94 protein-coding genes and 1 pseudogene (2 of these 95 cut by a window edge) are annotated in these 115,343 nt (G+C 69.7%); 53 read left to right on the forward strand and 42 right to left on the reverse strand.

The window, feature by feature from the left end; genetic code table 11:
* The 7 genes from AOJ26_RS06110 to AOJ26_RS06140 form a co-directional block, all read left to right on the forward strand.
* Positions 1-1,243, forward strand: partial view of an RICIN domain-containing protein gene (locus AOJ26_RS06110; protein WP_053847136.1) — the 3' end only. It extends 1,394 nt beyond the left edge of the window; only the last 1,243 of its 2,637 coding nucleotides appear in the window; its start codon lies off the left edge, out of view; the stop codon is at positions 1,241-1,243.
* 518 nt (positions 1,244-1,761) lie between these two features.
* Positions 1,762-2,040, forward strand: coding sequence for a hypothetical protein (locus AOJ26_RS06115; RefSeq protein ID WP_053847137.1), 279 nt, complete (start codon positions 1,762-1,764; stop codon positions 2,038-2,040).
* Positions 2,033-3,085 (forward strand): polyprenyl synthetase family protein, encoded by a 1,053-nt coding sequence (locus AOJ26_RS06120; protein WP_053847138.1) that lies wholly within the window; start codon positions 2,033-2,035, stop codon positions 3,083-3,085. Before AOJ26_RS06115 ends, AOJ26_RS06120 begins: the two co-directional genes overlap by 8 nt.
* An 85-nt stretch (positions 3,086-3,170) precedes the next feature.
* Entirely contained in the window at positions 3,171-4,328 is a 1,158-nt protein-coding gene (locus tag AOJ26_RS06125) for an oxygenase MpaB family protein (protein ID WP_053847139.1), read from the forward strand.
* Positions 4,329-4,777: 449 nt separating this feature from the next.
* Positions 4,778-5,305 carry a hypothetical protein gene (locus tag AOJ26_RS06130; RefSeq protein WP_234358465.1) on the forward strand — a complete coding sequence of 176 codons (528 nt, stop codon included), beginning with the start codon at positions 4,778-4,780 and terminating at the stop codon, positions 5,303-5,305.
* 83 nt (positions 5,306-5,388) lie between these two features.
* On the forward strand, positions 5,389-6,936 hold the full coding sequence (locus AOJ26_RS06135; RefSeq protein WP_078959766.1) for an FG-GAP-like repeat-containing protein: 1,548 nt from the start codon (positions 5,389-5,391) through the stop codon (positions 6,934-6,936).
* Between the two features lie 207 nt (positions 6,937-7,143).
* The gene (locus tag AOJ26_RS06140; protein WP_086724140.1) at positions 7,144-9,012 is read left to right on the forward strand and encodes a trypsin-like serine protease; all 1,869 of its coding nucleotides are present in this window, start codon (positions 7,144-7,146) and stop codon (positions 9,010-9,012) included.
* A gap of 235 nt (positions 9,013-9,247) precedes the next feature.
* Here the strand turns inward: AOJ26_RS06140 and AOJ26_RS06145 are convergent, their stop codons facing one another.
* Entirely contained in the window at positions 9,248-10,843 is a 1,596-nt protein-coding gene (locus tag AOJ26_RS06145) for a trypsin-like serine protease (protein WP_218780928.1), read from the reverse strand.
* 506 nt (positions 10,844-11,349) lie between these two features.
* On the opposite strand from AOJ26_RS06145, the gene AOJ26_RS06150 reads away from it, so the two are divergent.
* The 7 genes from AOJ26_RS06150 to AOJ26_RS06175 all read left to right on the forward strand — a co-directional run bounded on the left by AOJ26_RS06150 (position 11,350) and on the right by AOJ26_RS06175 (position 20,498).
* The gene (locus AOJ26_RS06150) at positions 11,350-11,817 is read left to right on the forward strand and encodes a hypothetical protein (RefSeq protein ID WP_053847141.1); all 468 of its coding nucleotides are present in this window, start codon (positions 11,350-11,352) and stop codon (positions 11,815-11,817) included.
* Positions 11,818-12,571: 754 nt separating this feature from the next.
* Positions 12,572-12,661 carry a K(+)-transporting ATPase subunit F gene (gene kdpF / locus AOJ26_RS41265; protein WP_018566520.1) on the forward strand — a complete coding sequence of 30 codons (90 nt, stop codon included), beginning with the start codon at positions 12,572-12,574 and terminating at the stop codon, positions 12,659-12,661.
* A gap of 8 nt (positions 12,662-12,669) precedes the next feature.
* A complete protein-coding gene (gene kdpA / locus AOJ26_RS06155; RefSeq protein ID WP_053847142.1) occupies positions 12,670-14,334 on the forward strand; it encodes a potassium-transporting ATPase subunit KdpA in 1,665 nt (554 codons plus the stop codon).
* Positions 14,331-16,457 carry a potassium-transporting ATPase subunit KdpB gene (gene kdpB, locus AOJ26_RS06160; RefSeq protein WP_179200279.1) on the forward strand — a complete coding sequence of 709 codons (2,127 nt, stop codon included), beginning with the start codon at positions 14,331-14,333 and terminating at the stop codon, positions 16,455-16,457. The genes kdpA and kdpB overlap by 4 nt, the downstream gene beginning before the upstream one ends.
* Positions 16,458-16,462: 5 nt before the next feature.
* Positions 16,463-17,131: a potassium-transporting ATPase subunit C gene (locus AOJ26_RS06165; RefSeq protein WP_053847143.1), complete on the forward strand. Its 669-nt coding sequence runs from the start codon at positions 16,463-16,465 to the stop codon at positions 17,129-17,131.
* 134 nt (positions 17,132-17,265) lie between these two features.
* Positions 17,266-17,949 carry a response regulator gene (locus AOJ26_RS06170; protein ID WP_053847144.1) on the forward strand — a complete coding sequence of 228 codons (684 nt, stop codon included), beginning with the start codon at positions 17,266-17,268 and terminating at the stop codon, positions 17,947-17,949.
* Positions 17,950-17,951: 2 nt separating this feature from the next.
* Entirely contained in the window at positions 17,952-20,498 is a 2,547-nt protein-coding gene (locus tag AOJ26_RS06175) for a sensor histidine kinase (RefSeq protein ID WP_053847145.1), read from the forward strand.
* A gap of 306 nt (positions 20,499-20,804) precedes the next feature.
* Here the strand turns inward: AOJ26_RS06175 and AOJ26_RS06180 are convergent, their stop codons facing one another.
* Genes AOJ26_RS06180 through AOJ26_RS06195 form a run of 4 tightly spaced genes read right to left on the reverse strand, consistent with a single transcriptional unit; the run spans position 20,805 to position 25,582 of the window.
* Positions 20,805-21,929, reverse strand: a complete 1,125-nt coding sequence (locus AOJ26_RS06180) for an XdhC family protein (protein ID WP_053847146.1) — start codon at positions 21,927-21,929, stop codon at positions 20,805-20,807.
* Positions 21,922-24,054, reverse strand: a complete 2,133-nt coding sequence (locus AOJ26_RS06185; RefSeq protein ID WP_053847147.1) for a xanthine dehydrogenase family protein molybdopterin-binding subunit — start codon at positions 24,052-24,054, stop codon at positions 21,922-21,924. Before AOJ26_RS06185 ends, AOJ26_RS06180 begins: the two co-directional genes overlap by 8 nt.
* On the reverse strand, positions 24,051-25,043 hold the full coding sequence (locus AOJ26_RS06190) for an FAD binding domain-containing protein (RefSeq protein ID WP_053847148.1): 993 nt from the start codon (positions 25,041-25,043) through the stop codon (positions 24,051-24,053). The genes AOJ26_RS06185 and AOJ26_RS06190 overlap by 4 nt, the downstream gene beginning before the upstream one ends.
* A complete protein-coding gene (locus tag AOJ26_RS06195; RefSeq protein ID WP_053847149.1) occupies positions 25,040-25,582 on the reverse strand; it encodes a 2Fe-2S iron-sulfur cluster-binding protein in 543 nt (180 codons plus the stop codon). The genes AOJ26_RS06190 and AOJ26_RS06195 overlap by 4 nt, the downstream gene beginning before the upstream one ends.
* A 247-nt stretch (positions 25,583-25,829) precedes the next feature.
* Between AOJ26_RS06195 and AOJ26_RS06200 the strand changes: the two genes are divergently transcribed.
* Positions 25,830-26,420: a TetR/AcrR family transcriptional regulator gene (locus tag AOJ26_RS06200; protein WP_053847150.1), complete on the forward strand. Its 591-nt coding sequence runs from the start codon at positions 25,830-25,832 to the stop codon at positions 26,418-26,420.
* A gap of 133 nt (positions 26,421-26,553) precedes the next feature.
* Here AOJ26_RS06200 and AOJ26_RS06205 read toward each other — a convergent pair whose 3' ends face one another.
* The 3 genes from AOJ26_RS06205 to AOJ26_RS06215 all read right to left on the reverse strand — a co-directional run bounded on the left by AOJ26_RS06205 (position 26,554) and on the right by AOJ26_RS06215 (position 30,453).
* A complete protein-coding gene (locus AOJ26_RS06205) occupies positions 26,554-27,966 on the reverse strand; it encodes a non-reducing end alpha-L-arabinofuranosidase family hydrolase (RefSeq protein ID WP_053847151.1) in 1,413 nt (470 codons plus the stop codon).
* Between the two features lie 723 nt (positions 27,967-28,689).
* Positions 28,690-29,613, reverse strand: a complete 924-nt coding sequence (locus tag AOJ26_RS06210) for a helix-turn-helix transcriptional regulator (RefSeq protein WP_179200278.1) — start codon at positions 29,611-29,613, stop codon at positions 28,690-28,692.
* A gap of 291 nt (positions 29,614-29,904) precedes the next feature.
* Positions 29,905-30,453 carry a hypothetical protein gene (locus tag AOJ26_RS06215; RefSeq protein ID WP_053847152.1) on the reverse strand — a complete coding sequence of 183 codons (549 nt, stop codon included), beginning with the start codon at positions 30,451-30,453 and terminating at the stop codon, positions 29,905-29,907.
* A 362-nt stretch (positions 30,454-30,815) separates the two neighbouring features.
* Here AOJ26_RS06215 and AOJ26_RS06220 point away from each other — a divergent pair, with 362 nt between their 5' ends.
* From AOJ26_RS06220 to AOJ26_RS06255, 8 genes are all read left to right on the forward strand, one after another.
* Positions 30,816-30,995, forward strand: a complete 180-nt coding sequence (locus tag AOJ26_RS06220) for a hypothetical protein (protein ID WP_053847153.1) — start codon at positions 30,816-30,818, stop codon at positions 30,993-30,995.
* A gap of 163 nt (positions 30,996-31,158) precedes the next feature.
* Positions 31,159-31,866, forward strand: coding sequence for an LmbU family transcriptional regulator (locus tag AOJ26_RS06225; protein WP_078959768.1), 708 nt, complete (start codon positions 31,159-31,161; stop codon positions 31,864-31,866).
* A gap of 394 nt (positions 31,867-32,260) precedes the next feature.
* Positions 32,261-33,181 (forward strand): JmjC domain-containing protein, encoded by a 921-nt coding sequence (locus tag AOJ26_RS06230; protein WP_053847154.1) that lies wholly within the window; start codon positions 32,261-32,263, stop codon positions 33,179-33,181.
* Between the two features lie 630 nt (positions 33,182-33,811).
* Positions 33,812-36,100 (forward strand): peptidase domain-containing ABC transporter, encoded by a 2,289-nt coding sequence (locus AOJ26_RS06235; protein ID WP_053847155.1) that lies wholly within the window; start codon positions 33,812-33,814, stop codon positions 36,098-36,100.
* The gene (locus AOJ26_RS06240) at positions 36,088-37,443 is read left to right on the forward strand and encodes a condensation domain-containing protein (RefSeq protein ID WP_053847156.1); all 1,356 of its coding nucleotides are present in this window, start codon (positions 36,088-36,090) and stop codon (positions 37,441-37,443) included. Before AOJ26_RS06235 ends, AOJ26_RS06240 begins: the two co-directional genes overlap by 13 nt.
* On the forward strand, positions 37,440-37,745 hold the full coding sequence (locus AOJ26_RS06245; protein WP_053847157.1) for an acyl carrier protein: 306 nt from the start codon (positions 37,440-37,442) through the stop codon (positions 37,743-37,745). Before AOJ26_RS06240 ends, AOJ26_RS06245 begins: the two co-directional genes overlap by 4 nt.
* The gene (locus tag AOJ26_RS06250) at positions 37,742-39,157 is read left to right on the forward strand and encodes a class I adenylate-forming enzyme family protein (protein ID WP_053847158.1); all 1,416 of its coding nucleotides are present in this window, start codon (positions 37,742-37,744) and stop codon (positions 39,155-39,157) included. Before AOJ26_RS06245 ends, AOJ26_RS06250 begins: the two co-directional genes overlap by 4 nt.
* Positions 39,154-40,938, forward strand: a complete 1,785-nt coding sequence (locus AOJ26_RS06255) for an AMP-binding protein (protein ID WP_143663551.1) — start codon at positions 39,154-39,156, stop codon at positions 40,936-40,938. Before AOJ26_RS06250 ends, AOJ26_RS06255 begins: the two co-directional genes overlap by 4 nt.
* A gap of 173 nt (positions 40,939-41,111) precedes the next feature.
* Here the strand turns inward: AOJ26_RS06255 and AOJ26_RS06260 are convergent, their stop codons facing one another.
* Both AOJ26_RS06260 and AOJ26_RS06265 read right to left on the reverse strand, forming a co-directional pair.
* The gene (locus AOJ26_RS06260) at positions 41,112-42,410 is read right to left on the reverse strand and encodes a cytochrome P450 (RefSeq protein ID WP_053847160.1); all 1,299 of its coding nucleotides are present in this window, start codon (positions 42,408-42,410) and stop codon (positions 41,112-41,114) included.
* Positions 42,407-43,384: a radical SAM protein gene (locus AOJ26_RS06265; RefSeq protein ID WP_159044219.1), complete on the reverse strand. Its 978-nt coding sequence runs from the start codon at positions 43,382-43,384 to the stop codon at positions 42,407-42,409. Before AOJ26_RS06265 ends, AOJ26_RS06260 begins: the two co-directional genes overlap by 4 nt.
* A 234-nt stretch (positions 43,385-43,618) precedes the next feature.
* On the opposite strand from AOJ26_RS06265, the gene AOJ26_RS06270 reads away from it, so the two are divergent.
* Genes AOJ26_RS06270 through AOJ26_RS06305 form a run of 8 tightly spaced genes read left to right on the forward strand, consistent with a single transcriptional unit; the run spans position 43,619 to position 53,103 of the window.
* Positions 43,619-44,830 carry a methionine adenosyltransferase gene (locus AOJ26_RS06270; RefSeq protein ID WP_053847162.1) on the forward strand — a complete coding sequence of 404 codons (1,212 nt, stop codon included), beginning with the start codon at positions 43,619-43,621 and terminating at the stop codon, positions 44,828-44,830.
* A 32-nt stretch (positions 44,831-44,862) separates the two neighbouring features.
* On the forward strand, positions 44,863-45,999 hold the full coding sequence (locus AOJ26_RS06275; RefSeq protein ID WP_053847163.1) for a hypothetical protein: 1,137 nt from the start codon (positions 44,863-44,865) through the stop codon (positions 45,997-45,999).
* Positions 46,000-46,054: 55 nt separating this feature from the next.
* Positions 46,055-47,233 (forward strand): non-hydrolyzing UDP-N-acetylglucosamine 2-epimerase, encoded by a 1,179-nt coding sequence (gene wecB, locus AOJ26_RS06280; protein ID WP_053847164.1) that lies wholly within the window; start codon positions 46,055-46,057, stop codon positions 47,231-47,233.
* Positions 47,230-47,859: a histidine phosphatase family protein gene (locus AOJ26_RS06285; RefSeq protein ID WP_053847165.1), complete on the forward strand. Its 630-nt coding sequence runs from the start codon at positions 47,230-47,232 to the stop codon at positions 47,857-47,859. The genes wecB and AOJ26_RS06285 overlap by 4 nt, the downstream gene beginning before the upstream one ends.
* A complete protein-coding gene (locus AOJ26_RS06290) occupies positions 47,856-49,409 on the forward strand; it encodes a GMC oxidoreductase (protein WP_053847166.1) in 1,554 nt (517 codons plus the stop codon). The genes AOJ26_RS06285 and AOJ26_RS06290 overlap by 4 nt, the downstream gene beginning before the upstream one ends.
* On the forward strand, positions 49,406-50,650 hold the full coding sequence (locus AOJ26_RS06295; protein WP_086724138.1) for a glycosyltransferase family 4 protein: 1,245 nt from the start codon (positions 49,406-49,408) through the stop codon (positions 50,648-50,650). The genes AOJ26_RS06290 and AOJ26_RS06295 overlap by 4 nt, the downstream gene beginning before the upstream one ends.
* Positions 50,643-51,911 carry a serine--tRNA ligase gene (serS, locus tag AOJ26_RS06300; protein ID WP_053847168.1) on the forward strand — a complete coding sequence of 423 codons (1,269 nt, stop codon included), beginning with the start codon at positions 50,643-50,645 and terminating at the stop codon, positions 51,909-51,911. The genes AOJ26_RS06295 and serS overlap by 8 nt, the downstream gene beginning before the upstream one ends.
* Before the next feature lies 1 nt (position 51,912).
* Positions 51,913-53,103 carry a hypothetical protein gene (locus tag AOJ26_RS06305; protein WP_053847169.1) on the forward strand — a complete coding sequence of 397 codons (1,191 nt, stop codon included), beginning with the start codon at positions 51,913-51,915 and terminating at the stop codon, positions 53,101-53,103.
* A 72-nt stretch (positions 53,104-53,175) separates the two neighbouring features.
* On the opposite strand, the gene AOJ26_RS06310 is transcribed toward AOJ26_RS06305, so the two are convergent.
* Entirely contained in the window at positions 53,176-53,406 is a 231-nt protein-coding gene (locus tag AOJ26_RS06310; RefSeq protein ID WP_234358466.1) for a response regulator transcription factor, read from the reverse strand.
* A 396-nt stretch (positions 53,407-53,802) separates the two neighbouring features.
* Between AOJ26_RS06310 and AOJ26_RS06315 the strand changes: the two genes are divergently transcribed.
* The 6 genes from AOJ26_RS06315 (at position 53,803) to AOJ26_RS06340 (ending at position 60,908) form a co-directional block, all read left to right on the forward strand.
* Entirely contained in the window at positions 53,803-54,693 is an 891-nt protein-coding gene (locus AOJ26_RS06315) for an AfsR/SARP family transcriptional regulator (protein WP_267889443.1), read from the forward strand.
* Positions 54,694-54,763: 70 nt separating this feature from the next.
* Positions 54,764-55,570: a sulfotransferase family protein gene (locus tag AOJ26_RS06320; protein WP_053847171.1), complete on the forward strand. Its 807-nt coding sequence runs from the start codon at positions 54,764-54,766 to the stop codon at positions 55,568-55,570.
* A 210-nt stretch (positions 55,571-55,780) separates the two neighbouring features.
* Entirely contained in the window at positions 55,781-56,596 is an 816-nt protein-coding gene (locus tag AOJ26_RS06325; protein WP_053847172.1) for a hypothetical protein, read from the forward strand.
* Between the two features lie 80 nt (positions 56,597-56,676).
* Complete coding sequence (locus AOJ26_RS06330; protein ID WP_053847173.1) at positions 56,677-57,804, forward strand: ArsR/SmtB family transcription factor; 1,128 nt, start codon at positions 56,677-56,679, stop codon at positions 57,802-57,804.
* A 56-nt stretch (positions 57,805-57,860) separates the two neighbouring features.
* Positions 57,861-59,129 (forward strand): MFS transporter, encoded by a 1,269-nt coding sequence (locus AOJ26_RS06335; protein ID WP_053847174.1) that lies wholly within the window; start codon positions 57,861-57,863, stop codon positions 59,127-59,129.
* Between the two features lie 504 nt (positions 59,130-59,633).
* Positions 59,634-60,908: a prolyl oligopeptidase family serine peptidase gene (locus AOJ26_RS06340; RefSeq protein WP_053847175.1), complete on the forward strand. Its 1,275-nt coding sequence runs from the start codon at positions 59,634-59,636 to the stop codon at positions 60,906-60,908.
* 126 nt (positions 60,909-61,034) lie between these two features.
* On the opposite strand, the gene AOJ26_RS06345 is transcribed toward AOJ26_RS06340, so the two are convergent.
* Positions 61,035-62,000 (reverse strand): NAD(P)-dependent alcohol dehydrogenase, encoded by a 966-nt coding sequence (locus AOJ26_RS06345; RefSeq protein WP_053847176.1) that lies wholly within the window; start codon positions 61,998-62,000, stop codon positions 61,035-61,037.
* Between the two features lie 109 nt (positions 62,001-62,109).
* Between AOJ26_RS06345 and AOJ26_RS06350 the strand changes: the two genes are divergently transcribed.
* On the forward strand, positions 62,110-62,790 hold the full coding sequence (locus AOJ26_RS06350) for a TetR/AcrR family transcriptional regulator (RefSeq protein ID WP_053847177.1): 681 nt from the start codon (positions 62,110-62,112) through the stop codon (positions 62,788-62,790).
* A 63-nt stretch (positions 62,791-62,853) separates the two neighbouring features.
* Here AOJ26_RS06350 and AOJ26_RS06355 read toward each other — a convergent pair whose 3' ends face one another.
* Both AOJ26_RS06355 and AOJ26_RS06360 read right to left on the reverse strand, forming a co-directional pair.
* The gene (locus AOJ26_RS06355) at positions 62,854-63,813 is read right to left on the reverse strand and encodes an alpha/beta hydrolase (protein ID WP_053847178.1); all 960 of its coding nucleotides are present in this window, start codon (positions 63,811-63,813) and stop codon (positions 62,854-62,856) included.
* A 58-nt stretch (positions 63,814-63,871) separates the two neighbouring features.
* The gene (locus tag AOJ26_RS06360) at positions 63,872-64,198 is read right to left on the reverse strand and encodes a putative quinol monooxygenase (protein WP_053847179.1); all 327 of its coding nucleotides are present in this window, start codon (positions 64,196-64,198) and stop codon (positions 63,872-63,874) included.
* 145 nt (positions 64,199-64,343) lie between these two features.
* On the opposite strand from AOJ26_RS06360, the gene AOJ26_RS06365 reads away from it, so the two are divergent.
* Both AOJ26_RS06365 and AOJ26_RS06370 read left to right on the forward strand, forming a co-directional pair.
* The gene (locus AOJ26_RS06365) at positions 64,344-65,249 is read left to right on the forward strand and encodes an AraC family transcriptional regulator (protein WP_053847180.1); all 906 of its coding nucleotides are present in this window, start codon (positions 64,344-64,346) and stop codon (positions 65,247-65,249) included.
* Positions 65,250-65,366: 117 nt separating this feature from the next.
* Positions 65,367-66,116 carry an SDR family oxidoreductase gene (locus AOJ26_RS06370; protein ID WP_053847181.1) on the forward strand — a complete coding sequence of 250 codons (750 nt, stop codon included), beginning with the start codon at positions 65,367-65,369 and terminating at the stop codon, positions 66,114-66,116.
* A gap of 65 nt (positions 66,117-66,181) precedes the next feature.
* On the opposite strand, the gene AOJ26_RS06375 is transcribed toward AOJ26_RS06370, so the two are convergent.
* The 10 genes from AOJ26_RS06375 to AOJ26_RS06420 form a co-directional block, all read right to left on the reverse strand.
* Positions 66,182-66,832, reverse strand: coding sequence for a CoA transferase subunit B (locus AOJ26_RS06375; protein ID WP_053847182.1), 651 nt, complete (start codon positions 66,830-66,832; stop codon positions 66,182-66,184).
* Positions 66,832-67,587, reverse strand: a complete 756-nt coding sequence (locus AOJ26_RS06380; protein WP_053847183.1) for a CoA transferase subunit A — start codon at positions 67,585-67,587, stop codon at positions 66,832-66,834. The genes AOJ26_RS06375 and AOJ26_RS06380 overlap by 1 nt, the downstream gene beginning before the upstream one ends.
* 15 nt (positions 67,588-67,602) lie before the next feature.
* Positions 67,603-68,433 (reverse strand): SDR family NAD(P)-dependent oxidoreductase, encoded by an 831-nt coding sequence (locus tag AOJ26_RS06385; protein ID WP_053847184.1) that lies wholly within the window; start codon positions 68,431-68,433, stop codon positions 67,603-67,605.
* Positions 68,430-69,182 carry an SDR family NAD(P)-dependent oxidoreductase gene (locus AOJ26_RS06390; RefSeq protein ID WP_053847185.1) on the reverse strand — a complete coding sequence of 251 codons (753 nt, stop codon included), beginning with the start codon at positions 69,180-69,182 and terminating at the stop codon, positions 68,430-68,432. The genes AOJ26_RS06385 and AOJ26_RS06390 overlap by 4 nt, the downstream gene beginning before the upstream one ends.
* The gene (locus AOJ26_RS06395; protein WP_053847186.1) at positions 69,179-70,150 is read right to left on the reverse strand and encodes a fumarylacetoacetate hydrolase family protein; all 972 of its coding nucleotides are present in this window, start codon (positions 70,148-70,150) and stop codon (positions 69,179-69,181) included. The genes AOJ26_RS06390 and AOJ26_RS06395 overlap by 4 nt, the downstream gene beginning before the upstream one ends.
* 75 nt (positions 70,151-70,225) lie before the next feature.
* Entirely contained in the window at positions 70,226-71,158 is a 933-nt protein-coding gene (locus AOJ26_RS06400) for a VOC family protein (protein WP_053847187.1), read from the reverse strand.
* Positions 71,159-71,162: 4 nt separating this feature from the next.
* Positions 71,163-72,158 (reverse strand): amidohydrolase family protein, encoded by a 996-nt coding sequence (locus AOJ26_RS06405; protein WP_086724137.1) that lies wholly within the window; start codon positions 72,156-72,158, stop codon positions 71,163-71,165.
* Positions 72,159-72,160: 2 nt separating this feature from the next.
* Positions 72,161-73,291 carry an FAD-dependent oxidoreductase gene (locus AOJ26_RS06410; RefSeq protein WP_053847189.1) on the reverse strand — a complete coding sequence of 377 codons (1,131 nt, stop codon included), beginning with the start codon at positions 73,289-73,291 and terminating at the stop codon, positions 72,161-72,163.
* 24 nt (positions 73,292-73,315) lie between these two features.
* Positions 73,316-74,272: a cyclase family protein gene (locus AOJ26_RS06415; RefSeq protein WP_053847190.1), complete on the reverse strand. Its 957-nt coding sequence runs from the start codon at positions 74,270-74,272 to the stop codon at positions 73,316-73,318.
* Positions 74,269-75,270 carry a fumarylacetoacetate hydrolase family protein gene (locus AOJ26_RS06420; RefSeq protein ID WP_053847191.1) on the reverse strand — a complete coding sequence of 334 codons (1,002 nt, stop codon included), beginning with the start codon at positions 75,268-75,270 and terminating at the stop codon, positions 74,269-74,271. Before AOJ26_RS06420 ends, AOJ26_RS06415 begins: the two co-directional genes overlap by 4 nt.
* A gap of 127 nt (positions 75,271-75,397) precedes the next feature.
* On the opposite strand from AOJ26_RS06420, the gene AOJ26_RS06425 reads away from it, so the two are divergent.
* Entirely contained in the window at positions 75,398-76,315 is a 918-nt protein-coding gene (locus tag AOJ26_RS06425) for a LysR family transcriptional regulator (protein WP_053847192.1), read from the forward strand.
* Between the two features lie 119 nt (positions 76,316-76,434).
* Here AOJ26_RS06425 and AOJ26_RS06430 read toward each other — a convergent pair whose 3' ends face one another.
* Both AOJ26_RS06430 and AOJ26_RS06435 read right to left on the reverse strand, forming a co-directional pair.
* On the reverse strand, positions 76,435-78,438 hold the full coding sequence (locus tag AOJ26_RS06430; protein ID WP_053847193.1) for an alpha/beta hydrolase family protein: 2,004 nt from the start codon (positions 78,436-78,438) through the stop codon (positions 76,435-76,437).
* A 156-nt stretch (positions 78,439-78,594) separates the two neighbouring features.
* Positions 78,595-78,867: a hypothetical protein gene (locus AOJ26_RS06435; RefSeq protein ID WP_053847194.1), complete on the reverse strand. Its 273-nt coding sequence runs from the start codon at positions 78,865-78,867 to the stop codon at positions 78,595-78,597.
* A 215-nt stretch (positions 78,868-79,082) separates the two neighbouring features.
* On the opposite strand from AOJ26_RS06435, the gene AOJ26_RS06440 reads away from it, so the two are divergent.
* Complete coding sequence (locus tag AOJ26_RS06440; RefSeq protein ID WP_053847195.1) at positions 79,083-80,255, forward strand: glycoside hydrolase family 64 protein; 1,173 nt, start codon at positions 79,083-79,085, stop codon at positions 80,253-80,255.
* Between the two features lie 696 nt (positions 80,256-80,951).
* Here the strand turns inward: AOJ26_RS06440 and AOJ26_RS06445 are convergent.
* A complete protein-coding gene (locus AOJ26_RS06445) occupies positions 80,952-81,983 on the reverse strand; it encodes a zinc-binding alcohol dehydrogenase family protein (protein WP_053847196.1) in 1,032 nt (343 codons plus the stop codon).
* A 184-nt stretch (positions 81,984-82,167) separates the two neighbouring features.
* Between AOJ26_RS06445 and AOJ26_RS06450 the strand changes: the two genes are divergently transcribed.
* Entirely contained in the window at positions 82,168-82,482 is a 315-nt protein-coding gene (locus tag AOJ26_RS06450) for a winged helix-turn-helix transcriptional regulator (RefSeq protein WP_234358469.1), read from the forward strand.
* Between the two features lie 379 nt (positions 82,483-82,861).
* On the opposite strand, the gene AOJ26_RS06455 is transcribed toward AOJ26_RS06450, so the two are convergent.
* Positions 82,862-83,743 carry an SDR family oxidoreductase gene (locus tag AOJ26_RS06455; RefSeq protein ID WP_053847197.1) on the reverse strand — a complete coding sequence of 294 codons (882 nt, stop codon included), beginning with the start codon at positions 83,741-83,743 and terminating at the stop codon, positions 82,862-82,864.
* 88 nt (positions 83,744-83,831) lie between these two features.
* On the opposite strand from AOJ26_RS06455, the gene AOJ26_RS06460 reads away from it, so the two are divergent.
* Entirely contained in the window at positions 83,832-84,410 is a 579-nt protein-coding gene (locus AOJ26_RS06460) for a TetR/AcrR family transcriptional regulator (protein ID WP_053847237.1), read from the forward strand.
* Positions 84,411-84,595: 185 nt separating this feature from the next.
* Here the strand turns inward: AOJ26_RS06460 and AOJ26_RS06465 are convergent, their stop codons facing one another.
* From AOJ26_RS06465 to AOJ26_RS06480, 4 genes are all read right to left on the reverse strand, one after another.
* Positions 84,596-85,558: an expansin EXLX1 family cellulose-binding protein gene (locus AOJ26_RS06465; protein WP_053847198.1), complete on the reverse strand. Its 963-nt coding sequence runs from the start codon at positions 85,556-85,558 to the stop codon at positions 84,596-84,598.
* A gap of 415 nt (positions 85,559-85,973) precedes the next feature.
* Positions 85,974-86,996, reverse strand: coding sequence for a LacI family DNA-binding transcriptional regulator (locus AOJ26_RS06470; protein ID WP_053847199.1), 1,023 nt, complete (start codon positions 86,994-86,996; stop codon positions 85,974-85,976).
* A 378-nt stretch (positions 86,997-87,374) separates the two neighbouring features.
* The gene (locus AOJ26_RS06475; RefSeq protein WP_053847200.1) at positions 87,375-88,511 is read right to left on the reverse strand and encodes a GH12 family glycosyl hydrolase domain-containing protein; all 1,137 of its coding nucleotides are present in this window, start codon (positions 88,509-88,511) and stop codon (positions 87,375-87,377) included.
* 235 nt (positions 88,512-88,746) lie between these two features.
* Entirely contained in the window at positions 88,747-91,662 is a 2,916-nt protein-coding gene (locus tag AOJ26_RS06480; protein ID WP_053847201.1) for a glycoside hydrolase family 48 protein, read from the reverse strand.
* An 820-nt stretch (positions 91,663-92,482) separates the two neighbouring features.
* Here AOJ26_RS06480 and AOJ26_RS06485 point away from each other — a divergent pair.
* The 3 genes and pseudogenes from AOJ26_RS06485 to AOJ26_RS45040 form a co-directional block, all read left to right on the forward strand.
* Complete coding sequence (locus AOJ26_RS06485; protein ID WP_053847202.1) at positions 92,483-94,231, forward strand: glycoside hydrolase family 6 protein; 1,749 nt, start codon at positions 92,483-92,485, stop codon at positions 94,229-94,231.
* A gap of 196 nt (positions 94,232-94,427) precedes the next feature.
* Positions 94,428-97,733, forward strand: a complete 3,306-nt coding sequence (locus AOJ26_RS06490) for an alpha-L-rhamnosidase (protein ID WP_053847203.1) — start codon at positions 94,428-94,430, stop codon at positions 97,731-97,733.
* A 64-nt stretch (positions 97,734-97,797) separates the two neighbouring features.
* Positions 97,798-98,252 (forward strand): annotated as a pseudogene (locus tag AOJ26_RS45040) (transposase); the annotation flags it as partial.
* Between the two features lie 109 nt (positions 98,253-98,361).
* On the opposite strand, the gene AOJ26_RS06495 reads toward AOJ26_RS45040, so the two are convergent.
* From AOJ26_RS06495 to AOJ26_RS06535, 9 genes are all read right to left on the reverse strand, one after another.
* Positions 98,362-98,889 (reverse strand): ATP-binding protein, encoded by a 528-nt coding sequence (locus AOJ26_RS06495; RefSeq protein WP_063790239.1) that lies wholly within the window; start codon positions 98,887-98,889, stop codon positions 98,362-98,364.
* Positions 98,890-98,976: 87 nt separating this feature from the next.
* Positions 98,977-100,155: a thiolase family protein gene (locus AOJ26_RS06500; RefSeq protein ID WP_053847204.1), complete on the reverse strand. Its 1,179-nt coding sequence runs from the start codon at positions 100,153-100,155 to the stop codon at positions 98,977-98,979.
* Between the two features lie 28 nt (positions 100,156-100,183).
* Positions 100,184-101,836 (reverse strand): long-chain fatty acid--CoA ligase, encoded by a 1,653-nt coding sequence (locus AOJ26_RS06505; RefSeq protein ID WP_234358470.1) that lies wholly within the window; start codon positions 101,834-101,836, stop codon positions 100,184-100,186.
* Positions 101,830-102,588 carry a 3-oxoacyl-ACP reductase FabG gene (fabG, locus tag AOJ26_RS06510; RefSeq protein ID WP_053847205.1) on the reverse strand — a complete coding sequence of 253 codons (759 nt, stop codon included), beginning with the start codon at positions 102,586-102,588 and terminating at the stop codon, positions 101,830-101,832. The genes AOJ26_RS06505 and fabG overlap by 7 nt, the downstream gene beginning before the upstream one ends.
* 81 nt (positions 102,589-102,669) lie before the next feature.
* On the reverse strand, positions 102,670-103,518 hold the full coding sequence (locus tag AOJ26_RS06515; protein WP_053847206.1) for an SMP-30/gluconolactonase/LRE family protein: 849 nt from the start codon (positions 103,516-103,518) through the stop codon (positions 102,670-102,672).
* Positions 103,515-104,558, reverse strand: coding sequence for an ABC transporter permease (locus tag AOJ26_RS06520; protein ID WP_078959775.1), 1,044 nt, complete (start codon positions 104,556-104,558; stop codon positions 103,515-103,517). Before AOJ26_RS06520 ends, AOJ26_RS06515 begins: the two co-directional genes overlap by 4 nt.
* The gene (locus AOJ26_RS06525) at positions 104,555-105,535 is read right to left on the reverse strand and encodes an ABC transporter permease (RefSeq protein WP_053847208.1); all 981 of its coding nucleotides are present in this window, start codon (positions 105,533-105,535) and stop codon (positions 104,555-104,557) included. Before AOJ26_RS06525 ends, AOJ26_RS06520 begins: the two co-directional genes overlap by 4 nt.
* Positions 105,532-107,064: a sugar ABC transporter ATP-binding protein gene (locus AOJ26_RS06530; RefSeq protein ID WP_063790240.1), complete on the reverse strand. Its 1,533-nt coding sequence runs from the start codon at positions 107,062-107,064 to the stop codon at positions 105,532-105,534. Before AOJ26_RS06530 ends, AOJ26_RS06525 begins: the two co-directional genes overlap by 4 nt.
* On the reverse strand, positions 107,061-108,137 hold the full coding sequence (locus AOJ26_RS06535) for a sugar ABC transporter substrate-binding protein (RefSeq protein WP_053847210.1): 1,077 nt from the start codon (positions 108,135-108,137) through the stop codon (positions 107,061-107,063). The genes AOJ26_RS06530 and AOJ26_RS06535 overlap by 4 nt, the downstream gene beginning before the upstream one ends.
* Before the next feature lie 159 nt (positions 108,138-108,296).
* Here AOJ26_RS06535 and AOJ26_RS06540 point away from each other — a divergent pair, with 159 nt between their 5' ends.
* From AOJ26_RS06540 to AOJ26_RS06560, 5 genes are all read left to right on the forward strand, one after another.
* On the forward strand, positions 108,297-110,087 hold the full coding sequence (locus tag AOJ26_RS06540) for a helix-turn-helix domain-containing protein (RefSeq protein WP_053847211.1): 1,791 nt from the start codon (positions 108,297-108,299) through the stop codon (positions 110,085-110,087).
* Between the two features lie 355 nt (positions 110,088-110,442).
* Complete coding sequence (locus AOJ26_RS06545) at positions 110,443-110,976, forward strand: 2,4'-dihydroxyacetophenone dioxygenase family protein (protein ID WP_053847212.1); 534 nt, start codon at positions 110,443-110,445, stop codon at positions 110,974-110,976.
* A 31-nt stretch (positions 110,977-111,007) separates the two neighbouring features.
* The gene (locus tag AOJ26_RS06550) at positions 111,008-112,351 is read left to right on the forward strand and encodes an MFS transporter (RefSeq protein ID WP_053847213.1); all 1,344 of its coding nucleotides are present in this window, start codon (positions 111,008-111,010) and stop codon (positions 112,349-112,351) included.
* A 65-nt stretch (positions 112,352-112,416) separates the two neighbouring features.
* A complete protein-coding gene (locus tag AOJ26_RS06555; protein WP_234358471.1) occupies positions 112,417-113,511 on the forward strand; it encodes a 2,3-butanediol dehydrogenase in 1,095 nt (364 codons plus the stop codon).
* A 363-nt stretch (positions 113,512-113,874) separates the two neighbouring features.
* Positions 113,875-114,837: a helix-turn-helix domain-containing protein gene (locus AOJ26_RS06560; RefSeq protein WP_234358472.1), complete on the forward strand. Its 963-nt coding sequence runs from the start codon at positions 113,875-113,877 to the stop codon at positions 114,835-114,837.
* Positions 114,838-114,847: 10 nt separating this feature from the next.
* On the opposite strand, the gene AOJ26_RS43355 is transcribed toward AOJ26_RS06560, so the two are convergent.
* A complete protein-coding gene (locus AOJ26_RS43355) occupies positions 114,848-115,243 on the reverse strand; it encodes a hypothetical protein (protein WP_143663513.1) in 396 nt (131 codons plus the stop codon).
* 79 nt (positions 115,244-115,322) lie between these two features.
* Between AOJ26_RS43355 and AOJ26_RS06565 the strand changes: the two genes are divergently transcribed.
* A protein-coding gene (locus AOJ26_RS06565; protein ID WP_053847215.1) for a hypothetical protein crosses the window boundary here: on the forward strand, positions 115,323-115,343 show its 5' portion. 195 nt of this gene lie beyond the right edge of the window; 21 of the gene's 216 nt are visible here — the first part of the coding sequence; the start codon lies at positions 115,323-115,325; its stop codon lies beyond the right edge, outside the window.

Here is a 115,343-nt window from a genome sequence, read left to right on the forward strand (position 1 = left end):
CCAGGGCAGTTACGGGTTCTCCGGTCTGACCGTCGACCCGCGCAAGCCGTCCACGGTGATGGTCACCACCCTCGGCCGCTGGTGGCCGCAGGACGAGATCTACCGGACCACCGACGGCGGTGCGACCTGGAAGGCACTGGCCGACAAGTCATTGCGGAACGCCTCCGCCGCCCCCTACGTCGGCACCCACACGGGGCACTGGATGACCGCCTTGGCCATCGATCCCTTCGACTCCGGGCATGTGCTGTACGGCACCGGCAACGGCATCCTGCGCAGCAAGGACGCGAACGCCTCCGACAGCGGAGGCACCAGCCACTGGAGCATGGGCGCCCGGGGTCTGGAGGAGACCGCGCTGATGGACGCGATCGCCCCGCCTGGCGGCGCCACCGTCATCACCGCCATGGGCGACCAGGGCGGCTTCCGTCACGACGACCTGACCAAGGTGCCCGCCGGGCGGCTGAAGAACCCGCTGATGACCAACAGCACCGACATCGACTTCGCCCAGTCCAAGCCGTCGATGATGGTCCGCGTCGGCAAGGGCGGTGCACAGGACGGTGCCTACTCCTCCGACGGCGGGCTCACCTGGCACGGTTTCAGGGCGGAGCCGGTGGCCGGCGCTGACAGCGGCCGCATAGCGCTCGCCGCGGACGGCTCCGTCATGGTGTGGACCGAGGCCGGCCAGGCCCCTTATCGCTCGACCGACAAGGGGGCGAGCTGGTCGCGGGTCGCTGGTCTGGGAACCGAAGCCGTGGTGGTCGCCGACCGTTCTGCGGCGAAGACCTTCTACTCGCTGTCCGGTGGAACGCTCTACGGCAGCACCGACGGCGGCGCGACCTTCACCGCCCGCGCCACGGGCCTGCCCAACGGCCGACTCACGGCCGTCCCCGGTGTCGCCGGGGACCTGTGGATCTCCGGCGGCGACACGGGCCTGCTGCACTCCACCGACGGCGGCCGCACCTTCACCACCCTGAGGTCGGTGACATCCGCCTCCGCCCTCGGCTTCGGCAAGGCCAGGCCAGGCACCAACTACCAGGCCCTGTACATGATCGGCACGGTCAGGAACGTCACCGGAGTCTTCCGCTCCACCGACAAGGGCGCGACCTGGATCCGCGTCAACGACAAGGCCCACCAGTGGGGGGCCATCGGCGGGGTCGGTGTCATCACCGGTGACCCCGACACCTTCGGCCGGGTGTATGTCGGCACCAACGGCCGCGGCCTCCAGTACGGCACCCCGTCGTCCTGACCCGCTGACCGTCCCACGGGCGGTTGACGGTTGACGCCGACGGCCCTGCCCCGGCCGCACGACCTCTCACAGGCGTCGCGGTCGGGGCCGAAGGGCGTGATCGCACCACGTCGGGCGAACACGGAACGGCCTCGTGAGCCGGCGACCGCACTCCATGCCGCTGGCTGTCGCGGCAGGGCACCTCCACACGCGAAAGACCCGCGTCACGGGGGCGCTGGACTCTCGCGCCGACGGCTGCCCCTGTTCGCTGTACGCCGAGGGATTTCGGGCGGCGGGATCAACCCAGGAATCGGGCCCCGGCTCTCGTACGCGCGACAGCTCGAGCCGGGGCGACCTCCCACACGGCGGCCCGCGCGCCGGTTTCTGCCTCCCCCGCGGCTCACCAGCAGATTTCGTGCGGGCGTGCGATGTGATCACTCGATCGTGAGTTCTTCCCTGCGTGCCGTGGGTGCGGCGCGATTCTGGGCCGGACGGCGTGTGACCGACGCCGCTCGGACGTTGACGGGAGAACGACGGGCATGACGCAGGGAGCGGGCGGCCGTGAGGGCCTGGACGAGCAGGTGCTGCTGCTGGTGGCCGGAGTGGCCGATCTGGCGGTGAGCACGCTGGGGTCGGCTCTGGGGACGATGCAGGGACTGCTGCGCCGCTCCGACGTCGCGGATCTTGCCGCGGAGGCCGAGCAGGACCTGAGGGCGCGCGGCCGCATCGCGCTGGATCGGTGCGCCACCGTTCCTCCGGCTCACTTGGAGATCCTCGCCCGGCATGCCCTGTCCCGGCGGGTCTCCGGCGATGTCTGAGCAGTGGGAGTCGGCCGCGTTCAAGAGGCGCGTGGACGAGATACTGCGGGATTTCGTCGCGCGGGAAGCCGACCAGCTGACGGGGATCGACCCTGCTCTGGCGCCGGTGGCCGGACAACTGGAGGCGGCGGTCGCCGAGGGCAAGCGCCTGCGGGCGGCGTTCTGCTACTGGGGCTGGCGGGCGGCAGGGCAACCGGACAGTGACGCGCTGCTGCGGGCGGCAACCTCCATGGAGCTGGTGCACGCCGCTGCGATGGTGCACGACGATCTCATCGACGACAGTCCGTTGCGGCACGGCCGGCCCACGGCGCATGTCGCGCTGCGCGGGGCGGTTCGTCGTCGCCCGCGTGCCGTCTCGGCTGCGAGGTCACTGGCGATGCTGGTCGGGGACCTGTTGATGTCTCTGGCAGGGCAGTTGTTCGCCACCAGCGGTCTGCCCGCCGCGTACCTGGCCCGGGCTCGGCCCTTGTGGTCGGCGCTGGCCCGCGAACTGGTCGCGGGCGAGTGCCTGGAGATCCTGCACACCGGAGCCGATCCGGACACCGCGAGATCGCTGAAGGTGATCCGCTACAAGACCGCCAAGTACACGGTCGAACAGCCTCTGTTGATCGGCGGCTTGCTGGGCGGGGCCGGTGAGCGGCTGCGCGAGGGCTACTCCGCCTACGGGCTGCCACTGGGCGAGGCCTTCCAACTGCGGGACGACCTGCTCGGCCTGTTCGGCGATCCGGGACAGACCGGCAAGGCCAACGCCGACGACGTGTGCGCCCATCGACCCACAGCCCTGCTGTCGGAGACCTGGCGTATCGCCGACAAGGACGAGCGGGAGCAGATGCGGGCCCTGTTCGGCCGACGTGACCTGGACAGCGCCGGCTTGGACACGGTCCGGGATCTGATGCGCCGACTGAAGGCACCCGACCGCGTCGAGGACATGATCACCGCGCGGGTCGAGACAGCCCTGGACGCTCTGCACGAGCTCGACGTCCCCGCGCACGCTGCCGCCGCCCTGTCCGCACTGGCGCACACTGCGACGGTCCGCTGGTCCTGAGCTCCCGCACTGCGGCCGGCTGTGCGTGCTCCGTGGTGGCCACCGCCCCGCCTCGCAACACCTCACCTATACAAGGAGTTCCGCCATGAGCTGCACCGAGGCCTCGATGGACGCCCTGCGGCAGGTGGGTGACGACCTCGCCGATGCCGTCGTCGCCGAGCTGTTCGAGCGCGGGGAAGTGGGCAAGTTCAACACCCTGATGCGCTACGTCTCCACCGCCGGAGCCCCCCTGCCTGACGGCCTGCCCGACGTCGCACGCGAGTACCTCCAGGTCACCAGCGTGCCACCGGCCTGGGTGGACTGGAACGAGATGGAGAAGGCCCGGCTGTTCTTCATCGACAACAACGTGCACATCTCCACCGCGCTGTCCTTCGCCTCCATGCCCGCCTGCTACGTCGTCCCACACGTCGCGAAACTGCTGTCAGCCACCCACGGGCTGAGCTACCCGTCCAAGCGCATGGCGGAGACCGGCCAGTTCACCGTGTACCTCATGCAGCCCGACGCCTTCGAGGCAGGCAGCCGGTTCATCCCCGCTGCACAGAAGGTGCGTCTGCTGCACGCCTCCATCCGCCACCACCTGAAGCGGGAGAACCGCTGGGACACCGCGGCGATGGGGACGCCGATCTGTCAGGAGGACATGATCGGCGGGCAGATGTTCTTCTCGCTCCTGGTCCTGGACGGCTTGCACCGACTCGGCATCCACATGAGCGTCGAGGGAGCCGAAGCGTACTTCTACGCCTGGCGTGTGGTCGGCGCGATCCTGGGGATCGACCAGGACGCCGTCCCCAAGACCCTGGAAGAGGCCCGGCAGTTCCTCGATCTGTACATGGTCCGGCACATGGGGCCCTCCGACGAAGGCGCCCGCCTGACCCGGCAACTCATCGACCTCTACGAGGAGGTCGTGCCCGGCACCCTTTTCGACCCCCTCGTCTCCGCCCTGATCCGCTACCTGATCGGCGACACCTGCGCCGACTGGCTTCAGGTCCCCCGCACCTCATGGGACACCGTCGTCAAGACGGTGCCCCACCTGCTCGGCGTGCTGGAGACCATCGAGGACCGCTCTCCCCTCGGGGCCTGGGCGCTGGACCGCCTCGGCCACCTCACCAGCATCTTCGAGTTGTCCTCTCTCACCCGGGGACGCGTCATGCACTACGCCATCCCCGAACAGCTGAAGCAAGACTTCGGTGTCAGCACCACGCTGGGACGCACGCACCGGTGGACACCACCCGTTGGCCTGAAGTGACGTGTTCTTGCGAGCACTTGTGCCCCGGACCACGGCAACCGTCGGAGTGAGGCCAGCCAATTAACTATTCGCGTCTTTCAATCGGTGTTTAAAGCAAGCGCCCTGATGGATCGTCATAAGGTTCTTTACAGGAGCTTCACAAATCCTGATGCAACCTTGACGAAGTGTGATGGAGGTCATGAGTGGGGTGTGCGAATTGCCACGCTATGCGTGGCTTTCCGTGCTCGACCTAGGGCTGGCTTCGTGTTTGCATGATGAAGAGGATGGTGATCGCCGGGGTGAGGGCTTCTCGCTCTGGGCGTAAGTAAGCCACTTCACGGGGGAGTTGGAACGCGCGCGTCAGAGCGATGCCGATAAGGCGTTCCTGTGCCCCCGAAAAGGCGAGACCGGTGACGACCGTCCGGTCTTCAATGACGAATTGGGGGATTGCAGTGAAGAAATACGGCAGAATGCCCGCGCGGTCGCAGCGCGGGAGGATTGTGCTGCGCGCACTGGGTGCGGCCGCGGTCGGCGCCCTGGCATGGATCACGGCGACCACGGGCATTCCCGGCGGGTCCTCGCAGGAGGCGGGCCCCGCCGCACTGGTCGCGGGGGAGACCCCCGGTTACGCGGTGGAGGACTTCAACTACCCGCTGGCGGACAAGATCCTGGCCGAGAAGAAGATCCTCCTCAAGCGCGGGGACGGGCACATCACCCTGGCTGACTGTGCGAGCGGGACCGGTCTGCTGGAGATCATGGCCCGTGACAAAGCGGACAAGATCTGCTTCAAGGTGGTGGGCAGCTCCGGCTGGCTGACCCTGGAGATCCCCGCGGTCTACGCGATCAAGGGCAACGACTACACGACGGCGGTCGACATGACCGTGGGCACCGAGGAGAAGTCGTTCGACGTCCTCAAGAACTCCTGGACGCCGGTGGGCGAGGCCGCGGACCCGGAGGGCCGAGATCACATGCTCGTCGAGATCAGGTCCTCCAAGTAAACGCAGCCAACATTGTCATGCTCACCGCAGCGCAGCCCGATGCCCACGGGCCGCGTGGCCCTCGTGTCTAGGAATCAACACTCATGCACCTCTTCAGACGTCACCGTCTCTCCACGTTCGCCGCTGCCCTTCTCGCAGCCCCCCTCGTGCTGGGTGCCGTACCGGTCGCTACCGGCTCGGCTTCGGCGTTGGGTGGGGTCGATGCTCCGGCGGAGCTGACCTTTGTTGCGAAGGTCAATGTGGGTGAGCAGTCTGCCTGTACGGGCACTCTCGTCGACCCGCAGTGGGTTCTGACGGCGGCCAGTTGCTTTGCCGCGGATGGCAAGCTTTCCGCGGGTAAGCCCGCTGTCGCTACCACGGTCACGGTCGGCCGCACCGACCTGGCGCAGACCGGTGGGAGTGTTCAGCAGGCTCTTTGGCTTGTTCCGCACGCCGACCGTGACCTGGTCCTGGTCAGGCTGGCCGCCCGGGTCACCGATCCCGCCGTCAAGCCCGTGCGGCTGGCGACGACGCCGACTGTCGCGGGGGAGGAGTTGGTGCAGGCCGGGTTCGGGCGTACGAAGACCGAGTGGGTGCCCGACAAGCTGCACACCGGCACCTTCACCGTCGCCGCCACCACGAGCACGACGGTGGACCTCAACGGCTCCGACACCGCGACCGTCTGCAAGGGCGACGCCGGCGGCCCGGCCCTGCGCACGGTCAACGGCATTACGGAGCTCGTCGCCGTCAACTCCCGCTCCTCGCAGGGCGGATGTCTCGGCATCGACCCCGCCGAGACCCGTACCGGCGCCGTAGACACCCGCGTCGACGACCTGGGCACCTGGGTCAAGGAAGTCTTCAGCCGAGAGAAGATCACACCGGCGGACATCGACGGTGACGCCAAGGACGACCTGGTCCTGCAGCGCATCGACGGTTCCGTCGTCGTCCACCGCAACCTCGGCAGCAGCTTCGGTGCCGGCACCGTCATGTCCGCCGGATGGAGCCGTTTCCTCACCGGTACGGACATGGGTCGTCTGTACTTCGCTGACATCACGGGCGATGGCAAGGCTGACCTCATCGTTCATGGCACTGATGGCAATATCGCCGTTCGTAAGAACATGGGCACGTATTTTGATGGTGGCACGCACTGGAGCGCAGGTTGGGGTCGTTTCGTCACCGGTACGGACATGGGTCGTCTGTACTTCGCTGACATCACGGGCGATGGCAAGGCTGACCTCATCGTTCATGGCACTGATGGCAATATCGCCGTTCGTAAGAACATGGGCACGTATTTTGATGGTGGCACGCACTGGAGCGCAGGTTGGGGTCGTTTCGTCACCGGTACGGACATGGGGCGTCTGTACTTCGCTGACATCACGGGCGATGGCAAGGCCGATCTCATCGTTCATGGCACTGATGGCAATGTCTCGGTCCGTAAGAACATGGGCACGTATTTTGATGGCGGCACGCACTGGAGCGCAGGTTGGGGCCGATTCGTCACCGGTACCGACATGGGCCGCCTCCGCTTCGGCGATGCCACCGGTGACGGCAAGGCCGACCTGTTCGTCCACACGATCGGGGACGGCAAAGTCGCCGTCCGCAAGAACATGGGCACCTACTTCGACGGCGGAACCGTGATGATCACCCTCTGACAAGAGCGATTCCTCTGGCGCCACGCCGGAGAAACCGGCCACGGCCGCAGCTGACCCTGCTCCGCCCCACCGCCTCACCGCCCTCTGCACCGGAACCGACGCTCGACGCCGGTTCGCCCCACATCGGCGTTCCGGTTCGGAGGGCGGTCGCGCTCATCGCAGTCACAACCAGCCGACGTCACACGACACTTCACCCCAGGGACCCCCATGACCGTAAAACGTTCCCGATTGATGTGGGCGACCAGTACCGCGGTCGTCCTCGCCACCTTGGCGACCACCACCACGGCCTCGGCGTTGGGTGGGGTCGATGCTCCGGCGGAGCTGACCTTTGTTGCGAAGGTCAATGTGGGTGAGCAGTCTGCTTGTACTGGCACTCTCGTCGACCCGCAGTGGGTTCTGACGGCGGCCAGTTGCTTTGCCGCGGACGGCAAGCTTTCCGCGGGTAGGCCCGCTGTCGCCACCACGGTCACGGTCGGTCGCACCGACCTGGCGCAGACCGGTGGGAGTGTTCAGCAGGCTCTTTGGCTTGTTCCGCACGCCGACCGTGACCTGGTCCTGGTCAGGCTGGCCGCCCGGGTCACCGATCCCGCGGTCAAGCCCGTGCGGCTGGCGACGACGCCGGCTGTCGCGGGGGAGGAGTTGGTGCAGGCCGGGTTCGGGCGTACGAAGACCGAGTGGGTGCCGGACAAGCTGCACACCGGCACGTTCACCGTCGCCGCGACCGCGGCCACGACGGTGGACCTCAACGGCTCTGACACCGCGACCGTCTGCAAGGGCGACGCCGGCGGCCCCGCCCTGCGCACCGTCAACGGCACCACCGAGCTCGTCGCCGTCAACTCCCGCTCCTGGCAGGGCGGATGCCTCGGCATCGACCCAGCCGAGACCCGTACCGGTGCCGTCGACACCCGCGTCGACGACCTGAGCAACTGGGTGGCCTCCACCGTCGCCGTCCCCCACGTCACTGACCACACCGGCGACGGCAAGTCCGACGTCGCGTACCTGTACAACTCCGGGGCCAACGCCGACGGCACCAACCACACGGCCTTGTGGTTGCAGACCTCCACCGGCAGCGGCTTCAACGCGCCGGCGAAGTCATGGGATTCCGGCACTGGTTCCTGGGACTGGAACCGCAGCAAGACGGTGTCCGGCGATTTCAACGGAGACGGTCTCGCCGACGTCGGCGTGCTCTACAAGTACGCCAACACCTCCGACGGGCGCGGACACACCGCGCTCTGGACCTTCACTTCCACCAGCAGCGGATTCAAAGCACCGGTCAAGGTGTGGGATTCCGGTGACGGTTCGTGGACTTGGGACAGTTCCGCTCCGGTGGCGGGTGACTTCAACGGTGATGGTCTCGGCGATGTTGGTGTGCTCTATAAGTACGCGAGCACTTCTGACGGGCGGGGGCACACTGCGTTGTGGACGTTCACCTCGACCGGTTCTGGCATGAGTGCGCCGGTGAGGAAGTGGGATTCTGGTGACGGTTCGTGGACTTGGGACAGTTCCGCTCCGGTGGCGGGTGACTTCAACGGTGACGGTCTCGGTGACGTTGGTGTGCTCTATAAGTACGCGAGCACTTCTGACGGGCGCGGTCACACCGCGCTGTGGACCTTCACTTCCACTGGTTCTGGCATGAGTGCACCGGTGAGGAAGTGGGATTCCGGTGATGGTTCGTGGACTTGGGACAGTTCCGCTCCGGTGGCGGGTGACTTCAACGGTGACGGTCTCGGCGATGTTGGTGTCCTCTACAAGTACGCCAACACCTCCGACGGACGTGGTCACACCGCGCTGTGGACGTTCACCTCGACCGGTTCTGGCGTGAGTGCGCCGGTGAGGAAGTGGGACTCTGGCGACGGTTCGTGGACCTGGGACAATTCCGCCTTGATCGCGGGTGACTTCAATGGTGACGGCAAGTCCGACGTCGGCGCCTTCTACAAGTACGCCAACACCTCCGACGGACGCGGTCACTCGGCCTTGTGGACCTTCACCTCCACCGGCACCGGCATCAACGCACCCGTCAAGGTCTGGGACTCCGGCACCGGATCCTGGACCTGGGACCGGACCAAGGTCGCCTGACCACGCGTCAGATCGCACCGGCATCGTGAAGACGTGGTCCCGCGCGGCCGGCGAGGCCTCAAGGGACGCCATACCGTGTGCCAGGGACCACGCCTCCACTGAACTCATCAACCACTGACGGCACTGGAAGCCTGGAAGTCCGCGTCGCGGGGTGTGCGGCCGCCTCTCACGGCCGCACACCGCACACCAGGCTGCCAGGTCCGGCGGCACGACACCGAACCGCGCGCACGAGCACTCAACGCTCGCGACCACCAAAGGTGCTGCCGTGGTGAGCAGGGCGGGAGGGCGCGCCGGTGAGGGTGCAACCCGGCCGGGACAGGTCCAGTTGTGACCCCGCCGTAAGGCAGTCGCCGAGCATATGAACCTGCTGGCCGTAACTACGGCCCTGCACGGATGTTACGGCTCCACCCTGATCCACCTCACAGGGGTTGTTGTCGGTGCACTGCTCACCGGACTCGTTATGGGTGTTGTGGATGCCCACGACCGTGCTGCCATCAGGGGCGAGCAGCGCCGAACCTGAGGTGCCGTGCCAGGGGGCGCAGCCCTCGCCGGTGGCATAACGGATCGAGTGTTCCTGCTGGTAGCCGCCCTCGCGCAGGTGCGCCACCACGGCTTCGGCGGTGCAGTCGAGCCGACCGCCGCTGTAGGCCAAGGTCAGCGGATCACCTGCGCGTACGGCGGTTGAGGTGAGCCGGAAGACCTTCGCACGCTCGGCCTTCAGCTGTGCGTAGGTCTTGTCCAGGCGGTAGAGGGCGATGTCGGTTCCGGTCATCGTCGCGTACACCAACCGATCGGCACGGGCGATGGTCCGGGGATAACCCTGAGGATCGGCGATCGGCACCTCACGGTCGGCGGGCTGGTCCACCAACGCGCCACCAGGTGCGGGCAGTTGTCCCTGCACGCAGTGACCGTTGGTCAGCAGCAACGCCCGGTCCTGCGGCCGGGACACCGCCGTAGTGATCACTGAACCCACGCAGTTGCCCAGATCCGTGGCACCTTCCACGTTCGGGATCTGGTCGTCAGGGGGCACGTCGGTGCCGCTGATGATGCCGTTGATCCAGTCGGTGTGCCGGGTGACATCGGTGTAGAGCGTCTTGCCGCTCTCGTCGGGACCGCTGACCACGCCGGCCACCGCCCACCGGCCCCCTTGGCGGACCAGCGCCGGTCCTCCGGAGTCCATGTTCGACGCGGCGACACGGCCGTCGGCGCTGCCGACGCACAACTCTCCGACGGACGCGGCTGACGGACACGCCGAGATCGGCTGCACCACGGTGTCAGCCTCTCGCAACCGGGTGGGGAAACACGCCACGTTGCCGCTGTCCTCGCAGGTCATACCCCACCCCATGATGCGTACGGGTGTGCCGGCCGGCGGTGTGGCCGACGCGATCGGCACCGGCTTGGCCCGAACCGGACTCCGTAGGTGCATCAACGCCGCGTCCCTGCCCCAGAAGCCTCCTTCATCGCGGCTGGTCGCGAGCCGGTAGTAATGATCGACCGCGGCGACCTCACCTCCGGACGCGGTGTCCAGGGACCCGACCCGAACCTTCCAGCCGCGTGGAACGCCCACCTTCGCGTTGGTCGGGTTCTTACCGGCACAGTGGCTGGCGGTCAGTACCCATTGCGGTGCGAGGACCATCACTCCGCACCCGTGCCCGTCCGGACGCGGCGGCGCCGGGTAGGCAGGCTGGAACGAGCCCATGAACGAGTACGCCCGGGTTGACTCGGTGCCACCCACGATGGCCTGCGCCGACGGGGCAGCCATCAGGGCCGCGGTCAGCGCGACCCCCGTCGCCAGGGCGGCAGCCGCCCTCACACCGATGCACTTGAGCACGCGTGCAACTCCCTTCATTTGCCGCCGGTTACCGCGCCGACGGGCCTGCACGGAGTGGCAGCACCGGGCCGCCCCCGTCCGGCCTCGATCTTCGGCCGAGCACTCTTCCGGTCGGCGTCATCCGCGTACCAGGCACACCTCGACAAGGGCTCGGTCGTGTATCAGCGGAACCTCACTCCAGAAATCGAGACTCGGAGCGGTGGTCAAGTCGGTCACTGAGGGTGCTCAGGGCCCACACCGAGACGCTGCGGGAACAGGTGAACCACCCAAGTTGGCTCGCGCCATGCGGACCAACGGGCTCGTCGTCCTGCACCTGCGCAGCAGAGGCATCGAACCTCGAACGGCGCCGTCATGAAGGCCACCGACCCCTGGCGGTGGTCGAGCGAACCCGCGGCCGTCTCGACGCAGCCATGGCGCACACCAAACACAGTTCGCGCTCCAATAGGCATCACGTGATCACCGGCTCGCTGTGGAGAACGACGCAGTCCTGAGGCTGACTTGAGCGGGTGAATCAGCTCTGGGCGTCGTTGATCGGTGTCGTACTCGGCGGGAGCATGTCCTACCTGGCCCAGTTCACCACCGCACGCCAGGCTGCCCGCACCGAGGACAAGCGCCAGGCCACGCAACTGGCCGAGGCCCGTCGTGCCGAACGACTCGATGTCATAAGGGAATTCATCCGGCTCACTCAGCAAGGCATACGTCTCGCCGAGGACCGTTACGAGGCATCGGGCTGGTCCTCCGGCGGCACACCGGAGTGGCTCACTGCCGCGCGGGCCCTCATCGAACGCCTCTGGATCTGCGAGCGGATGATCCTGGTCCTCACCGGCCCGGAGCTCCACCAGCTCGCCTGGAACTACGCGAGCGCGGTGAACCACGTCTTGTGGGAGGACCTCGGCGGACCCGACGCAGCGTGGGACCACCTGCGCGGTCCCATGAACGTCTTCCTCAACGCCGCTCACGGGAAGCTGGGCTGACCCGGCCCCGAAGCCGTGCCGGCCTCCGCCTCATCCCACATACTCAACCGTCGGCAGCTCGAGCTGCCCGAGCCCTCACCAAACCCGGGCACACTCCAAGAACGACGGAGCCTTGGGGGCAACGTCGTACATGCGGGTCCAGTCACAGGAAGGCCTCGGGGGATCAGCCAAGACGCCCTCGGGACGGGTCAACCGGCCCTCCGGGACTATCGCTCGCAGCACGGCATTGGCGGTGTGTGCGGAGGGGGGAGAGACGCGAAAGCGGGTCGTCGTCGCGCCGACCGGCCGACCGGAGGGCGACACGCTGGTCCGGCGGGGCTCCCGGATCGCCGCCCGGTCGGCTGGCGGCGATCTGCTGGTCCGGCTGACCTGCGAGAGCCACAGCCTGGGCCGTCCCGTCGCCGCGTACGTGCGCGAGGTCGCCACACCGGAACACGGCCACCCAGGTCGCCGTCCTGTGGCGCAGTCGTCGCCCACGCGGTGCGCAGAGAGATGGACACCGTGATCTGCGGCTGCGTTTCCGGCTGCTGTGACCCGCGCCTCCTACGGCGTCAGGGTCCCGTCAAAGGTGCGGGGGCCGCCGTAAGAGAGGCGTCAACGCCTGCGGAATCCGGCCAGAAGGGCGGTTTCCTCTAATCGTCCGTTCCACCCGAACCTCACTACAGGAGTTCGCGATGGCCGATCTGGCCTTCGTCGTCACCACAGTCGCGGTGTTCGCGCTGGTGGCCCTCGTCGCCAAGGGGGTGACGAAGCTGTGACCGCCGAAAACGTCGTCGGCCTGATCGTGGCTGTCGCCCTGCTGGGCTATCTCGTCCTCGCCCTGATCTTCCCGGAGAGGTTCTGAGACACAGCATGGGTCCCGTACTCGCCGGCGTGCTCCAGCTGCTCGCGCTCATAGCGGCGCTGGCTCTCGCCTACGTCCCCCTCGGCAACTACATGGCCAGGGTCTACTCCTCCGACAAGCACTGGCGCGTCGAGAAGTGGATCTACAAGGGCATCGGTGCTGATCCGAACACCGAGATGCGCTGGCCTGCCTACCTGCGCGGCGTCCTCGCCTTCTCGGCCGTGAGCGTCGTCTTCCTCTACCTGCTCCAGCGGCTCCAGGGCCATCTGCCCGGCTCGCTCGGCTTCAAGGCGATCGACCCGGACCAGGCGTTCAACACCGCTGCGTCCTTCGTCACCAACACCAACTGGCAGTCGTACTACGGTGAGCAGGCCATGGGCCACGTCGTGCAGACCGCCGGGCTCGCGGTGCAGAACTTCGTATCGGCCGCAGTCGGTATCACCGTGGCCGTAGCGTTGGTGCGCGGATTCGCCCGCTCCCGCACCGGGGAACTGGGCAACTTCTGGTCGGACCTGGTGCGCGGTGTGACCCGCATCCTGCTGCCGCTCTCCGTCGTCGCCGCGATCGTCCTGGTCGCCTGCGGCGCCATCCAGAACTTCTCCGGCATCCACGAGGTCGGCCAGTTCATGGGCGGCCACCAGCAGTGGAACGGCGGCGCGGTCGCCTCCCAGGAGGCCATCAAGGAGCTGGGCACGAACGGCGGCGGCTACTTCAACGCCAACTCCGCTCACCCCTTCGAGAACCCGACCCCGTTCACGAACCTCTTCGAGATCTTCCTGCTGCTGGTCATCCCGGTCGCGCTGACCCGCACCTTCGGCATCATGGTCGGCTCCCTCAAACAGGGCTACGCGATCCTGGCCACCATGGCCACCATCTGGGTCGGCTTCATCGCGCTCATGATGTGGACCGAGTTCGCCCACCACGGTCCGGCGCTCCAGATCGCGGGCGGGGCAATGGAAGGCAAGGAGCAGCGCATCGGAGTCGGCGCCTCGTCGATCTTCGCCGTGTCGACCACGCTCACCTCGACCGGAGCGGTGGACTCCTTCCACTCCTCGTTCACCGGCCTGGGCGGCGGGATCACCATGCTGGGCATGCAGTTGGGCGAGATCGCGCCCGGCGGCACCGGTTCCGGTCTCTACGGCATGCTGGTCATGGCGATCATCGCGGTGTTCATCGCCGGGCTGATGGTGGGCCGCACCCCCGAGTACCTGGGAAAGAAGATCGGCACCCGCGAGATCAAGTTCGCGGCCTGCTACATCCTCATCACCCCGGCGCTGGTGCTCATCTTCACCGCCGCCGCGATGGCCCTGCCCACCCCGGGCCACTCGATGACCAACAGCGGCGCGCACGGATTCTCCGAGATCCTGTACGCCTACAGCTCGGCCGCGAACAACAACGGCTCCGCCTTCGCCGGTCTGAACGCCGACACCCAGTGGTTCAACAGCACGCTGGGGCTGGCCATGGTGCTGGGCCGTTTCCTGCCGATGGTGTTCGTACTGGCGCTGGCCGGTTCGCTCGCCGAGCAGAAGCCGGTGCCGGCCACCGCGGGCACCCTGCGCACCGAGAAGCCGCTGTTCACCGGCCTGCTGGTGGGCGCGATCCTGATCATCACCGGTCTGACCTACTTCCCGGCCCTCGCGCTGGGCCCGCTCGCCGAGGGGCTGGCGTCATGACGACCGACACGCACACGCAAGAGGACTCGATGTCCACAGCCACCCCGACCCGGGCACCCCACCAGGACGTCCCCACCGGTCACAAGGAGAGCCGTGTCGGCGCGGGCCTCTTCGACCCCAAGCAGCTGCTGAAGTCGCTGCCGGACTCCTGCCGCAAGCTCGACCCGCGGGTGATGGTCAAGTCGCCCGTGATGTTCGTGGTGTGGATCGGCTCGGTGCTGACCACCGTCTTCTCCTTCAAGGACCCGGGCGACTGGTTCGGCTGGACCATCAGTGCCTGGCTGTGGCTGACCGTCGTCTTCGCCAACCTGGCGGAGGCGGTCGCCGAGGGCCGCGGCAAGGCCCAGGCCGACACCCTGCGCAAGGCCAAGACCGACACGGTCGCCCGGCGCCTCGTGGGGGAGTCCGAGGAGCAGGTGCCCGGCACCGAGCTGAAGATCGGTGACCTGGTCGTCTGCGAGGCCGGCGACATCATCCCCGGCGACGGGGACGTCGTTGAGGGCGTGGCATCCGTGGACGAGTCGGCGATCACCGGGGAGTCGGCGCCGGTCATCCGGGAGTCCGGCGGTGACCGGTCCGCGGTGACCGGTGGCACGAAGGTCCTCTCCGACCGCATCGTCGTCAAGATCACGACGAAGCCCGGTGAGACCTTCATCGACCGGATGATCAACCTGGTCGAGGGCGCGGCCCGGCAGAAGACGCCGAACGAGATCGCCCTGAACATCCTGCTCGCCTCGCTGACGATCGTGTTCCTGCTGGCAGTGGCGACCCTGCCGCCGTTCGCGGACTACGCGGGCACCCATCTGACGATGGTCGTGCTGGTCGCCCTGCTGGTCTGCCTCATCCCGACGACGATCGGGGCGCTGCTGTCCGCGATCGGCATCGCGGGCATGGACCGGCTGGTGCAGCGCAACGTGCTGGCCATGTCCGGCCGTGCGGTCGAGGCCGCCGGTGACGTCTCCACCCTGCTGCTCGACAAGACCGGCACCATCACGCTCGGCAACCGTCAGGCGTCCGAGTTCGTTCCGGTGAGCGGGACCACGGAGGCCGAACTGGCCGACGCCGCCCAGCTGTCCTCGCTGGCCGACGAGACGCCCGAGGGCCGCTCCATCGTCGTCCTGGCGAAGGAGGCGTACGGCCTGCGCGAGCGCCACCAGGGCGAGGTGACCGGCGCGGAGTGGATCGCGTTCACCGCACAGACCCGGATGTCCGGCGTGGACGTCGACGGTCGGAAGATCCGCAAGGGTGCGGCCGGCTCGGTTGTCGCCTGGGTCCGGGAGCAGGGCGGTGCGGTGTCCGAGGACGCTGCCGCGCTCACCGACCGGATCTCCGAGGCGGGCGGCACTCCCCTGCTGGTCGCGGTCGAGGACACCGAGGGTGCCCGCGTCCTGGGCGTCATCCACCTCAAGGACGTCGTCAAGGAGGGCATGCGGGAGCGGTTCGACGAGCTGCGCCGCATGGGCATCAAGACCGTCATGATCACCGGTGACAATCCGCTGACGGCGAAGGCGATCGCCGAGGAGGCCGGTGTCGACGACTTCCTCGCGGAGGCCACCCCCGAGGACAAGATGGCCCTGATCAAGCGGGAGCAGGCGGGCGGCAAGCTCGTCGCGATGACCGGGGACGGCACCAACGACGCCCCGGCCCTTGCGCAGGCGGACGTGGGCGTGGCGATGAACACGGGCACGTCGGCCGCGAAGGAGGCCGGCAACATGGTCGACCTCGACTCGAATCCGACCAAGCTCATCGAGATCGTCGAGATCGGCAAGCAGCTCCTCATCACCCGGGGCGCGTTGACGACGTTCTCCATAGCCAACGACGTGGCGAAGTACTTCGCGATCATCCCGGCGCTGTTCGCGGCGGTCTACCCGGGCCTGGACAGGCTCAACATCATGGGCCTGTCCTCGCCGGACTCCGCGATCCTGTCCGCCGTCATCTTCAATGCTTTGATCATCATCGCGCTGGTCCCGCTGTCCCTGCGGGGTGTGCAGTACCGGCCGGTCAGCGCTGACAAGATGCTCCGCCGCAACCTCACGATCTACGGCATCGGCGGCCTGATCGCCCCCTTCATCGGCATCAAGCTCATCGACCTGCTCATCTCCCTCATCCCCGGAATCGGCTGATCCTCATGAACAACTCGGTTATGAACACCGCCCGGTTGCTCTGGGCCGGCCTGCGCGCCCTGCTCGTGCTGACCCTGGTGACCGGTGTCATCTACCCGCTGGTGGTGACCGGTATCGCCCAGGGGCTGTTCCGCGACCAGGCCAACGGCTCCGAGATCACATCGGACGGCGAGGTCGTCGGCTCGTCCCTGATCGGGCAGTCGTACAGCCTGCCGCAGAAGACAGGCCAGGAGACCCCGGAACCCGATCTGAAGTGGTTCCAGGGGCGCCCGCAGAACGGCCTCGGCAGCAACAGCGTCAACACCCAGTACAAGCTGATCCTCTCCGGCGCGACCAACCGGTCCGCCGACAACAAGGACCTGATCGACTGGGTGAGCGCCGCCAAGAAGGCCGTCATCGAGGACAACTCCGTGAACGGCTACACGGTCAAGCCGTCCGAGGTGCCCGCCGACGCGGTGACCTCCTCCGGTTCCGGCCTGGATCCGGACATCTCCCCGCAGTACGCGGACATCCAGGTCCACCGGATCGCCGAGAAGAACGGCCTGTCCGTGGCCCAGGTCCAGAAGCTGGTCGACGACCACACCGAGAGCCGCACCCTCGGCTTCATCGGCGAGCCGCGGGTGAACGTCCTCGAACTCAACATCGCGCTCAAGGAACTCGCGGCGAAGAGCTGAGGGCGTTACGCGACCCCACAGGGGAGTTGGCGGATCCAGGGAGAACCGGGTTCCGCCAACTCCCGCACTCACAAGGTCGCCCGCAATATCTCCGGCACTTACAGCCCGACGTATGACAGGAAAGGCGCACGCCCATGACACGGGTGCTTGTGGTGGAGGACGACCCGCAGCTCGTACGGGCCCTCATCATCAATCTCCAGGCACGCCAGTACGGGGTCGACGCGGCACCCGACGGCACCACCGCGCTCCGGCTCGCGACCGCCCGTCAGCCCGACGTGGTCCTCCTCGACCTCGGGCTGCCCGACATGGACGGCGTCGACGTCATCAAGGGGCTGCGGGCCTGGACCAGGGTGCCGATCCTCGTCCTGTCCGCGCGGCAGGCGTCCGACGAGAAGGTCGCCGCGCTGGACGCCGGCGCCGACGACTACGTCACCAAGCCGTTCAGCATGAACGAACTCCTCGCCCGGCTGCGGGCCGCCGTCCGCCGCACCGAGGAAGTACCGCTCGCACCGGGGGCGACCCTGGTCGAGACGGCTGACTTCACCATCGACCTGCTCGCCAAGAAGGCCATACGGGGCGATCACGACGTACGGCTCACACCTACCGAGTGGCACCTGCTGGAGATCCTGGTCACCAGCCCGGGGCGGCTGATCACGCAGAAGCACCTGCTCCAGGAGGTCTGGGGCGTCTCCCAGACCAACAAGACCAACTACCTGCGCGTCTACATGGCCCAGCTGCGGCGCAAACTGGAAACAGACCCCGCTCACCCCCGCTATCTCATCACCGAGCCCGGCATGGGCTACCGCTTCGAAGGATGAACATGGCACGCGGCAAGCTCCGGATCTACCTCGGCGCGGCCCCCGGCGTCGGCAAGACCTACGCCATGCTGTCCGAGGCGCACCGCCGTGTGGAGCGGGGCACCGACTGCGTGGTCGCCTTCGTCGAGCACCACCACCGGCCGCGCACCGAGGTGATGCTGCACGGCCTGGAGCAGATTTCGCGCAGGGAACTGGCCTACCGGGACAGCATCTTCACGGAGATGGACGTGGACGCGGTCCTCGCGCGCCGCCCCGACGTGGCGCTGGTGGACGAACTCGCCCACACCAACATCCCCGGCTCACGCAACGAGAAACGCTGGCAGGACGTGGAGGAACTGCTGGCCGCGGGGATCGACGTCGTCTCCACGGTGAACATCCAGCACCTGGAGTCGCTGGGTGACGTCGTGGAGTCGATCACGGGCGTACGGCAGCGGGAGACCGTGCCGGACGAGGTCGTGCGCCGGGCCGACCAGATCGAGCTGGTCGACATGTCCCCGCAGGCGCTGCGCCGCCGTATGGCGCACGGCAACATCTACAAGCCGGACAAAGTCGACGCGGCCCTGTCCAACTACTTCAGGCCCGGCAACCTCACCGCGCTGCGGGAGCTGGCGCTGCTGTGGGTGGCCGACCGGGTCGACGCCTACCTGACCGAGTACCGCAGCGAACACCGCGTCTCCACGATCTGGGGCTCGCGCGAGCGGATCGTGGTCGGGCTCACCGGCGGCCCCGAGGGCCGGACCCTCATCCGCCGTGCGGCCCGGCTGGCAGAGAAGGGCGCCGGCGGCGAGGTCCTCGCCGTCTACATATCCCGCAGCGACGGCCTGACCGCCGCGTCCCCAAAGGAACTGGCCGTCCAACGCACCCTCGTCGAGGACCTCGGCGGCACCTTCCACCACGTCGTCGGCGACGACATACCGGTCGCGCTGCTCGACTTCTCGCGCGGGGTCAACGCCACCCAGATCGTGCTGGGTGTCTCCCGCCGCAAGGGCTGGCAGTACGTCTTCGGCCCCGGCGTCGGCGCCACGGTCGCCCGCGGCTCCGGGCCCGACCTCGACGTCCACCTCATCACCCACGACGAGGCCGGCAAGGGGCGGGGACTCCCGGTCGCCCGGAGCGCCCGCCTGGGCCGGTCCCGCCTGATCTGGGGCTGGCTCGCCGGCCTGGGCGGACCCGTCCTGCTGACCTGGCTGCTGAGCAGCGTGTTCCCGGAGGTCGGGCTCGCCAACGACATGCTGCTGTTTTTGGCCATGACGGTGGCGGCGGCCCTGCTGGGCGGCCTCTTCCCCGCCCTGGCCTCGGCGGCGGCCGGTTCCCTCCTGCTGAACTGGTACTTCACCCCACCCGTCCACACCCTGACCATCGCCGACCCGAAGAACATCGTCGCCATCGCCATCTTCGTCCGAGTCGCGGTGTCCGTCGCCTCGGTCGTGGACCTGGCCGCCCGCCGCACCCACCAGGCGGCGCGTCTGCGCGCCGAGTCGGAGATCCTCTCCTTCCTCGCCGGCAACGTCCTGCGCGGCGAGACCACCCTGGAGGCGCTCCTCGAACGCGTCCGCGAGACCTTCGCCATGGAGTCGGTGGCGCTGCTGGAGCGCGAGAGCGACGTCGCGCCGTGGACCTGCGCCGGGAGCGTGGGCCCGCGGCCCTGTGCCGTCCCCGACGACGCGGACGTCGACGTACCGGTCGGCGACCACATGGCGCTGGCCCTGACGGGACGGGTGCTGCCGGCCGAGGACCGGCGCGTCCTCGCGGCCTTCGCCGCCCAGGCCGTCGTCGTCCTGGACCGCCGAAGGTTGCAGGAGGAGGCGGACCAGGCGCGGGCGCTGGCCGAGGGCAACCGCATCCGCACCGCGCTGCTGGCCGCCGTCAGCCATGACCTGCGTACCCCGCTCGCCGGGATCAAGGCTGCGGTGACGTCCCTGCGCTCGGACGACGTCGAGTGGTCGGAGCAGGACCAGGCGGACCTGCTGGAGGCCATCGAGGAGGGCGCCGACCGCCTCGACCACCTCGTCGGCAACCTCCTCGACATGTCCCGCCTCCAGACCGGCACCGTCACCCCTCTCATCCGCGAGACGGACCTCGACGAAGTGATCCCGATGGCGCTCGGCGGCGTCCCCGAGGACAGTGTCGACATGGACGTGCCGGAGACCCTGCCGATGGTCGACGTCGACCGGGGCCTCCTGGAGCGGGCCGTGGCCAACGTGGTCGAGAACGCCGTCAAGTACAGCCCTGCGGACACCCGGGTGCTGGTGAAGGCGAGCGCCATCGCCGACCGGGTCGAGGTTCGGGTTGTGGACCGCGGCCCGGGCGTCCCGGACGAGGCCAAGGACCGCATCTTCGAACCCTTCCAGCGCTACGGCGACTCCCCGCGCGGCAACGGCGTCGGCCTCGGACTCGCCGTCGCCCGCGGCTTCACGGAGGCCATCGGCGGCACCCTGCACGCCGAGGACACACCGGGCGGCGGCCTCACCCTGGTGCTGACCCTGTCCACGGCAAGGAGCCACCCGCCACCGCCGGAACCGGAGCTGTCTACTGCTGCGATCGCGTAGGACTGTCGGACGGAAACGCTGACGGAGAACGCCGCCGGGTGGCGTATGGAACCAGCCCGGCATAGCGTCTACCGAACCGCCGATGACTTGCGCCGAAGGCGCGGCCCGGCCCCGCCCCGCCGCCGGGATGGAAGCCGCAGGGCCGGCACGGCACAGGCACCGATGACCCGCCTGCCGGCGACCCTGCCATTACCCGGAGGTTCGCCTGACCCCGTCCCCACCCAGCACCTCGGAGGGGCCGCCGAAGCCGACGACGGCCAGGCCCCTCCGCGTGTCCGCGGACGTGCTGCGGCTCCCAATTACCGCTCAAGCCATCTGCGGTTGTCCGTGACGTCGGTGGATCGGGGCGGCCGTGCCCGTGAGCGGGGAGCCCGTGCCGCCGTGCCGCTGCGCGATGATCTCCGCCGCGATGGACACGGCGGTCTCCTCGGGCGTACGGGCGCCCAGGTCCAGCCCGATCGGTGACCTCAGCCGGGCCAGCTCGCGCTCGCCGACGCCCGCCTCCCGCAACCGCCGCTCGCGGTCCTCGTGGGTGCGGCGCGAACCCATCGCCCCGATGTACGCGGCGGGCCGGCGCAGCGCCTCCCGCAGCAGGGGCACGTCGAACTTCGCGTCGTGGGTCAGGACGCACAGCACGGTCCGGTCGTCGGTGACCGTGCGCCGGAGATACCGGTCGGGCCAGTCGACGACGATCTCGTCGGCGTCCGGGAACCGGGCACGGGTGGCGAAGACCGGCCGGGCGTCGCACACCGTGACGTGGTACCCGAGGAACCGTCCCGTCCGCACGAGCGCCGCCGCGAAGTCGATCGCACCGAAGACGACCATGCGGGGCGGCGGCACGGCCGACTCCACGAGCAGGGTGACGCCGCCGGGGCAGTGGGTGCCGTCCTCGGAGAGTTCCACCGTGCCGGTCCGGCCCGCCTCCAGCAGGGCGAGGGCCTCGGGGCGCGCGGTGCGGTCCAGCTCCGCGCCGCCGCCGAGGTGTCCCTCGTACGAGCCGTCGGGGCGGACCAGCAGGGACCGGCCGAGCAGCCCGTCGGGGCCTCGCGCGACCCTGGCCAGGGCCACCGGCTCACCGCGTGCCGCCGCGGAGAGCGCCGCGTCGTGCACCGACCGCCCGGCGGAGTACGGAACGACCAGCACGTCGATCGTGCCGCCGCAGGTCAGTCCCACCGCGAAGGCGTCCTCGTCGCTGTAGCCGAATCGCTCGGTCAGCGCCTCGCCGTCCCGCAGGGCCTGCTGGCACAGGTCGTACACGGCACCCTCGACGCAGCCGCCGGAGACCGAGCCGATCACCGTGCCGTCGGCGTCGACGGCCAGCGCCGCTCCGGGCGGGCGCGGGGCGCTGCCGCCGACGCCGACGACCGTGGCGACGGCGAAGTCCCGGCCCTCCTCGGCCCACCCGTGCAGGGCCGCCGCGAGATCAAGCATCGCCGGCCGCCGACAGGACGCGGTCCGGGCGGATCGGCAGGTCGCGGTGGCGTACGCCGGTGGCGTGCCAGACGGCGTTCGCGATCGCGGCGGCCGCGCCCACGATGCCGACCTCGCCGATGCCCTTGATGCCGACCGGGTCGTCGGGGTCGGGGTCGTCCACCCAGACGGCCTCGACGTGCGGGACGTCGGCGTGCGCGGCGACGTGGTAGCCGGACAGGTCGGCGCCGTGGACACCGCCGCTCGCCGGGTCCCGGACGGCTTCCTCGTGCAGGGCCATGGACAGGCCCCAGATCATGCCGCCGACGAGCTGGTTGCGGGCGGTGAGCGGATTGACGATCCGGCCGGCGGCGAAGACGCCCAGCATGCGGCGCACCCTGATCTCACCGGTGGCCGGGTCGACGGCGACCTCGGCGAACTGGGCCCCGAAGGAGTGCCGTTCCTTCTGTGCGAGCGCGCCGACGGCCTCGGTGGTGTCCGACCGTGCGGTGATGCCCTGCGGCGGGATGTCCGCGCCGGGGGCGAGGCCGCGGCGCAGTTCCTCCGCGGCGGCCGTGACGGCCCAGGCCCAGGAGCGGGTGCCCGCGGAGCCGCCGGCGATCATCGCGGGACCGAGGTCGCTGTCACCGATCCGCACACGGACGCGGTCGGTGGACACCTCCAGGGCGTCGGCGGCCACCATCGTGAGTGCGGTGCGGGCTCCGGTGCCGATGTCGGCGGCGTTGACACGGACCGTGAAGGTGCCGTCCGCCTGAGCCGTCACGGAGGCCGTGGAGGGCATGGCCATCGCCGGGAAGGACGCGGCCGCGGTGCCCGTGCCCAGCAGCCAGCGCCCTTCGCGGCGCACGCCCGGGCGCGGGTCCCGCCGGGCCCAGCCGAACCTGCGGGCGCCTTCCCGGAAGCAGGCGATGAGGCTCCGCCCGGCGAACGGCAGCCCGGAGACCGGGCCCACCGCGGGTTCGTTGCGCAGACGCAGGTCGATCGGGTCGATCCCGCACTTCTCGGCGAGTTCGTCGAGCGCGGACTCCAGCGCGAACGAGCCCGGCGCCTCGCCCGGGGCGCGCATCCACGTCGGGGTGGGCACGTCGAGCCGTACCAGCCGGCTGACCGTGTGGTGGGCGTCGGCGGCGTACATGGACCGCCCGGCCGCGGCGCTCGCCTCGACGAACTCGTGCACGGTCGAGGTCTGGTTCAGGGAGCGGTGCTCCAGGACGCGCAGCCGCCCGTCCGGATCGGCGCCGAGACGGACCCGCTGCGCGGTGGGACTGCGGTAGCCGGCGAGCGAGAACATCTGCCGGCGGGTCATGACGACCCGCACGGGCCGGTGCAGCACGGTCGCCGCCATCACGGCGGCCACCTGGTGGGCCCGTACGCCCTTGCTGCCGAAGCCGCCGCCGACGTGCTCGGAGCGCACGCGCACGGAGCCCGGGTCCAGGGAGAACAGGTTCGCCAGCTCTGCCGCGACCCAGCCGGTGCCCTGGTTGGAGTCGACGACCTCCAGCCGGCCGCCCTCCCACCGGGCGGTCGCCGCGTGCGGCTCCATCGGGTTGTGGTGCTCCTCCGGGGTGGTGTACCGCGCGTCCACCACCACGGCTGACGCCGCGAGTTGCCGGTCCAGGTCACCCTTCTCCACCGCGGCCGGCAGGTGTCCGTCGACCGGGTACGCCTCGGCTTCGCGCCCGGCCGAGAACGCCACGTCGTGCGGCTCCTCCTCGTAGTGCACGACGAGCGTCTCGGCGGCCTCGCGGGCCTGTTCGGACGTCTCGGCGACGACCAGGGCCACCGGCCAGCCCAGGTGGGGCACCCGGTCGTGCTGGAAGAGGGCGGTGCTCGGGTCCGGCGGGACGCCCATCATGCCGACGAAGTCGGTGTCGACGCGCGGGGCGTTGTGGTGCGTGAGCACGGTGAGCACGCCGGGCATCGCGAGGACGGCCTCGGTGTCCAGGGCGCGGATACGGCCGCGGGCGACGGTGGACAGCACCAGCCAGCCGTGGGCGAGTTCGGCGAAAGGTATCTCGCCCGCGTACCGGGCGGCGCCGGTGACCTTGTCGTATCCCTCCACCCGGGTGTGGGCGGTGCCGGTCGCGCGTCCGGTGGCGGACCGGCCGGTGGTGGCGGTGGTCATCGGGTGGCCTCCTCGGCGAGTTCGCTGAGCACGGCCACGACGAGGTTGCGCATCAAGGTCACCTTGTATCCGTTGCGGGGCAGGGGCCGGGCGGCCGCCAGTTCGGCGTCCGCGGCGGCCGCGAAGGTCTCGGCGCCGGCCGGGGCGCCCATCAGCACACGTTCGGCCGCCCGGGCCCGCCAGGGCCGGGAGGCGACGGCACCGAAGGCCAGCCGCGCGTCGTGCACGACACCGTCCCTGAGGTCGAGGGCGGCGGCGACCGAGCCGATGGCGAAGGCGTACGAGGCCCGCTCGCGCACCTTGCGGTAGCGGGAGTTGACCGCCGTGGCACTGGGCGGCAGGGTGACGGCCGTGATGAGGGCGCCGTGCGGCAGGGCGGTCTCCCGGTGCGGTGTCTCCCCTACGGGCAGGTAGAGGTCGGTGAGCGGCAGTTCACCGGGGCCGTCGGCCGTTTCGTAGGACACGCGGGTGTCGAACGCGGTGAGGGCCACGCCCATGTCGGAGGGGTGGGTGGCGACGCAGTGACCGGAGGCGCCGAGGATGGCGTGATTGTGGTGCTCGCCGGTGAGGGCGGGGCAGCCGCTGCCCGGATCGCGCTTGTTGCAGGGCGAGTTGACGTCGGTGAAGTAGCCGCAGCGGGTGCGCTGGAGCAGGTTGCCGCCGACGGTGGCCATGTTGCGCAGCTGCCCGGAGGCGCCGGCCAGTACCGCCTGGGCCAGGGCCGGGTAGCGCCGCCGGACCTCGGGGTGGGCGGCCAGGTCGCTGTTGGTGACGGTCGCACCGATGCGCAGTCCGCCGTCGGGCGTCGACTCGATCCCGTCCAGGGGCAGTTCGCGTACGTCGACGAGGCGGCCCGGCCGTTCGACACCGGTCTTCATCAGGTCGACCAGGTTGGTGCCGCCGCCCAGGAAGCGGGCGTCCGGGTCACCGTCGAGCAGTGCGACGGCGCCGGGGACGTCGTAGGCGCGGCTGTAGCCGAACTCCCTCATGCCGCAGCTCCGTTCGCCTCGGCGGCGCGGGCCATGGCCTGGACGATGGACACGTACGCGCCGCAGCGGCACAGGTTTCCGCTCATCCGCTCGCGGATCTCCTCGGGGGTCAGGGGCGGTGGTCCCGCCTCGGGCCGCAGGTCGGCGGTGGCCGCGCTCGGCCAGCCCGCGGCGTGCTCCTCGATGACGGCGATGGCCGAACAGATCTGTCCGGGCGTGCAGTAGCCGCACTGGAAGCCGTCGAGTTCGAGGAACGCCTGCTGCACCGGGTGCAACCGGTCGCCGTCGGCCACGCCCTCGACGGTGGTGATCTCGCGTCCTTCTGCCGCTACCGCCAGTTGCAGGCAGGCCAGTCCGCGGCGGCCGTCGATCAGAACGGTGCAGGCGCCGCACTGCCCCTGGTCGCAGCCCTTCTTGGTGCCGGTCAGGTCGAGCCGTTCCCGCAGGGCGTCGAGCAGGGTGGTGCGGTGGTCGACGGTCAGCGTGTACTTCTCGCCGTTGACGGACAGGGTGAGGTCGCTGGACGTCGATGAGGCCATGGAAGCCTTCTCTCTCACGTGGTGAGGCGGTCGGTGTCGGGCAAGCGGCGCAGCGTCTGGCGCCGCCGGTGCGCGACCGTGCAGGATGCGGGGCAGGCGGGCAGCTTCTGGCCGCCCCGGGCTGTCCCGCACGGACGGCACGCCGATACGATGGGACAAGCGGACAGTTGTCCGTTACCCGGAAACGTAACGGACAACTGTCCGCTCAACAAGGACCGGGTTTCGGCCATCACCGCGAGGAGGGCCCATGGGCCAGAACAGGGACGTGCCCCTGCGCTCGGACGCGCAGCGCAACCGCGCGCGCATCCTGGAGGTGGCACTGGCCGAACTGACCCGCTCGGCCGACACCCCGCTGAGCACCATCGCCAAGAAGGCCGGGGTCGGGCAGGGCACGTTCTACCGCCACTTCCCCACCCGTGAGGCCCTGGTCCTGGAGATCTACCGCCACGAGATGCAGCAGGTCGCCGACACCGCGGCGCGACTGCTGTGCAGCCGGGAACCCGACGTGGCGCTGCGCGAGTGGATGGACGGGCTCGCCCGGTTCGCCATGACCAAGGCGGGGCTGGCCGACGCGATCCGGCAGGCGACCGGCGCGCCAGGCGTACAGAAGCCGGGCCACGCCCCGGTGACCGAGGCGGCCGAGTGCCTGCTCCGCGCCGCTGAGCAGGCCGGCGTCATCCGCCCCGGGATCACGGTCGACGACCTGTTTCTCGCCATCGGAGGCCTGTGGACGCTCGACCCGCACGGCGACTGGCAGTCCCGGGCGACCCGCCTCCTGGACCTCGTCATGGACGCGCTCCGCGCCGGAGCGCCCGGTCGGCCGGAAGAAGGGCCCTGACGGCGGACACGGTCCGGCCGACCGGGATTTGCCCACCCCACCGGACGGCCCGCGCACCCTGCCGCCGGAACACCCTGGAGCCCAGCCGGCGTGCGGCTGGGCTGCGGGGGGCCGTGGGTGTCGGCCGGGTGTGTCAGCGCTGCAGGGTGAGCAGGCCGGGGCGGTACGGCAGTTGGATGTAGGGCGTGCCCGACGGCGTGTTGGGGGCGAGGCCCTGGTAGAGCAGTTGCAGGTTGCAGGGGTCTATGGTCATGGTCTGGTCGGGGTTGTTGCGGACCAGGTCACCGTGGCTGATGTCGTTGGTCCATGTGGCACCGCTGTTGGCCTTGCCGGCGAAGGGGTTGCTCTCGGTGGCGGCCTGCGGGGTCCACGGGCCGTTCAGGCTGGAGGCGGTGAACGAACGGAAGAAGCGCTGCTCCGTCGCACCCCGGGCCTCGACGATCATGAGGTACTGGTTCTGGCCCTGGACCTTGTACACCTGAGGTGCCTCGAACAGGTTCTTCACCGTGTCGCTCATGATCGTCGTGTACGAGGAGCCGAAGCTGGCCGGGAAGTTCCCGAGCGGCATGGTCGACTTGTAGATCTTGCCGTTGTCACCGGCGAAGAACAGGTACATGTTCTGGCTGTCGGCGATGACGGTCGGGTCGATCGCGCTGCCGTCGGGGACGCTGCCGGTGAACAGCGGTTGCGCCGCGGACCAGCCGTTGGGGTTGGTGGGGTCGCTGGACGTGCGGTAGACGAAGGGCCATTGGGTCCCCCACCCGTTCGAGGTCAGCACCCAGATGTTCTTGGGCGCGAAGTAGAGCAGCGTGGGAGCCACCGCGCCCTGGCTCATCCCGGTCTGGCCCGCCGAGGCCATGTCCGACCAGTTCGAGAAGGGACTGAACGCCATCGACTTCCACGACGACCCGTCAGAGGCGGTCGCGTAGACGAGGTGCTTGCCGTTGTACGTCACGGTGGTGAAGTCCTTCAGCGAGGCCCACCCGTTCGCCGGCTGAGCCAGCGCACCGGTCGAGCTCCATCGGTACGTCGACGGAAGAGCGCACGAGTTGGACGTGCCGGACGGGCCCGTCCACTTCTGGTTGTTGCTGCCGACACAGTTCCAGAGCTGTACCGCCGTGCCGTTGGCCGTGGCTCCGCCGCTGACGTCCAGGCACAGCCCGGACTCCACGGCGACGATCGTCCCGTCGGAGTTCACTCGCCACTGCTGGTTGGTGCCGCCGTTGCATGACCAGATCACCGGCCGGGTGCCGGCGGTGGTGGCGTGGCCCGGAACGTCGAGGCACTTGTTGCCGTACACGGTCAGCTGGTTGTTGTCCGTGAGCGTCCACTGCTGGTTGGCCCCGCTCGTGCAGTCCCAGATCTGCACGTTCGTGCCGTCGGTCTGGCCGGCCCCCGAGACATCGAGGCACCGACCGGAACCGACGCCGCGTACGGCACCGGTGGAGGCCGCCTGCGCGGGGTCCGCGACGAGCAGTGCGGCCAGCGCGACGAGTACCGCGAGCACCGCCGAGAGGTGTGGGCGGCCGAATGTGCGTCTGAGCATGGAGTCCTCTTTCCTGAGTGCGCTTGTTCGTGATATCGGACAATGGTCGAAGTTTCGCGCAGACGAAAGGGCGGAACGCTGGAAGACCTACCGTGCGACAGGAGTGGTGGAGTGCTTCAACCGACGCTGACGGTCCCGTGGTTGACGAACGATCGCAGACGGACGCGATACCAGTACTGCGGCTGGTTCCGACTCCATTGATCCACTCCACCGATACATGGGATGGATTAGTGGGTACCGGTGTGGCCGGTGTCTACCCCCGCGACAAGAATTCCCGCTCCCTGCCCATGAACACCGAATCCAACCCTCCAACAACCGTGTCAAACATGGGGTGTCCGAAAAGGAGTGTGGGTTAGGTGCGTGCGCAGGGGCAGCGCTGCGGCTAATCCTCGTCGTCCGGGGCGCAGCACGGCCGGTGCCCAGGTAGAGCGTGCTGTGGCTGGACGGGCCACCACCAGCTTCCGGGCCGACGAACTGGGGCAGGACGGCGGTCCTGGTGACCGCCCGGTCCCTCCAAACCGACTCAGCGCCCGCACGCCGAGAGCACGAGGTGGGCGGCTCCGGCCGGCTTGATCACGTCGAGAGCAAGACCGAACGTTCCACCACGCTCCCGACGCAACTCGGGCCGGCGGGCGCAGGGCTCGACATCGAACGGGACATCCCCCGCAGGGCGGCCCGAGGCCCTCTCCGACTTCACTCCGGCTGCCCGGGTGTGCTGGCGCGTCAGGGGACGTCGGGGTTGAGGAGGCCTTGCTGGGTGAGGAGGACTCCGAGTTGGAACCGGCTCTCCGCTCCGGTGGACTCCATCATGTCGGCGATGTGGCGGCGGACGCTGCGCAGGGACATGCCGAGGCGGCGGGCGATGGTCTCGTCCTTGAGGCCGGCGCCCATGAGTTTGACGATGGTGCGGTCTATGTCCTTGGAGACCGCTTCGAGTCCGTCGATCGCGGCCTCGGAGAAGGGCTGCGCCAGGCTCCAGGTCTGCTCGAAGATGTCGCACAGGTACCGGACGATCGAGGGTTCCCTGATCAGCACGGCTCCCCAGGCGTGGGAGGCGTCGGGGATGAAGGCGACCTCGCGGTCGTAGACGATCAGTCGTCCGAAGAGTTCGTGCGCGGTGCGGTACTGCGCGCCCAGCGCCGACACGGCGGCGACGTAGGACTGGCTCGGTCCGTTGAACCGTGCGGTGTGGTGGTAGAGCGTGCGCATCTGCACGCCCCGGCGCAGCAGTGCCGTGTCGCGGGCCAGCGCGTCGGCCAGCGCTTCCGGGTCGCGGCTGCCGCCCGGCTGGCTGGTCAGCAGCTCCCGCCGGCACTGCGCGGAGGCGCGGTTGAGCGCAACCCGCACCTCGTCGACCCGCGGGATCAGCTCGAGGAGCGCGTTCCGTCGGCTCAGACCATTGACGTAGTGCTCGCGCAGACCGGCGAAGCGCTCGCGCACTTCTTCCAGCAGCCTCTTCTGGTTCCTGATCTTCTCTTCGATCGAGCTGGTCGCCACCGCGGCCAGCAGATCAGGATCCACCGCTCGCAACAGGACGGGATCCTCGCCCGACCGGTGCACCAACCGCCGCTCCAGCAGCGCCTCCAGCGCCTCCTTGACCTCCTGAGGCGTTAAGTCCAGTTCGGCGGAGGCGGCGTCGACATCCATTCGCTCATGCACCGCGACCCAGCCGTACACACTCGCCTCGGCTTTCGACGGGCGAGTGATCCCCGTCACGCCCAGGGCTCCGCCACCCGAAGAGATCTGCACCACCAAGGCCTTTCTCACAGCGCCGACCAACTCGTCGGGGCACACACGGCAACGCCACCCAGCTTCCCCCACCTGTCCACAGAAGATCGACAAGTGGTTGCGCCTTTAACAAACTTTGGCGGAGGCGTGTCGTACATCAACCCTTCGAGTCTCGCCCTCGGGCGTCATCCACGGACGAGGGACGACCGGTCACAGAGTCGTCCGCGGAGCGGCGGGGACCAGGCCCAGTTGCAGCACCGTCGAGGGCGATCGCCCGCCGGTGAGGGAGAACGGGTAACTGCGAGGCACGTACAGGACCTCACCCACGCGCATGCGCAGCGTCAACGGCAGATGGCGCCTCGGCGGGGCCGCCGAGGCGGACCGCACCGAGCACTCCAGCCCGCCCCGGATCGTGATCAGCAGGGTGTCGGCGTCCGCCAGCAGGCCCTCCCGGGTCTCCCCGGCGGCCAGGTCCTGGAAGGCGACTCGCACGGCCGAGGCTCCGACCAGTGTCCGTAGCCGTTCGGCCACCAGGCGCACCAAGGGCCGGGTGTCTTCGTTCGTGTGCCGGTCGGCGGGCCGGTCCGGTGCGGTGCCGGCCGCGAGGGCGCGCTCATGCTCCGTCCTCAGCCGCCTGAGCACTCCGTCGGCGTTGCGCGGCCAGACCAGGGCCGGACCCACCTCTTGATGGGTGGCCACACACTCGGCCATGTCGCGGAAGAACATGTCCTCGTCTTCGTTCTCGCCGGGAGCGGGCATCGTCGCAGCAATCCTTGGCCGTCGAGGTGGGTATGTGACGGAAGCACCGATCGTCGCTCGGGGCTCGAAGTACGCAGCCGCGTCCGGCAGATGGGAGCCGCCCCATGGTCGTCGAGAGGCCGGGCACACACGAGTCACGTGTTCCCGGTACCGGACACGTGTCCTGCCGGGCGATGTCCCCGCGGTCCCAGGATTCGAGCTCTATGTCCCTTTCCTGGGCCGTAGCCGGATTTTTCTCCGCGACGCCTTGTTGCGTGGCAACTTGGTGACAGCTCTGGTCGTTGGAGCGGCCGCTGTCGGCACGGCAATCTGGTGGCACGACAACGGTCGCCTCTCGGCACGAACAAGTACAGGAGTCAGTAATGCGTCACGCGCTCGCCACCGTGATGATGGTCGCCGCAGCCCTCGGGTTGCTCGGTCAAGTGACGGGTGCCACCCCGTTCGGCGAGGCAGGTCCACAGGACGCGCAGCACGTGGCCACGCTGGCGGGCGGCGGCAACGGCGGCGCCGGCGGCAACGACGACTCGGGCTGGGGCGGCTGATCCAGGGACCTGCCTCTGGTCTCCGGCCGGGTGATCAACTGCGGGGCTTCGTCCCGCACACCACGGGCCCACGGCGTACGGCCGGGGCCCGTGTCCCCCACCGGACCGGCCAGGCGGGTGGCCTCTACACCGGCACGTACCCGTGAAGCGAAGGACACGCCCCATGCCCCATGGTTCCGGCGCAGGCCCGCTCCAACCGCAGACGGCTGCACCGCCGACGGCTCGCCGACGCGCCCGTCCGGAGGCGCCGGCCCACGCAGGACACCACCGCGAACCCCGGCAACCCGGCACCAGGCCCGTCGGGGCATCGGCTGCCGGCGCGGGGCTCGGCATCGGCCAGACACGGCGCACCGCGCTGCTTCTGCCCGACGGCCTGTCCTTCTCGGCGTGGTCGCAGCTCGGCCACCGGCTGCACCGCCTCGCGGACTCCGCCGCCTGGTGGGCGGGGGACTGGCTGGTGTACGGCAGCACGGCGTTCCCCGACCGCTACCGGCAGGCGGCCGAGGCGACAGCACTCGACTACCAGACGCTGCGCAACTACGCCTGGGTGGCACGCAAGGTCGAAGTCGGCCGCCGCCGGGCCGAACTGAGCTTCCAGCACCATCAGGAAGTGGCCGCCCTGGCACCCGACGACCAGGACCACTGGCTGGGCCAGGCCGCCGAGCACGGCTGGTCGAAGGCCGAACTCCGGCACCGTCTGCGTGCGGTGAACGGAAGCACCTCTTCCCGCCCCAGACCCTCCACGCGCCTGCTGCTGGACGTGGACGGCGAGCGCTGGGGCAGGTGGCAGCGTGCGGCCGCCGCGGAGGACGGTGACGTCGCGGCATGGCTGCGCCGGTTGGCGGACCGGGCGGCGGACGCGAGCCGCTGAAGCGTTCCACCGCCGGCGTTCCGTCACCGTCGCCAGAACGCCGCCGTCCCACCGGTCCGGAGAGTCGTCCGACGCGCACGCGCACGCGGGGCGGCGGGCCGACCGCGTCGGGGGTCACGCCTGTGGCGCCGCGCCCCGGCCGGTGGCACTGTCCCGGCGGACCGCGTCGGCGGTCACGCCTGTGGCGCCGTGCCCCGGCCGGTGGCACTGTCCCGGCCGACCGCGTCGGCGGTCACGCCTGTGACGCCACGCCCCGGCCGACACCACCGGCCTGCCTGCGCACCGCGGTCAGGTGCGAAGGCGAGGTGCCGGTCCCGAGAACCTGTGACTGTTCGCCCGGTGATGACCGGGAGAGCCTTGAGGGGACAAGCCTGTCCCGGCCAGGAGGATGCATGTGAACCGTCCGACTCTCGCTCGGTGGGTCGGTGACACCGACCGCTTCATGACGTCGTACTGGCGCAGGAAGCCGGCTGTCTTCCGGCCACCGGGAGGCGCACCCAGCCCGTTCGGGCTGGCCGACGCCGACGGCGCGCTCGCCAGTGGGTTCCTGCGCACGCCCTACGTCGAGATGGCGCGCGCGGAGGATCCCCTGGGCAGTGAGGCCTATACGACGGCACGCACCGTCCACTTCTCCTCCCACGAGGGATTCGCCGACGAGGCGAAGATCGGCAAGGCGCTGGCGGACGGTGCCACCCTGCTCCTGCGATGCATCGACCAGTGGCACGCGCCCACCGGTGAGACGGTCGCCGCGCTGTCGGGTGAACTGGGTCTGGCCGTCGAGGCCTTCTGCTTCGTCACTCCGGCCGGACGGCAGGGCCTGCCCCTTCACCGCGACGATGCCGACGTACTCGTCGTACAGATCGAGGGAAGCAAGCAGTGGTCCGTCCACGAAGGCCCGGCCGACGGGGACTGGAAACCGGGCCCCTGCACGGGGGCCGAGCCCGCCGAGGTGTTGCGCGCGACGGTGCGGGCCGGTGAAGTCCTGTACATACCGCGGGGGTTCGCCCACCAGGCGGTGGGAGACGGCGGTCTGTCGGCGCACCTGTCCCTGACGATCCGGGAGGTGGGCGTGGTCGAGCTGTTCCGTACGCTCCAGCGCACGGCCTTCGAGGGACTGAAGATGGCCCCCCGTCCCTTGGACGACCGGTCGATCACCGACGCTGCGGCCGAACTGATCGAGCGAGCCCGCGGCAGGCTTGCCGAGCTGACCCCTGAGCAGCTGGTGGACCTCGCACGGGCCTCCCAGCGGGCCAGAATGCCCGCACCGCGACATGTGATCTCCCTGTCCGACATGGCTGCCGCTAACAAGAGCTGACCCGAGCCGACCCGATCAGATGCGGGACGTGTCAGCGTAGACGTTCTCCAGCGCGGAATCTCTTTTCAGGCGCCGAAATGCGCGCGAAAACCAACTGTGGTTTTCGCGCGCATTTCGGCGCCTTTTTGTCTCGCCGGCGAGACGGAAAAGAGGGGGAGGGGAGGCCTATATGTCTGGATTGCTATGAATTTTTGCCCGGTATGTCAGCAGTTATTCTCGCTGATTTGCAAGATGGATAAGTGAGCTGTTGATCAGGGCGGGAAAGGCGGGCTAGCGTTCTTCTCAACGGCACGCCGCGGAATGCGGATGCCGAATCGGACCCGTTCGGCAGCCGGTCTCCGCCCTGGTTTCCGGTGCGTTCGGGAAGACAAGAAGGGAAATGACATGGAGAACAACCAGGTCGACATCACCGCCCTGACCGACGAGGAGCTCGACGACATCGTCGGCGGTGCGCTCGCGGTTCCGGCCAACTGCATCTGACGGCCGCCGCTCCGGGCGGTCCCGTCGGCCGGTTCGCCGGCCAAGGGACCGCCCGGGCATGGAAGCGCCACGTTTCCCCCGCAGTACCGAGAGTGGGCCGGGGACCGTTCCCCGGCCCACCGCCGCGGCTCCCAAGGACAGAGCTGAACGATGAGTGAACAACGCTTCCGCACCCAGGCTCTCGAGCACCACCACGGACGGGACGGTCTCGGCCCCGTGTTCGGTCACGAACCGCAGACGTGGCAGCCCGACCGGAGCCCCGCCGCACGCGTCCGGGCCCTGGGCGCGGCCCTGCGAGACCTGCGCCGCAGGCGGAACGTCCCGGTCTGCTTCCAGACCCAGGTCAGCGACTGCGGGCCGGCCTGTCTGGTCATGACGCTCCGCCACCACGGGATCGACGTGCATCTGGACGAGGTCCGTGACCAGGTGAACTCCGGACGCAACGGCGCCTCCGCCCGCACGCTGCTCGACCTGGCCCGCAGCCACGGTCTCGACGGGCGGGGAGTGCGCACCGATGTCGAGGGGCTGCGGAAGCTGCCGCCGGGGAGCATCCTGTTCTGGAACTTCAACCACTTCGTCGTGCTCGAACGGGCCACCGAGGCGTTCACGGACATCGTCGATCCCGCGTTCGGCCGGCGTCGGCTCAGCCATGACGCGGTCTCCACCGCGTTCACCGGCGTGGCGCTGGAGTTCACGGCCCCCCTTGGCGAGACAAGGCGCCCGCTGTCCGGCGGGTTCGGCTCGGCCGGTCCCTGGCACCGGATGCGGCATTTCCTGCCCAGCGCCAGGGAGTTCGGTCGCATCGGAGCGCTGTCCGTCGTTCTCATGGGCCTGGAAGCCGCCCTGCCGGCAGCGCTCAGCTTCCTCGTCGGGCACGTCATGACCGGCGGACGGCAGCACATGCTGTCGCTCACCGCCCTGGTGCTGGCCCTGGTGACCATGGTGTTCCTGACGGCACAGCTGACCCGTGCCTTCGTCCTGACCCGACGGCAGTCGCTGGTCGAGAAACGTATGACATGGGGTGTCGTAGCCCATCTGACGTCCCTGCCCTACGACTTCTTCACCCTGCACAACTCCGGTGACCTGGCGATGCGGGCACGCACCAGCAGCACCCTCACCCAGGTGCTGAGCCTGTCCGCGCTGTCGGCCGTCTTCGACAGCCTCCTCATCGCGGGTTACCTGGTGGCGGTCCTGATCGTCGACCCGGTCCTCGCCTCGGTCGTCGTGGCTCTGATCACCGTCCAGATCGGTGTCATGGTGACGGCCTGGCGACGGCAGGTCCGGCTGAGCCACGAAGTACTGGAACGCCAGACCCGTACCCAGAACGAACTGGTGCAGCTGCTGGAGAGCATGACCTCCCTCAAGGCGGCCGGAGCGGAGGGCGCGGCCGCGGAACGCTGGTCACACGCCCTGATCCACGAGATCAACAAGCGGCAGGACGCCCGCCGTTCGCTGTCCGTGTCCACCGCCCTCAGCCGCACCCTGCAGTTCGCCGCGCCGCTCGCCGTGGTGGTGATCGGCATCTGGCGCGTGCTGTCGGAACACGGATCGCTCGGCGGAACCCTGGCCTTCATGGCGCTGACCACCGCGCTGTTCGCCCCGCTGGAGAGCGTCTTCGACACGGCCGCCCAGCTCGCCGCCGTCCGCCCCGCACTGGCCCGCCTCGACGACGTCCTGCGGGCCGAGCCCGAACCCCGGGGCACACTCGGCGCCCCGTCGACGCCCGGACAGCCGGCCGCCGTCTCCGTCGAGAACGTGTCCTTCACCTACCGGGGCGCCTCCCGGCCGGCCCTGTCCGACGCCCGACTCCAGGTACAGCCCGGGCAGTTCGTCGCCGTGCTGGGCCGGTCCGGCTCGGGCAAGTCCACGCTCGGCATGCTGCTGGCCGGGCTGTACGAGCCAGGCTCCGGCACGATCCGCGTCGACGGACGCGACCTCGCCGCAGTGGACCGTTCCGCCTACCGGCGCCAGATCGGCTACGTCAACCAGAACGCCCACCTCTTCGGCGCCTCCATCCGCGACAACATCGCCTTCGGCGCCGACGACCTCGACCACGACGACCTGGTGGAGGCGGTCCGGCTCGCCCGGATCCACGAGGAGATCACCGCGCTCCCCATGGGCTACGAAACCCTGGTGAACCCGGGCGGGCACGGACTGTCGGGCGGCCAGCGCCAACGGATCGTCCTGGCACGGGCGCTGGCCCGCAAACCCAACCTGCTCATCCTCGACGAGGCCACCAGCGCCCTCGACCCCGCCCTGGAGGAAGAGATCTTCGACGGACTGCTGCGGGCGGGCATCACGGTGATCGCCATCGCGCACCGGCTCACCGTGCTGGACCGGGCCGACCAGGTGTTCGTGGTCCGTGACGGCAGGATCGTGGAGTCGGGCTCCCCGGCTTCGCTCAGGGCGGCGGGAGGCGAGTTCCTGTGCCTGGCCTGAACTCCGCGACGCCCGGCCCGCAGACGGCGGAGGCCGTGCCGTTCACCTACGAACAGGAGTGGTACGACGCCAACGTCCGGCAGACCTATGTCCACAGGAACGTACGCCTGTCGTACGAGATCCTCGGTCGGCTGGACCGGAACCTGTTCGAGCAGGCCGTGCACCGTTTCGTCGCTCGCCACGACGCCGTGCGCATGGAGGTCCTGCCGCTGAACGAGCGCACCCCGATGGCTGCGCAGCGGGTCCGCCCCCTGGGGCCGGACGAGCGCGTCGTGCACCACCAGGAGGTCAAGGCGGCCTCCGCCGAGCAGTTCGGCGTCTACGCCGCGGCCGTGCTGACACGCGACTTCCTGCAACCGTGGACCACGGGCCACCGCCCGTACGCCCTGCGCCTGTTGAGGTATTCGAGCGAACACCACGCCTTCCTGGCGACCTTCCAGAACCTCGTCTTCGACGGCCGTGCCCACCACCTGTTCGCGCAGGAGATCTGGCGCGACTACGAAGCGCTGCGCCGGCGCCAGGAGATCCCCGGCACGGCCCCCTCCTTCGCCGCGGCGGCCCTGCGCCAGCGCACCGCCTTCGGACCGAGACACCTGCGACGGGCGCGGGACAGCTGGTACGACCGGGCCGGCTTCGCCGGACTCAACCCCTGGCACCGCCCCGACCACGCGGCGGCCAGTGAGGACGGCGCCGTCCCCGCCGAACTGGGTGCCGCCCAGGTGGCCGCGTTGCGGCAGGCCTGCGAGCGTGAGCACTGCACCCTGTTGCAGTGGGTCGTGGCGGCCTTCGCCCGCGCCATCGCCCAGTGCACCGGCCGCAGGCGGCTGAGCCTGTGGACGTCCATGGACTCCCGGCGCGCCGCCGAGCGGGACGTCGTCGGGATGTTCGCCGGTGTCGCCCCGCTCAAGGTGGAGCACGCCTCGGCCCCGCTCCCCGACGTCAGGGCCGAGGTGAGCGGACAGATCCTCGAGGCGCTGCGCTACCAGCAGCTCAGCGGGCGGCAGTTGCGCACGATGCTGCGCGAGCTGGCTCCCGACGAGGGGTGGCTGGGGCGGGACATCCACATCAACCTGCGCCGGTTCGAAGGGGACCACCAGCAGACCCGGCACGACGGCGACCTGCGGGTGACGGCCGACGCCTATCCGCTGCGGCGCGTCACCTTCGCCAACGCGTCCGCGCTGCAACTGCGATGCGACGAATACCGCGACCGCCTGTTCATCAACCTGCTGTTCGACGGACACCGTGTGGGCCGGCAACTGGCCCAGGCCATCCTGGGATGCCTCACGGCCGACCTCACCGTCGACTGCGGCACGGACGTCCGCACACCGAGGAAGTCATCATGAGCGAACCCACGCCCCCGAGCGCACCGGACGCCGACGCACTGCTCGCCCTGGTCCTGGCCACCGCCGGGGAGGTGTTCGGGCACCAGGTCGTCGCCACGGACGACTTCTTCGCCCTGGGCGGCGACTCCGTGGCGGCCGTGGAACTGGCCACCAGCCTCGAAGAACGGCTCGACCTCGACGTCGACTCCCGGCTGATCTTCAGCACCGACAGCATCGGCGACCTCGCGCACCACCTCTTGCGGGCGGCCGGGGAGACGGCTACGACCGCGGACCGGGGCCCGGCCGTGGGGGAGGACCGGTGAAGCCCTACCTGTGGGACCCCTGGCAGACCGCCGCCGAACTGCCCAGCCGCACGGCGGTCGTGGCCGACGGGGAGCACTGCACGTTCGCCGAGCTGACCGCCCGCGCCGACGCGCTCGGCCGTGGGCTGCGCTCGGCCGGAGTCCAGGACGGCGCGGTCCTCACCACGGACCTGCCCACCGGCCCCCGCTTCTTCGCCCTCGCCCTCGCCGCCCTGCGGTACGGCTACGGCCTGCTGCCCGTCGCCCCCTCCCTGTTCGCCTCCTCAACGGCTGCCCGGCTGATGACCGACGCCCGAGCCGTCCTGCACGTCGGCGGCACGGACCTGGGCCCGGCTGCCGCCACCGCAGCACTGCCCGTCCCCTCCCTGACCGACGAGGCACTGGCGTCCACCGCCAACCTCGGCCCGCTGCCGTTGGCTGCCCGCGCCGGCCACCTGGCCTACGCCACCTCCGGCACCACCGGCGAACCGCAGGCCGTGCCGCGCGCCCGCCCACCGCGTCCCTACCGCGGTGTCGCCGTCGACCACCGGTACGCGGCGGGCCTCGTCTTCGGAGCGCACGTGATGGGCAACCCCGCCTACCACCTCGGCACCCTCGGCCCCGCCCTGTACGCCCTCCAGGCCGGCAGCACGGTCGTCGTGCAACGCACCTGGTCCGCCGACGGATTCGCTGAGCTCGTGGACCGGCACGGCGCCGACAGCGCGTTCCTCGGCATCGACCAGCTCGTCGACGCCGTGGTGGCGGACCGGTCCCCGGCCCGGCGGCTGCGCGTCCTCTTCCACGGCGGTTCCGCCTGCCCACCCGCCGTGAAACGATCCGCGATCGACCTGTTCGGCCCGGTCCTGCACGAGTACTACGGCACTTCCAAGAGCACCCTCACCCAGATCACCACCCCCGAATGGCTGCGGCACCCGGGCTCCGTCGGCCGGCCGCTGCCCGGCATCCGCATCGAGATCGCCGAGGACGGCCGCCCCCTGCCACCCGGCGAGCCCGGTGAGATCTGCGTGAGGCTGCGGACGGCCGACCGCGACAGCGCCGACCCGGAGTTGCTGCACACCGGGGACCTGGGCTTCCTCGACGACGACGGCTACCTGTTCGTCGTCGGACGCAAGACGGGCTTGCAGCAGGACAGCCTGGACACCGCACACCTCGAGTACCAGATCCGCATGCTGCCGGGTGTCGCCGACGTCGCGGTCACCGGCGACCCCGTTCCGGTGTGCTACGTGGAGACCCTGCCGGGCCAACAGGAGCGCACCGCACGGAAGGTCGTGAGGGCGGCGGAACTGCTGGGCTTCCCCCGGCCCACGACCAGGATCGTCACCCAGGGCACCCTGCCCAGGACCCCCAGCGGGAAGATACGGCGGGCCGGACTTGACACCTGGTGGGCGGCCACGGGGGAAGCGACGGCGTGAGCGGCGCGATCCGCAGACCGCAGGCGACGGCGTACGACTGGCTGCGACAGCACGCACACGCCCGCCCGCAGGCCGCGGCCGTCACCGAATGGCGGGAGGGCGCCGTCGTCCGCACGGTCACGTTCGCCGAACTCCTGACGCTCGCCGATCGAACAGCCGCGGCCCTGACCGAACGGGGCGCACGGCACGGTGACCGGGTCGTCCTCCTGCTGCCCAACGCCTTGTCCTTCCCCGCGACCCTGCTCGCCGCGTTCGCCGCCGGGCTGATCGCCGTGCCGGCCCCGCCGCTCGCCGGGTCCGGCACGGCCGCGGTGCACCGGCTGCGGGGTATCGCCGCCGACTGCGAGGCCCGCTGGGTCGTCACCACGCAGCCGTGGGCGCAGCAGACGGAGGGCGTGCTCCGCGAGACAGGGCCGTCGTTCGGGGCCGGACAGGTCCCGCCGGCGACGGTGCACACCTGGGAGGACCTGTCCGCTCCGGCGCCGCCCGGTGGCCCGCCCCTCCGGCGCCCACCCGGGCCGACGGCGGACACGGTGGCCTTCCTCCAGTACACGTCGGGCTCGACCGGGCGGCCCAAAGGCGCCGTGATCACCCATCGGGCGGTCGCCGCGCAGTGCGCGCAGGCAGCCCGCGCCTACCGGGAGAGGAGCGAGGACACAGCCGTCACCTGGGTGCCGCTCTCCCACGACATGGGCCTGGTCACCGGCGTGCTGCGGCCCCTGCACAGCGGATACGCCTCGGTGCTGCTGGCTTCGCGCGAGTTCGCCCGCTCACCGCTGTCCTGGCTGACCGCGCTGTCCGAGCTGCGCGGAACGCTCTCCAGCGCACCCGACTTCGCCTACGGCCACTGCGTCCGCAAGATTCCCGCCGCCGCGGCGGCCTCGCTCGACCTGAGCCACTGGCGCGTCGCGCGCGACGCCGGAGAGGTCGTCCGGGCGGACACACTCGACCGGTTCACCGCGCACTTCGCTCCCGCCGGCTTCCGCGCACACTGCCTGTGCCCTTCCTACGGCATGGCGGAGGCGACACTCACGGTCACCACGGCCACTCCACGACGTCCGGCCCGGCGCCTGGCGGTGCGCAGGGGCGCTCTGCAGGCCGGGAACATCCGGCCGGTCACCGGTCCGCACGACGCCGAGGGCGGGAAGGTCACCACGCTGCTGTCCTCCGGAACGCCGCTGGACGACACCGAGGTGGTGGTGCGGGACCGCGACGGGCGGCGCTTGCCGGACGGACACATCGGCGATGTGTGGATCGCCGGACCCCAGCTCTTCGAAGGCTACTGGGGGAGGAGAGCGCACCCCCGCGACATCCGGCGGCTGCATCAGACCGGGGACCGCGGCTTCCTCCACGAAGGGCACCTGTTCGTCCTCGGACGCGTGGACGACACGGTCGTACACCAGGGGCGCAACTACTACGCGGCGGACATCGCGGACGCCCTCGCCGATCTGCCCGGGCTGCGCCCCGGACGCACCGCGGTCTTCCAGACGGCCGGACCTCCGCGGTCCGAGCCCTGCGGTCGGTCGAGCGCCACCTACGGGCCGCAAGCCGTGCCGGCCGCGCACATGTGTCTGGTGGCCGAGCGCGACCACGCCGCCCCCACTGAGGAGCGCAGCACCGAGACCGCCCGCGCCGCGCGGCAGCGCCTGGCCGGAGTGCTCGGCCTGTTCGTCAAGGAGGTCGTCCTGGTCCCGCCGGGGACGCTCCCGGTGACGACCAGCGGCAAGGTCCGCGTCAACGAGACCCGACGCCGCTATGAGGCGGGTCTGCTGGGGCGTTGACCTTGCCGTCGCCCCGACGTGACCTGCCGACCGCGCAGGGACCACCAGGCGATGAACCCCGGAGGACCACGTCACGCAGGGGGTCGCATACGCGCTCGGGGTGCCGGCGCAGTCGTACGCCGACACCCCGAGCACCAGGAGCGCCGTCCACAGGCCGACCGGAGAGGCAGCTCCTAGACCGGTCGCAGAGGGCAGGTGCGGAACGACGTCATGCCGAAGTCGGGGATGCGCTCCACGGCTGCGGCGTCGACGCGCTCCAGCACCCGCGCCTCCGCCAGGGCCGACCACGCCATGCGCAGATGGAGCCGGGCCAGCGACGCGCCAAGGCAGTAATGGCGGCCACGTCCGAAGGCCAGGTGCCCCGCCGCTTGCTCGCCCGTCGCCACCGGCGGCCGGCCCGCGCTGTCTGACACCGCCGTCGCTCCCGCCGCGCCTGTCACCGGGCAGCGGGACATCGCCTCGCCGCCTGCCGTGTCATGCCCGGCGGAGGCCAGGATCAGCACCACCCGCTGCCCGGTGACGAAGGGGTGCCCGCGGTAGTCGAAGTCCGCCTTCACCTCCCGGGGCGCGAAGTGGAACGGAGGATCGAAACGCAACGCCTCCTCCACCTGGGCGTCCGCCCACACCTCCGGGTCCGCAAACGCGGCGCCGGCGCTGTGGTCCGTACCGGGCGCGGGCATCTCCCGGGACTGCGCATGCCGCAGGGCCATGACGCAGGTGGCGGTCGCGGTGGGCTCGACACCGCCGGTGACCAACTGCGCCACCATCGCCACCACGTCGTCCAGTTCGACCGTCTGCTCCTCAACGAGGGCCCGCGCCAGAGCCTGGGCGACCGGGGTGACGGGATCGTCCAGCATGCGCGAGACGACGTAGCCGGTCAGTTCCTCCACCGCGACGCGCGCGGCCCCGGCCAGCCGTACGTCGACCCCGGTGCTGCCCAGATAGCGCACCAGAGCGTCCGACCACCGCACGAGCCGGGGGCCGTCCTCGTCGGGGGAGGTACCGAGCAGACGGCTCAGTGTCCAGGTCGCCGCGGGCCGGGCGAAGCCGGTCAGCAGATCGGCGGGCCCCGCGCCGAGCCCGCGGGCCAGCGAGCGGGTGACCTCCCTGATGGCGTCACCCATCGGGGCGACGGCCGTGCGGGACAAGGCGGGTTGCAGCCGTCGGCGCAGCAGCTGCTGCGCCGGCCGGTCGGAGAAGACCGGCCACCGGGCGAGGTGGTCCTCCACCGGTACGACGTCGCGACGCTCGGGCAGCGGAAGGCTGTGCACCCAGTCCGGGTAGGTGTGCGCCCCGAGTCGTGGATCGCGCAGCAGCTCGACCGTGTCGTCGCGGCGGCTGACGTACCAGGATCGGGTCTCCTCGTCCCAGTGCACCGGGCTGCGCTCCCGGAGCAGGCGGTACAGCGGGTACGGGTCGAGCCGGCTGGCGGGGGTGACGACGGGCGGCAGGGCCTGGTCGCGGACGGTCATCGCGCACCGGCGCTCTCGTACTCGATGCTCTCCATGGCCTGGCAGTCCGTCCAGCAGATCGCGCAGTCGTTGCGCCTGATCCGGTCCCTGGCCTGCTGGGCGAGGCTGCCCGTCCACAGGGGCAGGATGTCGTAGCCGGTGTCCCGCACGTTGCCGATGACGTCCTCGGTCATGGTGACGCAGGGGGCGATGCCGCCGTAGGGGTCGATCCACAGCGACGCGAACATGGCGTAGCACGGAACGATCATCTCGTTCGGTGAGTTGACGCTCTGCGGGATGCGCTCGACGAAGGGCAGCGTCCGCTCGAAACGGTACTCCCGGTTCAGCTGCTCCACCGTGCGGATCAGCTTCTGCCTGCCCTCCAGGGTGTTGTTCTTCGCGTAGTAGTGACCGGAGGCGACGGGCCGGAAGGCGAAGTCGTCCGGTTCCCTGACAAGGCCGGTGCGCAGTGCGTCGGCCATGAGGGCCGGCAGCTCGTCGACGTTGTCGTCCATGATGGTGAAGCTGATCTGCTGGCTCAACTGCGGGTAGGACTGCCGCAGTTCAGCGAGGTCCCGCAGCAGGGCGCGGGCGCGGTCGTAACCGTTCCTGACCCCGCGGATCCGGCCGTAGGTGTCGGAGAAGCCGTCCAGGGAGACGCTCACCACGAACAGCGAGTCCTCCGGGGCCTCGGTGAGGATCTTCCGCACCATGCCCAGAATCCGTTTCGGCTGGAGCCCGTTGGTGGTGACCGCGACGAAACCGGTCCTTCGGAGAACCATGCTCAGAAGTTCCACCACGCCTTCCTTGAGGAAGGGTTCGCCGCCGGTCACGTCAATGGACGTGACGCCCTGGCTGAGGGCGGATTCGGTGACCCGCAGCCATTCCTCGCCGGTCAGTTCGGTGCTGTAGAGCCCCTTTTCCTTCCGGTATATCTCCCAGATCGAGCACATGGTGCACCGGGAGTTGCACAGATTCGTGATCTGCATGCTCATGCGTCGCGGAACGGGACGCGGAAGCCCGGACTGGCGAAGTCGTCGCACGTCAGCGGCCATTGGATCCATCATGGTCAACACGCTAGGCGGCGCCGGTATATTCGCGGAATACAAAGAATCCGCCCCTCGCTCTCGTGCTTGACACCCTCCTCGGGCCGCTGCCAACAATTGGCCTGTGTTCGGGGCCACTTGGCCCGGACGCCCTCCCATTCGCCTTGCCATAGGAGAGCAGTCATGCGGTTCAACCTCATCGAGGCCGGCCCCGTCGCCGATATCGAGGTCGTCGAGCGGAAAGGGACGGGCCACCCGGACTCGCTTTCCGACGGACTGGCGGAAGCACTCTCTGTCGCGTATTCCCGTTACACGCGGGAACGCTTCGGTGCGGTCCTGCACCACAACTTCGACAAGGTGGGTCTCCTCGGCGGCCGCAGCGAGGTGGACTTCGGCCGCGGCCGCATGACCTCGCCCATCCGCGTCCTGGTCAACGGCCGGACGAGCAACCGTTTCGGTGACGAGGACATCCCCGTCGAGGACATCATCGTCAGCGCCACCCGGGAGTTCCTCGGAGCAAGGCTGCCGAAGATCGACCCGGAGCAGGACCTGACCTTCCTGTGGAACCTCAGCAGCGGCAGCAGCCCGGGCCAGGTCGACGCCTCCTCCGACAAGGAGTCCTACCGCCGGCACTGGTTCGCGCCGCGCGACCTGTCCGACCTGCGCGAACTGACGCACCTGGTCTGCAACGACACGTCGATCGGCACCGCCTACGCACCGCTGAGCCCGCTGGAGACCTTCGTGCTCCAGGTCGAGAAGGAACTCCACGAGGAACACGAACTGCCGTGGCTCGGCACCGACATCAAGGTGCTCGCCGTACGCAGGGGCACGAGTCTCGACCTGACGATGTGCCTGCCCCAGATCGCCGACGAGGTCCCGGACCTCGAGGCGTACGCGGCGAACATCGAGACCGCCCGCGGCATCGTCTCGGACCTCGCCGCGCGGATGCTGCCCGGACACACCGTCGAGCTGTTCACCAACACCCGCGACAAGTACGACATCCCGGAGCTGTACCTCACCGCCACCGGCTCCTCCATCGAGAGCGGCGACGAGGGGCTGGTCGGCCGCGGCAACCGCGCCAACGGACTGATCGCCACCGCCCGTCCGTACACCATGGAAGGCGTCTGCGGGAAGAACCCGGTCTACCACACCGGCAAGATCTACACCGTGGCCGCGCAGCGCATCGCGGACGAACTCGCCGCGGCCTTCGACACCGGATTCCGCGTCTGGGTCATCGGGCAGGCCGGGCGTGCTCTCGACGACCCCTGGGAGGTCGTGGTCGCCCACGAGGGTCCCGTCGACGCCAACCTGGTGGAGGTCACCGTCAAGTCGGTCCTGTCCAACATCACCAGCATCACCGACGACCTCCTCTCCGCCTCGATCCGGCTCTACTGACGATGCGCACCGATACGGCATCCGCAAGGGCCGTGACGCCTCCCGCCACGGCAACGGCCCTGGCGGACTGGCTCCTTGACCGCCCCCGCGTCACCACCGGCCCGCACGCCGGCGGGGTACGGGGGAGCGTCCGCGGCCCGGACCACGACTACGTCTATCCGGAGATCGCCGGGTACTACCTGACCTGGCTGTCCTTCCTCGAAGCCACCGGCGCGCCGCAGGCCGCGCAGGCCGACGCCGTCCGGGCCGGGGTGATCGGCTGGCTGGCACGGGAACTGGCCGCGGAGCACGGCCCGCGCACGCGCCGCTACCTCCGCCCCGCGGCCGAACCGGCCGACGAGTGGCGCAACCACGCCCTGTTCGCCTTCGACCTGGGCATGGTGCACCGGGGACTCGCGGCCGCGCTTCCGGCGGGCGCCGGGGCCGAGCAGTCGGACGCCCGGGCGCCGTTGGCCAGGACCGCCGCGTTGCTGGACCGGCTGCGGGACCGCGACGGCAGCTGGCTGGCGTGCCTGCCCCACCCCGGGGCCCCGGCACCGCCACCGCGCTGGTCGACCACCGCGGGCCCGCATCTGCTCAAGGTCGCCGGGGGAGTGCTGGCGCTGGCGCACGGGACCGGGACGCCGTCCCTCACCGCGGCGGCGACGGCCACCCTGCACCGCCACGCGCCCGGCCTCGTGGCGGGACTGCCCGCGATGAGCCACCCGGCGCTGTACGCACTGGAAGGACTCCTCCAGGCGGAGCTGGCCGGACACCACGCCTACCGGGGGCAGTTGGAGGAGTCCTACGCCCTGCTGCTGGCACAGGTCACCGACGGCGTCCTGCCCGAGTACGCCCGGCAGCCGGACAGCCGGGTACGCAGCGACGTCATCGCCCAGATGCTGCGCGTCGGATCCGTACTCGCCGCGCAGGACCGGCTGGACACCGCGGGCAGGCACACGCTCCCCCTGCTCGCCCGGCGGCTGACGGCGATGGTCTCGCCCCTGGGTGCACTGCCGTTCGAGGACGGCGGCACCGGTCCCGCCGAGCCCGCCGTGTCCCGTGCGTCCGCGGTGGCCGGCCACGGCAACACCTGGTGCGCGATGTTCGCCCATCAGGCCCTGACCTTCCACGACCGGGTGGCCCGCGGGCAGCCCCTGCCCCGGGAGTGGATCCGGCTGCTGGTGTGAAGCCGGCGGAGCAAGACGCCCGGGCGCACGGCCCCATCGCGAAGGAGTGACCCACATGCAGCGGCGGACCGTCGCGCTCGTCTTCGGCACCCGGCCGGAGGCCATCAAGATGGCTCCCCTGATCAAGGGATTCGCCGCACGCGAGGAGTTCCGCGCGCTGGTGGTGACCACAGGACAGCACACCGACATGGTCGAACAGGCGCTGGCGGAGTTCGGTGTCGAAGCCGACATCACCCTCGGCGTGCGACGCGAGCGGCACACCCTCGCCGAGCTCACGGGCGCCGTCCTCGCCGGCGTCGACGAGGTGCTGTCCCGGTACCGCCCGCAGGCACTGCTCACCCACGGGGACACCACCACCACCCTGGGCGCCAGCCTGGCGGCGTTCTACCGGATGGTGCCCCTGGTCCACGTCGAGGCCGGCCTGCGCTCGGGCAACCGCTGGGCCCCCTACCCGGAGGAGATCAACCGCCGGGTCACCTCCCTGGTGACCAACCTCCACCTCGCTCCGACCCCCCAGGCCCGCGACAACCTCCTCGGCGAGGGCGTGGACCCGTCCACCGTGGTGGTCACCGGCAACACCGTGCTGGACGCCATGCACCTCCAGCTCGGCTCGGCCGACGCCTGGGCCGATCCCGCGCTGGACGTCCTCGACCGCGATCCCCGCCGCATGGTGCTCCTGACCGTCCACCGCCGTGAGTCGTGGGGCACCGCGATGAGCAGGATCGCCCGCACCTTCGCCGAACTCGCCGACCGGCATCCCGACATGCTGATCGTCGCCTGCGTACACCCCAACCCGCGGGTCCGCGACGCGCTGCTGCCCGCACTGCGCGGGCGGCCCAACATCGTGACCGTGGGGCCCCAGCCGTACTCCACCTTCCTGCGCCTGATCCGCAGGGCGCACATCGTGGTGACGGACTCCGGGGGAGTGCAGGAGGAGTGCACCGGCCTGCACACGCCGGCGCTGGTGCTGCGGGAGGTGACGGAGCGGCAGGAAGCCACCGCCACGGGCGGGGTGGCGCTGGTGGGCACGGAACCGCACCAGGTGCGCGCCGCCGTGGAAGCCCTGTGGGACGACCCCCACCGGCACGCACGGATGGCGGCCGCGGTCAGCCCGTTCGGTGACGGGCGCGCCACCGACCGCTGCGTCGCCGCGGTCGCCGGACTGCTGGGGCTCGGCGACGGGCCACTGAGCGAGTACGAACCCCTGCTGACGAACGAAGGAACACCGCGATGACCTCCGCCAGGCACACCACCTACCTCGTCCGGCACGCGCGGACGGCGTACAGCGCCCGTCACGTCGTCAACGGTTCCCTGAAGGTGGACGTGCCCCTCGACGCGGCGGGCACGGCCTCCTGCCACGCCCTGTCCGCCCCGTGGCTGGACACCGTCGCCACCTGCGTCACCAGCGGCTTCACCCGCACCCGGCAGACGGCGCACGCACTCCTCGGCGACCGGCACGTCGTCCTGCACAGCGACCACCGGCTCGACGAGATCGACTACGGCGTCTTCGAAGGGGGCCCGTGGACCCGGTACGGGGACTGGCTCGCCGAAGCGGGCCGGGACGCCACCCCGCCGGGCGCCGGCGAGTCCTGGAGCGGGGCGGTCGCGCGGATGCTGAGCGGCCTGTCCGCCTGTCTCGAGGTGCCCGGTCCCCGTCTGGTGGTGGGCCACGGCCTGCTGGGTTCGGTGGTGCGCTGGCTGATGACGGCGCCTCCCGGGGAGCGTCTGTCCCGGCCCTTCCTGCCGGAAGCCCCCTGTCTGGAGCCGGTCGTCCTGGACGACGACGAGCTGACGCGCCTCCTGAGCGACGCCGGTGAGCGCCTCGGTCTCGCGGCGGTGTCCGAGGCGGCCGGGCGATGAGCGACACGGACGACTACGACGCGATCGTCGTCGGTTCGGGGGCCGCGGGCGGTTGGGCCGCCCGCACGCTCGCCGAACGGGGCGCGCGCGTGCTGGTCCTGGAGGCCGGCCCGCTGCTGCCCGGCGACCACCGGGTGGACCGGGCCGTGCACAGCGCGCGCCGTCAGTCGGTGCAGTCACTGTGCTCGGCCTACGAGCCCATGACGGCCCACCTCTTCGTCGACGACGCCGACCACCCGTACCAGACGGACGAGGACGCGCCCTTCCACTGGTTCAGGGGCCGGCAGCTCGGCGGCCGGCTTCACCTGTGGGCCGGCGTGAGCCTGCGCATGTCGGACCGTGAGTTCACCGCCCGTCCCGCGCCCGGGGACACGCCACGGGCCTGGCCTCTCGGACACCGGGACCTGGCCCCCTTCTACGAACGGGTCGAGTCCTTCATGCGGGTCACGGGCGGGGCTGAGCACTCCCCGGCCGCGCCGGCTCCCCGGAGCGTCGACGACCGGCGGCCCTCGCACGCGGAGCGGCTGCTCGCCGACACGCTCGCCGCCCGGTGGCCGCAACGACAGGTCCTGGCCGGGCGCGTGGCCCGCGCGGACGCCGACGCGGTGCTGACGGCCGCCCTGGACACCGGACGGACCGCGCTGCGCACCAACGCCGTCGTCTCCCACCTGGAACTCGACCCGGCCGGGGGACGCGCGCGGGGGGTCGTCTTCGCCGACCGGCTCACCGGCCGCTGGCACCGGCGGCGGGCCCGGGCGATCCTCCTGTGCGCCTCCGCGGTGGAGTCCGTGCGCATCCTGCTGAACACCCGCACCCCACAGCACCCCGACGGCCTGGGCAATCGGCACGACCTGCTGGGACGCTACTTCTGCGACCACCTCAGCGGCCCGTCCGTCAGCGGCACGCTGCCGGGGGCCGGCACCGCGCCGCAGCCGTCGGCCGCCCCCGGGTTCGTGCCGGTGAGTCACGTGCCCCACTTCGGTGACGAGCGGGAACGGCCCGGCTACGGCATCACCCTCCTGGCCCCCGAAGTCCTGCCCCTGAGCGCCCGCAGCGCCGACTGGGCGGCGTCCGCGGCGGCCGGCACCACACCGTTTCGCCTGTGGTCCTGCGGGGAGATCCCCGCCCGCCGGGACAACCGCGTCCAGCTCGCCGACGCCCCCGACGCCTGGGGCATCCCCCAGGCCCACATCCGCCTGCGCCACGGCGCCGAGGAACGTGAACTGGCCGCCGAACAGGCCGCCACGATGGCCGAGATGGCCGCGGCGGCGGGCTGGGACGTCACCGACGTCACGGACACGCCCGCCGTGCCCGGCACGTCCGTCCACGAACTGGGCGGCGCGGCCATGGGCACCACCCCCGACCGTTCCGTGACCGATGCCGCCAACCGGCTGTGGGAAGCCCCGAACGTGCTCGTCGCGGACGGGGCCGCCTTCACCACCCCCGGCTGGCAGAACCCGACCCTGACGATCATGGCCCTGGCCACCCGCGCCGCCCACTTGCTGGCCGACGCCGCCCGCGCCGGCCGACTGGAGCACCCCATCCCATGAGAATCATGCTGATCAGCGACGTGGACGTGGAGAGCGGCCGTGGACCCGTGACCCGCCTGGCCCACGTACTGCCCCATCTCGCGCGGCGGGCCGAGGTCTCGCTCATCGCGCTGGGCCCGGCCGACGCCGTCTGCGGCCGCGCCCTGGCGGACAGTGAGGTGTCCACCCGCGTGGTGCCGTTCGCCCTCGACGGCTGGCGGGTCAGGGACCTGCCCGCGCTGGTGGACCGGATCCGTGAAGCGGTTGCGCAGGACCGGCCCGACCTGGTGGTCCTCTACCGCGAGATCTGGGACCTGATGCACGCGCTGCCACCGGTCCTGGCCCGACTCGGCGTGCCCTTCGCGGTCATGCCGCACTCGGTCCCGTTCCTGGACGCGGTGTCCCGGCCCACCCGGTCGTTCACCTGGGACCTGGTGCGCCGCCTGCCCGGTGAGCGCCGCGGCCACGCCTGGCGGTACCTGCTCACCCACGTCCACCAGGTCGGCCTGATGCGCACCCTGCCCCGGGTCGTCATCAACGAGACCGTCGACCACTACCTGGAGGGCTACTTCCCCGGAGCCCCGACCGCACGGGCCATCCCGGGCTACGCGGTGGACCTGTCCGCGATCACCGCCGCACAACCCGCCGAAACCCGCTACGACGTCGCCTTCATGGCCAAACTCACCAAGGGCAAAGGGCTTTTCGACACCCTCCGGGTGATGCGGCACCTGCGCAGGGTCCGCCCCGGAGCGCGCATGGTGGTGATCGGCTCCTTCGAGAGCCGCCGCGTCGAGCGCGCCTACCTCGCCGCCCGTGACCGGCTCGGCCTGCGCGACGCGATCCACCTGGCCGGCTGGCTCACCGGTGACGAGAAGTACCGGCTCCTGGGCTCGGCCCGGACCTTCTGCTACCCCTCGCGATCGGCCGACACCTTCTCGCTGTGCCTGCTGGAAGCTCTCGGCTGCGGCCTTCCGGCGGTCTGCTACGACGTTCCCTTCGCCCGACTGGTGTACGGGGACACACTCGCGGTGAGTACGGTGCGCTACGGATCGGCCCGGGCCATGGCCCGACGACTTGACCAACTCCTTACCGACGAGGCGCAGTTGAGAGGGTCGGAAGAAGCCCTCCGTTTCGCCAGCCGTTACTGTTCTTGGAGCACCGTGGCTGATGCGGAGTACGCCGCCTACCAGGCCTTGCTGGCTCCGAGGCATGGTGCCTCAGCCCACGGCCAGAGAAACAATGTGAGGAATTCCCGTGCTTGACCTGAACTACGTGCTCCAGCACCAGGACGAGGTCGTCCGAAACTGCGCCGACCGGGGCTACGACATCGACATCGAGCGCATCGTCCGCCTCGACCGCGAGCGCCGCGCCGCCATCGGACGGCTCGACGAGACACGGCACGAGATCACCGTGCTCGGCCAGCAGTGGAAGAACGCCACCGACAAGGACGAACACCGCCGTCGTGCCGTCGCCCTGAAGGAAGAACGGTCCCGACGCGAGGCCGAGGCGGAGAAGGCCGAAGCCGAACTGCGCGAAGTCCTCTCCTGGCTGCCGAACATGCTCGACGAGCGGGTCCCCGTCGGAGGGGAGGAGGACAACCAGATCGTCCGCAAGGTCGGCGAGCCGCCCGCCCTGGGCTTCGAGCCGCGCCCCCACGAGGAGATCGGCCGGCTCACCGCCACGATCGACATCCCGCACGGGGTCAACGTCGCCGGCTCCCGCTTCTACCTGCTCATGAACGAGGCCGTGCAGATGCGCTACGCGCTCACCGACCTCTTCGTCAAGCGGGCCCGCCAACAGGGGTTCGAGCTGGTCTCCCCGCCCTACCTGGCCCGCCGGGAGACCCTCTTCGCCTCCGGCTACCTGCCCTTCCAGAGCAAGGACAACTTCGCCGTCGACGACGACCTGACGCTGATCGGCACGAGCGAGCAGGCGCTGCTGGGCATGCACGTCGGCGAGACCCTCGACCGGCTTCCGCTGCTCTACCTGGGCGACTCCATGTGCTTCCGCACCGAGGCCGGCTCCTACGGCCGCGACACCGCCGGCATCCTGCGCGTCCACCAGTTCTACAAGCTCGAACAGTTCATCTACTGCCGCCCGGAGGACAGCGAGCACTACCACCAGCTGTGCCTCGAGAACGAGGAATGGCTGATGACGGAGCTCGGCATCCCCTACCAGGTCGTGCTCACCGGCTCCAAGGACCTCGGCGCGCCCGGCCGGATCAAGTACGACACCGAGGCGTGGCTGCCGTCCCAGGGCCGGTACCGCGAGATGACGTCCAACACCAACATGGGTGACTACCAGGCCCGTCGAGGACGCATCCGCTTCAAGATCGGCGGGGAGAAGGGCTTCCCCCACACCATCTCCGCCACCGGGTTCTGCGACCGTCTCATCCTGGCCATCCTGGAGAACTGCCAGCAGGAGGACGGCTCCGTCCGCGTCCCCGAACTCCTGGTGCCCTACCTCGGCACCGAGGTGATCACCGTCCGTCCCGTGCAGGAACAGCGCCCGAAGGTCCACTGACATGACACGTCCGCCCGCAGCCGCCTTCGCCCGCGCCCTCGCGGAATACCTGGGCCCACGCAACTGGCGGCAGAGCCGGTGTACGCACTGCGGACGCCGGTACTTCGCCAAGAAGGCGGCGGCGTGCGGCAGCCCGTGGTGTCCGGGCACGGCGTCCGTCCCCGGGGCGGACGCCGCCCGCCCGCCGGCCCGTCCGGTCCCGGCCCAGTGGCAGCGGATGCACGCTGTCTTCCGCGGCAGGGGCCTGACGCCCTTCGCCATCGACCCCACCGGCGTGGCCCGCGACACCGACCTGATCGTCTCCGCACTGCAGTACCTCGACCCCGTCGTCCACGACGGGGCCCCGCCGCCCCGGGGCACCCAGATCCTTTCCCAGCCGTGCGTCCGGTGGCGTTACCTTCCCGGCGCCGGCCGGGAAGAGGGCGTCTCCTCGTCCTTCGTCAACCTCTCCTCCCTGGAGACAGGGGAGGGGGACCTGGTGGACCGCGTGCCCGCACACCTCGACCTGTGGCTGGACGGGCTGTCGGCCATCGGCCTGCACGCCCGTGAGATCACCGTCGCGCTCACCGACGAGGAGTGCGCGTACGGTCCCTACCGGGGGATCCGAGCCGATGTGAACAGCGGCGGCATCGAACTCGGCGAGATCAACTGGTACTTCGAGGTGGACGGCCCGACCGCCCCGGCCTTCTCGGTCATAGACTGCGGCTTCTCGTTCGAGCGGATGGCCTGGGCGGCGGCCGGAGGGCAGGAGGCGTACCACGACCTGCTGTCACCCCTGTACCTGGTCGGCGTCGCGGACGGGGGCGTGCTCAACGACCGCTGCCGCACCCTCGCCCTGCTCGCCCTCAGCGGGGTGCGGCCGGGCAGTCGTGGCCCGCGTCGGCATGTCCGCCAGCTCACCGACGAGCTTGTGGCGCCCTTCCTGCGCGGTGTGAACGTACGGGGCTGCCTGCACCACGCGGCGCGCTTCTGGGAGCAGTTCCTGCCGGCCGGGAGCCTCGTGCCCAACGCGGTGGACGAAGCGAGCGCAGCGGTCGAGCGGCGTGCCCTGGACCTGCTCGCGCGCGCCCTGCGGCAGCCCGCCCCGCCACAGCAGCTGGAGTTCAGTGAAGCCGCGGACGTGCTTGCCGCCCGCTCGGGAGGGCGTGTCGTGCTCTCGCGAGCCGTGAGCAGTCTCGCCGGAGTCGTGTGAACCGGCGGGAACGCCACGGGCGGCACGCGCGCTGCCGGCTCGACCAGCGCACGTGCCGCCCCGTGTCAGGCGTCATGCATCGATGTCGCTACCGGCCACCGACAGGGCCAGCAGCAGGAGCTGCGCGCGGTTGTTCACACCGGTCTTGAGGCGGATCCGGCGCAGATAGGTGTCGACGGTGTGCGGGCTGATCTGCATTCTCCGGGCGGTCGCCGAATAGGTCCTGCCCTGCACCAGGTTCTTGAGCACCTCGATCTCTCGAGCGCTGAGCGCGGACGCGTTCATGGTGACCTGACTGCTCACAAGCTCCCCATTTCCTCTCTGGCCGTCTCCCGGTGGCAGGGGAACCAAGGGAGACCGCAACCACCGGCGCCCGCACACGGTGACCGGAGCGAACGTGTGCCTTCATTGTTGGCCGTGAGGGATACGGGAACGGGGAGGGAAGCCCGTCACCAAGTTGCCCTGCATCAAGCGCCTCCGGGGCATGAACCTCCCAAGTCGCCTCAAACCGACACTGGTTCGTGGCGGCGAAGGACACCCGTCCCCCCACCGGTACCGGGGACGGAGCAGGTGAGGCGGCGAGGCCGACAGGAGGCGGATTCTCGTGACTTAATTCCAGGGGCGATGTCGCTACGGTGGAATGAGCGCAGACCAATTCTCCTGCGCTGGGACCGGCGACGGAGATGCGAGATGACGTGGATGCCTCCTGCGGAACTTCGTGGGTGCACAGAGGCCGACGGGAATGACGCTCAATTCCTGTTGCTCGGACCTTTGTCGGTCCTCCACCAGGAGAAAAGCATTCCTCTCGGTCCGGGAAAGCAGCGGACGTTGCTGGCGCATTTCCTGCTCAACGCGAACCGACCCGTTTCGGTGAGCAGTTCGCTGGAGGCTCTGTGGGACGACCCGCCGCCGTCCGCGGTGAAGAACGTCCAGCTGTACGTGGGCCGCATCCGGCGCATGCTCGCCGGAGTCGAATCGGTCTGCCGCCTGCACACGGTGGGCCGCGGCTATCAACTCGACGTCGACGCAGAACGGGTGGACACCGAAGTGTTCCGCCGGCTGGTCCGTGACGCCTCGCGTGCCCGCCGGGACCGCCGCCTCGATCAGGCGGTCGCGCTGTTCGGGGACGCATTGAAGCTCTGGCGCGGCAAGCCGCTGGAGACGCTGGCCGGCACGGTCGCCCTGGACGCCGAGGTCGGAGTGCTGGAAGACATGCGTCTGATGGCGTGCGAAGAGTACTTCGGACTGATGCTGGAGACCGGTCACCACCGTGCGGCCATCCCCGAGCTGCGGCGGATGGTGGCCGCCTACCCCCGCCAGGAACTGCTGCGCTACCAGCTGATGCTGGCCCTCAGCAGAGCCGGTGACCGCTCGGCCGCACTGTCGACCTACCGCAGCGGCTACCGGCTGCTGGTCGAGGACCTGGGCATCGAACCGTCGCGTCCCCTGCGCGAGTTGCACGACGCCATCCTGGCGGACACCGCCCCCACCCGCACGACCTCCCACGCCACCGCACCCCTGCGGGGCACCACTCCGGTCCGGACCGCACGACCGGGCGGTCGCCGCGGCGCACTGCAGCGCGCCTCCTGACGCGACAGTCCGGCACCGGTCCACTTCACCCCCCGGCACTTCCCTGCCGCACGCCCTGGAGGCCACCCCTATGCCCTTCATCTTCGTCGGAGGGTCGGCTCGTTCCGGCACTTCCCTGGTTCAAAAGCTCCTGGTGAGCCACTCCGCCATCGCGGGTGGACCGGAGTTCGACCACACCGGCGCCATCATCGACCTGTACCGGCGCATGTCCGAGCCCTGGCGCCTGGACCGCCAGGCCTTCTACTACACGGCCGGTCAACTGGCCGACGGTTTCCGGGCCTTCTACGAGGGCTTCTTCACGCAGGTGACCGAACGCGACCCGGACGCCGCGTTCCTGTCGGAGAAGACACCCAGCAACATCCTCGCCGCCGAGACCCTGCTCGAACTGTGGCCGGACGCGGTGTTCGTCAACGTGGTCCGGGACGGACGCGACGTGGTGCTCTCCCACCTGGACGTCAACCGCCGCTACCGCGCCCGTGGCGAGCGCAACCCGGAGCGGGACACGCTCCTCAGCGTCTGCCGGCACTGGAACGCCTGCATCTCGGCGTACTTCGACCTGATGGCCCGGCCCGACCTGCGTGAACGGGTCCACCACGTCGTCTTCGAAGACCTCGTCACCCGCCCCGAGGACGAAGTCCGCCGTCTTTTCGAGTTCCTCGGACTGAAGACGGAGGAACGGCAGATGCACCCGGAGAACATCACCGAGCAGGAAGTCGGCGTAGTGCTGGAAGGAGCCTATTTCACCCAGCAGCTGTACCGGCAGCCTTTCAACGCGGCGAAGACGAATCGCTGGCGTCAGGAGATGAACCCGCTGCAGAAAGCCGCAGCCACCCGCCTCATGAAGTCCAACCTCCAGAGGCTCGGCTACCCGACGTGACGGATGCCGGGGAGACCTCCAACGTGCATCAGGACGGTCGCGCCGCCGGGGCGGAACTCTCCGTCCCGACGGCCCGGCCGGCGTGAACGGGGTCGTCGGCAGTGACATGACACACCCCTGGGTCCATCGCAGGGATCGCGACCTGCGAAGATCGGTCCGCAGATGTGCACCCCCTGTGAGAAAGGGGTGGCAACGGTTGGGGGAGCCCGGGTGACGACGATCGACGAGTACCAGCGGCGCTGCGAGCAGCTGTTCATGGCCGGAGGAAACGCGGCCGTGAGGCGGACCGCCCAGGCAGCTCTGGACGAGCTCGGCCCCCACCCCGATCTGTACTGCTGGCTGGCCCTCGGGCACGCCGCCGAGGACGACGACGAACACGACGACCGCGCGGAGGAAGCCTTCCGGGCCGGACTCGCTCTCGACGGTGACCACCTGGGGCTGCTGGCCGGTTACGCCGAACTGTGCCTTCGTGCCGACTCCTTCGATTACCCGGGCCGGGCCGCGCGAGCCGTCACTTTGTCCAAGCGCCTCAAGCAGCTCGCACCGCAGTCCGCCGAAGCCGACCGGCTCGCGGCAGCAGAACGCTGGGCGCGGCGCGGCTACTGGGACGACCTGCGGATGAGAGCGGCGGCCGCCGCGGTCGCGGGCCGCGACACCGAGGCACAGGCGCGTGCCCTGGCCGTGGATCTCCGGCACGGCGACGAAGCGGCGACCGGGGACATGAACGTCGAGGACCGCGAGGCCGTCGTACGCGCCGCTACCGTCAAGGCGCTGTCCGGGCCGTGGAACGCCCCCGTACGCTTCCTGGGCCGGCATCGCACGGCCGTCTGGGTCCTCAGCGGCATCCTGTGCGTCCTGACCAACACGGTGTTGCGCCAGACCGGAGTCGTCGACACCTTCAGCGCCTGGGGCTTCCTCTGGGGCCTCCCCGTCCTTATGGTCGACCGCCGTTTCGCCGCCATCCGCAAACAAGCCGAGGCACACCACATCGCCACCCTTGAGACGGCGCTCGGCGAACGGAGTTGAGCCCTTTGGCGCAGGCCAACGGTGTACCAGGTGGCGCGGCTATCGTCGCGGAGGCCGTTCGGCAAGGATGATGACGGGTCATGACGATCGTGTTCCGGGTCCCTGCCGGCGGTGCGGAGCGGGTGGGGTTCGCCTATTCGCCGACGATGGAGGCCGTACTGAGTCTCCATGTGCTGGTGGAGCCCAAGCACCATCCCGTCCAGCACGGCTGGGTGCGTGCGATGCGCAAGCTGTCCCCAGGGCTGAAGCGGGAGATCGAGGCGTTCTCCTATGCGGTGCGCTCGTACTTCCCCGAGTTCCTGTTTCCGATGCCGACCGGCGGTCTGGCGGGCTTCGAGGAGGAACTGGCGGGATTGCGCGGGGCGGATCCGGAGCTGGTCCGCTTTGAGTTCGCCGTCCCTCTGCTCACGCCCTGGCCGGGCGGGGGCGAGGGCAGGGATCCGCAGGTGCTGGACGAACCGGAGGTACGCCGGCTGCTGCGGGAGCGCCTTGCACGGGACAGCGACGAAGCGATGGCCGCGATGCTCCTCGACGACCCCCGCGCGCTGCTGGAGCGGTTTTTGAGCATGCTGGAGCGCTACTGGCGGGAGGCGTTCGAGGAGGAATGGGCACGGCTCGAACCCGAACTCGCCGCCGGCGTCAGCGAGGCCGGCCACCAGATCGAGCAGCGCGGCCTGTACGGGATGCTGCGCGGCCTGTGGCCGGAGGTGCGCAGCGATCCGCAGGCCGAACGCTTCTGGCTGGAGCGGCCGCACGACCACGAGGTCGCCATCGGCCCGGCCGACACACTCGTACTCGCCCCCAGTGCCTATGTGTGGCCACACGTACGCGTCAACTGCGACGGCCCGTGGCCCCTCGGCCTCGTCTTCCCCCTCTCCTCGATCGTCCGGGAAGCCCGCCCGAGGATTCCACCCACCCAGCTCGTCGGCACCCTCCGCGCGCTCGCCGACGACACCCGGCTGCGCGCCCTGCGACTTCTCGCCGAACGTCCGCGCAGCACACAGGAGTTGGCCCCGCTCGTCGGTGTCAGCGAGGCCGCCCTGTCCAAGCACCTGAGGGTGCTGGCGAACGCGGGCCTGCTGGAGCGCCGCCGCGAGGGCTACTACGTCCTGTACCGGCTCGCGCCCGGACAGGTGGCGGGCCTGACCCCCAGCCTGGAGAGCTTCCTGCACGGCGAAGGCGCCGGTGAGGTGTCCGAGTACGACTGATTAGCCATCTGCCTAATAAGTGGATCAGAGGCCGGATGGGACCCGACAGTGGCCGCATGCCACTGCTGAAGGACCGCAACTTCCTGCTTCTCTTCGTCGGCCAGGGCATCTCACGCTTCGGCGACGGCCTGTACACCGCCGCGACCGCCTGGCTGGCCTGGTCCCTGACGAAGGACCCCACGGCCGTCGCCGTGGTCAGTGTCTCCGCGTTCGCGCCCGCGTTCGTGGCCACGTTCGTCGTCGCCTCGTACGCCGACCGTCGCGACCGTCGGAAGCTGATGATCGCCACCGACCTGGCCCGGGTCGCCGTGGTGGCCGCGGCTTCCCTCCTGCTCGCCCTCGACCTGCTGGACCTGCCCCTGCTCGTGACGACCACGGCACTGCTGGCGCTGATCGGCGCCCCGTTCGCCCCGGCTCGCAACGCCATCGTCACGCAGATCGTGCCGGACGACCGACTGCAACAGGCCAACGGACTGCTGCAAGTCGCCTTCCGAGCCGCCTTCTTCGTCGGCCCGCTCATGCTGGCACCGCTGCTGGCCTTCGGCTCACTGCAATCGGTGCTGGTGGTGAATGGAGTCACCTTCCTGGGTTCGGCGGCCGCTGTGGCCGCCATCCGCGTGACCCGCCCCGCTCCGACCGGCGCTCAGGCGGGACTGTGGTGCGATCTCAGCGCCGGGCTGCGGGCAGTGCTGGCTGCTCCCGACGTACTCGTGGTCATCGTGACGTTCGTGCTCGCCCTCGCCCTGACCAACGGATTCCTGACCGTCGGGCTGGTCGCAGTCGTGGGACAGGGCGGCCAGTACGGCCTGCTGCTCGGCGTCGCCGGGGTCGCCGAAGTGGTCGGCGCCCTGCTCCTGGCCGGCCTGCGCATCCGCAGACTCGCCCTGGCCGCTGTGCTGGCGTGGGCCCTGCTCGGGATCTTCCGGGCTCCGCTGGGAACGGTCACCTCCCCTGTTGTGGCGGCGGCATTCCTGACCGCCACAGGGTTGGCCTCGGCCCTCACGGACATTCCGTTGATCGCACTGGTGCAGCAGCGCATACCGAGCCATCACCTGGCGAAGGCACTCGGGCTGTGGGAAGCCGGGGTGGCGGGAGCCCTGGCGATCTCCCCCTTTGTGGCCTCCACCGCCATCACTCTCGCCGGAGTGGGGAGCGCCTTCCTGCTCTCGGGAGCCGCCGTCGTCGTCCTGGCCGTCACCGCCGCGCTCACCCTCGCATGCGTAGGCGTAGGGCAGGCCGGTCAGAAGCCCTTCGCCTCGGCCGACGGCACGGCATGTGTCGCGGCGGCGGAAGAAACGGCGGTGATCACGGCCACATCGGAGTGACTGCGCGGATCATCGCTGGGCGCAGGCAGTACCAGACGCTGCCCGACGGGCCCGCACCGCCCGGCGGGTGGGGCAGCCCAGGTGTGCGGATCCGGTGGGGTCCGCAACCGAGCCTCAAGTGGCGGAGCCGACTCGCCGCCTCCCTGCCGGCGCCCGCTCCGGGCCCGGCGGAACCCGCCGCCCTCAGTCCCCGCGAGATCGACAACCTGCGGCTCACGGCTGCCCCGCAAGGCCACATCTTGACTTCCGCGGCGCCCCGAACTCGCAGACAATGCAGTGCTGTTGCCTGTCCGACGGAGGCTCGCCCACCTGGCCGAGCCGGCCTCCCTCCCTCACTCTCCTCCTGACCTCCTGCCAGCTGTATCCGCGTCAGCCGCTCCACGTTCCATGACGACCTCCACCGACAAGAGGCAAGGATCTGCTCGTGCGAGTCCCGGCAGGCGAGGTCGACTGAGTTCAGCGCGCAGGCCACGGTGAAGCCTCCGACCCCCACAAGGAGTCCACATGGCACCACGTATCAGCCGTCGCACCCTTCTGGCCGCAGGCGCGGGCGCCGCCGGTCTGTCCTTACCAGGCGTCACCGCGCACGCCGCCGACCGTGCGCCCGCCGGCGTGAGATTCACCCTGAACGCCCAAGTGCTCGACGGCGGTGAACAGGTCACCTCGATCACCCTGGAGACCGCCCGGCTCGGCCCGATCGACCCGGCCTGTCTGACCACCGCCACCTTCGGCGTGCACGCCAAGGGCACCAGGCCGTTTGCCACCGCTCCCGACGGCGGCGTTGTCACCGACTACGACCTCGACCGCACGGTGACCGCTGTCCGGCTCGACCACAACGGCAACATCGTGCTCGAACTGAGCTACGGCGAAGGCCTGATCGGAGGCAGCACGCTCAGCTACCTGCCGGCCGAGGGTCGCAACGTGATGCTCGACCTCGTCTACACCCTCACGCAGCACGCCCCGATCGTCCTGCGCAACCACCGATCCGTCGTCATCGACAAGTTCGTGCAGAATCCTCGGCTCTCGGACCCTGAGGTGGACGCGTTCAGCTCACACATCTCCGGCTCGGGAATGAAGTACCGGCTGTACTCGCCCACCGGGTCACACTCCTCCCGGCACAAGAAGCGCCCGCTGATCGTCTGGTTGCACGGCGGAGGCGAGGGCGCCTCACTGCCCAACAACTACTACGACAACGAGACCCCGCTACGAGCCAACCGCGGCGCCCTGGGCTTCACCACCCCCCAGGCGCAGCGCATCTTCGAAGGCGCCTACGTCGTCGCCCCACAGAGCACCTCGTACTGGATGGAAGACGGTCCCCGCTTCGCCCCCCTGATCCACGAGATCGTCAACGACGTGGCGCGCAGGAACCGCGTCGACCGCGACCGTATCTACGTGGCCGGTTGCAGTAACGGTGGCTACATGAGCATGAAGATGACCGCCGCCTATCCCACCCTGTTCGCCGCGTCCGTGCCGATCTGCGGGATCGTCGCGCCTTTCCCGTCCGGAGACACACCGCTGATCCCCGACAGCGAGCTGGCACAGATCAGCACCCCCAGCTGGCTCGTCACCTCCGCCGACGACCCCGTAGTGGACGTGCAGGCCAACACCGTCCACGCGCACGACGTGATCCCCGGCTCGCTGATGACGCTCTACGACCACGTCATCTGGAACGGCCACCAGTTCAACGGCCACTTTTCGTGGATCTACGTCGCGCACAACGACCCCAGCATCGACGGGACGCATGTCTGGCAGTGGATGGCCGCTCAGCGTCGGCGCTGAGGGGCGGTATCCGGAATCGTCGGCGGCTGGAGCTGCCGGCGGTTCGTGCTCGCCGTCCGCTACGAGGCGACCGTGTTGGTCGCAGTCCTCAACGAGCGGCTGTAACCATCACCTTCCCAACAAACCCTAGTGGACCCTGACCACGTACTTGCCCCGTACCCCGCCCGCCTCAAGAGCCCGGTGCGCCAATGCTGTCTCTTCCAGCGGGAAGACCGTGTCCACCGCCGGCCGCAGCCTCCCCTCCGTCACCTCGCGGGCGACATCGTCGAAGAGCGCACGTTCGGGGTTGTCGCTGAAGAATCGCACCCGGCCGCGTCCGTGGACGGCGCTGACCGCGATGTAGCCCAGCGAGGCGGCGGGCCGCGTCAGGTCGAAGGCGATGGTGACCATGCGACCGCCGGGCTTCAGCAACCGCCGTACGGTACGCAGGTCGGTGCCCACCGTGTCGAGGACCACGTCGAACGATCCCAGTTCCGCAGGGGACACGGTCCGGTGGTCGGCGGCGTGGTGGGCACCGAGCCCACGGACGAAGTCGAGGTTGGCGGCGCGGGCCAGGGCCGTGACCTCGGCGCCGTACGCCTGTCCGAGCTGGACGGCGGCGTTGCCGACGCCGCCCGCCGCGCCCCGTACGAGCAGCCGTTCGCCAGGGCCCAGTGCCGCCTTGTCGCGGAGAGCCGTGACGGCCGTGGTGGCCACCGGCAGCGCGGCGGCGGCCACGAGGTCCAGCCCGTCCGGGACCCGGCCCAGCCGCTCGGGCCGTACCGTCACGTACTCGGCGGCGCTGCCGAATCCGGAGCTGCGGCCCAGGACGCCCCACACCCGATCGCCGACCGCTACGCCCGTCGCGCCGGTGCCGAGTGCGGCGATTTCGCCAGTGAAGTCCAGCCCGATGCGCTGCGGGAACTTTCGGCCGGTGATGAGGCGGACCCGACCGGAACGGGCAGCCAGTTCGCCGCCGTTCACGCTGAACGCGCGCACCCGCACGAGAACCTCGCCGGGTGCCGGTGCGGGACGTGGCACCCGGCCCACATACAGCACCTCGGGGCCGCCGAAGCGGTCGAACAGTACGGCTTTCATCGTGCGGTCGTCCATCGCCTGTGTTCTCACCTTCGCCACCAGTGGCCTTGCGGGGGATCGTGGCGCCGAGCGTAGGCTGGCAAACGGACGAGATCGTCCAGTTGACCGGAGGTGAGAGACAGCGGTGGGGGAATCCTCTCGGATCGGGGGGCAGGACAGTCTGCGGGCGGACGCCCTGCGCAACCGAAGGCGCATCCTCTCTGCTGCCCGCGTAGTTTTCGCCGAGCACGGCATCGACGCGCCCATGGCGACCGTGGCCCGACGGGCGGGGGTCGGCGTGGCGACGCTGTACCGGCGTTTCCCGACGCGGGACGCCCTGGTGCGGGCCACGTTCGCGCACCAGATGGACACCTGTGCTCAGGCGCTCACCGACGCGCTGGCCGACCCCGATCCGTGGCAGGGCTTCCAGCGGCTGGTCGAGACGGTCTGCGAACTGCAACGGGAGGAACGAGGCTTCCCGGCCGCGTTCGTCGCGGCCTTTCCAGACACCACGCGAGAACATGCGCGAGTACGGGAACAGGCCGAGCGGGATTTCATGACCCTGGTCCGCAGGGCTCAGGCGGCGGGCGCGCTGCGGGCCGACTTCCACCCCTCCGACCTTGCCGTAGCCCTGTTGTCCCACTGCGGTCTGGTCACCGCACTTCCGGGTGACCGTGCGGCGTCCCGGCGTCTGGTGGCCTACTTGCTCCAGTCGTTCCGCGCCGAGGCGGCCCACGGAGTGCTGCCGGCGCCGAGCGCACTGTCGCTGCGCAGTCTTCCACTCGCGGCCGACGGCTCCCGGGGACAGCAACCCTCCAGAGACTGATACGGAACAGCGCCTACCGCCTGGCCCGCTCTTCGGGCGACCGTGCCCCTGTCGCAACAGGACCTAGCCCAAGAGGCGTGCGAGCCAGTCGATGCGGGTGCGGCGGGCTGTGGTCGAGATGTGCGCCTGCGGGTACAGGGCGTCGAACCCGTGGAAACCGCCCGCCCACACATGGAGTTCGGCCTGACCGCCCGCCGCCCAGATACGGGTGGCGTAGTCGGTGTCCTCGTCGCGGAAGACCTCTGCGGAGCCGGTGTCGATGTAGGTGGTCGGCAGGTCGGAGAGGTCCTGGGCCAGTGACGGCGACATGAAGGGGGAGACCTCGGAGTCGCGGAGGTCTCCGAGGAGCGAGCGCCATCCGAACGCGTTCATCTCACTGGTCCACACGCCGGGGGTCATGGAGTACTGGCGGCTGGAGGTGGAGGTGTTGCGGTGGTCGAGCATGGGGCAGATCAGCATCTGCGCGGCGATCGCGGGACCGCCCCGGTCGCGGGCGAGCAGGCTGACACCGGCGGCGAGGCCGCCTCCCGCGCTGACGCCCGCGACGACGATCCGGGCGGGGTCGATGCGCAGCTCGGCGGCGTGCTGGGCGACCCACAGCAGTCCGCGGTAGCAGTCGTCGACCGGGACGGAGCCGTTGGCCTCCGGCGCGAGCCGGTAGTCCACCGAGACCACGACAGCGCCGAACCGTTCGAGCCACTCCAGTGGGATGTCGATCTGGGAGTGGCGGTCACCCATGACCATCCCGCCGCCGTGCATCCAGTAGATGCAGGGAGCGGCGGTGTCGTTGTCGGCGCCGATGTGCGCGGGGCTGAGGACCGACAGGGGGATCGGGGTGCCGTCTGTGGCCGGCACGGTGATCTCGCGCCGCTCGACCTGTCGGTGCGCGAGGAGGGACTCGATGGGTGTCGAGGGCAGTTGGCGCAGGTGCGCGAGGATTTCCGGGGTGAGCTCGGACATGAGGGGCATGTCGGCCAGGAGGTCACGCAGTTCGGGGTCCAGAGCGGGGCGTGCCGTGGTCATGGTCGTTGCCTTTCGCGGGGTGCCGGACAGTCAGGGGAGAGCGGGCGGGGGGGCTTGCTCAGGGCTTTCCGAGAACGGCTTTGCCGCCGACGGGGACGTGGTCGCTGTACTCCGGCTCCTTGGCCAGCAGCGGTCCGATCCGCGCCACGATGGCCTGGGCGGTCTCACCGGCGAAGACCCGGTGATGGTCCTCCTCACTGGTCCAGCCCTCGATGACATGGACGACGTCGGGGTCGGACGCGGAGCGGGAGACCAGGTAGACGAGGCAGTGCTCACTCGCACCGGGGCTGCCCTCCTCCATGCCGGTCAGCAGCAGGTCGATCAGCCGGTCCCCCGCACCGGGCTCGGCAGTCAGGGTGGCGCTGAAGCCATACGTGGCGATCATGGTCGTCCTCTCGGTCGGCTGTGTAGTGGAGCGACTTCCATTCAAGCGGCCTGACCTGCGGAAACGTTAGAACGATGCTGGCGGGTACTTGCACGATCCTCCCGAACACGGGAGCGTCGGACTGCCACGGTGGTGCAATGTCCCCATGCATCTCGAAGAGCTCCGCACCCTGCTGGCCCGGCACGCCAAGCCCGACTGGACCACTGCCATCGACGGCGTGCTCGTCTCCAAGGTCGACCGCTCGGACCCGCCGGAGCTGTCCATGTCCGGCATGGTGCTCGCGGTCATCGCGCAGGGCGCCAAACGACTCGCTCTGGGCGACCGGGTCTACGAGTACGGTCCCGGGCAGTTCCTGGTCGCGTCCGTCGACCTCCCCGTCACCGGACAGTTCACCCAGGCCGATCCCGAACAGCCGGCCCTCGGCTTCGGACTCACTCTGGAGCCGTCCGCCGTAGCCGAGTTGCTCCTCCAGGCCGGCCCCGGTGACACCCCGCGCACCGGTGCGGGCGCGCCCTCGGCGATCGCCGTCAGCGATGCCCCGCCCGCGTTGCTCGACGCGGTGGTACGGCTGCTGCGGCTGCTGGACGAACCCCGCGACCGGGCCGTACTGGCGCCGCTCGTCAAGCGCGAGATCCTGTGGCGGCTGATCACCAGTGAGCAGGGCGCGACGGTACGTCAGCTGGGCCTCGCGGACAGCAGCCTCAGCCACGTCTCCCGGGCCGTGCGCTGGATCCGCGAGAACTACGCGCAGCCCTTCCGGGTCGAGGACGTGGCCCGGATGTCCGGCATGAGCGCCTCGGCCTTCTACCGCAACTTCCAGGCGGTGACCGCGATGAGCCCCATCCAGTTCCAGAAGCAGATCCGCCTCCAGGAGGCCCGGCTGCTGCTCGCCACCCACCCGGGCGATGTCACCGGAGTGGGCCAGCGCGTCGGCTACGACAATCCCTCCCAGTTCAGCCGGGAGTACCGCCGCCAGTTCGGCGCGCCGCCCAGCCAGGATGCCGCGCGCCTGCGTGATGCGGTGCGCGCCCCCAGCGGTCTCCTGCCCTGAGCGGCACGGCGGTCACGAAGGAGGATCAGACAAGGAGGCGCGAGGATCGTTCTACCGTTCCCGCAGGTCAGAGCGGTCCAATGGGATTGATCCCACCACATCGCCGAGGGGCACACCATGAACACTGTTCTGATCACGGGTACGTCGTCCGGATACGGTCGGGCCACCGCCCTCCACTTCCACGAGCAGGGGTGGAACGTCATCGCCACGATGCGCACGCCGCGCGCAGGCGTTCTGCCGGAGTCGGACCGGCTGCGCGTCGTCGAACTCGACGTGACCGAGCCCGCGAGCATCACGGCCGCGTTCGAGGCGGCGGGACCCATTGACGTCCTGGTCAACAACGCGGGGGTGCCCTCGATCGGCGTCTTCGAGGGCACCCCCATGGCCCGGGTTCGGGAAGTGTTCGAAGCCAACACCTTCGGTGTCATGGCGACCACGCAGGCGGTGCTGCCCCGCTTCCGCGAACGCGGCTCAGGTGTGGTGGTCAACGTGACCTCCAGCGTGGTGCTCGGTCACATGCCGCTCTCAGCCGTCTACAAGGCGAGCAAGATGGCGGTCGAGGGATTCACCGCGTCCCTCGCGCTCGAACTCGCGCCCTTCGGTGTGCGGGCGAAGACGGTCCAACCGGGAGCCTGTCTGACGACGAACTTCGCCGTTCGCGCCACGAACGGCGCCGCACCGGACGAAATGGTCCCCGAACCGTACGCAGCGTGGGCGAAGAAGGCCATGGACTCCTTCACCGCCCAGGAGCTGTTCACCGAGGAGACCGATGTCGCCGAGGCGGTATGGCGAGCCGTCCACGACACGACCGGCCAACTGCGCTTCCCCGCCGGTCCCGACGCGCACTGGCTCGCCCAGGCGAAGTGACGAACTACCGGTGCCGTGGCCACGCGCTGACGTCGGATTCGGTTTCGTTCAGCGACGGAAACGTGTCAGCAGTCCACCGTGCGGCTGTCGAGGACCAGGGGTGCGTCCGTGTGCTCCGCCACGTCCTCGACGGTGACGCCGGGAGCCGTCTCGACGAGCGCGAGTCCGGCCGGTGTGACGTCGAGGACGGCGAGGTCGGTGATGATCCGGTGGACGCAGCGCTCGCCGGTGAGCGGCAGGGTGCACTCCTTGAGGATCTTGGGGCTGCCGTCCTTGGCGGTGTGTTCCATCAGGACGATGACGCGGCGGGCGCCGTGGACCAGGTCCATCGCCCCGCCCATGCCCTTGACCATCTTGCCGGGGATCATCCAGTTCGCCAGGTCCCCGCTCCGCGACACCTGCATCGCGCCCAGGACGGCGGTGTCGATGTGGCCGCCGCGGATCATGCCGAAGGACAGCGCCGAGTCGAAGAACGACGCCCCCGGCAGCACGGTGACCGTCTCCTTGCCGGCGTTGATGAGATCCGGGTCGACCTCGTCCTCCGTCGGGTAGGGCCCGGTGCCGAGGATGCCGTTCTCGGAGTGCAGGACGACCTGGACGCCGGGCGCGAGATGGCCGGGGATCAGGGTGGGCAGGCCGATGCCGAGGTTGACGTAGGAGCCGTCGGTGAGTTCGGCTGCCGCTCGGGCGGCCATCTGGTCGCGGGTCCAGGCCATCAGGAACGTACCGTCCTCTTCTCGATCTGCTTGTCGGCGGTCTCGTCGGCGCTGAGCGCCACGACCCATTGGACGTAGATGCCGGGCAGGTGAAAGGCGTCGGGCGCCAGTTCGCCCGGTTCGACCAGTTCCTCGACCTCGGCGACGGTCACCTTGCCCGCCATGGCCGCCAGGGGGTTGAAGTTGGCAGCGGCCCTGCGGAAGACGAGGTTTCCGTGGCGGTCGCCGCGCCAGGCCCGTACGAGGGCGAAGTCGGTGGTGATGCCGTGCTCCAGGACGTGCGGGCGGCCGGCGAAGTCGCGGGTCTCCTTGGGCGGCGAGGCCACCGCCACGGAGCCGTCCGGGGCATGGCGCCAGGGCAGACCACCGCCTGCGACCTGGGTGCCCACACCGGCCGGGGTGTAGAAGGCGGGGATGCCTGCGCCGCCGGCCCGCAGGCGTTCGGCGAGGGTGCCCTGCGGGGTGAGTTCGACCTCCAGCTCGCCGGACAGGTACTGGCGGGCGAACTCCTTGTTCTCGCCCACGTAGGAGCCCGTCACGCGGGTGATACGGCCGGCGGCCAGCAGGACGCCCAGGCCCCGGCCGTCCACGCCACAGTTGTTGGAGACGACCTCCAGACCCTGCGCGCCTTGCTCGTACAGGGCGCGGATGAGGACCTCCGGTACGCCGCTGAGACCGAAGCCGCCTACGGCGAGTGACGCGCCGTCGGTGATGTCGCAGACGGCGTCTGCGGCGCTGCCGCGGACCTTGTTCACGTGCGGGGTTTCCTTTCAGGAGGTCGCGTCGGGGACGGCACCGGGCAGGACGGTCGACCAGCCGCCGTTGACGACGAGGTTGGCGCCCGTGATGTACGACGCCTCGGCGGAAGCCAGGAACACGGCCGCGTTGACCACGTCGTCCGGTGTGCCGGTGCGGCCGAGGGGGATGTGCCGGGCGATGGAGCGCATCGGGTGGTCGGCGGCGAGGAGGTTGGCGCGGGAGCCGTCCGTGTCGATCATCCCGGGGCTGACGCAGTTGGCGCGGATGCCGTACGGGGCGCCCTCGGCGGCCAGTTGCCGGGTCAGGGCGATCACGCCGCCCTTGGAGGCGATGGGGGCACCTCCCGGCTCGAGCGCAGCCGAGAGCTGGGGGAGCGCGGTGCGCTGGTTGGTGAGCGAACCGGTGAGGCCGGCGGTGGAGCCGACGGTGAGGACGCAGCCGCGGCTGCCGATCAGGTGCGCCCAGGCGGCCCGGACGGTGAGCCATACCGAATCGAGTTCGGCGCGCATGGTGAAGGCGTAGTCCTCGTACGGCTGACCGGCGATGCCGCCGAAGCGGACCGCGCCGGCGTTGGCGTAGACGATGTCGATGGCGCCGAAGGCGTCGACGGCCTCCGCCACCCAGGAGCGCACCGACGCCTCATCGGTGACGTCCAGGGGACCGGGGGTGAGTGCGGTGCCGCCCTCGCGGGCGATCAGCCGTTGCGTCTCGACGGCTTCCTCGTGCTGGAGGTCGCCGCCGACCACGAGTGCGCCCTCGGCGGCGAACCGCAGGGCGGCGGCCCGGCCCTGCCCGCGGGCCGTGCCGGAGATCAACGCGACCTTGCCTTCGAGCCGCTTCACGAGGACACCTCGCGCAGCGCGTCGGAGACCGACTTGACCCCGCCGTGCGCGGTCATCCCGCCGTCGACGGGGATGTCGGCACCGGTGATGAACGACGACTCGTCCGACAGCAGGAACACGACCAGCGGAGCGACCTCGTCGACGGTTCCGGTGCGGCCGAGCGGGGTCTCCCGGATGTTGGCCTCGCGGAACGCGGGGGCGGCCGAGGCGGTCATCTCGGTCTCGATGTAGCCGGGGTGGATCGTGTTGACGCGGATGCCGCGCGGACCGAGTTCCAGCGCGGCCGTCCTGGACAGTCCCCGCAGCCCCCACTTGCTCGCGGTGTACGCGACGGGATAGTGGGCGGTGAGAGCCGCCGAGGAGCCGACGTTCACGACGGACGAGCCGGCCGGCATGAGCGGTGAGAGGTGCTGGATGCCGAGGAGCGGGCCGGTGACGTTGACGGCGTGGACCCGGTCGAAGTCCTCGGCCCGGACGTCCCCGATGCGGGCGCGCCAGGTGATGCCGGCGTTGTTGACCAGCCCGTGCACCTGCCCGTACGACTCCTTCAGTTCGGCGGCGAGGTCGGCCCAGTCCTCTGCGCTGGTCACGTCGAGGCGACGGCAGCCGCCCTCCGGCCGTACGTCGGTGGCGATCACCCGGGCGCCCTGGCGGGTCAGCGCCTCCGCCTCCGCGGCGCCCTGGCCGCGGGCCGCACCGGTGACCACGACGACCTTGCCGAGCAGCCGCTTGGGGTGCAGGTCGCTCACGGCCGCTCCCGGGACCGGCGTCGGCCGGTGGGCAGCGGCACCGGGTCGGTGCCGGGGACGACCGTGTTGGACACGGTGCCGATCCCTTCCACCGTGAGGGTGACGGTGTCGCCGGGCTTGAGGGGCGGCGGGGTCTGTTCGCCGCGCAGACCCCACAGTTCGGCGAGGCAGCCGCCGTTGCCGCAGGTGCCGGAACCCAGGACGTCACCGGGCATGACGCGGGTGCCGCGGGAGGCGTAGGCGACCAACTCCTCGAACGTCCAGCTCATGTTGGACAGGTAGTCCCGGCCGACGACCTCGCCGTTGATGTCGGCTGTGAGCGCGAGTCGCAGGAAACCGTCGGCGTCCCGGTACGGCTCCAGCTCGTCTGCCGTGACCAGGCAGGGGCCGAGGGTGGTGGCGGTGTCCTTGCCCTTGCAGGGGCCGAGACCGACCTTCATCTCCGCGGACTGCAGGTCGCGCGCGGACCAGTCGTTGAAGACCGTGTAGCCGACGATGTGGTCGCGGGCCCGCTCAGGGGTCAGGTCGCGGCCCTCGCGGCCGATGACGGCGGCCACCTCGAGTTCGAAGTCCAGCACGCTCGAGCCGGGCGGGACGGGGATGTCGTCGTGCGGGCCGTAGATCGCGTGCGGGTTGGTGAAGTAGAACGTCGGCGCGGCGTACCACTGCTCGGGCACGCCGGCGGCGCCGTCCACCGAGCGCCGTACGCCCTCGACGTGCTCCTCGAAGGTGACAAAGTCCCTTACGGACACGGGCTGGAGCGGTGGCAGCAGCCGTACCTCCGACACGTGCGGGCCGGGCGCCGCGTCGAGGGCGGTGGCGCCCGCGGTGAGCAGGCCGGGGAGGCCGCCGCATTCCGACAGCAGGGTGGTGAGCGAGGTGACGCCGGGCAGCGGCAGCAGGGTGCCGTCGTCCTCCACGACGGCCACGCGACGGCGGTGCTGGTGTTCGTATGCGGCGAAACGCATGATGCGGCTCCGGGCAGGCTGGGTCCGGGGGCGCGGCGGGACTCGGCCGACCGCGTCCCCGGAGCGGGGGTGGGATCAGACCGGCGGGGCGACGAAGACGCCGCGGTCGACGTCGTTGAACGACTCCTTGGCGATCAGTTCGTTCATGGGGTTGGCCGTGCCCCACTGGTCGGTGACCTCGGGCTGCGAGAAGTCGTAGACGTGCGGGTGCCAGGTGTCCTCGTCGAGGAGCTCCAGCTCGGTGGTGTACTCGACGGTGTTGCCGTGCGGGTCGAGGAAGTAGGTGAAGGTGTTGTCGCCCGCCATGTGCCGGCCCGGGCCCCAGATCTTGCGGTGACCGGCACGGATGACCCGGCCGGAGCCGCGCATGTACTCGTCGAGGCCGCGCATCTCGAAGGAGACGTGGTGCAGTGCGGTGTGCGGGCCCTTGGCCAGCGCCATGGAGTGGTGCTGGTTGCTGATCCGCATGAAGTGCATGACCTCGCCCATGTGCGGGGAGTGGAGCGTGTCGGAGAGCCGGAAGCCCAGGTGCTCCTCGTACCACTGGCGAGTGCGGTCCAGGTCGGGGGAGTTGAGGACGACGTGCGACAGCTTGACCGGGATCGCCTCCTTCTCCTCGATCTTGCGGTGCTGCCGCACCTCGACGTCGGCGGAGACCTCGATGGTGCGGCCGTCGACGTCGAAGAAGCGGAAGCCGTAACCACCTCCGGGAGTGTCGACCTTGCCCGGCTGGGTAATCAACTGCACTCCCTGAGCGAGGAGTTGCTCGGCGAGCGTGTCGACGTCAGCGGCGGACGCGGCTCCGTAGGAGACGAGGTCCAGCCGCTTCTCGTCGGCCTTGCGCAGCCGCACGACGTACTGCTCGGGGGAGCCCTCGGCGGCCAGGAAGGAGATGCCGGAGTCCTCGGCGACCTTGGTCAGCCCCCAGACGCCGGCGTAGAAGTCGAGCTGCTTGTCGTAGTCCGGCACGGCGAGGTCGACGTGCCGCAGGTGGGTGAGCAGGCGCATGGTGTCAGTCCTTCCGGAGGAGGGCGGCCGCGTTGCCGCCCCGTACGGCGTCGAAGTCGGCGTCGGTCAGGCCCGCCGCGCGCAGGGCACGCAGCGGGTCTTCCGTGCCCATGTCGAAGGGGAAGTCGGAGCCGAGCAGCACCCGGTCGGGCCCGGCGGCGCGGACCAGCTCCCGCAGCACGTGCGGGTCGTGCACGAGGGAGTCGAAGTACAGGCGCCTGAGGTAGCTGCTGGGCAGATGGGCGCAGTCCGCTCCGGCGTCGGAGCGGGTCCGCCACGCGTGGTCGGAGCGGCCGATGTGCGTGGGCAGATAGCCGCCCCCGTGTGCCGCGATCAGCTTGAGGCCCGGATGGCGGTCCAGGACTCCGGAGAAGATCAGGTGGGAGAGCGCGACGGCGTTCTCCACCGGCTGGCCGACGGTGTTGGACAGGTACCAGCGGTCGAGCCGTTCGTCGAGCGTGCAGCCGAAGGGGTGCAGGAAGACGATCGCATCCGTCTCCTCGGCCCGGGTCCAAAAGGGCTCGTACGCCGGGTCGGAGAGTTCCCGCCCCGGTGCGTGGCTGGAGATCTCGACGCCCAACAGGCCCTGGTCCATTGCGTGTTCGAGGGCGCGCACGGCCTGCCGCGGGTGTTGCAGCGGCACGAGACCCAGGCCGCGCAAGCGGTCGGGAGCGGCGGAACAGTGCGCCGCCGTCGCCTCGTTGGCGAGCCGGTACACCTTCTCCGCCGTCTCCTCGTCCGCCCAGTAGTGGTAGTGCGACGGTGAGGGACTGACCAGTTGCACGTCCACGCCCTGGGCGTCCATCGCGGCCAGCCGCACGGCGGGGTCGGTCATGCGCGGGACGCGTTCGCGCACCATCGGCCCGTTGACGGCGAGTGCCGCCGGACCGTTGCGCCGTGCGTCCAGCGCCCTCGCCTCCGCCAGTCCCGGCAAGTCGGCCACCAGGGCCTCGACTTCGGGCAGCAGGACGTGGGCGTGGACGTCCACGGTCGGAGCCATGGTCACGGCAGCTCCCGCAGCATCGTCATGGTGCGGCCCATCAGGCCGGGGACGTCGGCGTCACGGACACCGTCGAGCTGCCACTGCCCGATCTGCACGGACGCCTCCACAACCGGTCGGACGCGGGCCGTTCGCCGCTCGTAGTAGGTCTGGAAAAGGGCGTCGTCCCAGGTCTCCGAGGCGGTCAGCAGCTGGGCGAGCACCCACGCGTCCTCCAGGGACAGGGCCGCTCCCTGCGCGAGTGTGGGCGGGCAGCAGTGCGCGGCGTCGCCGACCAGCACCACCCGGCCGCGGTGCCAGGAACCCTCCACCAACAGCCGGTCGAACCACGTGTAGTTGACCTTCGCCGGGTCGGTGATGTGCTCGGTGATCTCCGGCCAGTGGCCCCCGTAGGCGGAGGCCAGGCGCCGCATCTCCTCGGCGTACGTCCCGGGCGGGATCGCGGCGCGGTCGCGGTTCGCCTCGACGACGTACGCGTACAGGGTGGTGTCGCTTGTCGGGCAGTAGCCGGCGATGTAGGCGGGGCCGCCGTAGGCGAGGTCGGTGCGGTTCACTCCGGCCGGGCGCGGGGCGGCGATGCGCCAGATGGCCATGCCGGTGGGCTCGGGCTTGTCGTGGATGCCGATCGCCGCGCGGGTCGAGGAGGCGAGGCCGTCGGCCGCGATGACCAGGTCGTAACAGGCCTCGCTGCCGTCGGAGAACCGTATCGAGACCCCGTCCGCGTCCTGGCCGAGGATCTCGGCGGTCGTGCCGAGTCGCACGCCGGCACCACTGGCCCGGACGGCGTCGATCAGGATCTGCTGGAGCTGGGGGCGCTGCATGCCGATCGTGGCGGGCAGATCGTCGCCGCCGGTGCGCAGGTCCCGGGCGACGTGCAGGACGGTGCCGTCGGGAGCGGTGATGCCGACGGAGCCGAAACCGAAGCCGGACGCCTCGACCTGGTCCCAGACGCCGAGTTCACGCAGGACGCGCAGGGCGTTGCCCTGGAGGGTGATGCCGGAGCCGGCGGTGGCGTTCCAGTCGGCCTTGGCCTCGATCAGGTCCACCGTGAAGCCGGCGCGACGCAGAAAGACCGTCGCGGCGTTGCCTGCGGCGCCACCACCGATCACCAGGACTGTGCGGGGGCTGCTCATGAGGGAACTCCCTTGTTCCGTGGGCTACTTGACCGCGATCGGGTTGACGGGTGAGCCGACCGCCCCGGTGATGGGCAGCGGTGCGGCGGTGAGCCAGAACGCGTACGCGCCGTCGCGGGCACAGTCCTCGGCGAGAGCGTCCAGGTCCCACATCTCACCGATCAGCAGACCGATGTTCGGGATGGCGACTTGGTGCAGGGGCTGGAAGGCGTGGTCGAACTCGTTGGGGCGGACCTCGAAGCCCCAGGTGTCGGTGGCGATCGCGGCGATCTCGCTGGAGTGCAGCCAGCCGGCGGTGGTGAACGACAGGCCAGGCGCGCTGCCGCCCGCGTAGTCGCCCCAGCCCTCGCGGCGTGCGCGGGCTAGCTGCCCGGTGCGGACCAGCACGATGTCACCGCGTCCGACGCTCACCTGGTGCGCCTCGGCCGTCGCCGTCAGATGGTCCTCGGTGATCGCGAACCCGTCCGGCAGTTCCCCGTCGGTGCCGATCACCCGGCCGACATCCAGTAGCACCCCGCGGCCCGCGACGTGGGGCGCCATGTGCTCGATGCCGGTGACGAGGTCGCCGTCGGAGGTGACGACCTTCTCGGCCGGGCGGCCGTTCCACGCCTTGCCGTGGTCGAAGATGTGGCCGAGCCCGTCCCATTGGGTCGAGCACTGGAGCGGCATCGCGATGACGTCGTCGGCGCCGCCGATCCCGTGCGGGAAGCCCTGGTTGCCGAGGGCCGCGTCGGTGCCGGTGTCCAGCATGGTGTGCACCGGGTTGGTGCGGCGCCGCCAGCCCTTCTGCGGGCCGTTCATGTCGAAGGACTGCGACAGCGAGAAGCTGACGCCGCGCCGGACCAGGGCCGCGCCCTCACGGCGCTTGTCCTCGTCGAGGAAGTTCAGAGTGCCGAGCCGGTCGTCCTCGCCCCAACGCCCCCAGTTGGAGTACGACTTGGCTGCTTCGGCGATCGAGCCCTCGGGGTCCTGGTGGTTCATACGGCGCCCTCCGCGACACAACGGGTGCGCTGGAGCCCGAGTCCGGTGACCGAACCCTCCATGACGTCGCCGTCGCGCAGCAGCCGTCCCCAGTGCATGCCGTTGCCGGCCGGGCTGCCGGTCAGGACCAGGTCGCCGGGGAGCAGGCGTGCGGTCCGGGAGGCGTACGACACCATCCGCGCGACCTTGAAGATCATGTCCTTGGTGGACTCGTCCTGCATGGTGTCGCCGTTGAGCTTGAGCGTGACGCGCAGGTCGTCGGGGTTGGCGATCGACTCGGCCGGCACCAGCCAGGGGCCGAGCGGGGTGAAGCCGGGGGCGTTCTTGCTGCGCAGCCAGTCCGTCCCGATCTGCGGCATGTCCCGGCGGAACACGGTGGCCCGGTCGGTCAGGTCATTGGCGATCGTGTAGCCCGCGATGTAATCGGGAGCGTCCTCCACCGGCACCTGGTAGGCCGGCTTGCCGATGACGACCGCCAGCTCCAGTTCCCAGTCGGGCTGCTCGGCCCACCCGGGCAGGACGACGTCGTCGTACGGGCCGGTGATCGAGGTGGGCAGGCCGATGAAGACGTACGGCAGGTCCTCGGTGGCCCGCCGGTCCATGATCTCGGCGGCCTCCGCGCGCCGTTCGCTCTCCGGCCGGTCGTCTCCCGGGGCGCGGTGGGCGACGTGCAGGTCGATCACGTGCTGCCGGTAGTTCGCGCCCGACTGGAACACCTGGCGAGGCGCCACCGGCGCGTGCACGTGCAGATCCGCAACGGCCGTACGCGTCGGGCCGGTGTCGGACGCGAGGGCCCGCAGCCGCGGCAGGGCGGTCTCCCAGCTGTCCAGCACGTCCAGCGTCGTCAGCCGGTCGTCGCTGAGGGCGTCCCGCAGATCGAGGGCCTGACCGTCGGGGGTGACCAGCGCGGGGAATTCCGGCCCGTCCGGGGTCGAGAGGGTGGCGAGCGCGAACGGTCCGGCGAAGAGCGCGGACGCGGGTTCGGGTTTCACGGACATGTCCTCCTGATTGCGGTGGGACTAATCTGGACCCGCACCACGTGATCAGGGAAATCGATTCTGTGGATGATCTGCATCCACCCCGTTTATCTTCTTCGTTGGCCGCTCCACCGCAAGGGACCGATCCGTGAACCTGGCCCGTCTCGATCTCAATCTCGTCGTCGCCCTGCGCGCCCTGCTGGAGGAGCGGAACGTCACCCGCGCGGGACAGCGGGTCGGCCTGAGCCAGCCCGCGATGAGCGCCGCCCTCGCCCGCCTGCGCCGGCACTTCGGTGACGACCTGCTCGCACGTGTCGGCGGCCACTACGAGCTCACCGCACTCGGCCAGGTCCTCCTCGACCGCACCGCCTCCGCCTACGACCTGCTGGAACGCCTCTTCTCCAGCCAGGCGGACTTCGACCCGGCCAAGGAGACTCGCGAGTTCAAACTGGTCGCGTCCGACTACGCTGTCTCCGTCTTCGGCACCGAACTCGCCCGCCTGGTGCACGAGGAGGCGCCCGGTATCCGGCTGCGCTTCACCCAGACCCCGCCGACCGTCATCGACAACACCGCGACCCTGCTGAGCGCCACCGACGGCCTGCTCATGCCCCACGGCGTGATCAGCGACTTCCCGTCCACCGACCTCTACGACGACCGGTGGGTGTTCCTCGTGGCACGGGACCACCCCGGCGTGGGGGACCGGCTCACCCGTGACGACCTGGCGAAACTGCCCTGGGTGACGTACCAGCGCACCTACGACGCGCCCGCCGTACGGCAGCTCGGCATGCTCGGGATCGAACCGCGCGTCGAGGTGTCCGTCGACAGCTTCCAGCTCCTGCCCCTGATGATCGCCGACACCCGGCGCATCGCTCTGGTTCAGGCACGGCTGGCGCGTCTGATGGCCCCGATCGCCGCCGTGCGGGTGCTGGAGCCGCCGTACGAGGCGGTGCCGCTGCGCGAAGCACTGTGGTGGCATCCGGTCCACACCCACGACGCGGCCCACATCTGGCTGCGCGAGACGGCCGCGCGGGTCGGGGCGGGGCTGCCGCGCGCGGACGGGGAGTGAGGCGATAAAGGCACCTCACCGGGAGCCGGTCCCGTCACGAGCCGCTCGCATCTGACCATCGTGCCCCGAACCCTTCAACGGGCTCAGCGCCGAGGAACGAGCCCTTGTCGACAGCTGGGTCACAGCAGGCCGGGCTGCTGCCATTCGGTGCCGAGGACGTGGTGGTCGAGGAAGTTGAGGAACGTCTCGTACCAGAGGCGCGCGTGGTTCGGCTTGAGGATCCAGTGGTTCTCGTCCGGGAAGTAGAGGTACTTCGCGGGCACTTCGTGCCGTTGCAGTTCCTGGAAGAGCGCGGCGCCCTGCCCGACGGGCACGCGGTAGTCCTTGGCGCCGTGGATGACCAGCATCGGAGTGCGGATCTTCGCGACGTCCAGGTGCGGCGAGTCGGCCTCGTAGCGCTCGGGGCGGGTCAGCGGGTCGCCGAAGATCTGCTGGAAGTACCACGGCACGTCGGTGTCGCTCTGGAACGCCCGCAGGTCCCACAGACCCGCATGGCTGACGATCGCCTTGAAGCGGTCCGTGCCGGTGGCCACCCGGTTCGCCATGTATCCGCCGTACGAGCCGCCGGCGAGCGCCGAACGTGAGGCATCGATGTCGGGGCGGGCCTCGGTCGCGTCGGTCAGCGCCATCACATCGGTGTAGGGTCGCCCGCCCCACTGCCCCCAGCCGCGCCGGTGGTTGATCTGCCCGTACCCGGTCGACAGGGCCGGATCCGGCAGCAGAACCGCGTAGCCGCGCGCGGCGAACGGCCACGGGTTCCAGCGCCAGGTCCAGCCGTTCCAGCTGGACTGCGGTCCGCCGTGGACGGCGACGAGCAGGGGAGCGGGCTGCTCGGCGGACGCGCCCTCGGGCAGCACGAGCCAGCCGCGCAGCACGAATCCGTCGTCCGCCTCCACGTGCACCTCGGTGAGGGTGCCGGGCAGGTCCCCGACGCCGCCCGGGGCGGGCAGCTCGGCCGGAGTCTGGTCGGCGACACCGGCGTCGATCCGTACGGGCGTCGGCGGCGCGTCGACCGCGTGACGCAGGGCGTAGAGCGTCCGCCCGTCGGGGCTCACGGTCAGCGAGCCGTACGCGCCGGAAACGGTGAGGCGGGTGACGCTGCCGTCCGGGTCGCGGCGGAAGACGGGCGCGTGCCCCTGCTCGTCGCATGTGAAGAACAGCGTGTCGTCCACCGGTGAACAGGCCACGCCGGCAGGCCAGTTGTCGAATCCCGGCAGCAGGTCCTGGACCGTGCCGTCGGCCAGGTCGATCCGGACGAGAGTCGCCTCCCAGGGGTCGTCGTAGGTCGGGTAGCGCATCCGGCAGCACACGAGGGCCGAGCCGTCGTGGGTGAACCTCGGCGCCTCGTAGAGGTGCTCCAGGTCACCGACGACGTGGATCTCGTCACCGCTCGCCGAGTCGGCCACCACCACCGCGGTGCGATGCTCGGCCGGGACGCGCCCGGGCATGAACCGCCGGTACGCGACCCGAGTGCCGTCCGGGGACAACGCCGCGTCCCCGGGATCCTCCAGACCGACCCCCTGCCCACCGGCGACGACCGGTTTCGCGTCAACACCTGCGCGGACGAAGGTGTGCGGCTCCGCCGGGCCGAGGTCGTGGTCCCAGGCGCGGGTCGGACCGGCCTTGTACAAGATCGCGGTGACCTTCGCGTCCCTTCGCGCCGCACGCAGTTTTCCGTGTGCCTCGGCGTCAGCGGCCCCCGGGAGCAGTCCCGCGGTGTGACACAGCGCGCCGGAGTTGCGGGCCACGGTGACCGCGGCGATCCCACCGGGGTGCCGGGCCACGACGACGGCCTCCCCGCGCGGCGGCAACGCCCACAGCGCGGCGCCCTCATCGCCGTCCGCGGCGGCCCGTTCGGACAGGAAGTACAGCGTCCCGTCCGGACCGAACACCGGCCCCGACTCACCCTTGTCGGACCGGGTCAGCCGTAGCGCGTCGCGCTCCCCGGTCGGATCGATCTCCCACAGACCGGACACGAACCGCGTCCCGTCCTCGGACAACGACTGCACGGCGGCGACAAGACGACTGCCGTCGACTGACAGGGCAAGGGAGTTGACGCGCGGGCAGGCGACGAAGGCGGACAGGTCACGGAAGGTGGACGGGCCACCGGAGGACTCGGTCATGCGGGCGATTGTCGCCCGCGCGCGACGGGGACGGCCAGAGAGCAGGACGTGAACGCTCGTCCGTCAGCGACCGCTCGGGCCCGCCTGACGCGTCTGACTGGGCTGCCCGGTCAGGAGCTCCGACCTCGCCCCACTTCTGGTTCGGCAACTGCCCGCTCACCTCCATGCCGGCGACTCCGTTCGCGGTGCTGATGAGCAGGGCGGCGTACTTCCGGGCGTCCTGCTCGCCGACCAGGTCGGCCGCGATGGCGAGAACTCGGTCTGGCTGGGCTCGGCGGCGCGGGCCGGCGCGGTGGGGTCGCTGGACGGATTGTTGAACATCAGCTTGTACAGGTGCGGCTGGGAGCGGCCGATGTCGATGAGCGCGGTGATCCCGGCGCGCAGTTTCTCCGCGGCCGGCAGAGCGGCATCGGCGCGCAGGTCCCGCATGAGATCATCGTGCGCGCCGAGATGGGCGTCCGGCGCCGCGACAGGCTCCCGCGGAGGGGATCCGCGTGCGCTGGTACGCATTTAAATGTTCCATCCGTTGACATGTACGCAATGGCGATGTCACTTTGAGAGCGCTCTCAAATCAGGTACGGACCAATCTCCCCCCTGCCCCCACACGGAGGTGGAGCGTGCTCAAGAAGCTCACTCGCCGACTCATGGCACCGACGGTGGCGGCCGCGCTGCTGGGCGCCGCCCTCACGGTCCTCGCACCGTCCTCCGCGGACGCGGCGGTGCCCGCCACGATCCCCCTGAAGATCACCAACAACTCCGGCCGCGGGGACGCGGTCTACGTCTACACCCTGGGCACCCTGCTGAGTACGGGGCAACAGGGCTGGGCGGACGCGAACGGCACCTTCCACGCCTGGCCGGCCGGCGGCAATCCTCCGACGCCGGCGCCTGACGCCTCCATCGCGGGACCGGCGAACGGGCAGACGAAGACCATTCGGATCCCGAAGTTCTCCGGCCGGATCTACTTCTCCTACGGCCAGAAGCTCGTCTTCAAACTGGCCACCGGTGGACTGGTGCAGCCCGCGGTCCAGAACCCGTCCGACCCGAATCGCAACATCCTCTTCAACTGGTCCGAGTACACGCTCAACGACTCCGGCCTGTGGATCAACAGCACCCAGGTGGACATGTTCTCCGCGCCCTACGCGGTCGGTGTGCAGCGCGCGGACGGGAGCACGCTCAGCACCGGCCACCTCAAGTCGGGCGGCTACAACGGGTTCTACAACTCGTTGCGGGGCCAGGCGGGTGGTTGGGCGAACCTGATCCAGACCCGGTCCGACGGCACCGTGCTCCGTGCCCTCTCTCCCACCTACGGGTTGGAGACGGGAGCCCTGCCCGCGTCCGTGATGGACGACTACATCAACCGCGTATGGCAGAAGTACGCGACGACGAACCTGACGGTCACTCCCTTCACCGACCAGCCGAACACCAAGTACTTCGGCCGGGTGTCGGGCAACGTCATGAACTTCACGAACAGTTCGGGCACCGTCGTCACCAGCTTCCAGAAACCCGACGCGGCCAGCATCTTCGGCTGCTATAAGAACCTCGACGCACCCAACGACCTTGTGCGCGGCCCCATTTCGCGCACTCTGTGCGCGGGCTTCAACCGTTCCACCCTCCTGATCAACCCGAACCAGCCGGACACCGGAACCGCGAACTTCTACCAAGACTTGGTGACCAACCAGTACGCGAAGAAAATCCACGCGCAGATGGCGGACGGCAAGGCCTACGCCTTCGCTTTCGACGACGTCGGCAACCAGGAGTCCCTCGTCCACGACGGCAACCCGCAGCAGGCGTACCTGACGCTGGACCCCTTCAACTGAACATCCAAGACGATGACTTGGCACCTCACCCCGCACCGTGCGGGGTGAGGACAGGTCGTCCCTGACCGCGCGGGGCTGCTCTGGCAGACCCGGCGGAGGCAGTACGGCGGTCGCGGATGGCGTGCTGGTGCCGACGGCCGGCCTTCGGCTCGGCATGGCAGTCGCCGTATAGCGGCGGATGAAGGCGCCGTCGTGGGCCCGGCGCGCGTAACGAGTTGCGGGCCTCGGGGGTGGGCGTCGGAGTGCCCGGCCCCGAGAACGGGGGTGTGGTGAGTGCGCTGGAGCGCCGTGTCGCCGATCTCGCCGCGAAAGGTCTGTCCAACTAGGAGATCGGCACTAGGTCAAGGTCTCGGCACGCACTGCGGGCGCACATCTGTGCCGCGCTTTACCGAAGCTCGGCGTGACCACGCGAGCCGCGCTGCGTGACGCCCGGGCGCCTACGAACAGACTTGCGGCCGGCATTGTGCAACCCGCCAACCCGCCAACCCGCCAACCCGCCAACTCGCCGGGGAACCGGCGGAGTTCTCCTCGCGCACGAGACCGGATTCGACTTCCTCCGCGAGTGTGGTGCGGTGCGATGCGGCGTCAGCCGGCCGGAGCACGCAGCGTTCCACTTGCCACGGCGGCTGCCGTGATGTGAAGGGGAAGGCTGGTGGCGGCCTTCCCGCCTCCCGTGATGCCCAGGGCGGACGCGGGTCAGAAGCCGGCCATCGTGATCTTGCCGATGGCCCGGCCCGATTCCAGGATGCGGTGGGCCTCGCGCAGGTTCTTGGCGTTGATCTTCCCGAGGTCGGTGGTGGCCGTGGTGTTCAGGATCCCGGCGTCCACCAGGCGGGCGACCTGGTCGAGGATGCGGCCCTGTTCCGCGAGGTCGGCGGTCTGGTGCAGGGACCGAGTGAACATGAGCTCCCAGTGGAAGGCGATGCTCTTGGACTTCAGCAGACCGATCTCGAGCTGATCGAAGTCGTCGATGGCGACGATGTGGCCGAAGGGCTTGACGAGGTCGGCGTAGGCAGCCAGGTTCCGATCGGTGGCCGCTGTGCTGAAGACGAAGTCGACGCCGTCCGGAGCGACCTCGCGTACCTGCGGGACGAGGGGCTCGCGGTGGTCGACAGTGTGCGCGGCACCGAAGAGCCGGGCGAACTCGGCGGTCTCGGGCCGGGACGCGGTTCCGATCACCGTCAGGCTGGTCAGGGCGCGGGCCAGCTGGGAGACCATCGCGCCGACGCCTCCTGCGGCGGCGGTGACCAGCAGCGTGCCCGTCTGCTTGAGGGCGTCGCTGTGCAGGCCGAGGTGCTCGAACAGGCCTTCCCAGGCGGTCAGCGACGTGAGGGGCAGCGCTGCCGCCTCGGCGAAGGACAGGGAAGTCGGCTTGTGGCCGACGATCCGCTCGTCCACCACGTGGAAGAGCGAGTTGGCGCCCGGCCGGTCGACGGCTCCGGCGTAGAAGACCTCGTCGCCCACCTGGAAGGACTCGACCCCCTCACCGACGGCGACAACGGTGCCGGCCGCGTCCCAGCCCAGGACCTTGGGCTCGCCGCCCGGATCACTGCTCTGGCGGATCTTGTAGTCGACCGGGTTCACCGCAACCGCCTCGACTCGCACGAGCAGCTTGCGCGTCTTTGGCTGCGGTACCGGCAGGGTCGTGTCCACGAGGCTCTCCGGGTTCTCGACCGGGAGGTTCTTGAGGTAGGCGACGGCGGGCATGGTCTGCGGAAGCTGGCTCATGAGTGTTCCTCCGGTTGGGTTGCGCGACGGACTTCCGTGCGCAACCCAACGTAGATCTCAGGAGGTAGTAACCCGCAAGGAGTACTACTATCCTTTGGGAAGTGTGCTGGTGGGCAAGGTGCAGACAGAAAGGGGAGGCTCCATGGTGACCCTCTGTGAGTCTCAGAGGCACGACCATCACGACGTGTACGCCGCCCAATGCCCTTGCCGGGACGTGCTGGATCTCCTGGCAAACAAGTGGTCGGCTCTGGCCATCGGGGCGATGGAGGACGGGCCGCAGCGTTTCGGAGCCCTGCAAAAGCGCCTGGAGGGGGTGAGTCCGAAGGTGCTCACTGCAACATTGCGCCGTCTTGAGGACCGGGGCTTCGTGGAGCGGACCATCTACCCCGCAGTGCCGCTGCACGTGGAGTACGAACTGACGGACCTCGGTCACAGCGTCGCGGAACCCTTGGCGCAGCTGCGTGGGTGGGTGGAAGACCACATGGACGAAATCTCCTGACGGGCCCAGGTGCGGCCGCTCCGGTCAGCGATCCGGAAACTCATTGACTTCGCGGGCGAAGTCCTCCGCGTACTGGAGAGGCAGCCCTGTCCGGTACCGCTGGAGAGGCCGACCCTGTCGTCCCACAGTCGCGGGGACGCCGCGTACGCGGCGGACGCGTGGATCGCCACGTCCCGCGCGCCGTGTTGACCGTCTGTCGCCCCGGGGAGGCGTCTCTCCCGAGGCATTGCGCTGTGGTTCAGCACGAGCCGAGGGGGAGACCTTGCCGGTGCGTGCGACTGGCCTGCCGGCCCCCGGGGCCGCCCTGTCGATGCTCCCTGGGGGCGCATCTCGTCATGAAACGACCGCCGGCCCTCGTGGCGAACGTCCCGGATGCCCGTCAGGGCTCGATGTTCTCCAGGTCCTCAAGAAGGCTGGGGTGCTTGGGCTCCCAGCCGAGCGCCTGCCGGGTGTGGGCGCTGGAGGAGGGCTGGTCGCTCGCGAAGATCTGGCCGAGGGGGCCGAAGGTCTCCGCCGGTACCGGCTCGACCGGCAGGTTCAGCCGTCGGCCGATGACTGCCGCGATGTCGCGGACCTGGTCCCCCTCGTCGGCCACGGCGTGCCAGGCGGTGCCCGCTTCGGCGTGTTCCAGGGCGAGCCGGAAGAGAACTGCCGCGTCGAGGGCGTGCACGGCCGGCCAGCGCTGGGTGCCGTCGCCCGGGTAGCCGGAGACTCCGGTTCGGCGTGCGATGCCCGTCAACAGGCCGGCGAATCCGCCGGAGCCCTGGTTGTGCACCGTGCGCGGCAGGCGTACGGCGCTGCTGCGGACCCCGCGCGAGGCGAGGCCCAGGACCGACGAGACCGCACGACCACGACCGCCGACCGGCCCCTCCGTCATCAACGGGTCGGCCTCGGTGGAGGCACGGCCGGGTACGTGCGGCGTGCCGGAGCAGGTGACGAAGGGGCGGCCGCTGCCGACGAGTTCCTCGCCGAGGGCCGCGAGGGCGGCACTCTCCTCCGCGACCGACTTGGCGAGGGCGTCGGGGCTGCTGAAGTCGTTGGCGAACGCCAGGTGGATCACCCCGTCGGCCCGGGCGGCACCGGCGCGCAAGGTGTCCAGGTCTGCGAGGGCGCCGCGGAGGGGCTCGGCCCCGGCCTTCTCTATGGCCTGGGCGGATGCGTCGGAGCGAGTCAGTGCCAGGACGGTGTGGCCGTGGTCGAGCAGTTCGGCGACGACGGCGGAACCGATCAGGCCGGTGCCGCCGGTGACGAAAACGCGCATGGGAAACTCCCCCAGAAGTGATGGGACTCTTGTCCCATCACTCTAGCGCAGTGACGGGACAAGAGTCCCGTCACCTAGAATGGCGACCATGGGCAGATGGGAACCGGGCGCACGCGAACGTCTCGTCATGGCTGCCGTCGACCTGTTCACCGAGCAGGGGTACGACGCCACGACGGTCGCGCAGATCGCCGAGCGCGCAGGAGTCACCAAGAGCACCTTCTTCCGGCACTTCCCGGACAAGCGTGAGCTGCTGGTGGCTGGACAGGAGACGCTGAGCCGGCTGCTCGTCGAGGGGATCGCCGAGGCGCCCGCTGACGCCGGCCCGCTTGAGGCGGTCGCCGCCGGTCTGGAACGTGCGTCGAGCGCGATGGGCCCCATGAGCCGCGAGCTCGCGCCTCGCCTGAAGGCGGCTGTCGCCGCCAGCACCGAGCTTCAGGAGCGTGACGCCCTCAAGAGCGTCAGCCTCGCGGCCGCGATGACGACCGCTCTCATCGCCCGCGGCGTACCCGATCCGACCGCGGCTCTGGCGGGGGAGCTGGGCGTGCTCGCCTTCAAACGGGGATACGCCCAATGGTCCGAGGGCGACCGGGACGGCAAGGACGAGCTCGCCGGGTACACCCTGGCGGCCCTGGACGAGTTGCGTGCGGCGAGCGCCTCGCTGGGCTGACCGGAAACCTCAGAGCCCCGCTGGGCTTACTGGCAACCGTCCAGAACGTCATCTCGCCGAGACGCTCGTCGAGCATCTTGCCGAGTTTCGACCTCGCCACCGGCACGGTGGTCGCACAGAAGTCTGTGCGACCACCTGCGCAAGACGCCGCTGCGGGACATGGGCAGTGCGGGGGTCGGCTGGGATCAGTGCTGGGCGAACTGCACCCGTGTGGGCTGGACGACGTTCGCCCGCACCGCCAGTCCGCCGACGGTCAGTTGTTCGCCGTAGATGTCGGTGACTCTGATCGCCTTGCCGCAACCGTTGCCGTCGGCGGCGATGAAGTAGTTGAAGCTGGTGCGGGGCAACTGGCGCCAGCCGTTCCCGGTGCTGACCTCGAGGCGTGCGACCGGGTTGCGGTGCCCGATGACCTGGATGCCGCACCAGTAGGCGCTGGATCCGGTCTTGTACCGGATGGACATCGTGCCGATGGAGCTGGGGCTCACCAGGCTCCAAGTGATGGGCAGGCGGCCGACCTTGAGGTCGGCGAGCTTGGCGAAGGCCTGTTGGCTGAGGTCGATCTGCCCGGGTGCGCAGGGCAGAGGGCATTCGTTGGTGATCCGTACGGTGATGGACTTGCCGTTGGCCGCGCGGACGAGCACGTAGGCGCCGCAGGCGCGAGAGGTCTCGTAGTCGGTGGTGTTCATCGCCGCGATCATCATGTCCGGGCTGGGACCGAACAGACAGGCCCCGTCCCCGACACCGGCTTCATAGGCGGTCGCGACACCCTGGTACGAGGTGCCGGGCCGGATCCGCCCCGCCGACACGGACGTGGTCGACCCGCGCGAGGACGTCGGGGCGCTCTGCCGTGACGACTTCGCCGGCTTGGGGGTCACCGAGACCTTTGGCGTGGCGGAACCGCTCGCACTCGGACTTGCCGACGGGGTCGCTGTCGGGCTCGCAGACGCTGTCCCAGCGGTCCCGGCAGCCTTCGGCTGGGTGGTGACGAGGGTGGCGGCTGCGGTCGGCCCGCCGTCGCCCTTGTGGCCGGGGAGCAACGCGATGACCAGGAAGGTGAGAACACCCGCAGTGGTCAGCGCCACGGTGGCGCCCAGCACGGTTCTGCGTCTGCGCCTGCGCTGCCGTGCGATCTGCCTCGTTGTCGTCATGACCTGTCCGTTCGGGATCGAGCCGATGGTGCACTGGTCAGTGGCCGCCCACCGCGAAAAGGTTGCCGCCACTTTTCGCTTCCCGTACCGCTCGACCGGATCCGGTGGAGTCCTCGCGGGGGCACCAGAGATGGCGCGGAGGGAGAAAACGGGTTCCGTCGCGGCAGGAGGCTTGCGGGAGTGCCGCGTCTTCGAGCAGGGCTTCGTCACCATGCTGATGGTCGCCCCAGTGCCTGCCGACGAGGTTTGGGCGGGCGTCTCCTCAGGGCCGTCGAGGCCGTATGCACCACCGCGAAGCTGTTCACCTCGACCGACGCCACCAACCAGCCCATGCAGGAGTTACTTCGACGCGCCGGCCGGCACCCGGCCGGTCTGCTCCACGGCCTCGACGAGGGAGAACCCGAACTCTTCTCCCTCAGGCCGAGTCGCGTGTCACCAGCTGCGTGCGGAGGATGACGTGGCGGTAGGCCATCGACGGCTCCTCCATGTCCTCCAGGAGCAGGCGGATCATGGCCCGGCCCATCTCCTCCAGCGGCTGGCGCACCGTCGTCAGCCGCGGCTCGGTGTGCTGAGCCAGCGCGAAGTCGTCGAACCCGATGACGGAGACGTCCTCCGGCACACGCCGCCCCGCCGCGCGCAGCGCTTGCAGAGCCCCTGCCGCCGTGGTGTCCGACGCGGCGAGGACGCCGTCGATCTCCGGGTGCCGCTCCAGCAGTTCCGCCATGGCGCGACGCCCGCTGTCCTCGGTGAAGTCGCTCTCGGCGACCAGGGACTCGACGCTGCTCAGGCCCGCCGACGTCAGCGCGTCCTGGTAACCGCGCAGCCGACACTGGGCGGCATACAGGTCCAGGGGCCCCGTGATGGTGGCGATCGTTCTGCGGCCCCGTGACAGCAGGTGGGAGACGGCGCTGCGTGCACCGCCCACGTTGTCCGCGTCCACGTAACTGACGTACTCGTCCCCCGAGCGGCGTCCCAGCATCACGGTCGGCAACCGGGCCTCGGCGAGCATGTCCGGCAGCCGGTCCCCCGCATGCACGGACATCAGCAGGACACCGTCGACGCGGCCGCCGCGGGCGTACTCCAGGAAGCGCTTGCGCTCGGTGTCCGAGTGGACCAGGGTCAGCATCAGCTGCATGCCGGTGTCCGCGAGCGCGTCCCCGAGCGAGCGGACGATCTCCGAGAAGAACGGCTCGGCGAACTGGCGCCAGTCGGGCTCCGTCAGCACGAGAGTGACGGCGTCGGTGCGCCGCGCGGCCAGGGAGCGGGCGGCGAGATTGGGCACGTACCCCAGTGCCTCGATGGACTGCTGGACGATGCGGCGCGTCGAGTCCTTCACGCCGGCGGCGTTGTTGATGACGCGGGAGACGGTGCCCCGCCCCACCCCGGCGTGCGCGGCCACCTCTTCCAGCGTCGGCGTGCCGGGGCGTCGCATGCCCATGATCACCTCCCGCAAGAGATCACTGATCTTACGGGCCGGACGAACGCGGCACACGGCTTCGCGCATGACCGTGCGGTGTCGGCCAACAGAGTGTCGGGTTCCGATGGTTCACGAATCATGACCCGAGGCGGGGGGCGAGGTCCAGGCTCTCCAGGATCGAAAGGTTGCGGGATTCGACGCCGTCGCCGTGCCTGTCTTCTCCTCGTCGGTGTACGGGTCGGAGCGCGAGCGGATCGGCGGGCTCGTCGGCGCCTTGCCACGGGCTCACGCTCGCGGACCCTGCCGGAGCAACGGCAAGGGCCCGCCCTGTCGCCGACAGGGCGGGCCTGGGATGGGACGGACTGACAAGGGGCGCTCTGGTGAGCTGTCCCGCGGCTGTCAGACGGTGGTGCAGGATGTTCCGTTCAGGCTGAAGGCGGCCGGCTTGGCGAAGCTACCGCTGTAGGAGCCCTGGAAGCCGAAGGAGACTTGGCTGCCCGGCGCGATGGACGCGTTGTGTCCCGCGTCGGTGGCCGTCACACTTCCCGACGACGGTGAGACGCGTGCGTTCCACGCGTTGGTGATCCGTTGCCCCGACGGCAGCGTGAACGCGAGGCTCCAGCCGCTGACTTGGGAAGAGCCGGTGTTGGTCACGGTGACGTCGGCGGTGAAGCCGTCCTGCCACACGCTGGTGCCGTAGGTCACCTTGCAGGCGGAGGGGCCGCTCGGGGTGCCGGGGCCGCCAGGGGTGCTCCCGCCGAGGTTCACGCTGGAGGAGAACGAGTTCACGGCCAGGCCCGTGCCGTTCTGCCACGGCTCGAAGCCTGCCTGAATGCTCGTCAGATACCAGTCGTCCTGGGCGAGTCCGCGGGAGACGGTCTGCCGGACGAAGTCCATGACGTCGAAGTTCCAGCTGTCGATCGCCGACGGCGCGACGAAGGACAGGACGTCGTTGCCGCCGTTGTTGCCGGACCACACCTGCCACTGGCGTCCGCCCACCGTGGCGGAACCGACGGGCGAACCCACCGGCTGCACGGACCCCACACGGTTGAACCAGATCATGATCTCGGTCCGGTTCACGCCGTCGGTGCGCGGGGTCGGGTCCAGCCAGATGTCGTAGGCGGCATCGTAGGCCGCACCGCTCACGTAGCTGAAGGAGATACCCGTGGGCGCGCTCGATATGGAGTTGAGCCGGGCCGGGAGGTTCGTCCCGGGGGAGCAGTTGGTGTAGTGGCAGCCGTTGTACACGGACGGGTACGACTTCGGGGCCCCGTTCGTCGGAACCGAGCCGTCTGCCTGGGTGACCCTGAAGCCCGAGTCCGTGACGGAGATGCACTGGGTGGCACTGGTGCCCCAGCGGTTGTTCTGCACGACGTAACGGCCCTGGATCGTGGTGCTGCCGAACGCCTCGCAGATCGTCGTGTCGGCCTGGGAGGCCGTAGCGCCGGTCAGGAGCGCGGCCAGGGCGACGAGCGTGGTCAGCAACGCTCCGCAGAGCGCGCGCATCCTGCGGACCTGGGGGTGTGAGGGGTGCATGCGGGTCCTCCGCGAGGGATGTGGGGGGCGAGGGCTTCTACCTGGGATTGGGAGCGCTCCCAAAAAGCGGGCTCGCTGGGATTGTGAGAGAAGATCATGTTCCTGACAAGGAGGGCGGCTCAGGTTCGAGAGTCTGTGGATCCGGATGCCGGGCGGCCCCCAAGGGGGCGGAGGCCGCCCGGCTGGTGACCCCGTCGTCGGGTGACGGGATCGCGCACGCGGTCTCAGCGGGGGGCTACTCGAGGAGTTCCGCGTACGAACCCATGGCCAGGGCGATGTCGGCCTGGGCCCAGAATCGGTGGTAGGTGAATGACGGCACCGCGCCGCCCTTCAGGTAGGCCTCGATCTTCGACCAGGCCGGGTCGTTCTTGTAGAACGACCGGATCGAGGCGAAGGTGGAGGAGGAGTTGATGGCGTCGCCGTTGGGCATGGTTCCGGTCCAGCCGCTGGGGATGTACACCGGGTCGTCGAAGCGGTTGTAGTCCGCCCGGTTCTCCGGTACTGCGATGCCGAGGCTGTCCTGGTAGTTGGTCCACATGCCGTCCAGGAGGGCCTTGGCGGTGGTGGCGGCGGCGGTGTCGCCGCTGCGGTCCGCGTAGTAGGTCAGGGTTTTGGCGTAGGCGGCGGCCACGCCGACGTCGTTGGTGTAGTCGGCGACGGTGACGTGCAGGCCGCTGTTGGCGCCGGGGCTGGAGGCGTTCCAGGTGTCGGGCTGGCCCGACCACTGCAACGTGGAGGGGATCTGGTAGGTGCCGTCCGGGTTGATCGTGGTCTTGGACAGTGCCCACTTGACCCACTTGTCCAGGACCGTCTTGGCCTGTGCGTTGCCGGTCTGCTGGTACAGCTCCGCGACCCGTTCCATCGACCATGCCTGGAAGCCGAACCACTGGTTGGAGGGCGGGTCGTGGTAGACGGGCTGCTGGTCGTAGTACATGCCGTAGAAGGTCGACTTGCCGGCCGGGGGCGGTGCGTAGCGGCCGGCCCAGCTGTTGGTCGCGCCGCCTGCGATGGCGCCTTCGTCGGACTGGAGCCAGCGGTAGAACTCCAGCTGGCGGGTGAGGGACTTGGCCCAGTCGGCTTGTCCGGTGGCGGACTTGGGCTTCAGGTCGGCGTAGGAGCTCAGTGCGTAGGCCGCAAGCGGGTTCTGGTAGCCGCCGTGGGCGTGGCTGGAGCCGATGCGCCAGGCCCAGCCTGCTGAGGTGTCGGTGGCGCCGCCCCAGGCGTAGTACCAGGACAGCAGGTACATCGAGGCGTCCTTGCCGGTGCCGGCGGGGCAGGTGGAGGGGCCGACACAGTTGCCGATCTTCTTGAAGTACTTGTCGTACATGGCGTAGCGCAGGTAGTCGCCCATCTTGGCGGCCTTGCCCACGGTCGCCGAGACGTCGGAGCCCTTGCCCTGTTCCTTGGCCCAGGTGGCGGCCCAGTACGCGGCCTGCACGGCCCGCGCGTCGGCGTCCGGGGCGTTGGTGAACTTCCACTGCTTGGCGTAGGAGGCGTCACCGGTGAACAGGTCCAGATAGCCGTTCTTGCCACCGTACTTGAACTGGTCGCAGGTCGGCTGCGGCACCGTCTCCCACACCGACTCCTGCGCGCCGCGCTGGAAGGTGTTGATGTAGGACGGCCCGGTGTCCGTCGGGCCGGCCTCGCACTTGCCGGGCGAGTTGCCGAAACCGTAGACGTTGTCGACGTCCTGGAGCCAGTGCATGCCGTAGATGTCGTCGGTGCCGTACGCGCTCTTCAGCTCACCGGCGATCGGGTCGGAACCGGAGGCGACCGACGAGTCCAGCTTCGCCGGGTACTCGTTGGGGGTGTCGAGCTCGGGTGCGTAGGTGGCCGGCTTGGAGGCGTTGTAGAAGGAATTGGTCGGCTGGTCGGCGTGGGTGGGGATCATGTACTTCTCCATGATCTCCCAGGCGCCGTTGAACTTCGACCAGTCGCCCGTCACCTTGCCGTACATGGCCTGCAGCCACAGCAGGTAGCTGTACGCCTCCGAGGTGGTCTCGTGGCCGTGGTCCGGTGCCTCGACGATCAGTGTCTCCACCGAGTGGTAGGGGATGCCCTCGGGGGAGAAGTAGCCGTTCGCCGGATTGGTGATCTTGCCGTACAGATCCAGGAACCGGGCGTCGTATGCCTTCGTCGCTCCGAGCTGGGTGACGGTGACCGACGCCTTGGCGTGCCCGGGGGCCCCCGACTCGAAGGTCGCCGCCCCCGTGCCGGAGGAGTCTGCGGTGATGGTCACCTTCTGGGCGGTGTTCCAGTTCGACGGCGTGAAGGTGAGCGAAGCCCCACCGGTCACCGACAGCCCGGAGTTGCCGCTCGCGCGAGTCGTCGTCACCGTCACGTTCGCGGTCGGCTGCTTCGACAGCTTCACCTCGTACGTGCCCGTCTTGTCCTGCTGGACGCCCAGTTGGGAGGGCGTGGCTACGACGGACGGGCCTGAGGCGACCGTGATGCCGACCGGCGTGGACTCCGCGGACGCGCCCACGCTGTCATACGCCTTCGCCAGCAGCGAATGACTGCCCACGGTCAAGCCTGAGGCCGAAAGCGCGTACGGCGAGGTCGTGTCCGTCCCCAGCAGTTTGGTGTCGTCGTAGAACTCCACCTTGCTGATCGTCGCGTTGTCCGCCGCGGCGGCCGTGGCCGCGAGCGGTACGGCCTCGCCCTGGGTGTAGACCGCGCCCGCGGCGGGGCTGGTCAGCACGGTGATCGGTGGCTGGTGTGCCCCGTTGCAGACCGTGCCGTTGACCGAGAAGGACGTGGGCGCCGCGTTGGTGCCGCTGTAGGTGAACTGCGCCCCGGTGGTGACGGCGGCGCCCGCGGCGATCTTGCCGTTGTAGCCGGCGTCCTTCACGCTGATGCTCTGGCCGGACTGGGACCAGGTGCCGTTCCAACCGTTCATCAACTTCTGGTTGCCCGTGTAGCCGTACGTCAGCGTCCAGCCGTCGATGGCGTCCGTACCGCGGTTGGTGATGGTGACGTCCGTGGTGAAGCCCGAGCCCCAGTCGTTCGTCTTGTAGTCCACGCTGCACTGCACGCCCGCTGCACGCGCGGTCGTCGCACCCGTGGCCAGCATCGACAGGGGCAGTGCCAGGGCGGTTGCCGTGGCGGTCAACGCCCGCCGAAGAGTTCTGCGTTTGCGTCCGGGATCCATGAACTGGTTCCTCCAAGCGGCTATGAGCACGGGGAAGCACAAGTCTTGGCCAGTGGGAGCGCTCCCATCATGGGGATGAGGGCGGCAGCGGTCAAGGAGCTTGAAGAACCGAACACACAAAAGGGTTTAGTTCAAAGGAAGTTCAGCCGTACCTCTGGGCAACCGCGCCACTTGGCGCTACCTTCCTTCGCACCAGTGGGAGCGGTTCCCATCAGTCGACGCGCCGGACACGGTGCGCCACACTGCGAGGAGTCGCTCATGCGACACCCCCCACGTTCATTTCTCCACGTCACCGCACGCGCTGAACACGCTCGTCGCCACAGCGGTGGTCCCCATGACCCGGCCTCCGGGAGCAACGCACCGCCGCAGGGCGGACGCGCCGTGGCCGATCAGCGGGACCTCGGCTTCCAAGCATCGGTGGTGAACCCCAACGCCCTGCGCACGTCCGGCAGTCGGCGACCGGCCGCCGGCCTTCACCGGCGATGCGTCACGAACGACAGCTGGTCGGGCTTGGTCTTGACCGACGCGAGTGTCGGCTCGGACGCTCCTGCCGCCTGAGTGGATGCCTTCGACGCTCCGACAACGCTCGAACTCGGGGGCGCCGCCCGCTCCACCCGTTGAACTCCGATTGGGGAGCGCTCCCAAAACGAGTTCTCCCGTGGGCCTCGTGGCCAGAGCACCGACCGTCAGCCGACGGCTGTTCTGAGCCGTCCCTGACCTTCGCCACGAGGCCACGTCGACCCGTTCGCATCACGGTGCACGATCACCTGCGCGTGCTCAATCAGCGGAGAAATCCTCCAACCAGAAGGAACCCGTCATCATGAGTCGCACCAAAACCTCATTGCTCGCAGCGCTCGCGCTGCTCAGCGGGACCTCGGCGGCCGCACTCGTCTCGGCGCCCGCCGGCGCCGTCGCGGCGGCCGCGCCCTGCACGGTGGACTACAAGGTGCAGAACCAGTGGGACACCGGCTTCACCGCCGCCGTCACGATCACCAACAACAGCGCCGCCAAGTCGAGTTGGTCGCTGAAGTGGTCGTACGCCGGTAATCAGAGGATCAGCAACGGCTGGAACGCGAAGGTCAGCCAGAGCGGCACTTCTGTGACGACCGCCAACGAGAGCTACAACGGCACGCTCGCCACCGGAGGTTCGGTCGGCTTCGGTTTCCAGGCGTCCTACAGCGGGACCAACGCGATTCCGGCCACGTTCACCCTCGATGGCGTGACCTGCAACGTCGACGGCGGCGGGCCGACCGACCCGGGACCCACGGACCCGGGGCCCACCGATCCGGGACCGACGGATCCGGGCCCGGGCGGTCCGAAGGCCGCCAACCCGTACGTGGGCGCGAAGGTCTACGTGAACCCGGAGTGGTCGGCGAAGGCTGCCGCCGAACCGGGCGGCAGCCGCATATCGAACCAGCCCACCGCCGTGTGGCTGGACCGCATCGCCGCCATCAACGGCGTGAACGGCGGCATGGGGCTGCGCGCCCACCTGGACGAGGCGCTGACGCAGAAGGGCAGCGGTGAACTCGTCGTCCAGCTGGTCATCTACGACCTGCCGGGCCGTGACTGCGCCGCCCTCGCCTCCAACGGCGAACTGGGACCGAACGACCTCGACAAGTACAAGAGCCAGTACATCGACCCGATCACGTCGATCCTCTCCGACGCGAAGTACGCGGGCCTGCGGATCGCCACCGTCATCGAGCCCGACTCGCTGCCCAACCTGGTCACCAACGCCGGTGGCACCAACACCACCACCGACGCGTGCGTGACGATGAAGAGCAACGGCAACTACGAGAAGGGCGTCTCCTACGCTCTCGACAAGCTCGGTGCCCTCGCCAACGTGTACAACTACATCGATGCCGGCCACCATGGCTGGCTGGGCTGGGACAGCAACCTGGGCCCGTCCGTGCAGGAGTTCGCCAAGGTCGCCACGACCAACGGCGCGAGCGTGAGCGACGTGGCCGGTTTCATCGTCAACACCGCGAACACCAGCCCCACCAAGGAGCCGTACTACAAGGTCACCGACATGGTGAACGGCCAGACCGTGCGCCAGTCGAAGTGGGTGGACTGGAACCAGTACGTGGACGAGCAGTCCTTCGCCCAGGCGTTGCGGGACAAGCTGGTCGCGGCCGGGTTCGAGTCGGGTCTCGGCATGCTGATCGACACCTCGCGCAACGGCTGGGGCGGCACCGCGCGGCCCACCAAGGCGGGCCCGACGACCTCCGTCGACGACTACGTCAACGGCAGCCGCATCGACCGGCGCATCCACGCCGGCAACTGGTGCAACCAGAGCGGCGCGGGGATCGGCGAGCGGCCCACCGCGGCCCCGGCCACCGGGATCGACGCCTATGTGTGGGTCAAGCCGCCGGGGGAGTCCGACGGCTCCAGCTCTGCCGTGCCCAACGACGAGGGCAAGGGCTTCGACCGCATGTGCGATCCCACCTACGGCGGCAACGCCCGCAACGGCAACAACCCCACCGGGGCCCTGCCGAACGCGCCGGTGGCCGGCCACTGGTTCCCCGCCCAGTTCCAGCAGTTGATGCAGAACGCCTACCCGCCGCTGCCGTAGCGGCCCGCCCGCCTGGGTGCGCCCTCACGGAAGGGAGCGCCCCGGCGGGCCACACCCCCTGCCGGATGTCTTGCCGGGGCTCAGTACATGGGCCCCGGCGCGGGCATTCGCTTCCTCTTGCTTGACGTGTTCCGCACAACCTGAGTAGGGTCCCCGAAATCCGTGCTTTTGAAACGTTTCAAGCAATGGAGATGCCGTGCTCCGCAAACGCGCGTTCCTGTCCGGACTCCTCAGGGGCTTCGTCATATTCACGGTGGCGGCAGGAGCGGCCCTCCTGCCGGCTTCGGTGTCCCCCGCGACCGCGGCAGCGCCGGATGCGCCGTTCGCCGTGAAGGCATTGACCACCAACGGCCGGGTGAACCCGTTGGGCATCGGCGGTGAGGACCCGGTCTTCGGCTGGCAGTCGATGTCGGCCCGACGCGCCACATCGCAGCGGGCCTACCAGATCCAGGTGGGGCGTACACCGGGGTCGGCCGATGTGTGGTCGTCGGGCAAGGTGGCCTCCGACCGCCAGGTCGACGTCAGGTACGGCGGTCCCGGCCTCAAGGCGGCCACGCGCTACTACTGGCGCGTCCGGGCCTGGGACGACAGGGGAGCAGCGACCCGGTGGAGCACGGGCGCGTACTTCGAGACCGGCCTGCTGCACCCCGGCGACTGGGACGATACCCGGTGGATCACGCGTCCCGCGGCTCCGAGCGAGCTGGACAAGTGGACCGACTACACGGCCACGGTCGACTTCAAGCTCGACAGCGCCGCCTTCGGCATGTTCCTGCGCGCCCCTGATACGAGCAACGGCTACATGTGGCAGTTCAGCGTCACCGGGCCGACCCCGATGCTGAGACTGCACAAGCAGGTCAACGGCGGCTACTCCTTGCTCCAGGAGGTGGATCTCGCCCCTTACGGATTCACCGACGAGGGCCTCCTCACCGGCCGGCACAGCGTCCGCTACGACGTGACGGGCAGCACCATCAGCACGACCCTCGACGGCAAACCGGTCAACACCTTCACCGACTCCACCTTCCCGAAGGGCTACCTCGGCTTCCGCACGCACGCGTGCTGCAGCGAGAAGGGCACGGTCTACGACGTCGTGGTCACCGGCGCCGACGGCAGCACGCTGCTGAACACCGACTTCGCCTCCGGGCGCAATCCGTTCACCGGCGGTGACATCGTCGACTCCGCCCTAGTGGTGTCCGGCACCACCGACGCACTGTACGCACCCCCGTCCCGCCCGCTGCCGCTGCTGCGCAAGGACTTCGCCACCGAGACCGGCAAGAAGGTCGCCTCCGCACGGGTCTACGCCTCGGCACTGGGGATCTACCAGCTGGAGCTCAACGGACAGCGGGTCGGTGACCAGGTGCTCGCCCCGGGCTGGACGAACTACCACCAGCGCATCCAGGCCCAGACCTACGACGTGACCGAACTGCTCGCCGACGGCGACAACGCGATCGGCGCCTCCCTGGCAGACGGCTGGTGGTCCGGCAAGGTCGGGCTCGGCTGGAGCCGTCAGTACGGAGACGCCCCCGCTCTGGTGGCCAAGGTACGCATCGCCTACACCGACGGTTCTGTCCAGTGGATCGGCACGGACGGTTCCTGGAAGACGTCGGAGGGACCCTACGTGAAGGCCGACCTCCAGGACGGCGAGACCTACGACGCCCGCTTGCAGCCGTCGGGCTGGAGCCGGCCGGGATTCGACGACACACGGTGGGTCCCCGCCGTGACCGTCGAGTCGCACACCGCACTCCTGGTCCCGCAGACCGACGAGCCGGTGCGTGAGACCCAGGTGCTCAAGGCCCGGAAGATGACCGAACCCGCCACCGGCACCTACGTCTACGACCTCGGCCAGAACATGGTCGGCGTGTCCAGGCTGACTCTCACCGGTGCTGCCGGACAGACCGTCAGAATCCGCTACGCGGAAGTGCTCAACAAGAACGGCACCCTCTACACCGACAACTTCCGCACGGCCAAGGTCACCGACCGCTTCACGTTCGCCGAGACCGGAACGTCGACGTACGAGCCCACCTTCACCCAACACGGCTTCCGCTACGTCGAGATCACCGGAGTGACCGAGCCTCCCGCGCTCTCCGACGTCAAGGGCGTCGTATGGGGATCCGATCTCGCCCGTACCGGCACCCTCAAGACCTCGGACGGCATGCTCGACCAACTGGTGAGCAACATCTCCTGGAGCCAGCGAGGCAACTTCCTGTCCATTCCCACCGACACCCCGGCCCGCGACGAGCGCCTGGGCTGGACGGGAGACATCAGCCTGTTCGCACCGACCGCCAACTACCTCGTCGACACCCGCGCGTTCCTGTCCCACTGGATGACGGACGTGCGCAACTCCCAGTACGCCAACGGTGACCTGCCCGCGGTCGTGCCGACGCCACAGGGGCAGTTCGGCGACAGCGGTGTCGGCTGGGACGACGTGATGATCACCGTGCCGTACCACGTGTGGCACTCCTACGGCGACACCCGCATCCTGCGCGAGAACTACTCCGCCATGCGGAAGTTCTTCCAGTTCGTGCGCGACAGCGCCGGACCGGACCTGCTCGAACCCGGGCGCACCACCTTCTTCACCAATGACTGGCTGAACCTCGACGACCCGACCGAGCAGGGCATCCTGGGCACGGCCTATTTCGCCGAGGACGCCCGCATGATGGCCGAGGTCGCCAAGGCCCTGGGTGACGATGCGGCGGCCGCCGACTACCGCAAACTCTCCGCCGACATCCGCGCCGCCTTCACCAAGGCCTACGTCGCAGAGGACGGCACCGTGAAGGGCAACTCGCAGACCGGATACGCGATGGCCCTCGCCATGGATCTCGTCACGGACCCCGCGCTGGTCGAGAAGGTCGGCGGGAAGTTCGTGGCCAAGCTGGCGGTCACCGACCACCACCTGCGCACCGGGTTCATCGGTACGCCGTTGCTGCTGCCGGCGCTGAGCAGGATCGGCAGGGACGACCTGGCGTACAGGATGCTGCTGCACACGGACTACCCCTCGTGGGGGTACGAGGTCGTCAACGGCGCCACCACCATGTGGGAGCGCTGGAACTCGATCATGCCCGACGGCAGCTTCGGCCCGGTCGAGATGAACTCCTTCAACCACTACGCCTACGGCGCCGTGGGCGACTGGATGTTCCAGAACATCGGCGGTCTCTCCGCGATCGAGCCCGGCTACAAGCGTTCCCGGATCGCGCCGACGCCCGGCGGGAACCTGACGGAGGGCTCCGGGAGCCTCAAGACCGTGTACGGCCTGCTGTCGTCGCGTTGGGACACCGACCACGGCCGCTTCGCTCTGCGGGTGACGGTTCCGGTGAACACGGTCGCGGAGGTCCACGTCCCGGCCGGGAACCGTTGGGCGGTCACTGAAGGCGGCCGTCCGGCCGGCGACGCCAGGGGCGTGCGGTTCCTGCGGATGGAGCACGGGAATGCCGTGTTCGAGGTCGGATCGGGGTCCTACAGCTTCGGCGTCGACACCCGTCTCGGACGCCTGGCCCAGGCCGGATGAATCGCCGGACAGTTGCGTTCCCTACTGGCTTGGTCCGCGGTATCACGATACCCAGCACGAATCGCTGGCGGAACTGCCCTGCTTCCGGGACGAGTTCTGCTCCTGCCGCACCGCTCGTTCGGATGCGTCGTTCGAGCTTGCCGACGCGGTTCGTGCGCGGACGGGCTGGTGAGGTCAATGGCGGAGGTGTCGCTGGTGGGGTGAACACCGCCGCGGTCGCGGAGGGCTCTGCGCCGCCGACTCAAGTGCCAGGGTCGAAGTCGATCGGCTGCGGCGGGCCCTGGCCCCGTTGCTGCTGCCGCGGGCAAGCACGTGACATCGACGGCCGGGACAAGCCGGCCGGACCGTGGCCGGACGCCGGATCCTGTGCCACACCTGCGGCCGGGGCAAGGACCAGCACATTCCCGTTCCCGGATGGCTGTACCCGATCATGTGCGCGTTGGAGGCCGGCCGCAGTCAGGACCGTCCCGCTGAGACGCTCTGCGTCTGGCACCTCGGGACGGCTCCGCCACCGCAAGCCGGCCCGCACCCACGTCCAGTGTGTCCTCGCCGCGATGGCCTGCAACGTCGCGCGCGTCACCGGCCGGATCGACACCACGCCCGGGCCACGCACTTCCGCACTCTGTGCTCAGACACCCCACGATGGCAGGAGCGACAGCCGTGGCCTCATCGCTGCGATCGGGCCGGAAGGGGCTTCTGAAGCGGGCGAGTCCAGCGGTGCCGTCAGCTCGGCCCACCGGACGCTCCGACTGCGGTGGGCGCGGCTGCCGCACCGCGTGGAGAGGGCGCTGACGATTCCCAGGCCGCGGCCGTGTTCCTCGGGGTGCTTGTGGCCCGGGGACAGGTGGGGGTGACAGGCCGTGCCCGAGTCGGTGACCTCGATCCGCACCATGCGGCACCCATCGGCGGCCGGCACGGACAAGCGGAGGTAGGCGGGCGGCAGCGCGTGGCGGAGAGCGTTCGTGGTGAGTTCGGAAATCACCAGGAGCGCGTCGTGGACGGTGTCCTCGGGCAGGGCCTCCGCTTCGAGGATCGTGCGCGCGCGGTGGCGCATCGATCGAACGGCTTCAGGCGTGTGCAGCAGCATGAGGATGTGTTCGACGGTGGTGGGAGGGTCAGGCGTCTTGGGCCTTCGCTGTTCGGCCGAAGCATTCATGAGGGGCCACCTCCTGGTGTGGTGTGCGGGAGTTGCTGGTCTGGGTGGTTGCGAAGGGATCGACAGGACGGCTGGTGCCGATGCCTGTCACAACCGGCGGAACATGGCGGCAAGGGCTTGCCCGCCGCCGATGCACAGGGTGACGACGCCGAGTTCGAGGTCGCGGCGGACCAGGTCCTGGGCGATCCGCAAGGTCAAGATCGCACCGGTGGCGCCGACCGGATGGCCGAGCGCGATCGCGCCGCCGTGGGGGTTGACGCGTGCCGGGTCGAGCTTCGCGTCGCGGATGCAGGCGACAGCTTGCGCTGCGAAGGCCTCGTTGACTTCGAACACGTCGATGTCGGAGGGTGCTGTGCCGGTCTTCTCGAACAGCTTGCGCAGCGCCAGTACCGGCGCGTAGCCCATCAGCTCGGGCTCCATTGCCGCAGCCGCGACGGCTTCCAGTGCGACCAGGGGACGTAGGCCGCGTGTGATCGCCGCGGTCTCGCGGGCGACGACCAGCGCGGCGGCACCGTCGTTGATGCCTGAGGAATTGCCCGCAGTGACCGTGCCGCCGGCGCGGAAGGCAGGCCGGAGCGTTCGCAGGGTCTCCAGAGACGTTCCGGGCCTGGGGTGCTCGTCCTGGTCGACGATCTGTGTCCTGCGGCCTGTGATCTCGACCGGAACGATCTCGTCGGCGAAGATGCCGTTCGCGGAGGCGGCGGCGCATCGACGCTGCGACTCGACGGCGAACTCGTCCTGCTCCTGCCGGGACACGTGGTACTTCTCGGCGACGTTCTCGGCGGTGATTCCCATGGGGATGTCGTGAAAAGGGTCGGTCAGCATCATGAGCGTGCCGTCGGCGAGCTCGCGGTGGCTGAGCCGGTAGCCGCCGCGGGCGCCGAAGTCGTAGAACGGCATGCGCGACATCGACTCGTCCCCGCCCGCGAGCGCGATCTCGGCGTCGCCGCAGCGCAGCTGCATCGCGGCCGACCACACCGCCTGCAATCCCGAGCCGCACAGTCGGTTGACGGTGTACGCCGGGACGTGGGTGGGCAGGCCGGCGGCCATGGCGACGCGGCGGGCGTTGAAGGTGTCGGCGCCGACCTGGCCGACGCAGCCCATGACGACCTCGTCGACCTCGGCGGGATCGACGCCGCTGCGCCGCAACGCCTCGCGAGCAGCCGTTGCGCCGAGTTCGTGGGCGGGGACTGGGCTGAGGGCGCCGCCGAAACTTCCGATGGGTGTGCGTGCGCCGTTGAGGATGACGATCCGCTCGTCTTTCATAGCGCCTCCTTTCCGGGACGAGTCCGGCTCATGCGATGCGGGTCGAGGCTCGAAGGGCGGTCTTCGACAGCTTGCCTGTGCCGGTTTTCGGCAGGGTGGTCATGAAGACGAACTCGTCGGGCAGCCACCACTTCGCCACCTTGGGAGAGATGTGGTGCAGCAGGTCCTCAGCGCTGGTCGCGCTGCCCTCGCACAGGGCGACGTAGGCGACAGGCCTCTCGGTCCAGCGCGGGTCCGGTCGGGCGACCACGGCGACTTCGACGACGTCGGGGTGGGAGGCGATCGCCGTCTCCAGCTCGACCGAGGAGATCCATTCGCCTCCGGACTTGATCAGATCCTTCATCCGGTCCACGAGCCGGACGTAGCCGTCGGCATCGATGGTGGCCAGATCGCCGGTGCGCAACCATCCGTCCTCGGTGAAGCTGTCGTCTGCCTCGACACGGAAGTAGCCACCCGCCACCCAGGGACCGGCGACCTGCAGCTCGCCGACGGAGTGGCCGTCACGAGGGAGCTTCTCACCGGTCTCGATGTCCAGGAGGCGCATGTTCACCAGCGGGAGCGGCTGGCCCTGGGCGGCGCGCACAGCGGTTTGTTCCTCGGTGCTGAGCGGCCGGTGCTGGCTGCGCGTGCCGCCGATGGCGCCGACGGGGCTGACCTCGGTCATCCCCCATGAGTGTGTGATGGGTACGCCGACGGCAGCGCGATACGCCTCCGACAGCGAGTCCGGGACCGCGGAGCCGCCGCCCAGCAGGAACCGCACGGCGCTCAGGTCGTGAGCCGAGAGCTCAGGAGTCAGGCTGGTCCACACGGTGGGCACCGCTGCGGCGATGCTCACGCGTTCGGTCTCCATGAGCTGGAGCAGATGCCCGGGTTCGGCTGACGGTCCCGGCAGCACGAGCGAGGCCCCGGCCATCATCGCGCCGTAGGGCAGACCCCAGGCGTTGGCGTGGAACATCGGCACGATCGGCATGACGACATCGTTCTCGCTCAGGCCGATGAAGCCGGCCGCCAGGACGCCGAGGCAGTGCAGGACCGTCGAACGGTGGCTGTAGAGAACGCCCTTGGGCGGTCCGGTGGTACCGGAGGTGTAGCACAGGCCTGAGGCGAGGTGCTCGTCTGCGAGCGTGAAGGCCTGCTCGAACGACCCCGTGAAGGCATCAGCACGGGAGATCAGTTCGTCGTAGTCACAGATGCGCGGATCCGAGGGGATCGCGACGTCGCTGTCGTCCGGGAGCACGACCCAGTGCCGCACCCCTGGCATCCGTTCGACGCTGGGCCAGATCCGTGGCAGGAGCGCCCGGTCGACGAAGATCACGTCGTCCTTGGCGTGGTTGACGATGAACTCGATGTGTTCCGCGCTGAGCCGGATGTTGATGGTGTGCAGGACCCGCTTGGTGGCCGGCACCGCGAGATAGAGCTCGAGATGGCGCCGATTGTTGCTTGCGAAGGTTGCCACCCGGGCGCCGCGGGGCACTTCGAGCCTCTCCAGCACGGTGGCGAGGCGCCGGGCATGGTCGGTGACATCGGCGTAGGTGAGGTGCTCCGTACCGGCGCTGACGACGAGCTTGTGGGAGTAGAGCAGCTCGGCGCGCTCCAGGATGTGTGCGACGGTCAGGGGACGCGGCTGCATGAGTCCCGACATGACCTCGCTGAGACCGATGGTGTCGTCCGGGCTCAGCATCGGGGACCACCCGCGACGTAGAGGGTCTGACCGGTGGTGAAGGATGCCTCGTCCTTGACGAAGAAGGACACTGCCGCGGCGATGTCCTCGACCGTGCCCGTGCGGCCGACCGGGATGTCGCCGGCGAACTCGGCGAGCAGTTCGTCGTACGTCTTGCCCATGCGTGCTGCGGTGGCCTCGAGCATGTCGGTGGCGATGAAGCCGGGGGCGATCGCGTTGACGGTGATCCCGAAGGGCCCGAGCTCAATGGCGAGGGTCTTGGTGAAGCCCTGGAGACCGGCCTTGGCCGCCGCGTAGTTGGCCTGACCGCGGTTGCCGAGGGCCGAGGTGCTCGACATGGAGACGATCCGTCCCCATCGCTCCTGGACCATCCAGCGCTGTACCGCCCGGCTCATCAGGAAGCTTCCACGGAGGTGGACACTCATCACGCTGTCCCAGTCCGCGGTGGTCATCTTGAACAAGAGGTTGTCGCGGGTGATGCCGGCGTTGTTGATCAGGATCGTGGGTGCACCGAGCCTCTCCGCACACTCCTCGACCGCCGCGTTGACAGCCGCCTCTTCACCGATGTCGGCTCCCAACCCGATGGCGGAGCCGCCGGCAGAGACGATGGCGTCGACAACCGGCGTGCAGGATGCGGCATCGAGGTCGACCACGGCTACGCGGTGGCCGTCTCCGGCGAGGCGTCGGGCAACGGCTGCGCCGATACCGCGGGCGGCTCCGGTCACGATCGCGACGCGGGACTGGTCAGGCATGGGTATCTCTTTCGGTCAACGGATACTCCCGACGTACGGCACCGAGTGACAGGCAGCCGGGAGTGATCAGGGATTTGAGGGCTACGGAAGGCCGGGGACGTCGACGCGGACGGTCTCGATCCAGCCCTGCCGCTCCTCGGTCTCCGCGGGCTGCCAGCTGTTGGAGGTGAGCAGATACAGGCTGCGCCCGTCGTGGCCGCCGAGTGCGCAGTCAGCCGCGCAACGGCCCGGCACGTCGACGACGTCGGTGACCTCGCCGCCGGCCAGGACGCGGATGAAGCGACCGTTCACGATGCACGAGACCCACACACCGCCCTCGGCATCGACGCACAGGCCGTCGGGCGTGGAGCCGGCGGGCAGCGGGGCCCACAGACGCTTCCCGCTCAACTCGCCGTCCTCGCCGATGTCGAAGGCGGTCAGACGTGCTGCCCAGGTCTCGGCCACTACGAGCGTCCTGGTGCCGGGCAGGATCACTGAGCCGTTGGGGAAGACCATGTCGGATTCCGCCACGCGCGCCTCCCCCGTAGGTGAGATCGCGAAGACGGGGCCGGGTTCCTGCGGCGCGCCGGCGTACAGGTCGTAGCCGAAACCGCCGAGGTAGGCGGTGCCGGACTCGTCGACGACCATGTCGTTGACAGGCGCGTCCGTCATCGCGGACAGATCGGCGTGGACGCTCTGGCTGCCGTTCAGGTCGTCCTTGAGCACGACTCGGCGCAGCATCGAGCTGATCAGCAGTGATCCGTCGGTCAGCCAGCCGAGGCCGGAGGGCTGGTCGTCGATGCGGGTGACGACCTCCGGCAACTGGTCGCCGTCCGGATCGACGCGGAAGACCTCGCCGGTGTGCATGTCGGAGAACCAGAGCCGGCCGTCATGCCAGCGGCCTCCTTCGGGGAAGCGGAAGCCCGTGTACAGCCGGGTTGGTGTGGTCATGATGCGACCTTTCTCGAGTCGGCCGGCCCGGGGAGGTCCGCTGAGCCGCGTGAGTGCAGCCTGACGGAGGATCGGGTCCAGGCCCGGCGTAGACCCGGCGCTTCGACGGCGACGATGAGAACCAGCAGTGCGGCGTAGAAGAGCTGGGCGAGGTAGCCCGGCAGGCCGGCGGCGGTGACGATCTGGGCGAGCAGGGACACCGTCAGTGCCCCGGCCAGGAGGCCGACGACACTGCCACGGCCGCCGGCCAGTGAGACCCCGCCGAGCAGCGCGCCGACAGCGGCCAGGATCAGCGGCTGGATTCCGGGATCGGGGTTGGCCGCGCCCAGGCTGAAGTTGAGCAGGGCGCCGGAGGCCGCGGCAAGCACACCCGAGGTGGCGAACAGGCCGATGAGCAGGCGGTCGGCGCGTACTCCGGAGACCCGGCTGGCCCGGCGGTCGGATCCGATGGCGCGGACTTCCCGTCCCCAGCGTGAGCACCCGAGGAGCAGGCCGACGACCGCGAAGGCGGCGAGCGCGAGCAGGCTTCGGGGCGAAAGGATGACGGCGATCTGTCTGTCGACCCACAGGGTCACCGCGATGTTGTCGTAGGTCTTGCTGAGCCCGCCGGAGATCGACTTGGTCAGACCCAGGAGCGCGATGTAGGTCCCCAGGGTGACCGGCATCGAGGAGATGCCGAACCGGGCGACGATGGTGCCCTGGACCGCGCCGATCACGGCGCCCGCCGCGAGGGCGACAGCTGTGCCGACGACCCAGTGGGCGCCGCCGTACTGCACCGCGAGCATGCCTCCCAGGGCGTAGGTCCCGACGATCGAGAGGTCGAACTCTCCGGCGAACATCGTGAGCCCCAGGCCCAGCACGAGTGGGGCGAGGCGTGCGAAGAACTGCAGTGCGTTGAAGGTGTCGAAGGCCAGTGGCGGCCCGGCGGAGTAGAGGGGGAGCGCCAGGTAGGCCAGCAGGGCGATGCCCAGTGCGCTGGTCGGCAGCAGGCGCTCAGGCCGGCTCAGGAAGGCCCGGGCGAGCCAGGTTCGGGACATCATCGGGCTCCTTGGCGAGACCGGAGGTGGACCACGACCACGATGACGAGCACGATCAGTCCCTTGACCATGACCTGTGCCCCGGTGCTGTAGCCGCGCAGAAGCAGGACGTCGGAGAGGGCGGCGATCAGCACGGCTCCGCACAGTGTGCGAACCGCTGAGCCGCTTCCTCCGGCGATCGGGGTACCGCCGGCGAGTACGGCGGCGATCGCGTCGAACGTCAGGGTGCCTCCGAGGTTGACGTTCGCGGTGGTGTTGAAAGCGCCGCTGAAGGAGGCCGCGACCGCGAACAGGGCGCCGGCCAGAAGCCAGGCGACGGTGATGGTGCGTCCGACGGCAAGGCCGGCCGCGGTGGCCGCGCGCCGGTTCTCACCCGTGAGATAGAGCGTCCTGCCGAAGCCTGATCGGCGGAGCAGGAGCTCGAGCAGGACGGTGAAGGCCACGAGTACGTAGACACTCAACGCGATGCCGCCCGGCGTCGCGTTGAGGTGGATGTAACCCGCGCCCCGAGGGGCGACCGAGCTGCCTCCGGTGACCCAGGTCGCCACGCCGACCAGAGCGAAGCCGGCCGCGATGCTCAGCACGATGGGGTTGGCCTCGCCGTACCCGACTGCCAGGCCTTGCAGGGCCGTGATGGCGGCGCCGGCGGCGAGCGTGGCCAGCAGTGAGGGAACCAGACTCCACGACTGGGTCGCGAGGAACACCATGGCGCACACGGAGGCGGTCTCGGAGATTGCGAGGGAGACCGACGTCCCGGCGATTACGATGAGGGTCAGCCCGAGAGCGGCGATTCCGACGAGGCTGGCAGAGGTGAGAACCGCACGCAGGTTGTCGAAGGTGTAGAAGCGGTGCGTCGCCGCGCCGAGAACCAGAAGGGCGACGAGAGCAAGGGCGGCGACGACATCGCTCCAGGCGACTGCGCGCCGGGTGCCTCCCGTGGCTGTGTCCGCGGTGTCCAGGGGTGTCTGCACAGTGCTCACCGGGCGCCTCCCACCTTGTGCACGGCGGTGCCGTGGGTCATCTCGAAGAGCAGCGCGTCCCCGGAGGTCACGCTGTCGTGCCGGGCGACGACCTCGCCCTTGTGGAACGTGACGACGACGTCGGCGAGTTCGACGAGCTCGTCGAGCTCGGTGGACGCGAACAGGACCGTCATCCCGTCGGCCGCGGCCTGGCGGACGAGCCGGTGGACGGCCGCCCGCCCGCCGACGTCCACACCGCGCGTGGGTTCGTCCAGGAGCAGCACTTTCACGTCCGGGCGTCCCAGTGCCCGTGCGACGAACACCTTCTGCTGCTTGCCACCGCTGAGGTCACCGACCGCGACCTCCAGGCGCTCCTGCAGTCCGCAGGACGCCGCGAGCCGGCGCTCGCACGCCCGCCACGCCCGGCTACGGATCGCGCCGGCCCGGGTGAAGGCCGGGATCCTCGTGGCCATGAGGTTCGTGCCGACGGAGCGTCGCAGGAACAGGCCCTCGGACTTGCGGTCGTTGGAGGCGAACGCGATGCCGCCGTTCGATGCGGCAACGGGATCACCGGGAGGCAGATGCCGTCCGCCGACGCTGACGCGCCCGCGCATCGCCGGCTCAAGACCGGCTATGCCGCGCAGCACCTCGGAGGCACCTGAGCCCACTTGGCCGGCCAGTGCGTAGACAGTCCCGGCACGGGCGTCGAGGGAAAGGCTCCCGAACCGTCCGGGCACAGCGATCGCGTGGAGTCGCAGAGCCACCTCGCCGACGTCCGCGGGCCGCTTGGGACTGTTCTCCGGCGTCTCGCCGAGGATGTGCCTGATCAGGCTCTGGACGGTGAGTTTCGCCGTGTCGGCCACGGTCACGACGCGGCCGTCGCGCATGACCGTCACCCGGTCGCACAGCTGGAGCACCTCGCCGAGCCTGTGGGAGACGAAGAGCACCGAGCAGCCGGCGGCGGCTACGCGGCGCACGGCGGCATAGACGCGCGCACTCTCGACGTCGCTGAGGGTCGCGGTCGGCTCGTCGAGGATGACCACGCGGGCACGCTGCCCCATGGCCCTGGCGATCTCGACCAGTTGGCGCTCGCCGAGTCCCAGCGAGCGGAGTGGCTGGTCGGGGTGCACGTGCGTGAGCCCCATCTCGTCGAGCATGTCGCGAGCACGAGCTCGTTCCTGTCGACGCCGGTGAAACCACCCGGCGCTGCGATCGCCGAGAAAGAGATTCTCGGCCACCGTCAGGGCCGGCACGACGCTGAGTTCCTGGTCGACCAGCGCGATGCCCGCCAGCTGAGCGCTGCCCCTGTTGCGCAGCTCGACAGTCTCGCCGTCGATGCCGATGGTGCCGGCCTCGGGGCTCTCCTGTCCCGAGAGCATCTTGACGACCGTGCTCTTGCCGGCGCCGTTGTGCCCGCACAAGGCGTGCACCTCTCCTGCCCGCAGCGTGAGATCGGCGCCGTGCACGGCCACCGTGTCGCCGTAGGTCTTGCGCAGTCCTGTGACGCTCATCAGCGGAGGGCCGGCCGGAGCGTGTGGCTGGGTGCTCATGCGTGGCTGCACTGTGCGGCGTACTGGTCGACGTTGGCGGCGGTGATCCGCTCTTCCCTGACGGTCTGCTTCCGCGGGGGGTTCTGGCCGCTGAGGTACTTCAGGACGTAGGCCGCCGTCTGGTTCGCGATCGTGCCCGGATCCTCGGTCGCCGTGCCGTAGAGGGTGCCCTGCTTGATCGCGTCGATTCCGGCTTTGAAGCAGTTGCTGCTGGTGACGATCAGGCCGTTCTTCCCACCGACCGTGCAGCCCGCCTGCTTGGCCGAGGCGATGATCGGGAGTGCCATGTAGTCCGCCATGCCGTAGGCAGCCTGGATCCCGTCGCAGCTGTGCTTCGCCAGCAGCTGGGTAGCGATCTGGCCCGACAGCGTGGGGTCCCAGTTGCCGTCCTGGGTTTCGATCACCTTGTAGCCGGGAGCGGTCGCCATCTCGGCGCTGAAGCCCTGCATACGATCCTGGGTCACCAGCGAGGAAGCGGTGCCGGTGACGACGATGACGTTGCCGGAGTTGCGCCCTTGTGCCTTGAGGCCCTCGATGATGTTGTCGGCGGCGGCCTTGCCGAGTGCGACGTTGTCGCTGACGACCTGAAGCACGTCTCCGTCGACCTTCGGATCGGGGCGGCCGTCGAAGACCAGCACCGGTACCCCGGCCTGCTTCGCCTTGGCGATGGGAACCGCCATCGACTTCGTGTCGAGCAGCGCGGTGACGATGAGGTCGGGCTTGTCCGCGATCGCCTGGTTGAAGTTCTGTACCGCGGTACCCGCGTCCATGGTGGTCAGGTCCTTGACCTTGACGTCGGCGGCCTTGAGCTTCTTCTCGAAGACGCCGTTGAAGTACGCGGCCCACTGGTTGGTGTTGCCGTAGCCGATGAAGTCGACGGTTTTGCCCGCGGGGCTGCCGCTGTTGCCCGTGCCCGACGATCCGGCGGCTGTCGACGATGAGCCGGCGCAGCCGGCGGCCAGTGCCGCCATGGCGACCAGGGACCCAGCCAGAGCGATCTTGTTGACCTGCAGGAAGCCGGTCTTTCCCAGGGTGGTCTTCCCGCCTGTGGCCAGGCGTGTTTCAGGCTTCATGGGTTCCTCACAGGCACCTCGATGTGTCTTCCGTCATGCGTCACATTAGGTACAGTTCCTTCAGTGGAAGAGGTATGAAAAATCCACTCCTACGCGCCATGGGGTGCATGTTTCCCACACCATTCCATGACGGTGGCGTGACGGGAGGATGTGAAGCAGATGACGTCGACAGCGTCGCCATACCCCGCCGACGAGAGCTCGCAGGCCTATCACCTCCGGCGCAAGCGCGAGCTCTCGTCGCTCTATGCGACCGCCAGGTCGCTGACTGCGCTGGGCGAGCTCGATGACGTGCTGCGGTCGATCGTGCGCCACGCTCACGGACTCATCGGCACGGACTTCACGTACCTGTCCCTGCTCGGCCCGGACAACGCACTGTCGGTCCGCGCCTCGGAAGGCACCATCTCCGCCGACTTCCTGGCCGCCGGTATTCCTTCCGGCACCGGACTCGGAGGGCAGGTGATCGAGCGGCGCAAGCCGATCTGGGTCAGCAACTACCTCGTCGCCGACGAGCTCCATCACGTCCACGAATTCGACGAACTCGTCGCACGGGAAGGCCTGGTCGCGCTGCTCGGGGTGCCCTTGCTCGTGCGCGGCCAGGCGGTCGGTGCCCTGTTCGCCGCCGACCGCTCGGAGAGGTCGTTCAGCTCGGAAGAGATCGCACTCTTCAGCGCATTCGCAGATCATGCCGCGATCGCACTCGACAACGCTCGTCTGTACGACCAGAGTCGCACCGCCCTCGAGAAGCTGCAGTCGGCCTACCGCGTCATCGAGGAGCACGTCGCCACGATCGAACGCTCGCAAGCCGTTCACGAGGCGCTCACCGAGGTCGTCCTCACCGGCGGGGGACCGAAGGACGTCACCCGCCACCTGGCCGATCAGATGGGTGGCACGGTGGTCTTCCTCGGTCGCGACAACACGCTGTTGGCGAGCGCTGGCGTCGACCGGACACTCCATGACAGCGGCAGTCCGGCGTGGCCCGGGATCAAACAAGCTCTTGAGGGCGCGCGTCGCACGGGACGATGCATGACCCGGCAAGACGCATCCGCCACGCACAGTGTCGCCGTCGTCCAGGCCGGAGACAGCTACCTCGGAGCTCTCGTCTGGAGCCGGCCGTCCAGCCCGAGTTCGGCTGACTTGCGCATGCTCGAAAGAGCCACACACATCGTCGCTCTGATGATCCTCAAGGAGAACGCGGTCGCCGACGCGGCAGAGCGACTCAGCGGTGAGCTGATGACAGAGCTGCTGGTCAACAGCCCCTCCGTCAGCGCAGCGCACCGGGCACGTACACGCGCGCGTGGCATCGACGTGGACACACTGAACCTCCTCGTGGTCGCCGACTCCACGACGGCAGCCACCATTGAGCTGTCACGCCAACTCCACGTATACGCACACAACCACGCGGGCCTGGCCGGTGAGTACCTCGGCCGAGCCACCATGCTCCTGCATGCTGAAGACGTCGATGAGACGGTCGCCGACGCACACCGTGCCATACGCAAGCAGCTCGACCGCGATGTCAACCTCATGGGGGAACATGTTGAGGGCCACGACTGGGCCCGCGCATTCGCCACGGCGAGCCGGTGCCTCGACCTCGCACTCGCTCTGGGCAGGACCGACCACGGCGCCACAACAGGTGACTACGCGCTCTACTCGCTCCTCTTCGCCCCTGACCGCGTCCACGAACTGGACCGCTTCATCTCAGCCACCATCGGCCCACTCCTCGCATACGACGCTCAGCGCTCGACCGACCTCGTCACCACCGCTGTGACGTACTTCGCCAACCGTGGCAGCCTGGCTCAGACCGCGCGGGCCCTCCAAGTCCATCTCAACACGCTGCTCAAGCGGCTGGAACGCATCGACCTCGTACTCGGCGGCGATTGGCGGGGGCCGGAGGCGCTTGACACCCAACTCGCGCTCCGCATGCATCAATTACGCGTCTCGGTGGGCATCTAGACGCAACCCCGTGACTGTGTCGGTGATGTTTGGCGAGGGTGCTGACGGTGGCGCCGTCGGAAGCCGTGACCAGTGCAGTCGACGTCGGAAGCGCTGCCGTCCCGGGCTCCGGGTCCGCCACGGGGGACACTTGACCGTCCCGGTGGTACGGCGGCGCCACTCGGCGCTGATCACCGGTACGCCTCGGGTAGGACACGTCGACGGGCAGACGTGGGAGCCGGCCTCCGCCGCGCACTCGGTGTTGTGGAGACGGCACATGTCCCAAACAGGCAATCCGCCATGTCTCCCACGGGAAAGACCTGGCCACGGCTCTGGGGGTTCACTGTCGGCCACCTCGACGAAAAGGAGCCGCAACATGCCCGAGGAAGCCAGGTCGGAATTCTGGAAGGGCCTCAAGCCCATCGCCGACTCGACGAAGCCCGACGCACAGCCGGAGGTCTACCTGTCCCAGGTGGCCACCGACGACGACCGGTACTACGCACCGCTCAGCGACACCGTGGGATCGCGCCCGCTGTGGATCAACGTCAAGGACAACTCCTGGGCCGACATCCTCTGCGCCAAGCAGGCCGGACTCGTCAACCGGCACTACCACCCGCACGAGGTGTTCGCGTACACGATCTCCGGCAAGTGGGGATACCTGGAGCGCCCCTGGACGGCACGGGCCGGTGACTTCGTCTACGAGGCCCCGGGCGAGGGACACACGCTGGTCGCCTACGAGAGCGACGAGCCGATGAAGGCGTTCTTCATCGTCAAGGGCCCATTGATCTGGCTGGACGAGGACGGCAACACCACCGGCTACTTCGATGTCCACGACTACATCGAGCTGTGCAGGAACCACTACGAGAAGGTCGGCATCGGTGCCGACTACGTCAACTCACTCTTCCGGTGACCTCGGTCCCGCCGCTCCGAACGAGGTTCCGATGTCACGTATCCGTACCCGAGTGCGGCCCGGCGCGGAAGCGCCCACGGCCGCAGACGGCCCAGCACACCGTTATGAGAACCGGCTGCTACTGATCCTCTTCCTGGCCTTCGGATTCGTCTTCTTCGACCGCCAGGCCTTGCCCTTCCTCGCCCCGTACATCGCCAAGGACTTCCACCTCTCCAACACCGAACTGGGCACACTGTCCGGAGTGCTGGCCCTCACGTGGGCGCTGTCGGGGCTGGTTGCCGGCCGGCTGTCGGACAAGCTCGGCAGACGCAAGCCCATCCTGGTCGCCGCCGTGGTCCTCTTCTCGTGCTTCTCCGCGGCGGGCGGGCTGATGACCGGCTTCCTCGGCCTGCTCGTCGCCCGGGCCCTGATGGGCGTGGCGGAAGGTGCCGTGCTGCCGCTGGCGCAGTCGCTGATGGTGGAGGCGTCCCGGGAGAACCGTCGTGGTCTCAACATGGGGCTGCTCCAGGGCTCGTCCGCCGGTCTGATGGGCGGGATCGTCGCCCCGCTGGCGGTGGTGTGGATCGCCGAGCTCCACGGCTGGCGCACAGCCCTGCTCGTGACGATCGTGCCGGGTCTGCTCATCGCGGCCTGGATCGCGAAGTCGGTCAGGGAGGTGCCGCCCGGAGGCCGGGCCCGGATCGCCGCCGCCGACGTCCTCCACGAGACGACGGCTGACCCCAAACCGTCGGTGCGGGAGGTCCTGGGACACCGCAACATCGTCCTGTGCATGGCGATCGCGTGCTGCTACCTCACCTGGTTCATCGTCATCGTCACCTTCACTCCCACGTATCTGCTGACCGTCAAAGGCTTCTCCCCGAGCACCATGAGCGGAGTCATGACCTGCCTGGGCGTGGGGTGGGTGCTGTGGGGGTTCCTCACCCCGGCCGTCTCCGACCGTGTAGGCCGCAAGCCGACCATGATCGCCTTCTCCGTGTCAGCGGCCCTGTGCCCACTCGCGATCGTGTACGTCAGCGATCCCGTCGCGCTGGGCCTGGTCGTCGTGCTCACCTACACCGGGCTCGGCTGCTTCACCCTGTTCATGGCCACCATCCCCGCCGAGACGGTGCCCCGTGGCGCGCTGGCCACCGCACTCGGCCTAGTCATGGGAGTCGGCGAGCTGGCCGGTGGCTTCCTCGCCCCGGTGATCGCCGGGCGCGCGTCGGACGTCTGGGGCCTGCAGACGGCGATGTTCATCTCCACCGGCGGCGCCGTCGCCGTCGTCCTGCTCTCCTTCGGTCTGCGGGAGACCGCACCGCGGGTGCTGCGCCGGCGGGCCGAGCGAGCCGCCGCTGCGGTCGTCTCCGGCGCGGTGGTGGCGGGAGCGGCCGAGTGAGGGCCGGCGCGCAGCGTATGCGGGCCGCGGTCTGGTACGGGGCCAGGGACGTCCGCATAACCGAAGTGGACGTTCCCGCTCCCCGGCCCGGCGAGGTCCTCATCGAGGTCGCCTACTGCGGCATCTGCGGCAGCGACCTGCACGAATACGCCGACGGGCCGCACGCCATCCCCGTCGCGGAGCCGCACCCGGCCTCCGGCGCCACCGCTCCGCTCGTCCTCGGCCACGAGTTCTGCGGGACCGTGGTGGCTCTCGGGCCGTCGGTGACCGGCCTGACGAACGGTGACCGGGTGGCGGTCGAACCGAACTACCGGTGCGGGACGTGCCCACGGTGCCGGGCAGGTGAGTACAACATCTGCCGGCACTTCGGGTTCGCCGGTCTGATGGGGAACGGCGGCATGGCCGAGTACGCCGCCGTCCCCGCCTACATGGCGCACCGACTCCCCGATGCCGTGTCGCTGCAGCAGGCTGCCCTCTTCGAACCTGCCTCGGTCGCCCTGCACGCGCTACGGCGCGCCGGGGCCGCACCCGAGACCGTGGCGGTCGTCGGCCTGGGACCGGTCGGCCTGCTCACCGTCCGGCTCGCCGCGGAACGGAACGTGCGGCGCATCGTGGCCGTCGACGTCTCCCCGGCTCGCCTGCATCGCGCCGCCGGGCTGGGCGCCACCGATGTGGTCGACGCCGGCCCGGGGGAAGGCATCGGGGAGAGCATCCGTGAGCTGACCGGCGGTGACGGCGTCGACGTCGCCTTCGAAGTGGTCGGCTCCGAACGGGCGCTGGGCACGTGCCTGGCCGCGACCCGGCGCGGCGGCCGGGTCGTCCTCGTCGGTCTGGCCCCTCAGGTGTCCCTGGACACCTTCGCACTGGTCAACAACGAGCAGTCGATCGTCGCCAGTGTCGGCTACCGCGACACCTATCCGGAACTCATCCGGCTCGTCGCGGAGCAGGGGCTGGACCTGACACCGGTCGTCACCTCGACCATCGCCCTTGACGCTCTGGTACCCGAGGGCTTCGAGGCGCTGTCGGGTGGTCCGGGAGAACAGGTCAAGATCCTGGTCGACCCGGGCGCACATCGTGACCGCCTCGACCACCTCGTCCCCTGTGCGGCGTCAGCCGGGACCGCGACGCACGGGAGCTCGGACCGCGGGGGGAGGCGCTGAGCCCGGCTCACCGCCTCGCACAAGCGTGGGACGGCCGGCGCGCAGCCTGGCTCCCACTCCGGCTCAGCCCGGGACGGCGCCTGTCGGTGACCGGTCCCGGGCGGCCGGGCACACGACGGACGGCACCCGCGTGAACGCGCCCAGGCTCGGACGCCATGCCCCGCCCTGCCCCGCCTGCGGCACCCGTGACGCGGCGGCACGCCGGGGGTACCCTTCGCCGGAAGACAGCACCAGGCACCTCCGACGGCCCCTCACGTCTGAGCACGAGGCCCAGCCCAGCGGCCGCATCGACTCCCTGTCTGCACGGCAGAACAGCCCTGCACCACAGTGATCAGGGAGGCACGGGCTGGAAAGGAGATTCAGGTGAACCTGCCTATCGTCTCCCGCGTGTCCACCGAGTCGGTCGATCCGGCGGACCGCATCGACTTCTGGGAAGAACACAACCGGCAGGCTCTGGTGGGCTTGACCTGCTCGTCGTACTCACAAGAGGGCCTGTTGGCCACGGAGACGAACGTCGAGCTGGGAGACCTGCGGCTGGCAGAGATCGCCGGCAACGAGCACGTCATCGAACGGACCCCACGGACCTGCCAGACCCTCCCCAAGGACTCGATCTTCGTCACGCTGCTGACAGCAGGCTCCGGGGTGTTCTTCCACGAGGGCGGCTGCGTCACCCTGCGGAAGGGCGACCTGATCCTCTACGACACGAGGCGGCCCTATCTGTTCGGTTTCCCTTCTCCCATGCGTCAGTTGCTGGTGGACATCCCGCGTGAGGTGTTCGCCGCGCAGTGTGCCCCCGGCGAGGTGTCCGCGCCGATGCTGCTCGGCAGGGGGTCGGCCGCCGAAGGTGCCCAGGCTTCCGCCCTGGGGACGGTGCTGGCCGACTGGGTCACGGGGGAGGGCGGCGAGGACTCCCTCAGTACCCAGGCCACCGTGCTGGGCCTCGTCCGTACGCTGACCGCACCGAGGCTGGGCGGTTCCGCGTCCCCCGCCGTGCTCTCCCAACTGGAGGTGGCCAAGGACTACATAGCCCGGCGCCTCACTGACCCCGGGTTGTGTTCGGGGATGGTCGCGGAGGCGATCGGAGTGTCCGCGAGGCACCTCAGCCGTATCTTCCAGCCGACCGGGGTGAGCCCCTCCCGGTACATCCTCGAACAGCGGCTCGACGAGGCCCGGCGGGTACTCGCCGATCCGAGCTCGCGCAACGTGACGATCGCCGAAGTCGCCCACTGCTGGGGCTTCGCCAGCCAGGCCCACTTCACCCGGGTGTTCCGCGATCGCTTCGGCCGCACACCCGGAGAAGTGCGCCTTAGTGGCCCCGCGAGTTGAGGGTGAGCGGTCAGAGGCGTCGGCGCGGTCGGGTGTCCCAGCGGTAGGTGGCCCATGCCTCGCGGGCGAGACGGCCCGCGCCGTCGTCGACGCCGTCACCCTCAGCCCGGTCGGGTGTTCTTTCTTCCCGCCCTTCGCCAATCGCGTCCAGCGGGTCGCCGGCGTGAGTACGCGCGTGGCGTCCTGGCCGGACGTGCAAAAAGACCGCCTTCACCGATGCCACCCCGCCTTCGACGCCAACGCCGAGGGCCTGGCCCGACGGGCGGCCAGGCGGGCGACCACCCGCCTGGCCGGCAAGTCGGCCCGCAGCCGCGCACTGATACACCAGGCCGTCGGGCAGCAGGGCTACCGGCGCATCCTCGCCTTCACCCTGGCTGGCGAGGCGCTGCGGCTGGCCAAGGGGCACCCGGACACGATCGTCGGATACCCGACAACGGACCGCACCGCACTGAGACGACTCGCAGCAGAGACGAGCTGCCTCCCACATGCCCCTCATGATCGACTCG

It is taken from the genome of Streptomyces sp. NRRL B-24085 (assembly GCF_001282115.1).
Classification (GTDB): domain Bacteria; phylum Actinomycetota; class Actinomycetes; order Streptomycetales; family Streptomycetaceae; genus Streptomyces.

Bases quoted from the DNA above. Each gene is read 5' to 3' on its own strand.
- AOJ26_RS06545 (WP_053847212.1), top strand. From the start codon at position 110,443: ATGCCCGAGGAAGCCAGGTCGGAATTCTGGAAGGGCCTCAAGCCCATC.
- AOJ26_RS06360 (WP_053847179.1), bottom strand. From the start codon at position 64,198: ATGATCGCCACGTATGGCTTCAGCGCCACCCTGACTGCCGAGCCCGGT.
- AOJ26_RS06440 (WP_053847195.1), top strand. From the start codon at position 79,083: ATGGCACCGACGGTGGCGGCCGCGCTGCTGGGCGCCGCCCTCACGGTC.
- AOJ26_RS06130 (WP_234358465.1), top strand. From the start codon at position 4,778: ATGCCCGCGCGGTCGCAGCGCGGGAGGATTGTGCTGCGCGCACTGGGT.
- AOJ26_RS06495 (WP_063790239.1), bottom strand. From the start codon at position 98,889: ATGAATGCTTCGGCCGAACAGCGAAGGCCCAAGACGCCTGACCCTCCC.
- AOJ26_RS06435 (WP_053847194.1), bottom strand. From the start codon at position 78,867: ATGCGGGACCTGCGCGCCGATGCCGCTCTGCCGGCCGCGGAGAAACTG.
- AOJ26_RS06540 (WP_053847211.1), top strand. From the start codon at position 108,297: ATGACGTCGACAGCGTCGCCATACCCCGCCGACGAGAGCTCGCAGGCC.
- AOJ26_RS06245 (WP_053847157.1), top strand. From the start codon at position 37,440: ATGAGCGAACCCACGCCCCCGAGCGCACCGGACGCCGACGCACTGCTC.
- AOJ26_RS06210 (WP_179200278.1), bottom strand. From the start codon at position 29,613: ATGGATGTCGACGCCGCCTCCGCCGAACTGGACTTAACGCCTCAGGAG.
- AOJ26_RS06470 (WP_053847199.1), bottom strand. From the start codon at position 86,996: ATGGGCATGCGACGCCCCGGCACGCCGACGCTGGAAGAGGTGGCCGCG.
- kdpB (WP_179200279.1), top strand. From the start codon at position 14,331: ATGACGACCGACACGCACACGCAAGAGGACTCGATGTCCACAGCCACC.
- AOJ26_RS06505 (WP_234358470.1), bottom strand. From the start codon at position 101,836: ATGCTGAGCCCGGACGACACCATCGGTCTCAGCGAGGTCATGTCGGGA.
- AOJ26_RS06460 (WP_053847237.1), top strand. From the start codon at position 83,832: ATGGGCAGATGGGAACCGGGCGCACGCGAACGTCTCGTCATGGCTGCC.
- AOJ26_RS06445 (WP_053847196.1), bottom strand. From the start codon at position 81,983: ATGAGCCAGCTTCCGCAGACCATGCCCGCCGTCGCCTACCTCAAGAAC.
- AOJ26_RS06295 (WP_086724138.1), top strand. From the start codon at position 49,406: ATGAGAATCATGCTGATCAGCGACGTGGACGTGGAGAGCGGCCGTGGA.
- AOJ26_RS06500 (WP_053847204.1), bottom strand. From the start codon at position 100,155: ATGAAAGACGAGCGGATCGTCATCCTCAACGGCGCACGCACACCCATC.
- AOJ26_RS06415 (WP_053847190.1), bottom strand. From the start codon at position 74,272: ATGAACCACCAGGACCCCGAGGGCTCGATCGCCGAAGCAGCCAAGTCG.
- AOJ26_RS06170 (WP_053847144.1), top strand. From the start codon at position 17,266: ATGACACGGGTGCTTGTGGTGGAGGACGACCCGCAGCTCGTACGGGCC.
- wecB (WP_053847164.1), top strand. From the start codon at position 46,055: ATGCAGCGGCGGACCGTCGCGCTCGTCTTCGGCACCCGGCCGGAGGCC.
- AOJ26_RS06195 (WP_053847149.1), bottom strand. From the start codon at position 25,582: ATGGCCTCATCGACGTCCAGCGACCTCACCCTGTCCGTCAACGGCGAG.
- AOJ26_RS06185 (WP_053847147.1), bottom strand. From the start codon at position 24,054: ATGACCACCGCCACCACCGGCCGGTCCGCCACCGGACGCGCGACCGGC.
- AOJ26_RS06430 (WP_053847193.1), bottom strand. From the start codon at position 78,438: ATGACCGAGTCCTCCGGTGGCCCGTCCACCTTCCGTGACCTGTCCGCC.
- AOJ26_RS06480 (WP_053847201.1), bottom strand. From the start codon at position 91,662: ATGGATCCCGGACGCAAACGCAGAACTCTTCGGCGGGCGTTGACCGCC.
- AOJ26_RS06115 (WP_053847137.1), top strand. From the start codon at position 1,762: ATGACGCAGGGAGCGGGCGGCCGTGAGGGCCTGGACGAGCAGGTGCTG.
- AOJ26_RS06175 (WP_053847145.1), top strand. From the start codon at position 17,952: ATGGCACGCGGCAAGCTCCGGATCTACCTCGGCGCGGCCCCCGGCGTC.
- AOJ26_RS06225 (WP_078959768.1), top strand. From the start codon at position 31,159: ATGCCCCATGGTTCCGGCGCAGGCCCGCTCCAACCGCAGACGGCTGCA.
- AOJ26_RS06420 (WP_053847191.1), bottom strand. From the start codon at position 75,270: ATGTCCGTGAAACCCGAACCCGCGTCCGCGCTCTTCGCCGGACCGTTC.
- AOJ26_RS06515 (WP_053847206.1), bottom strand. From the start codon at position 103,518: ATGACCACACCAACCCGGCTGTACACGGGCTTCCGCTTCCCCGAAGGA.
- fabG (WP_053847205.1), bottom strand. From the start codon at position 102,588: ATGCCTGACCAGTCCCGCGTCGCGATCGTGACCGGAGCCGCCCGCGGT.
- AOJ26_RS06270 (WP_053847162.1), top strand. From the start codon at position 43,619: ATGCGGTTCAACCTCATCGAGGCCGGCCCCGTCGCCGATATCGAGGTC.
- AOJ26_RS06235 (WP_053847155.1), top strand. From the start codon at position 33,812: ATGAGTGAACAACGCTTCCGCACCCAGGCTCTCGAGCACCACCACGGA.
- AOJ26_RS06355 (WP_053847178.1), bottom strand. From the start codon at position 63,813: ATGACCACGGCACGCCCCGCTCTGGACCCCGAACTGCGTGACCTCCTG.
- AOJ26_RS06340 (WP_053847175.1), top strand. From the start codon at position 59,634: ATGGCACCACGTATCAGCCGTCGCACCCTTCTGGCCGCAGGCGCGGGC.
- AOJ26_RS06475 (WP_053847200.1), bottom strand. From the start codon at position 88,511: ATGCACCCCTCACACCCCCAGGTCCGCAGGATGCGCGCGCTCTGCGGA.
- AOJ26_RS06400 (WP_053847187.1), bottom strand. From the start codon at position 71,158: ATGCGCCTGCTCACCCACCTGCGGCACGTCGACCTCGCCGTGCCGGAC.
- AOJ26_RS06290 (WP_053847166.1), top strand. From the start codon at position 47,856: ATGAGCGACACGGACGACTACGACGCGATCGTCGTCGGTTCGGGGGCC.
- AOJ26_RS06395 (WP_053847186.1), bottom strand. From the start codon at position 70,150: ATGCGTTTCGCCGCATACGAACACCAGCACCGCCGTCGCGTGGCCGTC.
- AOJ26_RS06405 (WP_086724137.1), bottom strand. From the start codon at position 72,158: ATGGCTCCGACCGTGGACGTCCACGCCCACGTCCTGCTGCCCGAAGTC.
- AOJ26_RS06520 (WP_078959775.1), bottom strand. From the start codon at position 104,558: ATGATGTCCCGAACCTGGCTCGCCCGGGCCTTCCTGAGCCGGCCTGAG.
- AOJ26_RS06190 (WP_053847148.1), bottom strand. From the start codon at position 25,043: ATGAGGGAGTTCGGCTACAGCCGCGCCTACGACGTCCCCGGCGCCGTC.
- AOJ26_RS06465 (WP_053847198.1), bottom strand. From the start codon at position 85,558: ATGACGACAACGAGGCAGATCGCACGGCAGCGCAGGCGCAGACGCAGA.
- AOJ26_RS06305 (WP_053847169.1), top strand. From the start codon at position 51,913: ATGACACGTCCGCCCGCAGCCGCCTTCGCCCGCGCCCTCGCGGAATAC.
- AOJ26_RS06485 (WP_053847202.1), top strand. From the start codon at position 92,483: ATGAGTCGCACCAAAACCTCATTGCTCGCAGCGCTCGCGCTGCTCAGC.
- AOJ26_RS06365 (WP_053847180.1), top strand. From the start codon at position 64,344: ATGCATCTCGAAGAGCTCCGCACCCTGCTGGCCCGGCACGCCAAGCCC.
- kdpA (WP_053847142.1), top strand. From the start codon at position 12,670: ATGGGTCCCGTACTCGCCGGCGTGCTCCAGCTGCTCGCGCTCATAGCG.
- AOJ26_RS06180 (WP_053847146.1), bottom strand. From the start codon at position 21,929: ATGCTTGATCTCGCGGCGGCCCTGCACGGGTGGGCCGAGGAGGGCCGG.
- AOJ26_RS06260 (WP_053847160.1), bottom strand. From the start codon at position 42,410: ATGACCGTCCGCGACCAGGCCCTGCCGCCCGTCGTCACCCCCGCCAGC.
- AOJ26_RS06550 (WP_053847213.1), top strand. From the start codon at position 111,008: ATGTCACGTATCCGTACCCGAGTGCGGCCCGGCGCGGAAGCGCCCACG.
- AOJ26_RS06330 (WP_053847173.1), top strand. From the start codon at position 56,677: ATGACGATCGTGTTCCGGGTCCCTGCCGGCGGTGCGGAGCGGGTGGGG.
- AOJ26_RS06370 (WP_053847181.1), top strand. From the start codon at position 65,367: ATGAACACTGTTCTGATCACGGGTACGTCGTCCGGATACGGTCGGGCC.
- AOJ26_RS06265 (WP_159044219.1), bottom strand. From the start codon at position 43,384: ATGAGCATGCAGATCACGAATCTGTGCAACTCCCGGTGCACCATGTGC.
- AOJ26_RS06220 (WP_053847153.1), top strand. From the start codon at position 30,816: ATGCGTCACGCGCTCGCCACCGTGATGATGGTCGCCGCAGCCCTCGGG.
- AOJ26_RS06335 (WP_053847174.1), top strand. From the start codon at position 57,861: ATGCCACTGCTGAAGGACCGCAACTTCCTGCTTCTCTTCGTCGGCCAG.
- AOJ26_RS06455 (WP_053847197.1), bottom strand. From the start codon at position 83,743: ATGCGCGTTTTCGTCACCGGCGGCACCGGCCTGATCGGTTCCGCCGTC.
- AOJ26_RS06410 (WP_053847189.1), bottom strand. From the start codon at position 73,291: ATGAGCAGCCCCCGCACAGTCCTGGTGATCGGTGGTGGCGCCGCAGGC.
- AOJ26_RS06320 (WP_053847171.1), top strand. From the start codon at position 54,764: ATGCCCTTCATCTTCGTCGGAGGGTCGGCTCGTTCCGGCACTTCCCTG.
- AOJ26_RS06215 (WP_053847152.1), bottom strand. From the start codon at position 30,453: ATGCCCGCTCCCGGCGAGAACGAAGACGAGGACATGTTCTTCCGCGAC.
- AOJ26_RS06135 (WP_078959766.1), top strand. From the start codon at position 5,389: ATGCACCTCTTCAGACGTCACCGTCTCTCCACGTTCGCCGCTGCCCTT.
- AOJ26_RS06315 (WP_267889443.1), top strand. From the start codon at position 53,803: ATGCCTCCTGCGGAACTTCGTGGGTGCACAGAGGCCGACGGGAATGAC.
- AOJ26_RS06200 (WP_053847150.1), top strand. From the start codon at position 25,830: ATGGGCCAGAACAGGGACGTGCCCCTGCGCTCGGACGCGCAGCGCAAC.
- AOJ26_RS06140 (WP_086724140.1), top strand. From the start codon at position 7,144: ATGACCGTAAAACGTTCCCGATTGATGTGGGCGACCAGTACCGCGGTC.
- AOJ26_RS06165 (WP_053847143.1), top strand. From the start codon at position 16,463: ATGAACAACTCGGTTATGAACACCGCCCGGTTGCTCTGGGCCGGCCTG.
- AOJ26_RS06120 (WP_053847138.1), top strand. From the start codon at position 2,033: ATGTCTGAGCAGTGGGAGTCGGCCGCGTTCAAGAGGCGCGTGGACGAG.
- AOJ26_RS06345 (WP_053847176.1), bottom strand. From the start codon at position 62,000: ATGGACGACCGCACGATGAAAGCCGTACTGTTCGACCGCTTCGGCGGC.
- AOJ26_RS06535 (WP_053847210.1), bottom strand. From the start codon at position 108,137: ATGAAGCCTGAAACACGCCTGGCCACAGGCGGGAAGACCACCCTGGGA.
- AOJ26_RS06375 (WP_053847182.1), bottom strand. From the start codon at position 66,832: ATGGCCTGGACCCGCGACCAGATGGCCGCCCGAGCGGCAGCCGAACTC.
- AOJ26_RS06530 (WP_063790240.1), bottom strand. From the start codon at position 107,064: ATGAGCACCCAGCCACACGCTCCGGCCGGCCCTCCGCTGATGAGCGTC.
- AOJ26_RS06285 (WP_053847165.1), top strand. From the start codon at position 47,230: ATGACCTCCGCCAGGCACACCACCTACCTCGTCCGGCACGCGCGGACG.
- AOJ26_RS06125 (WP_053847139.1), top strand. From the start codon at position 3,171: ATGAGCTGCACCGAGGCCTCGATGGACGCCCTGCGGCAGGTGGGTGAC.
- AOJ26_RS06205 (WP_053847151.1), bottom strand. From the start codon at position 27,966: ATGCTCAGACGCACATTCGGCCGCCCACACCTCTCGGCGGTGCTCGCG.